Source organism: Leclercia sp. 29361, assembly GCF_011290365.1.
GTDB lineage: Bacteria > Pseudomonadota > Gammaproteobacteria > Enterobacterales > Enterobacteriaceae > Enterobacter > Enterobacter tamurae.
This window is the reverse complement of the sequence record NZ_CP049786.1, coordinates 2,009,970-2,122,281: the sequence shown is the minus strand read 5'-3', so window position 1 is coordinate 2,122,281 and position 112,312 is coordinate 2,009,970. Positions and strand designations below refer to the sequence as shown.

The 112,312-nt window shown below is 57.1% G+C and carries 113 protein-coding genes, 2 tRNA genes, 1 other RNA gene and 1 other annotated feature (1 of these 117 running past the window's edge); of the genes, 57 read left to right on the top strand and 59 right to left on the bottom strand.

Annotated features, from left to right (window positions below; all coding sequences use genetic code 11):
* The 10 genes from G7090_RS10140 to gstA form a co-directional block, all read left to right on the top strand.
* On the top strand, window positions 1–51 hold the 3' end of the coding sequence (locus G7090_RS10140) for a DUF2569 domain-containing protein (RefSeq protein ID WP_106993721.1). Its footprint begins 390 nt before the window's first position; only the last 51 of its 441 coding nucleotides appear in the window; the start codon falls outside the window, past its left edge; its stop codon occupies window positions 49–51.
* 76 nt (window positions 52–127) lie between these two features.
* On the top strand, window positions 128–709 hold the full coding sequence (gene rsxA, locus G7090_RS10135; RefSeq protein ID WP_166182301.1) for an electron transport complex subunit RsxA: 582 nt from the start codon (window positions 128–130) through the stop codon (window positions 707–709).
* Entirely contained in the window at window positions 709–1,287 is a 579-nt protein-coding gene (gene rsxB, locus G7090_RS10130) for an electron transport complex subunit RsxB (RefSeq protein ID WP_106993719.1), read from the top strand. The genes rsxA and rsxB overlap by 1 nt, the downstream gene beginning before the upstream one ends.
* Entirely contained in the window at window positions 1,280–3,301 is a 2,022-nt protein-coding gene (gene rsxC, locus G7090_RS10125) for an electron transport complex subunit RsxC (RefSeq protein ID WP_166182300.1), read from the top strand. Before rsxB ends, rsxC begins: the two co-directional genes overlap by 8 nt.
* The gene (rsxD, locus tag G7090_RS10120) at window positions 3,302–4,354 is read left to right on the top strand and encodes an electron transport complex subunit RsxD (protein WP_166182299.1); all 1,053 of its coding nucleotides are present in this window, start codon (window positions 3,302–3,304) and stop codon (window positions 4,352–4,354) included.
* Between the two features lie 10 nt (window positions 4,355–4,364).
* A complete protein-coding gene (gene rsxG / locus G7090_RS10115) occupies window positions 4,365–4,985 on the top strand; it encodes an electron transport complex subunit RsxG (RefSeq protein WP_166182298.1) in 621 nt (206 codons plus the stop codon).
* 2 nt (window positions 4,986–4,987) lie between these two features.
* Window positions 4,988–5,674: an electron transport complex subunit E gene (locus tag G7090_RS10110; RefSeq protein WP_032617845.1), complete on the top strand. Its 687-nt coding sequence runs from the start codon at window positions 4,988–4,990 to the stop codon at window positions 5,672–5,674.
* Window positions 5,671–6,306, top strand: a complete 636-nt coding sequence (gene nth / locus G7090_RS10105; RefSeq protein ID WP_166182297.1) for an endonuclease III — start codon at window positions 5,671–5,673, stop codon at window positions 6,304–6,306. Before G7090_RS10110 ends, nth begins: the two co-directional genes overlap by 4 nt.
* Window positions 6,307–6,921: 615 nt before the next feature.
* Entirely contained in the window at window positions 6,922–8,427 is a 1,506-nt protein-coding gene (gene dtpA, locus G7090_RS10100) for a dipeptide/tripeptide permease DtpA (RefSeq protein ID WP_106993713.1), read from the top strand.
* A 108-nt stretch (window positions 8,428–8,535) separates the two neighbouring features.
* Window positions 8,536–9,141 (top strand): glutathione transferase GstA, encoded by a 606-nt coding sequence (gene gstA / locus G7090_RS10095; protein ID WP_106993712.1) that lies wholly within the window; start codon window positions 8,536–8,538, stop codon window positions 9,139–9,141.
* A gap of 83 nt (window positions 9,142–9,224) precedes the next feature.
* On the opposite strand, the gene pdxY is transcribed toward gstA, so the two are convergent.
* From pdxY to anmK, 5 genes are all read right to left on the bottom strand, one after another.
* The gene (gene pdxY, locus G7090_RS10090) at window positions 9,225–10,085 is read right to left on the bottom strand and encodes a pyridoxal kinase PdxY (RefSeq protein ID WP_166182296.1); all 861 of its coding nucleotides are present in this window, start codon (window positions 10,083–10,085) and stop codon (window positions 9,225–9,227) included.
* 63 nt (window positions 10,086–10,148) lie between these two features.
* On the bottom strand, window positions 10,149–11,423 hold the full coding sequence (tyrS, locus tag G7090_RS10085; protein ID WP_166182295.1) for a tyrosine--tRNA ligase: 1,275 nt from the start codon (window positions 11,421–11,423) through the stop codon (window positions 10,149–10,151).
* 126 nt (window positions 11,424–11,549) lie between these two features.
* Complete coding sequence (gene pdxH / locus G7090_RS10080; protein WP_106993889.1) at window positions 11,550–12,206, bottom strand: pyridoxamine 5'-phosphate oxidase; 657 nt, start codon at window positions 12,204–12,206, stop codon at window positions 11,550–11,552.
* 57 nt (window positions 12,207–12,263) lie between these two features.
* A complete protein-coding gene (gene mliC / locus G7090_RS10075; protein ID WP_106993709.1) occupies window positions 12,264–12,587 on the bottom strand; it encodes a C-type lysozyme inhibitor in 324 nt (107 codons plus the stop codon).
* Window positions 12,588–12,683: 96 nt separating this feature from the next.
* Window positions 12,684–13,808, bottom strand: coding sequence for an anhydro-N-acetylmuramic acid kinase (anmK, locus tag G7090_RS10070; RefSeq protein ID WP_106993708.1), 1,125 nt, complete (start codon window positions 13,806–13,808; stop codon window positions 12,684–12,686).
* A gap of 285 nt (window positions 13,809–14,093) precedes the next feature.
* Between anmK and slyB the strand changes: the two genes are divergently transcribed.
* Together slyB and G7090_RS10060 are read left to right on the top strand one after the other, a co-directional pair.
* Entirely contained in the window at window positions 14,094–14,561 is a 468-nt protein-coding gene (gene slyB, locus G7090_RS10065) for an outer membrane lipoprotein SlyB (protein ID WP_106993707.1), read from the top strand.
* Between the two features lie 203 nt (window positions 14,562–14,764).
* Window positions 14,765–16,117 carry a GGDEF domain-containing protein gene (locus tag G7090_RS10060; protein ID WP_166182294.1) on the top strand — a complete coding sequence of 451 codons (1,353 nt, stop codon included), beginning with the start codon at window positions 14,765–14,767 and terminating at the stop codon, window positions 16,115–16,117.
* 36 nt (window positions 16,118–16,153) lie between these two features.
* Here G7090_RS10060 and slyA read toward each other — a convergent pair whose 3' ends face one another.
* Window positions 16,154–16,594, bottom strand: coding sequence for a transcriptional regulator SlyA (gene slyA / locus G7090_RS10055; RefSeq protein ID WP_106993705.1), 441 nt, complete (start codon window positions 16,592–16,594; stop codon window positions 16,154–16,156).
* Window positions 16,595–16,779: 185 nt separating this feature from the next.
* Here slyA and G7090_RS10050 point away from each other — a divergent pair, with 185 nt between their 5' ends.
* Genes G7090_RS10050 through G7090_RS10040 form a run of 3 tightly spaced genes read left to right on the top strand, consistent with a single transcriptional unit; the run spans window position 16,780 to window position 19,912 of the window.
* Window positions 16,780–17,016: a DUF1656 domain-containing protein gene (locus G7090_RS10050; protein WP_106993704.1), complete on the top strand. Its 237-nt coding sequence runs from the start codon at window positions 16,780–16,782 to the stop codon at window positions 17,014–17,016.
* A gap of 2 nt (window positions 17,017–17,018) precedes the next feature.
* A complete protein-coding gene (locus G7090_RS10045; protein WP_166185192.1) occupies window positions 17,019–17,882 on the top strand; it encodes an HlyD family secretion protein in 864 nt (287 codons plus the stop codon).
* Window positions 17,879–19,912 (top strand): FUSC family protein, encoded by a 2,034-nt coding sequence (locus tag G7090_RS10040; protein ID WP_166182293.1) that lies wholly within the window; start codon window positions 17,879–17,881, stop codon window positions 19,910–19,912. The genes G7090_RS10045 and G7090_RS10040 overlap by 4 nt, the downstream gene beginning before the upstream one ends.
* Here G7090_RS10040 and sodC read toward each other — a convergent pair.
* From sodC to G7090_RS10025, 3 genes are all read right to left on the bottom strand, one after another.
* Window positions 19,891–20,409 (bottom strand): superoxide dismutase [Cu-Zn] SodC, encoded by a 519-nt coding sequence (gene sodC / locus G7090_RS10035; protein ID WP_106993702.1) that lies wholly within the window; start codon window positions 20,407–20,409, stop codon window positions 19,891–19,893. The two genes, G7090_RS10040 and sodC, sit on opposite strands and share 22 nt — an antisense overlap.
* Before the next feature lie 81 nt (window positions 20,410–20,490).
* Window positions 20,491–21,387: an aldo/keto reductase family oxidoreductase gene (locus G7090_RS10030; protein WP_166182292.1), complete on the bottom strand. Its 897-nt coding sequence runs from the start codon at window positions 21,385–21,387 to the stop codon at window positions 20,491–20,493.
* A 48-nt stretch (window positions 21,388–21,435) separates the two neighbouring features.
* Window positions 21,436–21,675, bottom strand: coding sequence for a DUF1289 domain-containing protein (locus G7090_RS10025; RefSeq protein WP_106993700.1), 240 nt, complete (start codon window positions 21,673–21,675; stop codon window positions 21,436–21,438).
* 144 nt (window positions 21,676–21,819) lie between these two features.
* Between G7090_RS10025 and eptA the strand changes: the two genes are divergently transcribed.
* The 5 genes from eptA (at window position 21,820) to rnt (ending at window position 26,478) form a co-directional block, all read left to right on the top strand.
* Complete coding sequence (gene eptA, locus G7090_RS10020; protein ID WP_371811835.1) at window positions 21,820–23,451, top strand: phosphoethanolamine transferase EptA; 1,632 nt, start codon at window positions 21,820–21,822, stop codon at window positions 23,449–23,451.
* A 38-nt stretch (window positions 23,452–23,489) separates the two neighbouring features.
* Window positions 23,490–24,089 carry a TetR/AcrR family transcriptional regulator gene (locus G7090_RS10015; protein ID WP_166182291.1) on the top strand — a complete coding sequence of 200 codons (600 nt, stop codon included), beginning with the start codon at window positions 23,490–23,492 and terminating at the stop codon, window positions 24,087–24,089.
* A gap of 53 nt (window positions 24,090–24,142) precedes the next feature.
* Window positions 24,143–25,240 (top strand): alkene reductase, encoded by a 1,098-nt coding sequence (locus tag G7090_RS10010; protein WP_166182290.1) that lies wholly within the window; start codon window positions 24,143–24,145, stop codon window positions 25,238–25,240.
* A gap of 83 nt (window positions 25,241–25,323) precedes the next feature.
* Entirely contained in the window at window positions 25,324–25,731 is a 408-nt protein-coding gene (gloA, locus tag G7090_RS10005; protein WP_106993697.1) for a lactoylglutathione lyase, read from the top strand.
* Window positions 25,732–25,827: 96 nt separating this feature from the next.
* Window positions 25,828–26,478, top strand: a complete 651-nt coding sequence (gene rnt / locus G7090_RS10000) for a ribonuclease T (RefSeq protein ID WP_166182289.1) — start codon at window positions 25,828–25,830, stop codon at window positions 26,476–26,478.
* A 46-nt stretch (window positions 26,479–26,524) separates the two neighbouring features.
* On the opposite strand, the gene grxD is transcribed toward rnt, so the two are convergent.
* Complete coding sequence (gene grxD, locus G7090_RS09995; RefSeq protein ID WP_032617810.1) at window positions 26,525–26,872, bottom strand: monothiol glutaredoxin 4; 348 nt, start codon at window positions 26,870–26,872, stop codon at window positions 26,525–26,527.
* 336 nt (window positions 26,873–27,208) lie between these two features.
* Here grxD and G7090_RS09990 point away from each other — a divergent pair, with 336 nt between their 5' ends.
* Complete coding sequence (locus G7090_RS09990; protein ID WP_166182288.1) at window positions 27,209–28,012, top strand: C40 family peptidase; 804 nt, start codon at window positions 27,209–27,211, stop codon at window positions 28,010–28,012.
* A 122-nt stretch (window positions 28,013–28,134) separates the two neighbouring features.
* Complete coding sequence (gene sodB / locus G7090_RS09985; protein WP_166182287.1) at window positions 28,135–28,716, top strand: superoxide dismutase [Fe]; 582 nt, start codon at window positions 28,135–28,137, stop codon at window positions 28,714–28,716.
* A 35-nt stretch (window positions 28,717–28,751) separates the two neighbouring features.
* Here sodB and G7090_RS09980 read toward each other — a convergent pair whose 3' ends face one another.
* Together G7090_RS09980 and G7090_RS09975 are read right to left on the bottom strand one after the other, a co-directional pair.
* Window positions 28,752–29,918 carry an MFS transporter gene (locus tag G7090_RS09980; protein WP_166182286.1) on the bottom strand — a complete coding sequence of 389 codons (1,167 nt, stop codon included), beginning with the start codon at window positions 29,916–29,918 and terminating at the stop codon, window positions 28,752–28,754.
* 163 nt (window positions 29,919–30,081) lie between these two features.
* The gene (locus G7090_RS09975; RefSeq protein WP_106993692.1) at window positions 30,082–30,171 is read right to left on the bottom strand and encodes a YnhF family membrane protein; all 90 of its coding nucleotides are present in this window, start codon (window positions 30,169–30,171) and stop codon (window positions 30,082–30,084) included.
* A 295-nt stretch (window positions 30,172–30,466) separates the two neighbouring features.
* Between G7090_RS09975 and purR the strand changes: the two genes are divergently transcribed.
* Window positions 30,467–31,492 carry an HTH-type transcriptional repressor PurR gene (gene purR, locus G7090_RS09970; protein ID WP_106993691.1) on the top strand — a complete coding sequence of 342 codons (1,026 nt, stop codon included), beginning with the start codon at window positions 30,467–30,469 and terminating at the stop codon, window positions 31,490–31,492.
* On the opposite strand, the gene punR is transcribed toward purR, so the two are convergent.
* Window positions 31,489–32,421: a DNA-binding transcriptional activator PunR gene (gene punR / locus G7090_RS09965; RefSeq protein WP_106993690.1), complete on the bottom strand. Its 933-nt coding sequence runs from the start codon at window positions 32,419–32,421 to the stop codon at window positions 31,489–31,491. The genes purR and punR overlap by 4 nt on opposite strands.
* A 116-nt stretch (window positions 32,422–32,537) precedes the next feature.
* Here punR and punC point away from each other — a divergent pair, with 116 nt between their 5' ends.
* Together punC and cfa are read left to right on the top strand one after the other, a co-directional pair.
* Window positions 32,538–33,734 (top strand): purine nucleoside transporter PunC, encoded by a 1,197-nt coding sequence (gene punC / locus G7090_RS09960; RefSeq protein WP_166182285.1) that lies wholly within the window; start codon window positions 32,538–32,540, stop codon window positions 33,732–33,734.
* 281 nt (window positions 33,735–34,015) lie between these two features.
* A complete protein-coding gene (cfa, locus tag G7090_RS09955; RefSeq protein ID WP_166182284.1) occupies window positions 34,016–35,164 on the top strand; it encodes a cyclopropane fatty acyl phospholipid synthase in 1,149 nt (382 codons plus the stop codon).
* A 34-nt stretch (window positions 35,165–35,198) separates the two neighbouring features.
* On the opposite strand, the gene G7090_RS09950 is transcribed toward cfa, so the two are convergent.
* Window positions 35,199–35,843: a riboflavin synthase subunit alpha gene (locus G7090_RS09950; protein ID WP_106993687.1), complete on the bottom strand. Its 645-nt coding sequence runs from the start codon at window positions 35,841–35,843 to the stop codon at window positions 35,199–35,201.
* A 222-nt stretch (window positions 35,844–36,065) separates the two neighbouring features.
* Here G7090_RS09950 and mdtK point away from each other — a divergent pair, with 222 nt between their 5' ends.
* From mdtK to G7090_RS09935, 3 genes are all read left to right on the top strand, one after another.
* Complete coding sequence (gene mdtK, locus G7090_RS09945) at window positions 36,066–37,439, top strand: MdtK family multidrug efflux MATE transporter (protein WP_166182283.1); 1,374 nt, start codon at window positions 36,066–36,068, stop codon at window positions 37,437–37,439.
* A 151-nt stretch (window positions 37,440–37,590) separates the two neighbouring features.
* Window positions 37,591–37,667 (top strand) — tRNA-Val (locus G7090_RS09940).
* Window positions 37,668–37,678: 11 nt separating this feature from the next.
* A tRNA-Val gene (locus tag G7090_RS09935) sits at window positions 37,679–37,755 on the top strand.
* Between the two features lie 68 nt (window positions 37,756–37,823).
* Here G7090_RS09935 and G7090_RS09930 read toward each other — a convergent pair.
* The 4 genes from G7090_RS09930 to G7090_RS09915 are packed head-to-tail and all read right to left on the bottom strand — an operon-like array spanning window position 37,824 to window position 42,540.
* Window positions 37,824–38,642 (bottom strand): 4Fe-4S binding protein, encoded by an 819-nt coding sequence (locus G7090_RS09930; protein ID WP_166182282.1) that lies wholly within the window; start codon window positions 38,640–38,642, stop codon window positions 37,824–37,826.
* Between the two features lie 56 nt (window positions 38,643–38,698).
* The gene (locus tag G7090_RS09925; RefSeq protein WP_166182281.1) at window positions 38,699–39,532 is read right to left on the bottom strand and encodes a DmsC/YnfH family molybdoenzyme membrane anchor subunit; all 834 of its coding nucleotides are present in this window, start codon (window positions 39,530–39,532) and stop codon (window positions 38,699–38,701) included.
* Window positions 39,525–40,157, bottom strand: coding sequence for a DMSO/selenate family reductase complex B subunit (locus G7090_RS09920; protein WP_166182280.1), 633 nt, complete (start codon window positions 40,155–40,157; stop codon window positions 39,525–39,527). Before G7090_RS09920 ends, G7090_RS09925 begins: the two co-directional genes overlap by 8 nt.
* Window positions 40,141–42,540 carry a DMSO/selenate family reductase complex A subunit gene (locus G7090_RS09915; RefSeq protein ID WP_166182279.1) on the bottom strand — a complete coding sequence of 800 codons (2,400 nt, stop codon included), beginning with the start codon at window positions 42,538–42,540 and terminating at the stop codon, window positions 40,141–40,143. Before G7090_RS09915 ends, G7090_RS09920 begins: the two co-directional genes overlap by 17 nt.
* 296 nt (window positions 42,541–42,836) lie before the next feature.
* Here G7090_RS09915 and G7090_RS09910 point away from each other — a divergent pair, with 296 nt between their 5' ends.
* Entirely contained in the window at window positions 42,837–44,447 is a 1,611-nt protein-coding gene (locus G7090_RS09910; RefSeq protein ID WP_166182278.1) for an FAD-NAD(P)-binding protein, read from the top strand.
* Here G7090_RS09910 and G7090_RS09905 read toward each other — a convergent pair.
* From G7090_RS09905 to G7090_RS09885, 5 genes are all read right to left on the bottom strand, one after another.
* Window positions 44,434–45,744 (bottom strand): amidase family protein, encoded by a 1,311-nt coding sequence (locus G7090_RS09905; protein ID WP_166182277.1) that lies wholly within the window; start codon window positions 45,742–45,744, stop codon window positions 44,434–44,436. The two genes, G7090_RS09910 and G7090_RS09905, sit on opposite strands and share 14 nt — an antisense overlap.
* A gap of 52 nt (window positions 45,745–45,796) precedes the next feature.
* Window positions 45,797–47,107: a histidinol dehydrogenase gene (gene hisD / locus G7090_RS09900; protein WP_166182276.1), complete on the bottom strand. Its 1,311-nt coding sequence runs from the start codon at window positions 47,105–47,107 to the stop codon at window positions 45,797–45,799.
* Window positions 47,107–48,246, bottom strand: coding sequence for an ester cyclase (locus G7090_RS09895; RefSeq protein ID WP_166182275.1), 1,140 nt, complete (start codon window positions 48,244–48,246; stop codon window positions 47,107–47,109). The genes hisD (G7090_RS09900) and G7090_RS09895 overlap by 1 nt, the downstream gene beginning before the upstream one ends.
* A 118-nt stretch (window positions 48,247–48,364) precedes the next feature.
* On the bottom strand, window positions 48,365–49,336 hold the full coding sequence (locus G7090_RS09890) for a nuclear transport factor 2 family protein (protein ID WP_166182274.1): 972 nt from the start codon (window positions 49,334–49,336) through the stop codon (window positions 48,365–48,367).
* A complete protein-coding gene (locus G7090_RS09885; protein WP_166182273.1) occupies window positions 49,333–50,403 on the bottom strand; it encodes a LacI family DNA-binding transcriptional regulator in 1,071 nt (356 codons plus the stop codon). The genes G7090_RS09890 and G7090_RS09885 overlap by 4 nt, the downstream gene beginning before the upstream one ends.
* Before the next feature lie 351 nt (window positions 50,404–50,754).
* Here G7090_RS09885 and G7090_RS09880 point away from each other — a divergent pair, with 351 nt between their 5' ends.
* The 6 genes from G7090_RS09880 to G7090_RS09855 all read left to right on the top strand — a co-directional run bounded on the left by G7090_RS09880 (window position 50,755) and on the right by G7090_RS09855 (window position 56,845).
* The gene (locus tag G7090_RS09880; RefSeq protein ID WP_166182272.1) at window positions 50,755–51,993 is read left to right on the top strand and encodes an MFS transporter; all 1,239 of its coding nucleotides are present in this window, start codon (window positions 50,755–50,757) and stop codon (window positions 51,991–51,993) included.
* A 73-nt stretch (window positions 51,994–52,066) separates the two neighbouring features.
* The gene (gene hisD, locus G7090_RS09875) at window positions 52,067–53,389 is read left to right on the top strand and encodes a histidinol dehydrogenase (protein ID WP_166182271.1); all 1,323 of its coding nucleotides are present in this window, start codon (window positions 52,067–52,069) and stop codon (window positions 53,387–53,389) included.
* Between the two features lie 3 nt (window positions 53,390–53,392).
* Window positions 53,393–54,157, top strand: coding sequence for an SDR family NAD(P)-dependent oxidoreductase (locus G7090_RS09870; RefSeq protein ID WP_166182270.1), 765 nt, complete (start codon window positions 53,393–53,395; stop codon window positions 54,155–54,157).
* Window positions 54,154–54,885: an alpha/beta fold hydrolase gene (locus tag G7090_RS09865; protein ID WP_166182269.1), complete on the top strand. Its 732-nt coding sequence runs from the start codon at window positions 54,154–54,156 to the stop codon at window positions 54,883–54,885. Before G7090_RS09870 ends, G7090_RS09865 begins: the two co-directional genes overlap by 4 nt.
* Window positions 54,878–55,666: an HpcH/HpaI aldolase/citrate lyase family protein gene (locus G7090_RS09860; protein WP_166182268.1), complete on the top strand. Its 789-nt coding sequence runs from the start codon at window positions 54,878–54,880 to the stop codon at window positions 55,664–55,666. The genes G7090_RS09865 and G7090_RS09860 overlap by 8 nt, the downstream gene beginning before the upstream one ends.
* A gap of 12 nt (window positions 55,667–55,678) precedes the next feature.
* Complete coding sequence (locus G7090_RS09855; protein WP_166182267.1) at window positions 55,679–56,845, top strand: cupin; 1,167 nt, start codon at window positions 55,679–55,681, stop codon at window positions 56,843–56,845.
* Between the two features lie 40 nt (window positions 56,846–56,885).
* Here the strand turns inward: G7090_RS09855 and G7090_RS09850 are convergent, their stop codons facing one another.
* Together G7090_RS09850 and G7090_RS09845 are read right to left on the bottom strand one after the other, a co-directional pair.
* The gene (locus G7090_RS09850; RefSeq protein ID WP_166182266.1) at window positions 56,886–57,521 is read right to left on the bottom strand and encodes a carbonic anhydrase; all 636 of its coding nucleotides are present in this window, start codon (window positions 57,519–57,521) and stop codon (window positions 56,886–56,888) included.
* Window positions 57,522–57,564: 43 nt separating this feature from the next.
* A complete protein-coding gene (locus G7090_RS09845; protein ID WP_166182265.1) occupies window positions 57,565–58,377 on the bottom strand; it encodes an MBL fold metallo-hydrolase in 813 nt (270 codons plus the stop codon).
* A 127-nt stretch (window positions 58,378–58,504) separates the two neighbouring features.
* Between G7090_RS09845 and G7090_RS09840 the strand changes: the two genes are divergently transcribed.
* Window positions 58,505–58,645, top strand: a complete 141-nt coding sequence (locus G7090_RS09840) for a hypothetical protein (protein ID WP_032617828.1) — start codon at window positions 58,505–58,507, stop codon at window positions 58,643–58,645.
* A 62-nt stretch (window positions 58,646–58,707) separates the two neighbouring features.
* On the opposite strand, the gene G7090_RS09835 is transcribed toward G7090_RS09840, so the two are convergent.
* The 3 genes from G7090_RS09835 to G7090_RS09825 form a co-directional block, all read right to left on the bottom strand.
* The gene (locus G7090_RS09835; RefSeq protein WP_166182264.1) at window positions 58,708–59,190 is read right to left on the bottom strand and encodes a heme-binding protein; all 483 of its coding nucleotides are present in this window, start codon (window positions 59,188–59,190) and stop codon (window positions 58,708–58,710) included.
* A 77-nt stretch (window positions 59,191–59,267) separates the two neighbouring features.
* Window positions 59,268–59,891 carry a response regulator transcription factor gene (locus G7090_RS09830; protein ID WP_166182263.1) on the bottom strand — a complete coding sequence of 208 codons (624 nt, stop codon included), beginning with the start codon at window positions 59,889–59,891 and terminating at the stop codon, window positions 59,268–59,270.
* Window positions 59,884–61,212 (bottom strand): sensor histidine kinase, encoded by a 1,329-nt coding sequence (locus G7090_RS09825; protein ID WP_166182262.1) that lies wholly within the window; start codon window positions 61,210–61,212, stop codon window positions 59,884–59,886. Before G7090_RS09825 ends, G7090_RS09830 begins: the two co-directional genes overlap by 8 nt.
* A gap of 539 nt (window positions 61,213–61,751) precedes the next feature.
* Between G7090_RS09825 and G7090_RS09820 the strand changes: the two genes are divergently transcribed.
* From G7090_RS09820 to G7090_RS09810, 3 genes are all read left to right on the top strand, one after another.
* Complete coding sequence (locus G7090_RS09820; protein WP_166182261.1) at window positions 61,752–62,063, top strand: type II toxin-antitoxin system HigB family toxin; 312 nt, start codon at window positions 61,752–61,754, stop codon at window positions 62,061–62,063.
* Window positions 62,060–62,479: a type II toxin-antitoxin system HigA family antitoxin gene (locus G7090_RS09815; protein ID WP_079899847.1), complete on the top strand. Its 420-nt coding sequence runs from the start codon at window positions 62,060–62,062 to the stop codon at window positions 62,477–62,479. Before G7090_RS09820 ends, G7090_RS09815 begins: the two co-directional genes overlap by 4 nt.
* Before the next feature lie 70 nt (window positions 62,480–62,549).
* Window positions 62,550–63,167 (top strand): hypothetical protein, encoded by a 618-nt coding sequence (locus tag G7090_RS09810; RefSeq protein WP_166182260.1) that lies wholly within the window; start codon window positions 62,550–62,552, stop codon window positions 63,165–63,167.
* 400 nt (window positions 63,168–63,567) lie between these two features.
* Here G7090_RS09810 and G7090_RS23745 read toward each other — a convergent pair whose 3' ends face one another.
* Window positions 63,568–63,849, bottom strand: coding sequence for a hypothetical protein (locus tag G7090_RS23745; protein WP_242685366.1), 282 nt, complete (start codon window positions 63,847–63,849; stop codon window positions 63,568–63,570).
* A complete protein-coding gene (locus G7090_RS09800; RefSeq protein WP_166182259.1) occupies window positions 63,830–63,991 on the bottom strand; it encodes a hypothetical protein in 162 nt (53 codons plus the stop codon). The genes G7090_RS23745 and G7090_RS09800 overlap by 20 nt, the downstream gene beginning before the upstream one ends.
* A 162-nt stretch (window positions 63,992–64,153) precedes the next feature.
* Here G7090_RS09800 and G7090_RS09795 point away from each other — a divergent pair, with 162 nt between their 5' ends.
* From G7090_RS09795 to G7090_RS09780, 4 genes are read left to right on the top strand one after another with little or no spacing between them, the layout of a single operon-like run.
* Complete coding sequence (locus G7090_RS09795; RefSeq protein WP_166182258.1) at window positions 64,154–64,972, top strand: ABC transporter substrate-binding protein; 819 nt, start codon at window positions 64,154–64,156, stop codon at window positions 64,970–64,972.
* A gap of 1 nt (window position 64,973) precedes the next feature.
* Complete coding sequence (locus tag G7090_RS09790) at window positions 64,974–65,786, top strand: amino acid ABC transporter ATP-binding protein (protein WP_166182257.1); 813 nt, start codon at window positions 64,974–64,976, stop codon at window positions 65,784–65,786.
* Complete coding sequence (locus G7090_RS09785; protein WP_166182256.1) at window positions 65,786–66,562, top strand: amino acid ABC transporter permease; 777 nt, start codon at window positions 65,786–65,788, stop codon at window positions 66,560–66,562. The genes G7090_RS09790 and G7090_RS09785 overlap by 1 nt, the downstream gene beginning before the upstream one ends.
* Window positions 66,547–67,233, top strand: coding sequence for an amino acid ABC transporter permease (locus tag G7090_RS09780; protein WP_166182255.1), 687 nt, complete (start codon window positions 66,547–66,549; stop codon window positions 67,231–67,233). Before G7090_RS09785 ends, G7090_RS09780 begins: the two co-directional genes overlap by 16 nt.
* Here G7090_RS09780 and fumD read toward each other — a convergent pair.
* From fumD to G7090_RS09760, 4 genes are all read right to left on the bottom strand, one after another.
* The gene (fumD, locus tag G7090_RS09775; RefSeq protein ID WP_032617775.1) at window positions 67,214–67,423 is read right to left on the bottom strand and encodes a fumarate hydratase FumD; all 210 of its coding nucleotides are present in this window, start codon (window positions 67,421–67,423) and stop codon (window positions 67,214–67,216) included. The two genes, G7090_RS09780 and fumD, sit on opposite strands and share 20 nt — an antisense overlap.
* 110 nt (window positions 67,424–67,533) lie before the next feature.
* Window positions 67,534–68,346, bottom strand: a complete 813-nt coding sequence (locus G7090_RS09770; RefSeq protein ID WP_039029111.1) for a MetQ/NlpA family ABC transporter substrate-binding protein — start codon at window positions 68,344–68,346, stop codon at window positions 67,534–67,536.
* A 25-nt stretch (window positions 68,347–68,371) separates the two neighbouring features.
* Window positions 68,372–69,040 (bottom strand): methionine ABC transporter permease, encoded by a 669-nt coding sequence (locus G7090_RS09765; RefSeq protein WP_032617773.1) that lies wholly within the window; start codon window positions 69,038–69,040, stop codon window positions 68,372–68,374.
* The gene (locus G7090_RS09760; RefSeq protein WP_166182254.1) at window positions 69,033–70,055 is read right to left on the bottom strand and encodes a methionine ABC transporter ATP-binding protein; all 1,023 of its coding nucleotides are present in this window, start codon (window positions 70,053–70,055) and stop codon (window positions 69,033–69,035) included. Before G7090_RS09760 ends, G7090_RS09765 begins: the two co-directional genes overlap by 8 nt.
* A gap of 585 nt (window positions 70,056–70,640) precedes the next feature.
* Here G7090_RS09760 and pykF point away from each other — a divergent pair.
* Entirely contained in the window at window positions 70,641–72,062 is a 1,422-nt protein-coding gene (gene pykF, locus G7090_RS09755; protein WP_106993661.1) for a pyruvate kinase PykF, read from the top strand.
* Between the two features lie 310 nt (window positions 72,063–72,372).
* A complete protein-coding gene (locus G7090_RS09750) occupies window positions 72,373–72,609 on the top strand; it encodes a major outer membrane lipoprotein (RefSeq protein WP_012017161.1) in 237 nt (78 codons plus the stop codon).
* Window positions 72,610–72,671: 62 nt separating this feature from the next.
* Here the strand turns inward: G7090_RS09750 and G7090_RS09745 are convergent, their stop codons facing one another.
* From G7090_RS09745 to G7090_RS09690, 12 genes are all read right to left on the bottom strand, one after another.
* Window positions 72,672–73,673 carry a L,D-transpeptidase family protein gene (locus G7090_RS09745; RefSeq protein WP_166182253.1) on the bottom strand — a complete coding sequence of 334 codons (1,002 nt, stop codon included), beginning with the start codon at window positions 73,671–73,673 and terminating at the stop codon, window positions 72,672–72,674.
* Window positions 73,674–73,770: 97 nt separating this feature from the next.
* A complete protein-coding gene (gene sufE / locus G7090_RS09740; RefSeq protein ID WP_166182252.1) occupies window positions 73,771–74,187 on the bottom strand; it encodes a cysteine desulfuration protein SufE in 417 nt (138 codons plus the stop codon).
* A 13-nt stretch (window positions 74,188–74,200) separates the two neighbouring features.
* On the bottom strand, window positions 74,201–75,421 hold the full coding sequence (sufS, locus tag G7090_RS09735) for a cysteine desulfurase SufS (RefSeq protein ID WP_166182251.1): 1,221 nt from the start codon (window positions 75,419–75,421) through the stop codon (window positions 74,201–74,203).
* A complete protein-coding gene (gene sufD / locus G7090_RS09730; protein WP_166182250.1) occupies window positions 75,418–76,689 on the bottom strand; it encodes a Fe-S cluster assembly protein SufD in 1,272 nt (423 codons plus the stop codon). The genes sufS and sufD overlap by 4 nt, the downstream gene beginning before the upstream one ends.
* Entirely contained in the window at window positions 76,664–77,410 is a 747-nt protein-coding gene (gene sufC, locus G7090_RS09725) for a Fe-S cluster assembly ATPase SufC (RefSeq protein ID WP_106993656.1), read from the bottom strand. The genes sufD and sufC overlap by 26 nt, the downstream gene beginning before the upstream one ends.
* Before the next feature lie 16 nt (window positions 77,411–77,426).
* Window positions 77,427–78,914 (bottom strand): Fe-S cluster assembly protein SufB, encoded by a 1,488-nt coding sequence (sufB, locus tag G7090_RS09720; RefSeq protein WP_106993655.1) that lies wholly within the window; start codon window positions 78,912–78,914, stop codon window positions 77,427–77,429.
* Window positions 78,915–78,922: 8 nt separating this feature from the next.
* On the bottom strand, window positions 78,923–79,291 hold the full coding sequence (sufA, locus tag G7090_RS09715; RefSeq protein WP_106993654.1) for a Fe-S cluster assembly scaffold SufA: 369 nt from the start codon (window positions 79,289–79,291) through the stop codon (window positions 78,923–78,925).
* Window positions 79,292–79,855: 564 nt separating this feature from the next.
* Entirely contained in the window at window positions 79,856–80,497 is a 642-nt protein-coding gene (locus G7090_RS09710; RefSeq protein WP_166182249.1) for a LuxR C-terminal-related transcriptional regulator, read from the bottom strand.
* A gap of 18 nt (window positions 80,498–80,515) precedes the next feature.
* Window positions 80,516–81,004, bottom strand: coding sequence for a fimbrial protein (locus G7090_RS09705; protein WP_166182248.1), 489 nt, complete (start codon window positions 81,002–81,004; stop codon window positions 80,516–80,518).
* Window positions 81,005–81,027: 23 nt separating this feature from the next.
* Window positions 81,028–83,544, bottom strand: coding sequence for a fimbria/pilus outer membrane usher protein (locus G7090_RS09700; protein ID WP_166182247.1), 2,517 nt, complete (start codon window positions 83,542–83,544; stop codon window positions 81,028–81,030).
* 42 nt (window positions 83,545–83,586) lie between these two features.
* Window positions 83,587–84,261 carry a molecular chaperone gene (locus tag G7090_RS09695; protein WP_166182246.1) on the bottom strand — a complete coding sequence of 225 codons (675 nt, stop codon included), beginning with the start codon at window positions 84,259–84,261 and terminating at the stop codon, window positions 83,587–83,589.
* A gap of 59 nt (window positions 84,262–84,320) precedes the next feature.
* Complete coding sequence (locus G7090_RS09690; protein ID WP_166182245.1) at window positions 84,321–84,851, bottom strand: fimbrial protein; 531 nt, start codon at window positions 84,849–84,851, stop codon at window positions 84,321–84,323.
* A gap of 505 nt (window positions 84,852–85,356) precedes the next feature.
* Here G7090_RS09690 and G7090_RS09685 point away from each other — a divergent pair.
* Together G7090_RS09685 and G7090_RS09680 are read left to right on the top strand one after the other, a co-directional pair.
* The gene (locus G7090_RS09685) at window positions 85,357–86,016 is read left to right on the top strand and encodes a helix-turn-helix domain-containing protein (RefSeq protein WP_166182244.1); all 660 of its coding nucleotides are present in this window, start codon (window positions 85,357–85,359) and stop codon (window positions 86,014–86,016) included.
* Between the two features lie 86 nt (window positions 86,017–86,102).
* Window positions 86,103–86,744 (top strand): winged helix-turn-helix transcriptional regulator, encoded by a 642-nt coding sequence (locus G7090_RS09680; protein ID WP_166182243.1) that lies wholly within the window; start codon window positions 86,103–86,105, stop codon window positions 86,742–86,744.
* A gap of 221 nt (window positions 86,745–86,965) precedes the next feature.
* On the opposite strand, the gene menI is transcribed toward G7090_RS09680, so the two are convergent.
* Window positions 86,966–87,376, bottom strand: a complete 411-nt coding sequence (menI, locus tag G7090_RS09675; RefSeq protein WP_106993653.1) for a 1,4-dihydroxy-2-naphthoyl-CoA hydrolase — start codon at window positions 87,374–87,376, stop codon at window positions 86,966–86,968.
* Complete coding sequence (locus tag G7090_RS09670; protein WP_166182242.1) at window positions 87,373–90,429, bottom strand: FAD-binding and (Fe-S)-binding domain-containing protein; 3,057 nt, start codon at window positions 90,427–90,429, stop codon at window positions 87,373–87,375. Before G7090_RS09670 ends, menI begins: the two co-directional genes overlap by 4 nt.
* Before the next feature lie 207 nt (window positions 90,430–90,636).
* Here G7090_RS09670 and ydiK point away from each other — a divergent pair, with 207 nt between their 5' ends.
* Window positions 90,637–91,749 (top strand): AI-2E family transporter YdiK, encoded by a 1,113-nt coding sequence (gene ydiK, locus G7090_RS09665; protein WP_106993651.1) that lies wholly within the window; start codon window positions 90,637–90,639, stop codon window positions 91,747–91,749.
* 188 nt (window positions 91,750–91,937) lie between these two features.
* Window positions 91,938–92,048, top strand: an RNA gene (gene rprA, locus G7090_RS09660) — antisense sRNA RprA.
* Window positions 92,049–92,160: 112 nt separating this feature from the next.
* Here the strand turns inward: rprA and ppsA are convergent.
* A complete protein-coding gene (ppsA, locus tag G7090_RS09655; protein ID WP_106993649.1) occupies window positions 92,161–94,539 on the bottom strand; it encodes a phosphoenolpyruvate synthase in 2,379 nt (792 codons plus the stop codon).
* A gap of 338 nt (window positions 94,540–94,877) precedes the next feature.
* On the opposite strand from ppsA, the gene G7090_RS09650 reads away from it, so the two are divergent.
* The 8 genes from G7090_RS09650 to G7090_RS09615 all read left to right on the top strand — a co-directional run bounded on the left by G7090_RS09650 (window position 94,878) and on the right by G7090_RS09615 (window position 102,973).
* Window positions 94,878–95,711 (top strand): pyruvate, water dikinase regulatory protein, encoded by an 834-nt coding sequence (locus G7090_RS09650; RefSeq protein ID WP_142489193.1) that lies wholly within the window; start codon window positions 94,878–94,880, stop codon window positions 95,709–95,711.
* 153 nt (window positions 95,712–95,864) lie between these two features.
* A complete protein-coding gene (aroH, locus tag G7090_RS09645; RefSeq protein ID WP_106993882.1) occupies window positions 95,865–96,911 on the top strand; it encodes a 3-deoxy-7-phosphoheptulonate synthase AroH in 1,047 nt (348 codons plus the stop codon).
* 109 nt (window positions 96,912–97,020) lie between these two features.
* Window positions 97,021–97,257, top strand: coding sequence for a hemin uptake protein HemP (hemP, locus tag G7090_RS09640; RefSeq protein ID WP_181247255.1), 237 nt, complete (start codon window positions 97,021–97,023; stop codon window positions 97,255–97,257).
* A 71-nt stretch (window positions 97,258–97,328) separates the two neighbouring features.
* On the top strand, window positions 97,329–99,314 hold the full coding sequence (locus G7090_RS09635; protein WP_106993647.1) for a TonB-dependent hemoglobin/transferrin/lactoferrin family receptor: 1,986 nt from the start codon (window positions 97,329–97,331) through the stop codon (window positions 99,312–99,314).
* A gap of 48 nt (window positions 99,315–99,362) precedes the next feature.
* Complete coding sequence (chuS, locus tag G7090_RS09630; RefSeq protein ID WP_166182241.1) at window positions 99,363–100,391, top strand: hematinate-forming heme oxygenase ChuS; 1,029 nt, start codon at window positions 99,363–99,365, stop codon at window positions 100,389–100,391.
* On the top strand, window positions 100,388–101,209 hold the full coding sequence (locus G7090_RS09625) for a hemin ABC transporter substrate-binding protein (protein ID WP_166182240.1): 822 nt from the start codon (window positions 100,388–100,390) through the stop codon (window positions 101,207–101,209). The genes chuS and G7090_RS09625 overlap by 4 nt, the downstream gene beginning before the upstream one ends.
* Window positions 101,209–102,201: an iron ABC transporter permease gene (locus tag G7090_RS09620; protein ID WP_166182239.1), complete on the top strand. Its 993-nt coding sequence runs from the start codon at window positions 101,209–101,211 to the stop codon at window positions 102,199–102,201. Before G7090_RS09625 ends, G7090_RS09620 begins: the two co-directional genes overlap by 1 nt.
* The gene (locus G7090_RS09615; RefSeq protein ID WP_166182238.1) at window positions 102,194–102,973 is read left to right on the top strand and encodes a heme ABC transporter ATP-binding protein; all 780 of its coding nucleotides are present in this window, start codon (window positions 102,194–102,196) and stop codon (window positions 102,971–102,973) included. Before G7090_RS09620 ends, G7090_RS09615 begins: the two co-directional genes overlap by 8 nt.
* Here the strand turns inward: G7090_RS09615 and selO are convergent.
* The 10 genes from selO to pheM all read right to left on the bottom strand — a co-directional run bounded on the left by selO (window position 102,970) and on the right by pheM (window position 112,287).
* The gene (gene selO, locus G7090_RS09610; RefSeq protein WP_166182237.1) at window positions 102,970–104,412 is read right to left on the bottom strand and encodes a protein adenylyltransferase SelO; all 1,443 of its coding nucleotides are present in this window, start codon (window positions 104,410–104,412) and stop codon (window positions 102,970–102,972) included. The genes G7090_RS09615 and selO overlap by 4 nt on opposite strands.
* Before the next feature lie 61 nt (window positions 104,413–104,473).
* The gene (locus G7090_RS09605; protein ID WP_166182236.1) at window positions 104,474–105,187 is read right to left on the bottom strand and encodes an EAL domain-containing protein; all 714 of its coding nucleotides are present in this window, start codon (window positions 105,185–105,187) and stop codon (window positions 104,474–104,476) included.
* Window positions 105,188–105,475: 288 nt separating this feature from the next.
* Window positions 105,476–105,940, bottom strand: coding sequence for an NlpC/P60 family protein (locus tag G7090_RS09600; protein ID WP_106993640.1), 465 nt, complete (start codon window positions 105,938–105,940; stop codon window positions 105,476–105,478).
* A 72-nt stretch (window positions 105,941–106,012) separates the two neighbouring features.
* On the bottom strand, window positions 106,013–106,768 hold the full coding sequence (gene btuD / locus G7090_RS09595) for a vitamin B12 ABC transporter ATP-binding protein BtuD (protein WP_166182235.1): 756 nt from the start codon (window positions 106,766–106,768) through the stop codon (window positions 106,013–106,015).
* Window positions 106,768–107,319, bottom strand: coding sequence for a glutathione peroxidase (locus G7090_RS09590; RefSeq protein WP_166182234.1), 552 nt, complete (start codon window positions 107,317–107,319; stop codon window positions 106,768–106,770). Before G7090_RS09590 ends, btuD begins: the two co-directional genes overlap by 1 nt.
* A 36-nt stretch (window positions 107,320–107,355) precedes the next feature.
* Entirely contained in the window at window positions 107,356–108,336 is a 981-nt protein-coding gene (gene btuC, locus G7090_RS09585; RefSeq protein WP_166182233.1) for a vitamin B12 ABC transporter permease BtuC, read from the bottom strand.
* Between the two features lie 101 nt (window positions 108,337–108,437).
* On the bottom strand, window positions 108,438–108,737 hold the full coding sequence (gene ihfA / locus G7090_RS09580; protein WP_006820203.1) for an integration host factor subunit alpha: 300 nt from the start codon (window positions 108,735–108,737) through the stop codon (window positions 108,438–108,440).
* Window positions 108,738–108,741: 4 nt separating this feature from the next.
* Entirely contained in the window at window positions 108,742–111,129 is a 2,388-nt protein-coding gene (gene pheT / locus G7090_RS09575; protein ID WP_166182232.1) for a phenylalanine--tRNA ligase subunit beta, read from the bottom strand.
* A 15-nt stretch (window positions 111,130–111,144) separates the two neighbouring features.
* Window positions 111,145–112,128 (bottom strand): phenylalanine--tRNA ligase subunit alpha, encoded by a 984-nt coding sequence (gene pheS, locus G7090_RS09570; RefSeq protein ID WP_106993635.1) that lies wholly within the window; start codon window positions 112,126–112,128, stop codon window positions 111,145–111,147.
* 40 nt (window positions 112,129–112,168) lie between these two features.
* Window positions 112,169–112,292: a sequence feature (Phe leader region), on the bottom strand.
* Entirely contained in the window at window positions 112,243–112,287 is a 45-nt protein-coding gene (gene pheM, locus G7090_RS09565) for a pheST operon leader peptide PheM (protein WP_001386830.1), read from the bottom strand. It overlaps the preceding feature by 45 nt.
* Window positions 112,293–112,312: the final 20 nt, after the last annotated feature.

Genomic DNA, 112,312 nt, shown 5'->3' with positions numbered 1-112,312 from the left:
CCCTACTTTAAGCGTTCGGCACGCGTGAAGAACACCTTTGTGAACCCGTAATAACCTTACAGTTAACCTGTTGTCGCCTGCGGTGGTTTGTCCGATAATAGGCGGCTTTTTTATTTCAGGCTGAATAATGACCGATTACTTACTGCTCTTTGTCGGCACGGTGCTGGTAAACAACTTCGTCCTCGTGAAGTTCCTCGGCCTGTGCCCGTTTATGGGCGTGTCCAAAAAGCTGGAAACAGCGATGGGGATGGGGCTGGCGACCACCTTCGTGATGACCCTTGCCTCGATCAGCGCCTGGTTGATTGACACCTGGATCCTGATCCCCCTCGGCCTGTTCTATCTGCGCACGCTGGCCTTTATTCTGGTTATCGCGGTGGTGGTGCAGTTCACCGAAATGGTGGTGCGTAAAACCAGCCCGGCGTTATACCGCCTGCTCGGCATCTTCCTGCCGCTGATCACCACCAACTGTGCGGTGCTTGGCGTGGCGCTGCTCAACATTAACCTTGGGCACAATTTCCTGCAGTCGGCGCTGTACGGCTTTTCGGCTGCGGTCGGCTTCTCGCTGGTAATGGTGCTGTTTGCGGCTATCCGCGAACGCCTGGTTGCCGCCGATATCCCGGCACCGTTCCGCGGTAATGCTATCGCGCTGGTTACCGCCGGTCTTATGTCTCTGGCCTTTATGGGCTTTAGTGGTCTGGTGAAGTTGTAATGAATGCAATCTGGATCGCCATCGCAGCCATCAGCGTACTGGGGCTGCTTTTTGGCATCATACTCGGTTACGCCTCACGCCGCTTCGCGGTTGAGGACGATCCGATCGTTGAAAAAATTGATGAGCTGCTGCCGCAAAGCCAGTGCGGGCAGTGCGGCTTTCCTGGCTGTCGCCCGTACGCCGAGGCGGTGGGCAACGGCGGGGAGAAAATTAACCGCTGTGCCCCCGGTGGCGAAGCGGTAATGCTGAAAATTGCCGCGCTGCTGAACGTTGACCCACAACCGGTCGATGGCGATGAGAGCGCGCAGGAGCCGGTTCGCATGCTGGCGGTGATCGATGAACCCAACTGCATCGGCTGTACCAAATGTATTCAGGCCTGTCCGGTGGATGCCATTGTCGGCGCGACGCGCGCCATGCACACCGTGATTGAGGATCTCTGTACCGGCTGCAACCTCTGCGTTGCCCCCTGCCCGACGCAGTGCATTGAGTTACGCCCGGTAGCGACGACGACCGACAGCTGGAAGTGGGATCTTCAGACCATTCCAGTGCGCAATATTCCTGTGGAACAACATGCTTAAGTTATTTTCTGCCTTCAGAAAAGAGAAGATCTGGGATTTCGACGGTGGTATTCATCCGCCGGAGATGAAAACCCAGTCCAGCGGCACGCCGCTGCGCCAGATCCCACTGGCTAACCGTTTTGTTATCCCGCTCAAGCAGCACATCGGTGCTGAGGGCGAGCTGTGCGTTAAGGTCGGTGATCGGGTATTACGCGGTCAGCCGCTGACCTTTGGCCGCGGGCGTATGCTGCCGGTGCATGCCCCAACCTCCGGCACCGTCGCGGCGATTGCTCCGCACACGGTGGCCCACCCTTCTGCCCTCTCCGAGCTGTGCGTGGTGATTGACGCCGATGGTGAAGACCGCTGGATCGAACGCGACGGCTGGAGCGATTTCCGCAGCCGCAGCCGGGAAGCGCTGATTACCCGTATCCACCAGTCTGGTGTCGCCGGTCTGGGCGGCGCGGGCTTCCCGACCGGCAACAAGCTGCAGGGCGGTGGCGACAAGATCCAGACCCTGATTATTAACGCCGCTGAGTGTGAGCCGTACATCACCGCCGACGATCGTCTGATGCAGGACTGCGCCGCGCAGATCGTCGAGGGTATTCGTATCCTCGCCCATGTTCTGCAGCCGAAGGAAGTGCTGATCGGCATTGAAGACAACAAGCCGCAGGCGATCTCCATGCTACGTGCGGTGCTGGCGGGCAGCCACGATATCAGCCTGCGGGTGGTCCCGACCAAATACCCCTCCGGCGGCGCCAAGCAGTTGACCCAGATTTTAACCGGCAAGCAGGTTCCGCACGGTGGACGCTCCTCGGATATCGGCGTGCTGATGCAGAACGTCGGCACCGCCTATGCGGTGAAACGCGCCGTTATTGACGGCGAGCCGCTGACCGAGCGCGTCGTCACCCTGACCGGGGAAGCCGTCAGCCGTCCTGGCAACGTCTGGGCGCGCCTGGGCACGCCGGTTCGTCATCTGCTGGACCAGGCCGGGTTCTGCCCGAGCGCCGAGCAGATGGTGATCATGGGCGGGCCGCTGATGGGCTTTACCCTGCCGTGGCTGGACGTTCCGGTGGTAAAAATCACTAACTGCCTGCTGGCCCCGTCCGCCAGCGAGATGGGCGAAGAGCAGGAAGAGAAAGGCTGCATTCGCTGCAGCGCCTGCGCCGATGCCTGTCCGGCGGATCTGCTGCCCCAGCAGCTGTACTGGTTCAGCAAAGGACAGATCCACGACAAAGCGAAAGCCCATAACCTGGCCGACTGCATTGAGTGCGGCGCCTGCGCCTGGGTCTGCCCGAGCAATATCCCGCTGGTGCAATACTTCCGCGTCGAGAAGGCCGAAATTTACGCCATCGCCCAGGAAGAGAAACGCGCTGCCGAGGCCAAAGCGCGCTTTGAAGCTCGCCAGCAGCGTCTGGAGCGTGAAAAAGCCGCCCGCGAAGAGCGCCATAAGAAAGCCGCGGTTCAGCCTGCGGCCAAAGATCAGGATGCGATTGCTGCCGCCCTGGCCCGCGTGCGCGAGAAGAACGCCACCGCCGCCCAGGATGTGGTGATCCCGGCCGGGGTTCGGCCGGACAACAGCGAGGTCATAGCCGCCCGCGAAGCACGTAAAGCCGAGGCCCGCGCACGTCAGGCCGAGAAAGCCCAGACCACCGCCGCGCAGCCAGAAGCCGATCCGCGTAAAGCCGCCGTCGAGGCCGCTATCGCCCGGGCGAAGGCCCGTAAAGCAGCCCAGCCGGACGAGATTCAGTTAGCGCCGACCCCGGTGGACCCACGTAAAGCGGCCGTCGAAGCGGCGATTGCCCGGGCGAAGGCCCGCAAAGCGGCGCAGACGGACGAGACAAAGGCAGAACCGACTCCCGTCGATCCGCGTAAAGCCGCGGTCGAAGCCGCCATTGCCCGTGCGAAAGCACGCAAAGCGGCACAACAAGAAGAAGAACCTGCGGCCAATGACGATCCGCGCAAGGCGGCAGTCGCTGCTGCTATCGCGCGCGTTCAGGCGAAGAAAGCCGCACAGAAGGCAGTCAACGAGGATTAAATGGTTTTCAGAATCGCAAGCTCCCCTTATACCCACAACCAGCGCCAGACATCGCGCATTATGATGCTGGTCTGTCTGGCCGCGTTGCCGGGCATCGCCGTGCAGGTCTGGTTCTTTGGATGGGGTACGCTGCTGCAGATCCTCCTCGGCTGTGTGAGCGCGCTGGCGGCTGAAGCCCTGGTCCTCAAACTGCGTAAGATGGCGGTAAGCAAGATCCTGGCGGATAACTCTGCCCTGCTCACCGGCCTACTGCTGGCGATCAGTATTCCGCCGTTCGCCCCCTGGTGGATGGTGGTGCTGGGGACCGTCTTCGCGGTGATCATCGCTAAACAGCTATATGGCGGCCTCGGGCATAACCCCTTTAACCCGGCGATGATTGGCTACGTGGTGCTGCTGATCTCCTTCCCGGTGCAGATGACCAGCTGGCTGCCGCCGCACGACATCGCCGCAACGGTGCCGGGCTTTATGGATGCCCTGCAGGTAATCTTCTCCGGCCATACCGCCAGCGGTGCGGATATGAACACCTTACGCATGGGCGTGGACGGTATCAGCCAGGCCACCCCGCTCGATACCTTTAAAACCTCCCTGCACGCCGGTCACAGCGTGGAGCAGATCCTTAATTACCCGATTTACAGCGGCGTGCTGGCCGGTGCGGGCTGGCAGTGGGTTAACCTGGCGTATCTGGCCGGGGGGCTGTTCCTGCTGTGGCAGAAAACGATCCGCTGGCATATTCCGGTGAGCTTCCTGGTTACTCTCGCAATCTGTTCCGGGCTGGGCTGGGCATTCTCGCCGGAATCGCTGGCATCGCCGCAAATTCATCTGCTTTCCGGCGCGACGATGCTGGGGGCGTTCTTTATTCTGACCGATCCGGTGACGGCCTCGACTACCAACCGGGGTCGTCTGATTTTCGGTGCGCTGGCCGGACTGCTGGTATGGCTTATCCGCAGCTTTGGCGGCTATCCGGATGGCGTGGCCTTCGCCGTGCTGCTGGCGAACATCACCGTACCGTTAATCGACTACTACACGCGTCCGCGCGTGTACGGCCATCGCTAAGGGACTCGCCATGTTAAAAACGATGCAAAAACACGGCGTGACGCTGGCGCTGTTTGCCGCGGTACTGACCGGTCTGACCGCCCTGGTCAACGGCTTAACCAAATCCACCATCGACGAGCAGGCGGCCCTTCAGCAAAAGGCGCTGTTCGATCAGGTGATCCCGGCGGAGCTCTACGATAACGACCTGCAAAAAAGCTGTTATCTTGTCGAGGCTGCGCCGTTAGGCAAAGGGACCCACCGTATCTTTATCGCCCGCAAAGGGGATGCCCCGGTGGGCGCGGTGATGGAAACGACCGCCCCGGACGGCTATTCCGGCGCCATCCAGCTGCTGGTGGGCACCGACTTCTCTGGCACCGTGCTGGGGACCCGCGTCACTGAGCATCACGAGACGCCAGGGCTTGGGGACAAAATCGAAACCCGTCTTAGCGACTGGATTTTGCATTTTGCTGGTAAAACCATTCACGGCAGTAACGACCCGGCGTTTGCGGTGAAGAAAGACGGCGGTGAAATCGATCAGTTTACCGGGGCGACCATCACCCCGCGCGCGGTGGTGAATGCCGTTAAACGTGCGGGCGTCTATGCCCAAACGCTGCCGTCGCAACTTAACAATCTGCCCGCCTGTGAGGAGTGATCATGAGCCAGGTTAAAGAGGTTATCGTTCAGGGGCTGTGGAAGAACAACTCCGCCCTGGTGCAGCTGCTGGGGATGTGTCCCCTGCTGGCCGTCACGTCGACCGCCACCAACGCGCTGGGTCTGGGTCTGGCCACTACCCTGGTACTGACCCTGACCAACCTGTCGATCTCTGCCCTGCGTCGCTGGACGCCGTCAGAAATTCGTATTCCGATCTACGTGATGATCATCGCCTCGGTGGTGAGCGTCGTGCAGATGCTGATTAACGCCTACGCCTTTGGCCTCTATCAGTCGCTGGGGATCTTTATCCCGCTGATCGTGACCAACTGCATCGTGGTGGGCCGCGCCGAAGCCTTTGCGGTGAAGAACGATCCGCTGATTTCGGCCCTCGATGGTTTTGCCATCGGCATGGGGGCCACCGGGGCAATGTTCGTGCTGGGCTCGATGCGTGAAATCCTCGGCAACGGCACCCTGTTCGACGGCGCAGACGCGCTGCTGGGCGGCTGGGCGAAATCGCTGCGCATTGAGGTGTTCCACACCGATACCCCGTTCCTGCTGGCGATGCTGCCGCCGGGCGCGTTTATCGGCCTCGGCATGATGCTGGCGGTAAAATACCTGATTGATGAGAAACGTAAGCGCCGCGCTGCTGCACGCAGCGTAGAGGAAGGGATCCCTGAGAAGGCCTCATGAATAAAGAGAAGCGTTTAACCATTTTGCAGCGCCTGCGGGATAACAACCCGCACCCGACCACCGAGCTGAACTTTACCTCGCCGTTTGAACTGTTGATTTCGGTCCTGCTCTCTGCGCAGGCCACCGACGTGAGCGTGAATAAAGCCACTGCGAAGCTCTATCCCGTCGCCAACACCCCGCAGGCGATGCTGGAGCTGGGCGTAGAGGGTGTGAAGTCCTATATCAAGACCATCGGCCTGTTTAACAGCAAAGCCGAGAACGTGATCAAGACCTGCCGCATGCTGCTGGAGCTGCACGGTGGCGAGGTGCCGGAAGATCGTGCCGCGCTGGAAGCCCTGCCCGGCGTCGGGCGTAAAACCGCCAACGTGGTGTTGAATACCGCCTTCGGCTGGCCAACCATCGCCGTGGATACCCATATCTTCCGCGTCTGTAACCGCACCAACTTCGCCCCTGGCAAGAATGTCGAACTGGTGGAAGAGAAGCTGCTGAAGGTGGTTCCGGCGGAGTTTAAGGTCGACTGCCATCACTGGCTGATCCTGCACGGGCGCTACACCTGTATCGCGCGTAAACCGCGCTGCGGCTCCTGTATCATTGAAGATCTCTGTGAATATAAAGAGAAAACTGACCTCTGAAACCGTCTCACGACGGTTTTTTTATGCGCTATATTCCTTACGCAAAGTATGACTTCCTGCTGATAACACCTTTTACAGCCATTCCCCCTGACCCACACTCCCTTCCTTGCGGATTATTCGGCTATATAACAATCAAACAGGTTAATTGTTTTTTTGTCAGCGAAATTTTCTATATAAATGTGATCGAGATCACCCTGTTCACACGGTGTTAATTTTATGTATCGCAAATGCCGATAAAGCCTTATTGCATTGAGAAATCAACCCTGATAACCCGAAGATATGACCGGATATATTTCAGAACTTAGCCCATATCACTGCATAACACCTTTTACAGCAGAACATATCGCCACCTGCGCACTTTTTCGGCTAACGGATAGTGAAAAAAACCAGTTTCAACGCAACGGTGAAATTTAACGCTAAATAACATTTAGGTTTCTGGCGCATTATAGCGCTGGAGTTATATGTAACAGAGTATTACAAATGCCTTGCCAGACGGGTCAGGATAGTGAACATTACCCGCCGTTTCCCCTCCCACTATAACTATAAAGCGGATGGACTACGGTCATCACGCTATGAACACCCCCGTTAATATGGGATGTAAAAAAAGAGGTATATGTGTCTACTGCAAACAATAAACCAGCTGAGGAAAGCGTAAGTCTTAACGCTTTCAAACAACCGAAATCGTTCTATCTCATTTTCTCCATTGAGCTGTGGGAACGTTTTGGTTACTACGGTCTGCAAGGGATCATGGCGGTTTACCTGGTTAAACAACTGGGTATGTCCGAAGCTGATTCCATCACGCTGTTCTCTTCTTTCAGTGCTCTGGTGTACGGTCTGGTCGCAATCGGCGGCTGGCTGGGCGATAAAGTGCTGGGGACCAAACGTGTTATTCTGCTGGGCGCCATCGTTCTGGCGATCGGTTACGGTCTGGTTGCCTGGTCTGGTCATGATGCCGGCGTGGTGTATATGGGTATGGCGACCATCGCGGTCGGTAACGGCCTGTTCAAGGCGAACCCATCGTCCCTGCTCTCGACCTGCTACAACAAAGATGACCCACGTCTCGATGGCGCATTCACCATGTACTACATGGCCATCAACATCGGTTCCTTCTTCTCTATGCTGGCGACCCCGTGGCTGGCAGCAAAATTCGGCTGGAGCGTGGCGTTTGCCCTGAGCTTCGTCGGGATGCTGATCACCGTGGTGAACTTCCTGTTCTGCCGCGGCTGGGTGAAAGACTACGGTTCCAAGCCTGACTTTGCCCCGGTACAGATGGGCAAACTGCTGGCGACCATCGTCGGTGTTGTCATTCTGGTTGCCGTTGCCACCTGGCTGCTGCACAACCAGGGTATCGCCCGTGCGGTGCTGGGCGTGGTTGCGCTGGGTATCGTCTGCATCTTCGCGAAAGAAGCTTTCGCTATGCATGGCGCAGCGCGTCGTAAAATGATTGTTGCCTTCATCCTGATGGTTCAGGCAATTGTCTTCTTCGTTCTGTACAGCCAGATGCCAACCTCGCTGAACTTCTTCGCCATCCGTAACGTTGAGCACTCTATCCTCGGTATCGCGTTTGAACCGGAGCAGTTCCAGGCCCTTAACCCGTTCTGGATCATGATTGGTAGCCCGATTCTGGCCGCTATCTACAACAAGATGGGCGACCGCCTGCCAATGCCGCACAAGTTCGCGGTGGGTATGGTGCTGTGCTCTGGCGCCTTCCTGGTGCTGCCGCTGGGTGCGGAATTCGCCAGCGACGCCGGTATCGTCTCCGTCAACTGGCTGATCCTGAGCTACGCTCTGCAGTCCATCGGTGAACTGATGATCTCCGGTCTGGGTCTGGCAATGGTTGCGCAGCTGGTTCCACAGCGTCTGATGGGCTTCATCATGGGTAGCTGGTTCCTGACCACTGCCGGTGCCGCCATCATCGCCGGTAAGATCGCGAACCTGATGGCCGTGCCGTCCGACGTGACCGATCCGCTGCAGTCTCTGCATGTTTACGGCGACGTATTCCTGCAGATTGGTATCGCCACTGCGGTTATCGCCGTGCTGATGATGCTGATCGCACCGAAACTGAATCGCATGACTCAGGACGACGACATCGACGCCAAAGCGAAAACCGCGACCGCGTAATGTCATCGGGAAACGACTGAATTGAAGCCGCTAACTGTGCGTTAGCGGCTTTTTTTTTATTCTGTGCCGCACTACCATAGAGTAAACCTACGTAAACAGGAGTGACCGATGAAACTGTTCTATAAACCAGGCGCCTGCTCTCTTGCCTCCCATATTACGCTGCGCGAGAGCGGTAAAGACTTCACCCTCAACGGGGTTGATCTGATGAAGAAGCGTCTGGAAAACGGCGATGATTTTTTCGCGGTGAATCCTAAAGGCCAGGTCCCGGCCCTGCTGCTGGAAGACGGCACCCTGCTGACCGAAGGGGTGGCGATCATGCAATACCTGGCGGATGGCGTGGCCGATCGCCAGCTACTGGCCCCGACCGGCAGCATCGCGCGTTACAAGACGCTTGAGTGGATGAACTACATCGCCACCGAGCTGCACAAAGGCTTTACCCCGCTGTTCCGCCCGGATACGCCGGAAGAGTACAAGCCGACCGTTCGCGCCCTGCTGGAGAAAAAGCTGCAGTATGTGAACGAGTCCCTGAAAGACGAGCAGTGGATTTGCGGTCAGCGCTTTACCATTGCCGATGCCTATCTGTTTACCGTTCTGCGCTGGGCTAAAGCCGTGAAGCTGAATATGGAAGGGTTGAGCCATATCGATGCGTACATGCAGCGTATGGCGGAGCGTCCTGCCGTGGCGGCAGCGCTGGAAGCGGAAGGGTTGAAGTAAGTTTTTGCCGGGTGGCGCTGGCGCCTACCCGGCCTACGGTTTTCCAGGCCCGAGCAAGCGCAGCGCCGCCGGGCATTATGATGCTAAAGCTGGGTCGCGCTAAAGAGGTGCTCCGGCTGCGCAATCTGGTCCTGAGCGGCCACCACCTGCAGCTCATACTCCTGCATATTTTTCGTGGCGATCATAATCTCATACACCGCTGCCGTGACGTGCTCCAGCGCATCACGCACCGTTGCCCCCTGCAGCAGTTTCACCAGCAGCAGGCCGCTGGTCACATCCCCGACACCCACCGGCTGACGGCTGCCGAAATCCACCAGCGGACGGCTGATGTGCCAGGCTTCGTCTTTCGTCACCAGCAGCATCTCAAAGCGGTCCGGGCTGATCCCGGCGCGGGCCAGGTGCTTCACCAGTACAATTTCCGGGCCCTGGGCAATCAGTTCCCGTGACGCCGCAATAGCCTCTTCCACGCTGTTGACCGGATGCTCGCAGAGGATCTCCAGCTCAATAAGATTCGGGGCGATGATGTCGCTGGCCGGTAAGGCATGACGAACATGAAACTCCGCAACGCCGGGCGCCACGATGCAGCCCTTTTCCGGGTGACCCATCACCGGATCGCAGAAGTATTTCGCCGCCGGATTGGCCGCTTTCACCTGTCGAACAATACCCAGAATATGCTCGCCCTGCTCGGCTGAACCCAGATAGCCACTCAGCACGGCGTCACAGGTTTTGAGTTTGTCGATCTCCGCGATGCCCTGGACAATCTCTGTCAGATGAGCAGGCGGCATCACGCAACCGGTCCACTTACCGTATTGCGTATGGTTGGAGAACTGAACGGTATTTAATGGCCAGACGTTGGCCCCGAGACGACGCATCGGAAATTCCGCGGCGCTGTTGCCAGCATGCCCAAACACGACGTGGGACTGGATGGCGAGGATATTCTTCATTTTCTTACCACAACCCTGAAAAAATAAAGGGGCATGGTTTCCCATGCCCCTGTGCTTTTATGATTACTTCCAGCAGATCAGACAGTAATTCTTTTTGCCGCGACGCAGTAAGGTGTAGCGGCCAAACAGGCGATCGCTGTCCACGAAGGTATACTCCTCGTTGGACTGTTTTTCGCCGTTGATGGTGATTGCGTTCGAGGCGATAGTTTTACGCGCCTGACCACGGGACGGCTGCAGCCCGGAGTCCACCAGTGCCTGCATCAGGTCTGCCCCTTTCTCCATCTCAACCATCGGCACGCCATCCTGCGCCAGCTGTTCGAAGTCAGCTTCGCTCAGATCGCTCAGGGTACCGTTGAACAGGCTGGCGGTAATGCGCTTCGCGGCCGCCAGGCCCTCTTCACCGTGCACCAGCTTCGTGACCTGCTCCGCCAGCACGTACTGGGCGCGCGGGGCTTTGCCGCTGTTCTTGTCTTCTTCTTCCAGGGCGTTGATCTCTTCCAGATCCATAAAGGTGAAGAACTTCAGGAAGCGATAGACGTCAGCATCTGCGGTGTTGATCCAGAACTGGTAGAACTTGTACGGGCTGGTTTTCTTCGGATCGAGCCATACCGCGCCGCCTTCGGTTTTACCGAATTTGGTGCCGTCGGCTTTGGTGATCAGCGGTACGGTCAGACCGAAGACCTGGTTCTGGTGCAGACGACGGGTCAGGTCGATACCGGAGGTGATGTTACCCCACTGATCGGAGCCGCCAATCTGCAGCGACACGCCGTGCAGGTTGTTCAGGCAGGCGAAGTCATAACCCTGCAGCAGGTTGTAAGAGAACTCGGTGAACGAGATCCCCTGGTCGTCACGGTTCAGACGCTGTTTCACCGCTTCTTTGTTGATCATCTGATTAACGGAGAAGTGCTTGCCGATATCACGCAGGAAGGTCAGCACGTTCATGCCGCCAAACCAGTCGTAGTTGTTGGCAGCGATCGCGGAGTTTTCACCACAGTCGAAATCGAGGAACGGGGCAACCTGTTTGCGGATCTTATCCACCCACTCCTGCACGGTGTCTGCCGTATTCAGTTTACGCTCAGCGGCTTTAAAGCTCGGATCGCCAATCAGACCCGTTGCGCCGCCCACCAGCGCCACAGGTTTATGACCTGCCAGCTGGAAGCGTTTCAGGCATAACAATGGAACAAGATGCCCCAAATGCAAGCTGTCGGCGGTAGGATCGAAGCCGCAATAGAGCGCGATCGGGCCTTGCGCCAGTCGCTCTGCTAACGCTTCCTCGTCCGTCACCTGGGCTACCAGCCCCCGCTCTTGCAATTGTTTAATCAAGTTACTGCTTGCCATCAAATTCTCCATGTATAAAACGACTGCACCTCTGCCGGTACACGACTTTTCGCCAGACGCGAAAGGTACATAGAATAAAGCGCTGACACCCGTTGTACCAGCGCTTAAAAGAACAAATTTAGGGGATTAAGGGGCCAGACGATCGATTTTCCACGCACTGTTCTCGCGCTGGTATAAAAAGCGGTCGTGAAGGCGGTGCTCACCGCCCTGCCAGAACTCCATCTGCTGGACAGAGACGCGGAAACCGCCCCAGAAACTCGGCAGGGGCACTTCGCCCTGCTGGAACTTCTGTTTCAGCTCGAGGAATTTGCTCTCCAGCACGCCGCGGGCCGAAATGCGGCTCGACTGCTTCGAGACCCAGGCCCCAATCTGGCTGTCGCGCGGACGGCTGTGGAAATACTTCACTACTTCCAGGGTGGAGAGGCGCTCAACGGTGCCGGTGACCATCACCTGACGCTCCAGCATATGCCAGGGGAAGAGCAGACTGATGCGCGGGTTGTTTTCGAGGTGGTGCGCTTTGCGGCTGCCGAGGTTGGTGTAGAACACCAGCCCTTTCTCGTCGTAGTGCTTGAGCAGCACAATGCGCTGGTAAGGTTGACCCTGTTCGTCGACCGTCGCCACCACCATCGCGGTGGGATCGGCCAGCCGGGCGTCACAGGCCTGTTTCAGCCAGTGCTCAAACAGCACCAGCGGCTCGGCGGGGAGATCCTGGCGACGCAGGCCGCCTTTGGTGTATTCGCGCCTGAGGTGCGCGATGTTCTGCAATTCGTCGTTATCTGACATGGCGTTAGCTGACATTGACAATGGGTGACGCTATTGTGCGCCGCCCCCTGCAAAATCTCAACGCTTCGGATTTTCGATCTGACAATTGTTCAGCACAACGCGATCGCGCTTGTAGACCGTCGCGCTGTCGCCCTTCGACCAGAACACATAGACGCCGTCGCTGTAGCGGGTGCCGGAGGCAGACATCCCCTGCTTAAGCGTCAGCAGCTTGTTGTCATAGACGAAACTGACTTCCTGACGGGGATTGTTGAGCTTCACGGTGAGCGGCTTTTCGTCGCACTGGTACGCCAGGGAGTCGGTTTGCATGCGCTCAACAAACTGGTTGTAGACGCTACAGCTCGCCAGCAGGAAGGGGGTTAAAGCAAGAAGCAGTTTTTTCATGGGTGAGTTCCGAAGACTTTCCTGGTCCCGGAGGGCGCGAACGCCCTCCCGTTTTTTCGTGTCATTCTACCCAGTGCGCCTTTAAGCGAAATTCGGTTAACTCTGATTTTGCCGCGGATTGGCTGGAAAAACAGCACCTAACACGCTGGCTTCCCGCGCGCCGGTCACGGAAGGGAGATTTCCCGGCAGGCCCGCCACCGTTCGCCACGCCAGCCAGGCGAAGGCCAGCGCTTCCATATCATCGCCGCTGATCCCGGCCTTGTCGGTGCTGCTTACCTCCGTGCCCGGCAGCAGACCGGCCAGCCGCGCCATCAGCAGCGGGTTACGGCTGCCGCCCCCGCACACCAGCAGACGATCGCAGCCGCCACTCAGCAATACCTGTTCAGATACGGAGACGGCGGTGAGCTCTGCCAGCGTGGCCTGCACGTCCTGCGGCGCCAGGCCCGGGAAGTTCGCCAGCTGGCGTTCCAGCCAGCCGTAATTGAAATACTCGCGGCCGGTGCTTTTCGGTGCCGGAGCGGCAAAATAGGGATCGCACAGCATGCTTTGCAGCAGCGGGATAATAACCTTGCCGCTGCAGGCCCACTGGGCATCTTTATCATAGGGTTTGCCCGACTGACGCCAGATCCAGGCATCCATCAGCATATTTCCCGGCCCGGTGTCGAACCCGCGTACCGGCTGCCCGGGGATCAATAAGGAGAGATTGGCGATCCCGCCAATGTTAAGCACCATGCGGCGCTCCGTCGGGTGCGCAAGCAGCGCCTGGTGGAAGGCTGGCACCAGCGGCGCGCCCTGCCCGCCAAGGGCCATATCCCGGCGGCGGAAGTCACCCACCACCGTCACCCCGGTTTTGGCCACAATCTGGTTGTTATCCCCAATCTGCAGAGTATGAGGCGCATCGCCCACCGGCTCATGCCAGACGGTTTGCCCGTGACAGCCAATCGCCACCACATCCTGAGGGCGCAGATCTTCCTGTTTCATCAGCGCCAGCACGGCATCAGCGAACAGACGGCCCAGCTGCGTATCCAGCTGACCCAGCTGCGACAGCGTAAGCTGTTGTCCCTGGCAGATATTCAGGATCGCTTGTTTGGTTTGCTGGGGAATGGGCCAGCTCAGGCTTGCCTGCTGCGCCACCATATTCTCGTCGATAGCTGCGAGAACAACATCCACGCCATCCAGACTGGTTCCTGACATTACGCCAATGTAGCGACCCGATTTCATCCGTTTTCCTTACTCCGCTGGGTTGATGGCCCACTCCACCATAAACCCGGCATCAATTCCATGACGCGATAATACTTTTTAACAATACCTGGACGTAACGGTCATTCCAGGAATTATCCTCATCGGATGTGGGGTGAACTCAGAGCCTGTTTATATCTGGTTAAGCCAGAATCAAGTACTATTCTCCTATTGTTTAGGCGAAGATAGGATCTATGGCACCTGATGCCATATAATTTAGCCATAACGGATGCTCACAGAGCGTTTTTTGGTGAACAGGAGATTCAAATGATTTTACGTGTACTGGCCGTTTCGCTGGTTGGATTCACTCTGGCTGGCTGTGTTAATGATAGCTCCCTCTCCGGGGATGTTTACAGTGCATCTGAGGCGAAGCAGGTACAGCAAGTCACCTACGGCACCATTGTGAACACTCGCCCGGTACAGATTCAGGGTGGTGATGAGAACAACGTGATCGGTGCTCTTGGCGGTGCGGTACTGGGTGGCTTCCTCGGTAACACCGTGGGCGGCGGTACGGGCCGTTCCCTGGCAACTGCGGCAGGCGCCGTCGCCGGTGGCGTTGCCGGTCAGGGCGTTCAGGGTTCGATGAACAAATCCCAGGGCGTTGAGTTAGAAATCCGCAAAGACGACGGCAACACCATTATGGTGGTGCAGAAACAGGGCAACACCAAATTTGCCGCTGGTCAACGTGTCGTGCTGGCAAGCAATGGCAGCCAGGTTACCGTCTCCCCGCGTTAATGACATTATGGGCGTGGTCCTATGACCACGCCCATTTACAATATATAACACTGCACTGAATATATTTACACAATACATTCAGCAAACATATAATTAACATCCGCTTCTCTTGCTCCTGCGCAAAGTATTCCCCCTGCGTTCATGAGACTATTCGCAAACCCTCTTTTTCTATTTATTACTAACACACAACATCCAGGGTTTCGATGAGCCGTTATATAAAGAATAACTACGTCCAGTTTTGGCTGGGATGCATTATTGTTATCGGAATTTTACATTTTCTGTTTACCGGACTGGAAGATAAGGTCACCTCATTTTCACCAATTTTATTTCCGATGCTGACCATATTTTTACTGGTCTTTCATCTCTTTATTGCCTGCTTTATGGTTATGAAATACTGGTGTGACAGACAGCGCTTATATCTGATCGCGTTTGCTTTCGCCTATGTCGGTTCCGCGATGCTGATGGTGGGAACGCTCTCCAGCTACCCGGCATGGCTGGACCAGCATCAGTTCAACGTTGTGAACTACAACGACGCGATGATCTTCTTTACGTTTCGTCATCTGTTAATGGCGGTAATGTTTATTGCTTCGGCCCTGCTCTATTTTATACGTAACAGACCGCTCACCCGGACGTTTCACCTGGCCGTTATTGTTGGGGCAGCTATTTATACTGCCGGAATAGTGGCCCTGGCCTGGCTATATTCCAGCTTTTCGCCTTTGTTATCATTAGATCTGGTTGATAATGAAACCCGGAAATATATGCTGCTGTGGAAAGAGGCGATAAACGTTGCCTTACTCCTCGTCTGGATTGTTTCATTAGCTACCCTGATGATTATTACCCGCGTGCGCAATATGTTCTGGGTCGGAGGTAATTTTATCTGCGTCTGCTATATCGTGACGCTGGCGATGCTGTTTCTGGGCGGTCACGCGGAAGATATTACCTGGTATCGCGCCCGGTTATTTGAAACCGTCGCCACTCTGCTGATTATTTTCGTCCTGCTGTATGACGTATTTAATCTCTATCGCAACTCGCATCTGAAGTACCAGCAGTCTTACCAGAATTCGATTCGCGATCCCCTGACCCGTCTCTACAATCGTAGCTATTTTTACGACGCATTGAACCAGACGCTGCGCACGGCCAGTGAAAACCACCCGGTCTCGGTTATCGTCAGCGATCTCGATCGGTTTAAGCGTATTAACGACAACTACGGGCATCTGCAGGGGGATAAGGTGCTGCAGTTTGTCTCCCAGCTGCTGATGGATTCGGTACGGCCCCAGGACATTGCGGCGCGTATTGGTGGGGAGGAGTTTGTCCTGATGTTAACCCATACCTCTTCCGACGCAGCCCGCCAGGTTGCAGAGCGGATACGGTTAAAACTGAGCAGCGTTGACAAAGCCAGTTCAGAAGGACAACTCCCCGAGCCTGTTACCATCAGTATGGGCGTGTTTACCGCCACCTCGCCGGAAACCAGCGCGGAAGCGTGCGTCGAATGCGCAGATAAGGCGATGTACGAGGCGAAAGAGACCGGGCGTAACCGGGTGGTGGTATTTCAGTAAAGAAAAAGCCTTGCGTTCGCAAGGCTTTTTTAGAGGTTAGTCACGGGATTGTAGCTCGTGGATATTGCTTTCAAGCCGGGCGACCAGCGAGATCAGCAGTTCCAGTTCAGCCGGGCTGATCCCGGCGAGGATTTCACCGCGCGTCTTACAGATCACGGCTTCCATCTCAGTGATAATCGGCGTGGCTTTCTCGGTAAGTTTAATCCGCTTGGCGCGACGATCGCTGGCGCAGGTCTGACGCGAAATCAGCCCCTTCTCTTCCAGTTGGTCGAGCGTGCGTACCAGTGATGGCTGCTCGATGCCAATCGCTTTTGCCAGTTGGATCTGTGACTGGTCGGGTGGCAGCTGATGGATATTATGCAGCGTGACCCAATGCGTCTGTGTCAACTCCAGAGGTTTCAGGCGATGGTCAATCAGAGCACGCCAGATGCGTACTAACCTTGCCAGATCAGAACCTAGTGGCGATTCCAATTTCATCTCCTTATAATTAGCTTGCTAAGTTATTATACTGATTTTAGAATAGTGTGCAGCATTTATATTGCCAAAACAAATGCAATACTGGATAAAAACAAAATGACTCTCTGCTTTACATTGAGTTAAGACGCCCCCGGGCGATATGCGGCTACTTTTAGTCACTTCCCCCAATGCAAAGGAACCGGCTCGTGAATTTCACGTTTAACGCCACGGGGTTACCGCTTCAGGATCTGATTGTCGGCGCCTCGGTTTACTTTCCTCCCTTATTCAAGGCGGTAATGCTGGGTTTTCTAATCTGGCTTGTCACCCACCGCTTGTTGCGCGACTGGATCTATTCCGGTGAAATCTGGCACCCGATGTTGATGGATCTCTCGCTGTTTGTGCTCGCGGTGTGCCTGAGTCTGGCTCTGTTGATTGTGTGGTGACGATACCTGTGAAAACCATTAAATATTTTTCATCCTTACTCGTTCTGGCCCTGGCGGTGATCGCGGGCTGGTGGCTATGGAATTATTATATGCAGTCGCCCTGGACCCGTGACGGCAAGATACGCGCCGAGCAGGTTAGCGTAACGCCGCAGGTGTCCGGCACCATTACCCGGCTGCAGGTCAAGGACAACCAGTTCGTTCATGCCGGTGACGTGTTGTTTTATATCGATGAGACCCCCTATCACATCGCGGTCCTCAATGCTGAAGCGCAGCTGGCGAAATCCCAGTCCGATCTGGCGAAAGCCAATAACGAAGCCAACCGCCGCCGCCATCTTTCCCGGAACTATATCTCTGCAGAAGATCTGGATACCGCCAATATCAACGTTAAAGCGATGCAGGCCAGCGTGGCCGTGGCCGAAGCCACCCTCAAGCAGGCCCAGTGGCAGTTGACCCAGACGGTGGTCAAAGCCCCGGTTGATGGCTGGGTCACCAATCTTTCTACCCGGCCGGGCGATTACGCGTCTACCGGTCAGCCAGTTTTCGCCCTCGTCGACAGCCATTCATTCTATGTGGTGGGCTATTTTGAGGAGACCAAACTCCGGCATATCCATGAAGGCGCCCCGGCGCAGATCGTACTCTACAGCGGCTCGAAAAGGTTACAGGGGCATGTGTCCAGTATCGGACGCGCCATCTACGATCAGAGCGTGGAGACCGATTCAGGGCTGGTCCCCGACGTTAAACCCAACATTCCCTGGGTGCGGCTGGCGCAGCGCATCCCGGTGCGCATCGCCTTTGACCAGTTGCCGACGGACCTGACGCTGGTCTCCGGCACCACCTGCACCGTCTCCATCGGACGCGCCCGGTGAGTGTGCCCGCATTATCCTGGCGCAACCTGCCGTGGCTCAAGGCAACCCCGGCGCAGTGGCGCTATGCCCTGCGTAACGGGATTGCGATGTGCCTGGCACTCACCGTCGCCTATTGTCTCAACCTGGATGAACCCTACTGGGCGATGACCTCGGCGGCAGTGGTCAGCTTCCCCACCGTCGGGGGGGTGATCAGTAAAAGCCTGGGTAGGGTGGCGGGCAGCCTGCTGGGGGCCACCGCGGCACTGATCATTGCCGGACATACGCTTAACGACCCGTGGCTCTTTCTGTTCAGTATGGCGGCCTGGCTGGCGATCTGCACCTGGGCCTGCGCCCATTTCAGCAATAACGTCGCCTACGCCTTTCAGCTGGCCGGTTACACCGCGGCGATCATCGCCTTCCCGGTGATCGATATTGTCGACATGACCCAGCTGTGGGATATTGCCCAGGCGCGCGTGTGTGAAGTCATTATCGGCATCCTGAGCGGCGGGGTGATGATGATGATCCTGCCCAGCACTTCCGACGGTACCGCCCTTATCAGCGCCCTGAAAGCGATGCACGCCCGGCTGCTGGAGCATGCCAGCCTGCTGTGGCAGCCCGACAGCAACGATGCCATTCGTCTGGCCCATGAGAAGGTCATCGCCCAGATCCTGACCATGAACCTGCTGCGAATTCAGGCCTTCTGGAGTCACTACCGTTTCCGTCGGCAAAATGCCCTGCTCAACTATCTGCTCCACCAGCAGCTGCGGATGACCAGCGCTATCTCCAGCCTGCGCCGTATGCTGCTGAACTGGCCTGACCCACCGGCACAGACCCGGGAGGTCATCGACCAGCTGCTGGCCGCCCTCGCCCGGCCCGATGCCGATTTCTATACCCTGGCCCGCATCATCGCTCCGCTCAACCCGGGTGCTGAGGGCGACTATCGCCATCGTGCCGTCTGGCAGCGGCTGCGCTATTTCTGCCGCCTCTATTTGCGCAGCAGCCGCTGGATAAAGGCAGTTGAAACGGCCACCCCGGTGACGGAGTTCGCCGTCCCACGTAGCCCGGCACTGGCCCGACATACCGATAACCTGGAGGCGCTGTGGAGCGGCTTTCGCACCTTTTGCGCCCTGAGTCTGGTAGGCGCCTGGACCATTACCGCCCAGTGGGACGCCGGGGGAGCAGCCCTGACGCTGGCGGCGATCAGCAGCGTGTTGTACTCGGTGGCGGCCTCGCCTTTCAACTCCCTGACGCTGCTGCTGCGCACCCTGATCCTGCTCTCGCTGTTCAGCTTTGTGGTCAAATTCGGCCTGATGGTGCAGATCTCCGATCTATGGCTGTTCCTGCTGTTCCTGTTCCCGTTGCTGACCACCATGCAGCTGCTGAAGCTGCAGATGCCCGCCCTCGCCGGACTGTGGGGACAGCTGATCGTCTTTATGGGATCGTTTATTTCAGTGACCAACCCGCCGGTGTATGACTTTGCCGATTTCCTGAATGACGATCTGGCAAAAATTCTTGGCGTAGGGCTGACGTGGCTGGCCTTTGCGGTATTACGTCCAGGCTCGGATGAACGGAAAAGCCGCCGTCACATCCGCGAGCTGCGGCGGGGATTTGTCGATCAGCTCAGTCGTAAACCGCAGCTGAGTGAAAATGGTTATGAATCGCTGGTGTATCACCATGTGAGCCAGCTTAACAGCAGTCAGGATGCGCTCTCGCGCCGCTGGCTGTTGCGCTGGGGCGTGGTCCTGCTCAACTGCAGCCACGTGGTATGGCAGCTGCGCGGCTGGGAGACTCGCTCCGATCCACTGGCACAGGTGCGGGATGTCGCGGTGTCGTTACTGCGCGATATCATGAGCGAACGCGGAGTACAGCAGCGGCCGCTGGCCGCCACTCTTGATGAGCTACAGCGCATCTGCGATGTCCTTGGGCGTCATTCGCAACCGGCCGGTCAGGAGCTGGCGGCCCTGATCTGGCGCCTGCACTGCTCGCTGTCCCAGCTGGAACAGGCGCCCGCTCCGGGCACCTTAAGCGATCAAATTACGCCGCAGGCGTAACGCGCCCCACCACCGCCAAGCGGTTTAGGATGATCGGACATGTTGTCGCCGCCAACATGGATCATCAGTGCTTTACCTTTGACCTCATCCAGCTTTTTCAGGCGCGGCGCAACCACCGGGTCGGTGGCTTTTCCGTCGTTATTGACCACCAGCGCGGGGAGATCGCCGAGGTGGCCCATGCCTTCCGGCCCTTCATGCTTGCCGGTGTTCTGTGGATCGAGGTGCCCGCCCGCAGCCTCAGCGGCGGAAGGTTTACCCTCTTTCATGGCGGGTTCGCAGGAGCCTTTGGCGTGGACGTGATAACCGTGTTCGCCCGGCGGGAGGGCTTTGAGATCGGGGGAAAACTCCAGGCCTTTATCTGTTTCGGTAATTTTCACCGTCCCGATGGACTGGCCAATCCCCCCAGAGGTGACGAGGTTCATCTTTACTTCTTCACTGGCAGCCTGCGCACCTGCGCAGACCACCAGCGTCAACGCTGCCAGAGTAAAACGCTTCATATGACCTCCTTCGGTTATTTTTTGCCCCTTAAGTTTATACCAGGGGCAAGAATTTCACCGGAAAGTCAGATAAATACGGAATTACGGCACGTCGTAACCCAGCGCGGCTTTCCGGATGCGGAACCACTGCTGGCGCGTCATCTGCAGCTGCTCTGCCGCCAGGGCTGAACGCACCCGTTCGATTTTACCGGAACCGATAATCGGCAGCGGCTGCGACGGCAGACGTAAAATCCAGGCGTACACCACCTGCTCGATGGTTTCGGCATTCATCTCCTGGGCGACCTGAGCGAGTTCATCGCGCAGCGGCTGGAAGGCGTCGTCATTAAACAGACGACCGCCGCCGAGGCAGGACCAGGCCATCGGCCGGATGCGCAGCTGCTGGAGCTGATCGAGGGTCCCGTCCAGCAGCAGTGGCTGGTATACCGGCGATATTTCGACCTGGTTGGTCGCCAGGGTGAACGGCAGACGCGACTGGAGCAGGGCAAACTGCGCCGGGGTAAAGTTGGACACGCCGAAATGGCGCACCTTGCCGCTCTGGTGCAGGGCGAGGAAGGCTTCAGCAACCTCGTCGGCATCCATCAGCGGATCCGGGCGATGGATCAGCAGCAGGTCAAGATAATCGGTGGCCAGATTGGTAAGGGACTGCTCTGCACTGCTGATGATGTGGTCGCGGTCGGTAATGTAGTGACCGAGGGCATGCTCTGGTTTGGCCGTGGTGGCAATGCCGCATTTAGTGACGATCTCCATCCGCTGACGCAGCGCGGGAGAGAGCTTCATGGCCTCACCGAAGGCCGCTTCACACTGGTAGCCGCCGTAGATATCGGCATGATCTACGGTGGTGATCCCCAGATCAAGATGTTGTTCAATAAAGCTGACCAGCTGTTGGGCGGACATGTTCCAGTCCATCAGACGCCAGTAACCCATCACAAAACGAGAAAACTCAGGGCCCTGCGGGGCAAGGGTAATACGCTGAACCATAGCAATTTCCTTAAAAAAAGTCTGGGGAGAGTATACGCATTCGCGGCGCTAAAAAAGTGAGGGTTGCTGCGGTTCTTCGCTTTCGGGGGCTTTGTTTGCGCGTAATTTACGCAACAGACGCTGACGACACAGGCGCAGGACCTCCTGCTTCTGGGCATCGCTAAAGGATTGCCAGTTAAAACGCTCTTCCCGACTGCGCATGCAGCCGCGACAGAATCCCCGCTCGTCAGACTGGCAGATACCCCGGCAGGGACTCTGGACGGGAAAGAACTCCAGTTGTTCAGCCACACGACCCTCCCGACACCCAAGATTTAGTAAAGTGAAGACCTTAAGCCGGGGTAACGCAAGGCGTCAATCACAGAATTGTGGCATTAAGGTTTCACTAATCTTCGCTCCCTATACTCGCCTCATCAATACGATGCAGGCTTAATGATGATGATCAGCTTAAAAAAGTTACAGTGTAACGACACAAGATTCACGCTGGGCTGTGCCCTCTTATTTACGCTGTTAAATGCCCTGTTTATTCATCGCAGCTGGCAGGTGATCTCCCCCGCCCGACTGCATGACGTGCTCTTCGCCCTCACCGTGCCGCTGGTGCTGTTCTGCGGCTGGGTGATTGTATTCAGCATCCTGAATATCCCGCTGATCCGCAAACCGTTGCTGGTGCTGCTAACCCTCGGCTGCGCGGCAGCGACCTGGTTTATGTTTACCTACGGAGCGGTAATCGACCAGAACATGATGGTCAACGTTTTTGAGACCAACTCCCAGGAAGCCACGGCGCTGGTCACCCCGCAGCTGGTGCTGTGGCTGGTTGTCGCCGGGCTGGTACCTGCCAGCGTGCTGGCAATGATCCGTATCCGCCCCGGTAAGTGGTGGCAGATCATGTTAATGCGTCTCGCGGCCATTCTCGGAAGCACAGTAGTGATTATTCTGGTAGCGGCGGTCTTTTATAAGGACTACGCCTCGCTGTTCCGCAATAACAAAGGCATCGTCAAAATGGTCACGCCGGCTAATTACGTCAGCGCCATCGCCAAATACAGCAAGGCCCGCTGGTTCGCCGGCGATCAGACCTTAATCCGCCTCGGTGAAGATGCCCGTAAAGGCCCGGTGCTGCTGGCAGAGCAAAAAAAGACCGTACTGGTGCTGGTGATCGGGGAAGCCTCCCGGGCGGAGAACTACTCACTGAACGGTTACCACCGTGAGACCAACCCTGAGCTGAAAAAAGAGAATGTGATTAACTTCCCGCAGGCCTCCTCCTGCGGCACCGAAACCGCCGTCTCGGTGCCCTGCATGTTTTCGGGAATGCCGCGGAAAAAATATGATGCCGACCTGGCGCACCATCAGGAAGGGTTAATGGATGTGCTGAATCACGCCGGGATCAACCTACTGTGGCGGGATAACGATGGGGGCTGTAAAGGCGCCTGCAACCGCATTCCCCACACCGACATGACCCAGTGGAAGCTGGATCAGTTCTGTAAGGATAAATCCTGCATCGATGACGTGGACCTTTACCGCCTGAATGAGACGCTGGATGGCCTGAAACAGGATACGGTACTGGTTATCCACCTGATGGGCAGCCACGGCCCGGCCTATTATCAACGTTATCCGGCGCAGTACCGTCGCTTTACCCCAACCTGCGACACCAATGAGATCCAGGACTGCGATCATCAGGCGCTGATGAATACCTACGACAATACCATTCTGTATACCGACAGCGTGGTGAGCAGAACCATCGATGCCCTGAAAGCTCGTCAGGGAACGATGAACACGGCGCTGGTCTATCTCTCGGATCATGGCGAATCGCTGGGGGAAAACGGCCTGTATCTGCACGGCACGCCGTACCTGCTGGCCCCGGAGCAGCAGACCCATATTCCGTTTATGTTCTGGCTGTCCAGGAACTACCAACAGAGCTTCGGCGTTGATGAGCAGTGTCTGCGCGACCAGGCGGCAAAAGAGACGGTCTCGCAGGACAATCTGTTCTCCACGATGCTGGGAATGATGAACATTCAGACGTCGGTCTATCAGCCGGATATGGATCTGCTCAGCCACTGCCGTCGAACATAAGGCTTGCATTAGACCGATTGGTCTACTACATTGACGACATGAATAAGCATACTGAACACGATACACGCGAACACCTTCTGGCAACCGGGGAGCGGCTTTGCATGCACCGCGGGTTTACCGGAATGGGGCTGAGCGAGCTGCTGAAAACCGCCGATGTGCCGAAGGGGTCGTTCTACCACTACTTCCGCTCTAAAGAGGCGTTTGGCGTGGCGCTGCTGGAGCGCCATTATGCAGGTTACCATCAGCGCCTGGCGGCGCATTTCGCCAGCGGCGTGGGAAACTGTCGGGATCGTGTTCTGGCTTATTATCAGGAGACGCTGGCCCAGTTTTGTGCCCAGGGCATTATCAGCGGCTGTCTGACGGTAAAACTCTCTGCCGAGGTCTGCGATCTCTCTGAAGATATGCGCACCGCGATGGATAAAGGGGCCACGGGTGTGATCACCCTGCTGGCGCAGGCGCTGGCGAAAGGCCGGGATGAGAAGTCACTCGCTTTCACTGGCGAACCGCTCACTCAGGCGCAGGTGCTCTACTCCCTGTGGCTGGGCGCCAATCTGCAGGCCAAAATGTCCCGCAGTGCGCTGCCGCTGGAGAGCGCGCTGGACCATGTTAAAAACATCATTGCTACGCCTGGCGTTTAACAGGCGTTTTTATTTCATGAATTACTAGACGACCGGTCTACTCAGGAGCCACTATGTCAGCCGAAAAACTCTTCACCCCGCTTAAAGTGGGCGCGATCGTTGCACCAAACCGCGTCTTTATGGCACCCCTTACGCGTCTGCGCAGCATTGAGCCGGGCGATATCCCCACCCCACTGATGGGCGAATATTATCGCCAGCGCGTCAGCTCGGGTCTGATCATCTCTGAAGCCACTCAGATTTCCGCCCAGGCCAAAGGCTATGCCGGCGCACCTGGCCTGCACAGCCCGGAGCAGATCGCGGCGTGGAAGAAGATCACCGACGGCGTGCACGCCGAAGAGGGCCGCATCGCGGTCCAGCTGTGGCACACCGGCCGCATCTCGCACAGCAGCATCCAGCCTGGCGGCGAGGCACCGGTTTCGGCCTCTGCCCTCAACGCGGGAACCCGCACCTCCCTGCGCGATGAAAATGGCCACGCCATTCGTGTCGACACCACCACGCCACGCGCGCTGGAGCTGGACGAGATCCCTGGCATCGTCAACGACTTCCGCCAGGCTGTCGCCAATGCCCGTGAAGCCGGTTTCGACCTGGTCGAGCTGCACGGTGCCCACGGCTATCTGCTGCACCAGTTCCTGTCACCGTCTTCTAACCATCGCACCGATCAGTACGGCGGCAGCGTAGAGAACCGCGCCCGTCTGGTGCTGGAAGTGATTGATGCTGTTTCAAACGAATGGAGCGCCGATCGCATCGGGATCCGCGTCTCGCCGATCGGTTCGTTCCAGAATGTCGACAACGGCCCGAACGAAGAAGCCGACGCGCTGTACCTGATTGAAGAGCTGGCTAAACGCGGCATCGCTTATCTGCACATGTCCGAGCCAGACTGGGCGGGTGGTGAGCCATACACCGACGCCTTCCGCCAGAAAGTGCGCGACCGCTTCCCGGGCGTGATCATCGGTGCAGGCGCGTATACGCCGGAAAAAGCAGAAGATCTGATCAACAAGGGGCTGATTGATGCCGTGGCCTTTGGCCGCGCCTACATCGCCAACCCGGATCTGGTGGCACGCCTGGAACGTAAAGCCGAGCTGAACCCGCAGCGTCCGGAGAGCTTCTACGGCGGCGGCGCGGAAGGTTATACCGATTACCCTTCTTTATAATCCCTTCATTGATAGCGGCGACGATTCGCCGCTATACTAAAACATCGTTTCTGTTCAAGATGATAAAAAGCTAAGAGGATACTATGCGCCTACTTCACACCATGCTGCGCGTTGGCGACCTGCAACGTTCTATTGAGTTCTACACCAACGTACTGGGTATGACCCTGCTGCGCACCAGCGAAAACCCGGAGTACAAATACTCTCTGGCGTTTGTCGGTTACGGTCCTGAGAGCGACGAAGCCGTTATCGAACTCACCTATAACTGGGGCGTTGAGAGCTACGACCTGGGCAACGCTTACGGCCATATCGCGCTGGAAGTGGATAACGCGGCCGAAGCTTGCGAGCGTATCCGCAGCAACGGCGGTAACGTCACCCGTGAAGCGGGTCCGGTTAAAGGCGGCACCACGGTGATCGCGTTTGTTGAAGATCCAGACGGTTACAAAATCGAACTGATCGAAGCCAAAGACGCGGGTCGCGGTCTGGGCAACTGATCCCTGCGGGCGCGCCATGCGCCCGTTGTTTTACTGCATCTCATAGCAAAATTTGCCATAATGCCCACTGCTTTTTTCCCCTTGTAAGAGATCCAGATGTCCGATAACGCTCAACTTACCGGTCTGTGCGACCGTTTTCGTGGTTTTTATCCTGTAGTCATTGATGTCGAAACCGCTGGATTTAATGCCAAAACCGATGCGCTGCTGGAGATTGCCGCCATCACGTTGAAAATGGATGAACAGGGCGATTTGCTGCCGGACTCCACGCTGCACTTTCACGTTGAACCCTTTGAAGGGGCCAATCTGCAGCCTGAGGCGCTGGCGTTTAACGGCATTGATCCGCATAACCCGCTGCGTGGAGCGGTCAGCGAATATGAGGCGCTACATGCCATTTTCAAGATGGTGCGCAAGGGCATGAAGGACCAGAACTGTAACCGTGCCATTATGGTGGCGCATAACGCGACCTTCGATCACAGCTTTATGATGGCCGCCGCCGAACGTGCGTCACTGAAGCGGAACCCATTCCACCCGTTTGTCACCTTCGATACCGCCGCATTAAGCGGGCTGGCGCTGGGACAAACCGTACTGTCGAAAGCCTGCATTACCGCCGGAATTGAGTTTGACGGCACCCAGGCGCACTCTGCCCTCTACGATACCGAGCGGACAACGGAACTGTTCTGTGAAATTGTGAACCGCTGGAAACGCCTTGGCGGCTGGCCGCTGCCGGAAGCCGACAACAACGCATAAAAAAAGCGACCCTAAGGTCGCTTTTTTATTTACCGGGCGCGGTGTATCACTCGGCGCCTGGCTCTTCTGATTTGTATTTTGCAGCCGTCTCTTTGATCAGCTGTTGCAGTTCGCCACGCTGATACATCTCAATCAGGATGTCGCAGCCGCCAACCAGTTCGCCGTCAACCCACAGCTGCGGGAAGGTCGGCCAGTTCGCGTATTTTGGCAGCTCAGCGCGGATATCCGGGTTCTGCAGAATATCAACGTAAGCAAAACGTTCGCCACAGGCCGACAGCGCCTGGACCGCCTGAGCGGAGAAACCACAGCTTGGCAGCTTCGGAGAACCTTTCATGTACAGCAGGATCGGGTTTTCAGCAATCTGCTGCTGAATTTTTTCAATAGTAGTGCTCATGTTTTGCTTCCTTTAACTTCTGTTACGGCAATCGTCTGACATTGTAGCGTTTCAGACCGACAACGGAAAATAACATTTTTGTCACTTATATGATTTTACCGCGCGTCCCTTAAAGTTGCATTCACAACCTAACTTATCGCGCGATTACCGGCGCTTTTGTTCAGGTAATGCACAAATCGCCCCAATGAAATTCTGATTTTTTGCACTCGCTAACGAAACACAGTTTTAGATGCAAAAAGTTTATTAACGCCGGGCCTTTTTATAGATTAGAATCGACGAGTTTTGTAAATCATAAGCCGGTTTATTTATAACCTGCAATTACCAGAGGATTGCCCAGTGGCGCGAATAAATACATTCTCGATCACGCTCTGTGCTTTGCTGTTTACTTCTCTCACATTCACGCCGATGGCTAACGCCTCAGAGCAGGCGCGGCCTTCTGCCGCGCATAAAACGCATCTGGCGAAAGCGACCGAACCCAAGAAAAAAAGCAGTACCAGCAAAACCGCAAAAAAAGAGAGCACCAGTAAAAAGAGCAGCACCAAAAAAAGCCTCGCTAAAACACAGTCAACGAATTCCAGTAAAAAAAGCCGAACCACCTCCCGCAGCGCCAGCCGAACCACGCAAACCGCCTCCCGCGTTGTGACAGAAAAATGCACTGCCCGCAAAGGGCGTAAAGCGCATTGTGTTAAAAGCAGCAAAACCACCACCCTTGCCGAAGCGCATAAAGTCCGGGTGCAAAAAGCCCAGAAGACGGCAATGAATAAGCTGATGGGTCAGATTGGTAAACCTTATCGCTGGGGTGGCAGTTCGCCGCGTACTGGCTTCGACTGCAGCGGTCTGGTCTATTACGCCTATAAAGATCTGGTTAAATTCCGCATTCCGCGCACCGCCAACGAAATGTACCACCTGCGTGACGCCTCTCCGGTCGATCGCGGTGAGCTGGAGAGCGGCGACCTGGTGTTCTTCCGCACCCAGGGTCGCGGCACCGCCGATCACGTCGGCGTCTACGTTGGTAATGGCAAATTTATTCAGTCGCCTCGCACCGGCCAGGACATTCAGATCACCTCCCTGAGCGAAGACTACTGGCAACGTCATTACGTTGGCGCACGTCGCGTGATGAAGGCTAACACCCTCCGTTAATCCCCTGCCCCGCTGGCGTCTCAGCGGGGTAAGTTCCTCTTTTGCATAGGCTTTCAATTTGCTACTCTACCCCTTCATTCAATAGGGTTATTGAATGGATCACTATAATAAGGAGAGAAGCAATGTCGTTTGAATTACCTGCATTACCGTATGCAAAAGACGCCCTGGCCCCGCATATCTCGGCGGAGACCCTGGAATACCACTACGGCAAACACCACCAAACCTACGTCACTAACCTGAACAACCTGATCGGCGGCAGCGCCTTCGAAGGGAAAACCCTGGAAGAGATCGTGCGCACGTCCGACGGCGGCGTGTTCAACAATGCTGCTCAGGTGTGGAACCACACCTTCTACTGGCACTGCCTGGCACCCAATGCAGGCGGCGAACCGACGGGCGAACTGGCTGCGGCCATCGCTGCTGTATTTGGCAGCTTCGCGGAATTTAAAGCGAAGTTTACCGATGCCGCGGTGAAAAACTTTGGCGCAGGCTGGACCTGGCTGGTGAAAGAGGCCGACGGCAAGCTGGCCATCGTCTCTACGTCTAACGCGGGAACGCCGTTAACCACCAGCGCTACCCCGCTGCTGACCGTCGACGTATGGGAACATGCGTATTACATCGATTACCGTAATGCGCGCCCGAACTACCTTGAGCACTTCTGGGCGCTTGTAAACTGGGAATTTGTGGCGAAGAACTTCGCGGCATAATGAACACGCCGAAGGGAACTCCTTCGGCGTTATTTTTATTCGGTGGCGCAAACCGGCTCGGGTTGTTTTCGCCCGGAGGCAAAGACCAGAATAAGTCCCAGGGCTGCAATAATCGCCCCCATCACCGGGACAAAGCTGTAACCCATCCCGCTGGAAATAACTGCCCCACCGGCAGCCGCCCCCAGCGCATTCCCCAGGTTAAAAGCACCGATATTTACCGACGACGATAAGCCTGGCGCATCGCTGGCCACGCGCATAACGCGCATCTGCAGCGGCGGAACCACCGCAAAGGTCGCCATACCCCAGACTACCATCGCCACGGCCGCGCCCACTTCATTACGCGCCAGCCACGGAATCGCCAGCATAATCACGATCAGCAGGAGTAAAAAGCCTTTCAGGGTGCCACTTACGGACTTGTCCGCCAGTTTGCCGCCGAGATAGTTGCCGATGGAGAAACCAACGCCAATCAGCACCAGCATGGCGGTGATAAAGGCCGGCGTCGCCTGGTTGATATCATGCAGCACCGGGGCAATGTAGGTGTAGAGCGTAAACATCGCGCCAGCCCCAAGCACGGTGGTCAGCAACGCAGATAACACCTGCGGACGCAGCAGGACCGCCAGCTCTTTGCGCACCTCCGGCTTTTCACCCGCCCCGCCCGCTGGCAGGGAGAAGAACAGCGCGATCATTGAGACCACGCCCAGCAGCGCGGTGGCCAGGAAGGACATGCGCCAGCCAATCATTTCACCCATCCAGGTTGCGGCCGGCACGCCGCCGATATTGGCGATGGTCAGGCCCATAAACATGGTGGCGACGGCGCTGGCCTGCTTGTGCTTCGGCACTACGCTGGCAGCGACCACCGACCCGAGGCCAAAGAAGGCGCCGTGGTTCAGGCTGGTCAGAATTCGGGACAGCATCAGGGTGGTGTAATCCGGGGAGAGCGCCGACAGCACGTTACCGACGGTAAAGATCGCCATCAGGAAGATCAGCGCGTTACGGCGACCGCGATGGGACAGCAGCAGGGTCATCAGCGGCGCACCCACCATCACGCCGATGGCGTAGGCGCTGATCAGCATGCCCGCAGCGGGAATTGAGACATCCACGCCCCGGGCGATAACCGGCAGCAGGCCCATCGGGGAAAATTCGGTGGTACCGATACCAAAGGCGCCAATGGCCAGGGCCAGCAGCGGAAAATTGATTCTCATACTTCAACTCCAGACACCGTGTCGTCAGGCGACACAGAACAATGAAGGCGAAAGCATGACACCAATCACAAAAAATGAGAAGTTAACAATTTGGCAAAAGATTTTTGCCGGGCGCGTAACAATCAGCGCAGGAACGAGGGAGAGCGGAACTCTCCCGCATCAATCAGTGCAGTGCCGCAGTCAGACCGCTGGCAACAATCAGACTCAGAACAATAATGGTGGTAATCAGCGAAAACTTAAGATCGGTACTCATCAATTTTTCTCCTTTTAATCACCCTATGAAGAGTGAGCCTGCTCATTTTTACACAGTTCCGGGTAAAAATCTTGCTGGATTTAGATTGATATCGGTTTTTGCTCTTCCCCTTTTGGCCAAGATAAGACAAAATTCCACGCTAAATTTATTAGCGTACCGGCCATTGACCCCCTCCTGACGTCCTGTGTCGTTTTCCCGGCGTACCGCAATTCAAATTGCGCAATTAGGGCGAGTGAAGGCAAACGTTTACCTATTGGTTTTTCAGGAGCTTAGATATGGTCTGGAGTGACATCTGATGGCAACAATTAAAGACGTGGCGAAACGCGCAAACGTTTCCACTACAACCGTATCACATGTTATTAACAAAACCCGCTTTGTCGCGGAAGAGACCCGCAACAACGTCTGGGCGGCCATTAAAGAGCTGCACTACTCTCCCAGCGCCGTAGCCCGCAGTCTGAAGGTTAATCACACCAAATCGATCGGCCTGCTGGCGACCAGCAGCGAAGCGCCCTATTTTGCGGAAATTATTGAAGCAGTTGAGAAGAACTGCTTCCAGAAGGGCTACACCCTGATCCTCGGCAACGCCTGGAACAGCCAGGAAAAACAGCGCGCCTATCTGTCGATGATGGCGCAGAAGCGCGTCGACGGCCTGATGGTGATGTGTTCCGAATACCCGGAATCCCTGCTGTCGATGCTGGAAGAGTATCGCAATATTCCGATGGTGGTGATGGACTGGGGCGAAGCGAAGGCCGACTTTACCGACTCGGTGATCGATAACGCCTTTGAAGGCGGATACATGGCCGGACGTTATCTGATCGAACGCGGTCACCGCGAAATCGGCGTGATCCCGGGAGCGCTGGAGCGCAACACCGGTGCCGGACGTCTGGCGGGCTTTATGAAAGCGATGGAAGAGGCCTTAATCACGGTCCCGGAAAACTGGATTGTGCAGGGCGACTTTGAACCGGAGTCCGGCTACCGCGCCATGCAGCAGATCCTCTCCCAGAGTCCGCGCCCGACCGCCATCTTCTGTGGCGGAGACATTATGGCAATGGGTGCGCTCTGTGCTGCCGATGAGATGGGCCTGCGCGTTCCGCAGGACGTTTCGCTGATCGGGTATGATAACGTGCGCAACGCCCGCTTCTTTACCCCGGCGCTGACCACCATCCACCAGCCAAAAGATTCGCTGGGGGAGACCGCCTTCAACATGCTGCTGGACCGTATCGTCAATAAGCGCGAAGAGTCCCAGTCAATTGAGGTGCATCCGCGCCTGATCGAACGCCGTTCCGTGGCGGATGGCCCGTTCCGCGACTACCGCCGTTAATCCTCTCCGGGAGCCAGCACCTCTGGCTCCCGCAGCCACTCCCGGTTCATCGTTTCACTGTCTCCCAGATACTCCAGCAGCCAGGCCAGGGCCGGTGACATATCGTTTTGTTGCCAGGTCAGGCAGCAGGCCGCATCCGGAAAGGGATTTTCCAGCGTCAGCTCGACCCACTTCCCGCTGTCGATCCACGGCCGGGCAAAATGCACCGGCACCATCCCCACGCACAGACCAGCCGAGAGGCAGGTGGCGGACGATTCCCAGTCCGGGGTGACGATCCGCCGCTGGTTATCCAGCAGCCAGGTGATGCGTTTCGGCAGCGAGCGGGAGGTATCCTCGCGCACCAGCGAGGGCCAGTTGCGCAGGGTATCATCGCTGAGCGGTCCTTCCATGGCGGCCAGCGGATGATGGCTGGCGACCACGCAGATCCAGCTCAGGGTGCCCATATCACGAAACGCATAGCGTCCCCCGACCGGGATCGCCTGGGTGGCGCCGATCGCCATCTCTACCCTGCCGTCCGCCAGCGCGTCCCAGACGCCGTTGAAGACTTCCTGCGAGACACGCAGCTCGACGTCGGAAAAGTGGCGGTAAAAATCGACAATCATCTGCCGGGTGCGCTCTGGGCGCACGATATTATCCACCGCAATGGAGATATGGCTCCGCCAGCCGTTGGCGATCTGCTGGCACTGTTCGCGGGTGATCTGCATTTTTTTGATAACAGACCGCCCCTCTTTGAGAAACCACGTCCCGGCAGGCGTGAGTTCCACGTCCCGGTGACGCCGCTCAAACAGCGGTACTGCCAGCCACTCCTCCAGCTGACGCACGGTGTAGCTGATGGCGGACGGGACGCGATGCAGTTCCTGCGCTGCTCCGCTGAAGCTGCCGTTACGCGCCACGGCATCCACCACTTCAAGAGAATATTCTGACCACATTTTCTGCCTGCAAAATTTTTGAATGCAACCGCCAAATATTAGCGTTTCACAAGCGGGTTTGCACTCCCTACACTCAGCGGCTACCCAAACCTGCGCCCAAACGGAGTAATAAAATAATGACACCCGGGAAAGGATTTTTAGTCTGGCTCGGCGGCTTAAGCGTGCTGGGCTTTCTCGCCACCGATATGTACCTGCCTGCCTTCGCCATCATGCAGGAGGATCTGCAGACCCCGGCGGCGGCCATCAGCGCCAGCCTGAGCCTGTTCCTGGCAGGCTTTGCCTTTGCTCAGCTGCTGTGGGGACCAATGTCCGACCGCTTCGGCCGTAAGCCGGTTTTACTGGCGGGCTTAGCCATTTTCGCCCTCGGCTGCCTCGGTATGCTGTGGGTTCGCGATGCCACCTGGCTGCTGGTGCTGCGCTTCATCCAGGCGGTGGGGGTTTGTGCCGCAGCGGTCACCTGGCAGGCGCTGGTGACCGACTACTACCCGGCCTCGCGCACTAACCGTATTTTTGCCACCATTATGCCGCTGGTCGGACTCTCTCCGGCGCTGGCCCCGCTGCTCGGCAGCTGGATCCTCGCCCATTTCAGCTGGCAGGCGATTTTTGCGGTGCTGTTTGTTATCACCCTGGTGCTGATGATCCCGGCCTTTAGCCTGAAGCCAGCGGCAGTGAAAAATGAACAACCTAAACAGCGCGTCACCTTTTTATCGCTGTTGCGCTCGCGTACCTATCGCGGCAACGTCCTGATTTATGCCGCCTGCTCTGCGAGCTTCTTCGCCTGGCTGACCGGCTCGCCGTTTATCCTCAGTGACATGGGCTACAGCCCGGCGGCGATCGGCCTGAGCTACGTGCCGCAGACCATCGCCTTCCTGATTGGTGGCTATGGCTGCCGTGCCGCGCTGCAAAAATGGCAGGGTCACCAGATGCTACCGTCGCTGCTGGGCCTGTTCGCCGTCAGCGTGATCGGCACCTGGGCGGTCGGGTTTATCCCGGGCGTGGGTCTGACTGAGCTGCTGATCCCCTTCTGTCTGATGGCGGTGGCGAACGGTGCGATCTACCCAATTGTGGTGGCCCAGGCCCTGCGTCCTTTCCCACAGGCGACCGGCAGCGCCGCCGCGCTGCAGAACACCCTGCAGTTGGGTCTCTGCTTCCTGGCGAGCCTGCTGGTGTCGTGGCTGATTGCCACCCCGCTGCTGACCACCACCAGCGTGATGGTGGCGACTGTGGTGCTGGCGGCGCTGGGCTATCGGATGCAGTACATCCCCGCCAGCCAGCGGGATGACAGCCTGCAGGCCGAATCGTCACGCGCCTGACAGGATATTTAGTTAGCTTGCTAACAATATCCTGTTGAATCACTGCGATATCAGTCCTATACTCACTGAAGCGTTCTGATAAATACTAAAAATATTAAGTGTTAACGGGAGCCGGAGCGCTCCCGTTTTACCATGGATGGCCTTTCGGCAAGGGTCCTCTCCCTTCCTCTGTTCTACGTCGGATATTAGCCTCACGGGTCACTCCCGTGAAATTTCTCACTGTCCATAAAGAGCGTCTACGCTGTTTATGGGTTCTGATCACATCAGGTGATGGAGAAGCTATGAGTTCATCGTGTATAGAAGAAGTCAGCATCCGGAATGATGACTGGTTCCGGATCGTCAACGAATTGCTGAGCCGCGCGGGTATCACCATCAACGGCCCGGCATCCTCCGATCTACAAATTAAACACCCCGATTTTTTTAAACGCGTCCTGCAGCAGGGCTCGCTGGGTCTTGGCGAGAGCTATATGGACGGCTGGTGGGAGTGCGAGCGGCTGGATATCTTTTTCAATAATGTCCTGCGGGCGGGCCTGGAAACACAGCTTCCCAGCCACCTGAAGGATACGCTACGGATCGCCACCGCCCGCCTGTTCAACCTGCAGAGTAAAAAACGTGCCTGGATCGTGGGTAAAGAGCATTACGATCTCGGGAACGACCTGTTCAGTCGCATGCTCGACCCCACCATGCAGTACTCCTGCGGTTACTGGAAAGAGGCAACCACCCTCGAACAGGCCCAGCAGGACAAATTACGGCTGATCTGTGAAAAACTGCAGCTGAAACCCGGCATGCGGGTGCTCGATATCGGCTGTGGCTGGGGTGGGCTGGCGCATTTTATGGCGCATCACTATGGCGTCAGCGTGGTGGGCGTGACCATCTCCGCTGAACAGCAAAAAATGGCTCAGGCGCGCTGTGAGGGGCTTGATGTCACCATCCTGTTGCAGGATTACCGCGACCTGCGCGACCAGTTCGATCGTATTGTCTCTGTGGGGATGTTTGAACATGTCGGGCCGAAGAACTACCGCACCTATTTTGAGGTGGTGGATCGCAACCTCAAGCCGGATGGTCTGTTTCTGCTGCACACCATCGGTTCACAAAAAACCGATCATCACGTCGACCCGTGGATCGATAAATACATCTTTCCGAATGGCTGTTTACCCTCAGTTCGCCAGATTGCCAATGCCAGCGAAGCCCATTTTGTGATGGAAGACTGGCATAATTTTAGTGCTGATTACGATACGACCCTGATGGCATGGCATGAACGTTTCCTCGCCGCCTGGCCGGAGATCGCAGACAACTATTCCGAACGATTTAAACGGATGTTCAGTTATTACCTGAATGCCTGCGCCGGGGCGTTTCGCGCCCGCGATATTCATCTGTGGCAGGTGGTGTTCAGCCGCGGCGTGGAGAACGGTTTGCGGGTGGCACGCTAAATAAAACACCCCGGCTTGCCGGGGTGTTTTTTTATCACGCGTCGTTGAGCGTCTGTTGGATGGCGGCTGCCTCTTTGGCTGCCAGTACGCGCTCCACGGTATCGACCACCGCCTGGGTTTGCGGATCGATTTCAATATTGACCCGATGGCCCAGCTTTTTATTGCCGAGGGTGGTGCGCTGCAGGGTCTCCGGGATCAGGTGCACGCAGAAACGGGTTGGGGTTACTTCCCCCACCGTCAGGCTGATGCCGTCCACGCCAATAAATCCTTTATAAAGGATGTATTTCATTAATGACGGATCCTGAACTTTAAACCAGATCTGGCGGTTATTTTCTGAGGTCAGGATTTTAGAAATTTCAGCCGTGGTCATAATATGGCCTGACATTAAATGACCGCCGATTTCATCGCTGAATTTTGCCGCGCGCTCAACGTTAACGATATCGCCTTCAGCCAGTTCACCCAGGTTGGTGATGCGCAGCGTTTCCTTCATTAAATCGAAACTGATCAGGTTCCCGTTGATCTCGGTGACCGTCAGACAACAACCGTTGTGCGCAACCGATGCCCCGGTCTCCAGCCCATCGAGCATCTCATCCGGCAGGGCCACAACATGGGTTCTGAAGTTGGGTTTTTCATCAATGGACACCAGTTTCGCGGTGCCCTGCACAATACCAGTAAACATGCTTACGACTCCTGTTTGTTCCTTCGGTGATGACACCGTTTTATCGCACCACAATAACAGTTGAAAATAGAGGTTGCCAGTACCCCACCTTTTCTGGCGATTTTTTCACTAGATAATTAGCTTATCCCCGCTACAATAGCTTGAATTCCCCTCGTCTTTTTCTTGCTGCATTTCGCAGCGGCTTTTTCTTTATCAAATAACAACAATATCAAAGGTGTTCACGTGCAGAAGTACTTGATTGAAGCGCGTCAGTTATTAGCCCTGGCGATCCCGGTAATACTTGCGCAAATTGCCCAGACCTCGATGGGATTCGTCGATACCGTAATGGCAGGCGGTTACAGCGCCACTGATATGGCCGCGGTCGCCATCGGCACCTCTATCTGGCTGCCGGCTATTTTATTCGGTCACGGCCTGCTGCTGGCGTTAACCCCTACTGTTGCCCAGCTCAACGGCTCCGGACGTCGGGAACGTATCGCCCATCAGATCCGCCAGGGCTTCTGGCTGGCGGGTTTTGTCTCGGTGCTGATCATGATTGTCCTCTGGAACGCGGGCTATATTATTCACGCCATGCGCAATATTGATCCGGCCCTGGCAGATAAAGCCGTCGGCTATTTACGCGCCCTGCTCTGGGGGACGCCTGGTTATTTATTCTTCCAGGTGGCGCGTAACCAGTGCGAAGGTCTGGCGAAGACCAAACCGGGCATGGTGATGGGATTCATAGGCCTGCTGGTCAATATTCCGGTGAACTACATTTTTATTTACGGTCATTTCGGCATGCCGGAACTGGGTGGCGTCGGCTGCGGCGTGGCGACAGCGGCGGTGTACTGGGTCATGTTCTTCGGTATGCTGTCTTACGTGAAACGCGCCCGTTCCATGCGCGATATTCGCTACGAAGCCGGTTTCAGCAAGCCGGACATGGCGGTGGTGAAACGTCTGATGCAGCTGGGCCTGCCCATCGCGCTGGCGCTGTTCTTTGAAGTGACGCTGTTCGCGGTAGTTGCCCTGCTGGTCTCCCCGCTGGGCATTGTCGACGTGGCCGGTCACCAGATCGCCCTTAACTTCAGCTCGCTGATGTTCGTTCTGCCGCTGTCGCTCGCTGCCTCCGTGACCATTCGCGTCGGGTATCGCCTCGGCCAGGGCTCAACGCTGGATGCGCAAACCGCCGCCCGCACCGGGATTGGCGTTGGGGTGTGCATGGCGGTCTGCACCGCGCTGTTCACCGTTACGCTGCGGGAGCAGATTGCCCTGCTCTATAACGACAACCCGGAAGTGGTGATCCTCGCCTCCCAACTGATGCTGCTGGCGGCGGTGTATCAGATCTCCGACTCGATTCAGGTGATCGGCAGCGGCGTGCTGCGTGGCTATAAAGATACCCGCTCGATCTTCTTTATTACCTTTATCGCCTACTGGGTGCTGGGGCTGCCGAGCGGTTATATTCTGGCCCTCACCGACCTGGTGGTGGATCGGATGGGCCCCGCCGGCTTCTGGATGGGCTTTATTATCGGCTTAACCTCTGCCGCAATCATGATGATGCTGCGCATGCGCTTCCTGCAGCGTCAGCCATCAAGCGTGATTTTGCAACGCGCTGCACGCTAATTGCGCACCAGCCGCCTGCGGGCGGCTACTTTCTCTTCGTTTTGCGCGGGAATACAGCAATCGCGTGAAATCTGGAAGAAATTTGCAGTTTTCCTCTTGCCTGATGCCCGCACTGCCGCTAATATTCGTCCCCGTTGTCACACACAACAATGCGTTCATAGCTCAGTTGGTTAGAGCACCACCTTGACATGGTGGGGGTCGTTGGTTCGAGTCCAATTGAACGCACCATTCTCTACAGTGCGTCCGTAGCTCAGTTGGTTAGAGCACCACCTTGACATGGTGGGGGTCGGTGGTTCGAGTCCACTCGGACGCACCATTTCAGTAAGTCCTCAGCAGTTCCTTTTTTACTCTCTCGCTAATCAAACACCGTTTTAAACATCTTACTCATGCTTCCCGCATACCGTACTGATGCCGCTGACACACCGCACAGCGTTCCGTTTCCGGATCAAAGGTATAAAACGCCCGATGGCAGCAATGGCAGGATTTTTGTATCCAGCTGAAGCGCTGCACCCTGTTTTCACTTAACTGTTTTTCAATGCGAACCGCCTTCACGGGACAGACCACCGCACAGCTGTTGCAGCCGGTACAGGAGGACGACGAGAACGTCAGCGCCCCCTCGCTCAGGCTCAGCGCCCTCTCTCCACAGACCCTGGCGCAGGCGCCGCAAACCGTACACTGCCCCTGATCCAGCGACAGCTGATATTCGCTGATCGCAGAAAAAGCCTGACGACGGGCCCGAAGCCCGATGCTCACGGTGGCAGACTGTACGTCCGTTTCGCTGGCCTTGATAAAGTGTCGCCGCCCGGTGTTGATCGCTTTTGGCGGCGGGGGAAGGATCTGCCAGACCGGGGCATTCAGCGCCCGGAGCCGGATATTCAGTGTCGCAACGGCACGCACCCAGCCGGGGAAGGCGTCCATTTCCATCTCCACCGCGCGGATCCCGTGCTGCTTATGCCACATCAGTAACTCCTCAACGGACGGCTCCAGCGTGGAAAAAGGCGCCACCAGCGTCGATGCGGTATAGCGGCGGGTTTCAGGTCGAAGGTTTTGCAGCGCATCCGCCGGACAGACAAACAGGCAGCGGCCGCATTGCAGGCAATCCAGCTCGTTAATGGTCGGCGTGCTGGACGTTGCGGTGATAGCCTGCACCGGACATACCGCCACGCAGGCCTGGCAGTCGTGGCGGGGAAACTGTTTGCGCAAGCAGGACTCCCCCACGCCGGGCGGCGCGGGGGGCTGCGTCAGGCGAAATAGCGCCATCAGTTAATGCAGAAGAACATAAAGCGGAACAACACTTCAGACAGCACCAGCAGCAGGCTGCCGACCATCAACCCGAACTTACCCTGACGCCAGGCGCTTACTGCAAACAGCAGCGCGCCGAGTACGGATAAGGTCCAGCTAAACAGTCGCAGACCGCTGAGCTGGGTGAAGATCGCCATCGGCTGGTGTGGCAGCGTCACCACTCCGCTCAGGCTGGCGTTGGCCAGATACGCGATATAGTCCGGCTGCGCCAGCAGACGGATGGCGACAATCGCCACCACCATCGCCGCCGCGAAGCGCATCACCGACTGCCGCTCCCGGGCTACGGACCGGGCTTTCAGCATCGGCAGCCATGCCAGCGCCACCGCGCCCAGCACACCAACGGCGCCGTAAAACATCAGCCAGGTGTTGAAATGGCTCCAGGTAATGACCGACGTATGGGCATAGATCGCGCTCATGCACCAGACATCGATCAGCCCCAGCACCACGGCAACGGGCAGTAACAGCGGGATCAGCTGCTTTCTGACCAGCATCACCAGCGTGCAAAGCCCTAACGCCGCCAGATACAGGCTGGCGAAGACGATCTCACGACTCAACCATGAGCTGGCGACGTGGCGCAGAGCGTTAAACGCGTTCAGCGGATAGCCGAGGTGCAGAGTAGAAACCACCAGTCCCAGGCCCCCGGCCACGCAGGCGATCAGCATCCCCGGCAACAGCTGGGGTTTAACCTCCGGCACGCGCGAACCCGCCCGGGCGGACAAGGCCAGGAAGAGAGTCATGCCCACCGAGCCCTGAACCAGCAGGGTAAAGATCAGAAGCGGTAACTCATGCATGCGGCTGTTCCTCTTTTTCTGCACCCTGATGCGCTTTAATCACCAGGTTAGGCCTGGTAATGGACGAATCCGGCAGGCCCTGCACGTCACAGAGGTTGCCGTACTTCGCGCGCAGCTCCTCGATCGGCCCGAACTGGATCGCCCCCAGTGGACAGGTGGCAACACAAATCGGCTGCTCGCCTTTGGCCTGTAAATCCACGCAGAAATCGCATTTTGACATCTGGCCGGCCTCCTCATTCATCTGCGGCGCGCCGTAAGGACAGGACCAGGCGCAGTACCCGCAGCCGACGCATTTATTGGTATCGACGCGCACAATGCCGTCCCCCGGGCGCTTATGCATCGCCGTGGTCGGGCAGTTTTTGGTGCAAATCGGATCCGCGCAGTGGTTGCAGGAGATCGACAGGGTGAAGGCATAGACGTTATTGGTATAGCCGCCCTGCCCGGTCGGGATAAACCCGCCGCCCTTCACCTCATAGACGCGGCGGAAACGGCGTCCCACCTCAAGGTTATGCTTGTCCTTACAGGCCACCTGACAGGTTTTACACCCGGAGCAACGTGACGAGTCAATGAAAAAGCCAAGCTGCTTATCGCTGACCGGTGGGTATTCCTTATACTGCTGACTCATACTTTGCGACCTCCACAAGCATGGTTTGATGAGAATTGCCTTTCGCAAGCGGAGTAATACGTGCGGAGCTCAGGACGTTGGCACATCCGCCGTGATCAACGCCCTCGGCATCCGGCTGCCACCAGGCCCCGGCCTGCATGGCGACTACCCCAGGCATAATGCGCATGGTGACTTCTGCCGGGACCTGGCAGACACCGCGCTGATTGTGAATACGCACGCTATCCCCCTGCCGGATCCCCCGCTTCCGGGCATCCTCCGGGTTGATCCACAGTTTCTGGACCTGCACTTCCTGCAGCCAGGGGTTGGCATACTGCGTGGAGTTGGCGCGGTTTTTCCCTTTCCAGGTGATCAGCTGGAGCGGGAACTGCTTCGCGAGCGCATCTTCCGGGCCTTCGTGCGCTGGAACGTAATGCGACAGCGCCGGGATCTCCGGGTTATTCATGTCATACAGACGCTTTGAGAAGATCTCAATTTTCCCGGACGGCGTCGGGAAGGGATGATTCTGCGGATCGCGGATGTTGTCTTCAAAGGCAATATGCGGCTTGCCCTTAAACAGATGCTGACGTTTTTCCCGCAGCTCGGCGAACGTCGGCAGATGTTCATCCGGCATGGAGAGACGGGTCTGCTCCCAGATATGCTCAATCCACGCCTGCTCGGTGCGGCCTTCGCTGAACTGCGGCTCAATCCCCAGCTTAGCGGCGACTTCACGCTGCCAGTCATAGTCAGAGCGGCGTTCAAACTCCGGCTCAATCAGCTTCTCTGACAGGATCAGATAGCTTGCCGTCCCCCAGGTTTCCCCGATGTTCCAGCGTTCCATAAAGCTGGTTTCCGGTAACAGCAGATCCGCATAGCGGGCGCTCGGGGTCATATAGAGGTCGCTGGCGACGATAAACTCGATCTTTGACTCATCCTCCAGCACCTTCACCGCCTGATGCAGATCCGGGTTCTGGTTCGCCAGGTAGTTGCCCGCCAGCGAGAAGAGGATCCGGATATTGCTCTGGAGCTTATCCCCGCCTTTCAGCCCCTGCTCTGCCGTCACCTTGCTGGCATCGTCGGCGGCCTGCACCCAGTTCATGATCGAGATGCTCTCTTTGACCGGGTTATCTGGCATCTCCGGGCCGGCGGCGAATTTACGGTTGCTGCTGCCGCCATAGCCTGCTGCCCAGCCGCCCTTAATGCCGACGTTGCCGGTAAGGGTTGCCAGCAGCGTCGACCCGCGGGCAGTACGCTCGCCGCAGTTATGGCGCTGCGGACCCCAGCCCTGAATCAGGGCCGCCGGTTTGGTGTTGGCGTAATCCCGCGCCAGCTGGCGAATCGTCTGGGCCGGAACCCGGGTGATCTTTTCCGCCCATTCGGGGGTTTTAACCTGACCGTCTTTATCCCCCATCAGGTAGGCCACCAGCGACTCGTTGGCGGGGACGCCCTCCGGCATGGAGGCCTCGTCAAAGCCCAGGGTATAGCGATCGATAAAGGCTTTATCGTGCAGATTTTCGCTGACGATGACGTACATCATCGCGTCCATCAGAGCGTTATCGGTAGCAGGCAGCAGCGGGATCCACTCATCGGCCAGCGACGCCACGGTATCGGAGTAGCGCGGATCGACGACGATAAAGCGGGTGCCGTTCTGTTTCATCTGCTGAAAATAGTGGTTGGTGTGGCCGAAGATGGTTTCGGTCGGGTTGTGCCCCCACAAAATCACCAGCTTTGTATCGGCGAGGGTATCCAGCGAGTTACCGCTGGCGGCCGTGCCGTAGGTATAAGGCGTGGCGGCGGCGGTATTGCCCATACTCACCGAGTGGTAGTACTCCAGATAGCCCCCGGTGAGATTGAGCAGACGACGCATCATCTTATCGCCGGAGAAGGTGCCCCCGCTGGTAGCGGTATTGTTATGCACAAAGCGGCACGCCGGGCCATATTTGGCGGTAATGCGCTGCAGGTTGTCGGCAATCAGCGTGGTAGCTTCCTCCCAGGAGATGCGCTCAAACTTCCCCTCGCCCCGTTTGCCGACGCGCTTCATCGGATATTTCAGGCGATCCGGGTGGTAGACAAACTTGCGATAGCTGCGACCGCGCACGCAGGCGCGCATCACCGGCATCTCTGGATCGAGCGCGCTGTCCGGGCGAGTGGTGATCTGGGTGACCACGCCGTCGGCGACGTGGGCGCGGATATCGCATTTACCACCGCAGTCAAAGGTGCTGCAGGTCTGGACGACGCGTTCCGCAGCGCCAGCGGCTTCAGGTGTCGTTCCGGTTTCGCTTTTGGCGGCAAAGGCCTTGCCGGACATCACAAAGGGCAGCGTCACCAGCGCTGAGCTGGCCTTGAGCAGTCCCCGGCGCGTGATGTCGGGAAAAAGCGCGTCCCTTTTTTCTTTGCGTTCTGACATGTTGTTCCCTCTCAAAAAAGAGGTGCATTCTTCCCTATAACCCCAATTCGGTATTTGATATGAATCAATTGAGAAAATGTGCCCTGTACTAAGCACGTTATTTTTATTTTATTTAGCTAAAACAATTGAGTATGCGAATGTTATTTTTCATATACATTCATAAAACTAATGAATTAGGGGTATGCCACCACTGCCGATTTGCTCATTTTGCGTTTTCAACCACACTTATTTTTCATGGATTAATAACGCGCGTGCCTGAGGCGATTGTCAGGCAGGCAAAAAAAGGGTGAGCATTGATGAAAAGGATCGCCATTATCGGCGCAGGGCCGACCGGCATTTATACGTTTTATTCCCTACTGAACCATCGGACGCCGCTTTGCATCACCGTTTATGAGCAGGCTGAAAAAGCCGGGGTTGGCATGCCCTACAGCGACGAAGACAACTCAAGACTGATGCTGGCTAACATCGCCAGCATTGAAATCCCGCCCATCTTTTCCACCTATATTGACTGGCTGCGTACCCAGGACGATGCCCATCTGGCGCGCTACGGTGTGGAGAAATCGACCCTGCACGTGCGCCAGTTCCTGCCGCGCATCCTGCTGGGGGAATATTTCCGCGATCAGTTTGTACAGCTGGTCGAGGAGGCGAAAAAAGCGGGCTTTGAAGTAGAGGTGCGCGAGTCCTGCCAGGTGACCGACGTGGAGGCCACGCCTGAGGGGGTTAATCTCTGGGCCGAGGGTGAGCCGACACCGAAGCCGTTCGATCTGGCGGTAATCGCCACCGGGCACGTCTGGCCGGATGAGGAGGCCGCATCGCGATCCTTCTTCCCGAGTCCGTGGTCCGGGCTGATGGAGGCCAGAATCCCCGCCTGCGACGTCGGCATTATGGGCACCTCGCTGAGCGGGCTGGATGCGGCGATGGCGGTGGCCGTTCAGCACGGCACATTTATTGAATCCGAAGATGAACAGATCCAGTTCCGGCTGGATGAGGGCAGCGAGGCGCTGAAGATTGTGCTGATGTCCCGCTCGGGGATCCTGCCCGAAGCCGACTTTTACTGCCCGATCCCCTACGAGCCGCTGACCATCGCCACGGAAGCGGCAATAGATGCCGCTATCGAACAGGGCTCAGAAGGATTACTGGATCGCATCTTTGACCTCATTGTGGCCGAGCTGCAGCACGCCGACCCGCAGTGGAGTAAGGCGGTGGCGTTAGAGACCCTGACGGCTGACACCATTCGCGAGGCCTGGTTTGCCGACCGGGAAAAACAGGGTCCGTTCCGCTGGGCGGTCTCTAACCTCGATGAAGTGGAACGCAACAAGCGCGACAAACGCACGGTACCGTGGCGCTACACCATCCTGCGGCTGCATGAGGCCGTGGAGAAGATTGTTCCCCATCTGACTGAAGAGGACAGAGAGCGCTTTAAGGTCGGTCTGGCGCGCATTTTCATCGACAACTATGCGGCGATCCCCTCCCAGTCGATCCGCCGTCTGCTGGCCCTGCGCGAAGCGGGCGTTATCAGCATTCTTACCCTCGGCGCTGATTATGAGCTGGCGTTGAAAGAGGATCGGACGGTGATCCATGTCGAGGGCGAAGCCTGGTATTTCGATGTGTTTATTGACGCGCGCGGGCAGCAACCGCTCAAAACCAAAGACCTGCCGTTTCCGGTCCTGCGCCACCAGCTGGAGTCCGCCGGAGAGGATATTCCCGATGTCGGCGATGATTACACCCTGCTGGCCCCCGACTACCTGCGCGGGAAAATTGCTTTCGGTGCCCTGCCGTACCTGATGCACGATCGCCCCTTTGTGCAGGGGCTGGTGGTGTGCGCCGAGATTGGCGAGGCGATGGCCAAAGCTGCCGTGCAACCCGCCTCGCGCGTGCGCAAATGGCTGCGCTTTACCCCGGACTGAAGGCGGTTTCGCAGGCGGCGGCCAGCGCCAGTAAGGAGGATTCCTCTCCGGCACAGGAGAGTATTTCGAGCCCTACGGGGAAGCCGGTTTGCGTGCGACCGCAGGGGAGCGTGATGGCGGCAAACCCGCTGATGGCCGCCAGTTCGGGGCCACAGCCGGGGGGCATTTTCTCAAGGCTGTCGGCAATCCGGCTCACCGTTGGGTAGAGAAAACCGTCGAGTCGCCCCTGCTCTGCTATCTGCCCCAGGGCCTGTTGCAGCCGACGCCGCAGCTGCCGTCCGGCAAACCACTCCGGCGTTTTTAACCTCTCGCTGGCGAGCATCCGGGTCAGGAGCGGCATAAACTCCGGCAAAAATTGCCCGGAGGCAATAATCCCCCGGAGCCCCGCAGGCGCGCCGGGCTGCTGCTGTAACCAGACATCAAACCCCACGCGAAACTCATACAGGCTCAGACAAGTGGCACTCGCCACCTCGGGCAGGATCGGCAGGTCAATCTCCACGATCGTCGCGCCGTGCCGCCTCAAGGTGGCGATGGCGTCATGCCAGACGGCCAGTTGCTGAGGATCACGCCCTTCCAGGGCTCGGATAACGCCTAACCGCACGCCTTTCAGCGACAGAGGTTGAACAGTGTCAGGCGTCTGGCCATGGATAATCGCGTGCAGCAGAGCCGCGTCCTGGACGCTGTGCACCATCGGCCCCACCGTGTCTTTGCTCAGGGAGAGCGGCGCGATGCCCTGCATTTGCGCCCGGCGCACCCGCGGCCTCAACCCCACCAGTCCGGTATAGCTGCACGGGATGCGGATCGAGCCGCCGGTATCGGTGCCGAGCGCGCCTTCAGCCATCCCGGCCGCCACTGCCGCCGCGCTGCCCCCGCTGGAGCCGCCTGCGGTGATACCCGGAAACTGCGGGTGACGCACATCCCCGCCCAGCGTGCTGCGGGAGCGGACGTCGAAGGCAAACTCAGACATATTCGCCCGGGCGAGAATAATCGCCCCGGCCTGGCGCAGCCGACGCACCACCAGCGCATCCGTTGTCGCCCGTAGCTGCGCCAGCGCAGCGCAACCTAATGTCAGGGGCAGCCCGGCGCAGGCGATATTATCTTTGACGATCAGCGGCACACCGTGCAGCGGGCCTAACAGACTACCGTCACGCCGCCTCTGGCGCTCAGCCGCCTCAGCAAGGGCATTCGGGTTGATCCCGAGAATGGCGTTCAGCTGCGGATTCGCATCAATAGTCGCCAGCCGTCGGGTTATCTCCGCCACACAATCCGCGGGGGGGATCAGCCGTTGTTTTTTCATAGCATCCTTTAGCCTGCCGGAGGCCAGGCTCTCGCCCGACCTCCTGTCGCCTTTAGTCGCGCAGCCCGGAGGTGATGGTATCCAGTGCCTCTGGACGCAGACGGATCTCCGCCGCGCGGCGGTGGGCCTGCATCCCCTCGGTACGGCTCTGGCGGATCGCCGGTTCGGCAATGGCGGCGATACCCTGCTCGTCGATCCACTGATGGGTACAGATCTTAACGTAAGCCCCTACCCACAGCCCGCCGGTATAGCGCGCCGCCGCCATGGTCGGCAGAGTATGGTTGGTGCCGCAGCATTTATCCGAGAACACCACGCTGGCATTCTGGCCGATAAACAGCGAGCCGTAATTGCGGATTTTCGCCGCCGTGCCGTGCGGATCCCGGGTATGGACCTGCAGATGCTCGGTGGCCATGTAGTCTGCGAAGGCGATTAGCTGCTCCTCGCTGTCACAGACCACAATTTCACCCTGACGACGCCAGGCCTCGCCCGCCGTAGCGGCGGTAGGCAGGTTTTTCAGCTGGCGTTCGATCTCTGCCAGGGTGCCTTCGGCAATCGCCCGGCTGGTGGTTGCCAGCCCGACGCGGGTATGGACATCATGCTCGGCCTGGGCCAGCAGGTCGGCGGCAATAATGCGCGCATCGGCGCTGTCGTCGGCGATGGTGAAGATCTCGCTCGGTCCGGCCAGGGCGTCAATCCCCACCTTGCCGAATACCTGGCGCTTGGCCTCGTTCACAAAGGCGTTGCCCGGCCCGACAATTTTATCCACCGCCGGGACGCTTTCGGTGCCCCAGGCCATGGCGGCGATGGCCTGCGCCCCGCCGATTTTAAAGATCCGATGCGCCCCGGCGAGATGACAGACCGCAATCATCGCCGGGTGCGCCGCGGGCGGCAGACAGGCAATGATCTGCTCACATCCGGCCACCGTCGCCGGCACGATGGACATTACCGGCGCGGAGAGGATCGGGTAGCGGCCTCCGGGGACGTAACAGCCCACCGTCTGGACGGGGATAATGCGGTGCCCCAGATGGACGCCGGGCAGGGTTTCTACCTCCAGCGGCTGCATGGTGGCGAGCTGGGCTTCGGCAAAGCGGCGCACCTGCTGGATGGCAAACTCGCTGTCGCGGCGGGTCTGGGGATCCATCTCCCTGAGTGCGGTCTCGATCTCCTCAGCGCTGACTTCAAACTGCGCCGGCACCACCTTATCAAACTGTTGAGAATAGCTTCTCAGGGCCGCGTCGCCGTCAGCTTTTACGCGCTCAATAATGGCGCTCACCGTGTCGGTTAACGACCTGTCGGCCTGCGCATCCTGCCCCTGGGGACGTTTAATCCAGCTCACCTGGTCAACAATTGACTGTACAGACATTACGCTTCCTCCATTTGACCCAGTTTGATTTGCGCCAGCAGCGCCAGGTGATCGTAAACCACCCACTCGTCGACGATTTTGCCGTTGATAATGTGGTAGTGAGACATGCCCATCACGAACAGGCGTTCACCGGTCGGTTTACCCAGCTCGCCGTAGCCCAGATGATGCCCCTCAATAATCCAGCGCACCGCCACCTTGGTGCCGCCCTCCTCGCACGGGTTGGAGCAGATATGCTGCGGCAGCCAGGCGCCGTCCGGGATCATGCCGATCAGGGCCAGGGTCTGATGGGTGACCGACGCCGTGCCGTACAGCTCTTTCATCAGCGGGCCGTGCCACTGAACGTTCGGGGCGTAGACCTCTTTGATCTTGCCCAGCATCCGGCGGTTGTAGATTTCGTGCAGCCAGCGCAGGCACTGCTCTTCGGTGTCGGTGTGGGCAATGGAGACGTCGCAGACCATTTCCGGCGGATACTGCCCCAGCATGCGGCCGTTTTCGCCGATGTCGGTGACGCGAAAGCCCTTGTCGAACTGCTCTTTCGCCATGTTAAAGGCGATCTCGTCGGTATTGAGCCCGAGCTGCTTCATCAGGGACATGTTGTCGCTCACCACCCACTCCCGGTAGATCTTGTTCTCGTGGATCATGCAGTCGGCCACGGTGCGGGTGACGAAGGTGCGGTTGGTCGGCTTGCCGAGGTGGCTGAACTGAGTGTGGCGTCCGCTGCCGGTCACCAGGTGCGAAGTATAGAAACCGTCCACGTCGTTACCATTCCAGATCACCTGGGTAGCCATGCCGCGGCGCTCCGGGAAGGCCACCAGACGCTGAAGGGTATCCTGCACCACCTGCTCGCGGGTATAGAGCGTGCCCAGCGCGTTATATAACACGCAGTTGTGGGTATAGTGGGTGTAAATTAATCCCACGTCGCGTTCATCCCATATTTTATGGGTACAGCGAACGATGTAATCGACAATATCGGTATAACACTCATCGAATCCACGTAATGATTGCGCCCGCGGACGTTTCTCCGGGACTAAATCAATAAAGTCCCGGCGTTCAATTTGTAATACCGGTTCGTCGCGGGTAAGTTTACTGTTTTTTTCGGGTACGGCTGGCGCTTTATTTGTTGCTTCGGTTGAAGACATATAAACTCCTGCATCTATTTTCAGACAATACGATCCCGCACCCGGAATGGATGGAGAAGAGAGCCGCAACAGATATTGCGGCAGAATTAAAAACGTTTTTTAGATAACGATATTTCGCTTAATTAACGAGTTGTGACCAGATAGCTAATTCATCAATGCCTAAATATTCGCGAATAATTAACCCATCGCGTAATTCCAGCTGGCTGATACCGGTAATGGAGACCGGTTTACGGGTCGGTACGCCAAATTTTCCGTAGCCGTCGTGCCAGGTCAGCAGCGACCAGCGCAGGGAAATGCGCACCGGCTCGTTGGGGTCCCGACGCACGATCAGGTGGTGCAACTGCACTTCGCTGTCGGCAAAGGAGGCCCGGTAGCCCGACAGCAGCGCGGCGATCTCCTGCTCGCCGGTACCGATGCAGTGCCCCGGCGCATAGAGCGTGGCGGCTGGATGATACAGGCCCGGCACGGTGCCGCTGTTGCCCCCCGCCCACATCGTCAGATAGCGCTCCACCACGCCGGCAATCGGCCCGTCGACATCGTCGCCTTCAGGCCCACCCGCCCAGCGCGCGTCGAGGGTTTCCGCGCTTTCACGCACCATTCCCAGCTGATCCTGCATCACGCCCAGGTTGCGCGCGAACGCCTGCACGTTGAGTCCTAACTGGGCCACAATCGCCGCCCGGTCCTGCAGGAGCCACTCCTGGCGCACGGCTCCCTCGGCGCAAATCCGGTCGGCCCAGGTACGCACCCAGACGGTTTTCCCGGTTGGCGGGCCGAAGAAGCCCTCCCCCTGATGGCGGATGCAGGCAATCGTGCGCTGGGCAGCGTAATGCTCATCCCCGGGGTTTTGCGTCACCAGAATGTCTTCCGTCAGCACGGTACGCTGGGGGAAGCTGTGCATCGCCTCCAGGGTCAGGCGCATAAACTGCGAGAGATCGTTAAGCTTCTTCTCCGGGGTGATAAACACCACCGGCGTGGCGTAAAAATCGGCCAGTTGGCCAATGTCCTTCTGCTCCCAGACCACATGCGTCAGGGTAAGAATAAACTGCTGGATAGAGTCGAACTGGGGGCTGAATCCCGGCAATCTGCTCATTTGTCCTCCTGGGTCTGGAACACGTAATTACCCTCTGCATCAATAGTGCCCGTATGCGGGCGGCGCGCAGAGTGGCGTACCACCAGCCTGCCCGGGACGATGACCTGTTCAGGTTCAATAGTGCCGCTGTCGATCTGCTTCATCAGTAGCTCCACCGTGGCGGCAACCATCGCCTCCACCGGCTGCGAGGCAGAGGTTAAGGCGTAGGATGCCCAGCCGGACGGGCCAATATCGTCGTAGCCAATGATCGAGACGTCCTCCGGGATGCGCAGGCCAAACTCGTACCGCGCCACATCCATTACGATGACGGCCATATGATCGTTGGCGACGAAAATGGCATCCGGCGCGGGCGTGGCAGAGAAGAGCGCGTATGCCGCCCGGGCAGTCTGCTGCGCATCGTAATTACCGTTAACCACCCGGACGTCGTCAGTCCCCTGCTCCTGCAGCGCCGCCAGATACCCGCGCTGGCGAGCTATGTTGACGGACGAGTCCGCCACGCCGCCCACGTAAGCAAAGCGCTGGTGACCTGCGGCCAGTAAAAATTCAGCAATCTGGCGGGCAGCCGCCTCGTTATTGCTGTTGACGCTGGAGGCCATGCCGCTCTCTTCGCTGCGGTTAAACAGCACCACCGGGATCCCGGCGGCGAGGCACTCCTCGGAGAGATCCAGCGACAGCGTCACCGAAGCCAGCACGATGCCGTCCACGCGATACTGCATGATCTGGTCGAAAATCCGATCCACGTTCCCCTCGCGATCGCCGACAAACAGCAGCAGGTGGTAGTTGAGGGTGTCCAGCTTTTGCGCCAACGCCTCCAGCACCTGGGGGTAAAACTGGTTATCAAAATAGGAGATCACCACCCCGATGATCCGCGACCGGGCGGTGTTAAGCGAACGCGCAATGGCGTTCGGCCGATAGCCCAGCTCCCGTGCCGCCTTGAGCACTTTTTCACGCGTGGCCGGTGAGATGCTGGCGCCCGGCGTGAAGGTGCGCGACACCGCCGACTGTGATACGCCCGCCAGCTGCGCCACCTGCTGAGAGGTCACCGCTGTAAAAGTCTTACGTTTCATTACCCTGAGTCCTTATCCCTTTCGCTTCCCCATTCTGGCACAGATTCAAGGCGTTAAGCCGATCACCTGCGATGTTCCCCGCAAAACTGTGCCTCAGGAAGCGGGTACTTTTTAGTCTTACACCATCTTTGCATGCGTATGCAACAGCCTAAATTATTTTTTTCACAATGGTGACAAACGACCTTTACAAAATTGAAACCTTTTCGTAACTTCAATTTTTGAATACGTATGCAGCGCAGTTTTCACACCGTCAATGGTACCGGGCATATTGGGCAGTCACCAAAAGGAGTGAGCCGGTAAAAGTCGTACTTGACTGGTTTTAACCCATTACGTTTTAAGAGGTTCACAACCATGTTTCGAGCACTGTTACGCCGACCGGAAGCCCGGCTGTTCTTTATCATCAGCGTGTTGTTTTTTATCTGTATTCATAGCATCGATGCATTTCTGGCCCCGATGATGATCAATCAGGGGATGGAGCCGCAGGTGATGGGGATCATCATGGGGGCCAGCGGTCTGGCGACCCTGCTGATCCGCTTCCCGCTGGGGATTGTCTCCGACGTGGTAAAGAGTCGGAAAATCTTTATCCAGTTCGCGCTGGTCCTGCCGATCATCGCCTGGCCGCTGGCCTGGCTGGAGCCGAATGCCATTACCCTGTATCTGGCGAAAGCGGCAGACGGGGTGACCGCCGCCACCTGGGTGCTCTACAACATCCTGTTTATTCGCTACTTTGATCGCAAAGAGGCCCCCGCTGCCGTGGCGCTGCTGGCGCTGGCCGGGCCGGTGGGGGTGTTTCTCGGCAACTGCATCGGCGGCCTGTTGATTCACTATTTTGATAACAACATCGCCTTCTTCGTCTCCTGCGTGTCGGCGCTGGTGGCGCTGTATCTCACCACCCGCATTCGCGATGTCCACGACCCGGTCAAAGCCCCGACGCTGAAAGCCTGTATCGCCGGAGCCCGCCTGCAGCTGGCCGACCGTTCGGTGTGGCTAATCGGTATTCTGGCGACCCTCGTCATCCTGGTGCCTTTTGCCACCCGCGACACCCTGACGCCGATCTACGCCGAACAGCTGGGCGGGCGGGCCGGAATTTTAACCCTGCTGAGCAACATCCATCTGATCTTCTACGCTCTCGCCATTGCCCTGTGCAGCAGCGTGTTCTACCAGCGCCTGGGCCTGATGAAGACCGCGGTGCTGGGCATTGTGCTGCAGGTGGTGTCGACCTTTGGCATCCCCTTCACCAGCAATCTCTATCTGATCTATCTCCTGCAGGCGCTGGCCGGCTTCTCCTTCGGGATGGCATTCGCGGCCTTTATGTCCCTGAGCGTGGTTAACACTACCTCCGATGAGCAGTCGACGCGGATGGGACTGTTCCAGACCATTTACTCCTGCGGCATGTTTGCCGGGCCGGTGATCATGGGGGTGATGATGCAGCACATTAATCTGTCGTCCGGGTATCTGTTTATCGCCGCCCTGTCGATTGTCGCGGCAATTGCCACCCCGCTTTCGGTGCGCTGGGTCTATTCCCGTAAAACACCGGCCACGGCTGAATTATCCCTTAATAACGCCCTCGCGCCCGCGCGCGACCAGTAATTTTTATTCCCGATAAATTTATCCCGGCCCGCCGGGAGGGTACCCCTCATCATAAATAGAGAAGGAAGATAGTGTGGCTTATATACTTAAAACCAGTAAACCGGTTCAGGAACGTCAGGATGCGCAGCGACAAATAAGAGAAACGGTAGAGCTTATCCTTGCGGATATTGAAAAGCGCGGCAATAAAGCCATTCGCGAATTATCCATTAAGTTCGATCGCTATGACCGGCAGGATTATCGCCTGAGCGAGGCAGAAATTAATGCCTGCATCAAAAAATTAAGCCGTCAGGATATTCACGATATCGAATTCGCCCAGGAGCAGGTCTTTAATTTTGCTCGCGCGCAAAAAGCATGTCTGCTTGACCTGGAAATTGAGACCCGCCCCGGGGTGATCCTCGGCCATAAAAATATTCCGATTAACGCGGTGGGCTGTTATGTCCCGGGGGGGAAATATCCGCTGCTGGCCTCGGCGCACATGTCGATTATTACTGCCAACGTGGCGGGCTGCTCCCGTATCGTCAGCTGCGCCCCGCCGTTCGGCGGCGAGCCTGCCCCGGCGATCGTGGCGGCGCAGAAAATGGCTGGCGCAACCGAGATCTACGCCCTCGGCGGCATTCAGGCGATTGGCGCGATGGCGCTCGGCACCGACTCCCTGGCCCCGGTGGATATGCTGGTCGGGCCGGGCAACGCCTTTGTGGCGGAGGCCAAGCGCCAGCTGTTTGGCCGGGTCGGGATTGACCTCTTCGCTGGCCCCACCGAAACCCTGGTGATTGCCGACGACACCGTCGACGCCGAGATCTGCGCCACCGACCTGCTGGGACAGGCTGAACACGGGGTCACCACCCCGGCTATTCTGCTGACCAACTCAATGACCCTGGCCAAAGAGACGCTACGGGAGATTGACCGCCTGCTGGAAAAACTGCCCACCGCCGACATCGCCCGCCAGGCCTGGCACGACTACGGGGAGATCATCGTCTGCGACAGCTACGACGAAATGCTCGCCGAAGCGGACCGCATCGCCTCCGAACATGTCCAGGTGATGACCGACCGCGACGACTGGTTCCTCGCGAATCTGACCAACTTCGGCGCCCTGTTCCTCGGTCCGCGTACCAACGTCGCTTACGGCGACAAGGTGATCGGCACTAACCACACCCTGCCGACGCAAAAGGCGGCGCGTTACACCGGCGGCCTGTGGGTCGGCAAGTTTATGAAAACCTGCACCTGGCAAAAGGTGCTCAGCGATGAAGCCACCGCCGAGATCGGCAGCTACTGCTCGCGGCTGTCGCTGCTGGAGGGCTTTGCTGGGCACGCCGAGCAGGCCAACGTTCGCGTGCGCCGCTACGGTCAGGTGGAAGTGCCTTACGCCACTCCGGCCCCGGTCAGAGAGAAGGTATAACCCATGACCTTTCCTGAGATGCCCTCCTTTGGCCTGCACGGTAAGCGCGCCCTGGTGACGGGCGGCTCCAGAGGGCTGGGGTTCGCCTGCGCCGTCGCCCTGGCCCACGCCGGGGCACAGGTGTGGATCGCCGCCCGGGATCGCCAGGGGCTGGACGGTGCCGCCACCCTCGCCGCGGAACATGGGCTGGGGCTGCACCCGGTGGCGCTGGATATCACCGACGTGGCGCAGGTTGAGTCGGCGCTCGCCGGGCTGCCCGCGTTCGACATTCTGGTGAACAGCGCCGGGCTGGCGCGCCACGAACCATTTCTGGCCGTCAGCGAGGAGAATTTCGATGCGGTGATGGCGATTAACCTGCGGGCCACCTTCTTTATCAGCCAGCGGGTGGCGGCGCGGATGCGCGACCAGCAGATCGCCGGGTCGATCGTTCACCTCTCCTCGCAGATGGGGCACGTCGGCGGTCCGCGGCGCAGCGTCTACTGCGCCTCCAAATTCGCCCTGGAGGGGCTCACCAAAGCCATGGCGCTGGAGCTGGGCGAGGACGGGATCCGGGTCAACACCCTGTGTCCGACCTTTATCGAGACCGCGCTCTCGGCACCGTCGCTGGCCGACCCCGAGTTTCGCCGCTACGTGCTGGACAACATCAAGCTGCCCCGGCTGGGCAAGGTGGAAGACGTCATGGGGCCGGTGGTGTTCCTGGCCTCCGATGCCGCAGGAATGATCACCGGCAGCGCGCTGATGGTCGACGGCGGCTGGACCGCAACGTGAGGAGTGAGACTGTGGATAATCACGCCCTGCCGCTGGTGCTGCTCGGCGGCACGCTCTGTAACGCCCGGCTCTGGCAGCCCGTTCTGGCCCGGCTCAATCTGTCGGCCGTGATCTGCCCCCGGCTGACGGCGGAAACCTCGGCGGAGCAGGCCTCGCGGCGGCTGCTTGAACAGCTACCACCGCGCTTTCTGCTGGCCGGGTTTTCGCTGGGGGCGATTGTGGCGCTGCAGATGGTCGCCGATGCTCCCGGACGCATTGCCGGGCTGGCGCTGCTGTCGGTCAACCCGCTTGCCGATAGGCCGGAAAATGGCGCCCTGCGGCGCGAGGCGGTGCGCGACGCGCAGGAGCAGGGGCTGACGACGTGGCTTTCTGGCGCTTTATGGCCGAAGTATGTCGCGCCGTCACGCACCGACGACCAGGCCTTACAGGATCTGATCTGCCGGATGGCAGAGGAGAGTGGCCTCGATAGCTTAGTGACGCAGACCGAGATCGCCATTACCCGCCGGGACAATCGCCGGGCGCTGGCCGCCCTTGCCTGCCCGATCATTATTATCAACGGCGTGCACGACCCGATCTGCACGCCCCACCACCACCAGCTGGCTGCACAGAGCGCCCCGCAGGCGAGATGCGTCACCCTCGCCGCGGCCGGGCACTTCACCCTTCTCGAAGTACCCGATGAGGTCGCGCCCCCGCTAGGCCAGTGGATTCAGGAGTGTTCCAGTGCGTAAAAACAGACTCAGGGTGATGCCAGAAAGCAGCGCCATTATTAACGGCTGGCTGGCGATCCCCTCCAGCTACAGCGCCGAGATCCTCGGCCATCAGGGCTATGACGCGGTGACCGTCGATCTCCAGCACGGGATGATCGACTTCGCCAGCGCGCTCACCATGTTACAGGCGCTCTCCGCCACCCCGGCGGTACCGTTGGTGCGGGTGGCCGATAACGATCCGGCGCAGATCATGCGCATGCTGGATGCCGGTGCCTACGGCATTATCTGCCCGATGATCTCCACCCCGGAAGAGGCACGACGCTTTGTCGCCGCCTGCCGCTATCCGCCGCTGGGCAATCGCTCCTTCGGTCCGGCGCGCGGCTTGCTGTACGGCGGGGCCGATTACCCTCAGCACGCCAATGATGAAATTCTGACCCTGGCGATGATCGAAACCCGCGAAGGGCTGGCGAACCTTGATGCCATTCTGGCCACCGAGGGGCTGGACGGAGTGTTTATCGGCCCTAACGATCTCTCCCTCACCCTGACCGGCAGCGCCAGCGCCGAATCCCGTCACCCGGAAATGCTGGCGGCCATTGAGCTGGTGGTCAGCCGCTGTCGTCAGCAGCAAAAAATCGCCGGGATCTTTTGTACCTCCGGCGAGGCCGCTGCCCGCCGTATCGGCGAAGGCTTCCAGTTTGTCACCCCCGCCAACGATGTCATGCAACTTGGCCGCGCCTCACGCGAAGCTGTCGCCCAGGCGCGCGGCAACGCGATCCCCACCACCGGCGCATCAGGCTATTAACAGGAGAGAATAATGAAAGCACGTCACATTACCCCGGAACAGGCCAGAAGCCGTCTGGTTGCCCCCGAAGATATGGTCTCCTGCAATCTGGCGTTTATTGATTGCAAACTTCCCGGCTCGCACCTGAAGCAGAACTACTCCTTTATTGGCCCGGGCGTGACCCAGTCCTCGGCTCAGGTGGTGAATATCCCGGAACCGCATGGATTTAACATCGGCGCCGCGGCGATGCCGAAAGGGGTGACCAATAACCTGCATCTGCACTTCACCGCCGAAGTGTTTTTGATCCATGAGGGGACCTGGCGATTCCGCTGGGGAGCCAACGGCGAAAACGAAGCCGAGTTCAGCGCCCCGGCCATTCTCTCCATTCCGACCTGGATCTTCCGCGGCTTTACCAACGTCAGCAAAGAAGAGACGTCCGGCATGGTCTACACGGTGCTGGGCGGCAACCATACCGGGGGGATCATCTGGCATCCGTCAATTCTGAATGCGGCCAGCGAGTACGGCCTCTATCTGAGCAAAGAGAACATGCTGATCGACGTCAACGCGGGGGATACCCTGCCGGAACCGGGAGGGCTGCTGGCCCCGCTGCCTCCGGAAGAGATAGCCGCCCTGCGCCACTACTCTGTCGACGAGATGCGCCAGCGGGCGGTCACCGGTGAGGATCGCCGCTGGTCTGCGGCAGGCCTGCTTGATTCGGTGCTGCCGGGCCACGGGGGGGAGATTGCCCCGGTGATTGGCTTCGGTATCAGCCAGGATAAACACGCCGGGCCCGCCATCGTCAATCCGCACGGCTTCTCGGTGGAGTGGCTGCGCCTGAAATCCGATCATGTGGTCGGCCGCCACCTGTGCCCGGACGTGCAGGTGATCATGGTCTTTAAGGGCACCCTGGAGGTGACCTGGAACCTGGAGGGGGAAGAGGTGAGCATTATCGCCCCGGAACGCTCGGTGATTTCGGTCCCGGAGAACAGCTGGCGGCGTTATCGCGCCCTGGACGGCGACATGGAGTGCATTCTCACCACCCAGGGCGATCAGCGTAAACGCGTCTACTGGGATGAGGCGATCCTGGAGCAGGCCAGAGCGGCCAATCGCTGCCTCGATCCGGATGGCTACGTGACGGCGGTGGATCTGCTGCCGGAGACGGCGAAGCGGGCGGGTCTGAGACTGGAAGTGATGCCTTAAGCGGTTGCAGGGCGGGAGATCCCGCCCTGCACGCTGACAATTACTCGAAGTAAACGCCAGGATTGTCTGACAGAGAAATGAAGGTTTTCGAATCTTTATCCAGGGCGAGAATTGCCCCGCTTTCAATATCGTAAACCCAGCCGTGCAGGCGGATAGCGTTGTTACGCAGGCCGACCGCCACCGAAGGGTGAGTTTTGATGTTGCTCAGCTGGGCGAAGACGTTTTCCTGCACCATGGCATTCACTTTGTCAGTCGGGCTATCCCAGGTTTTATTCTCCACCACCGCTTTCGCGGCATCGGAGTAACGCAGCCAGTGGGATACCGCTGGCATCGGATCGAGGTTGGCGTTGTCGGCAATGGCCTTCATCGCGCCGCAGTTAGAGTGGCCGCAGATCACGATGTCGGTAACGCCCAGTGCCACCACCGCGTATTCGATGGTTGCGGAGACGCCGCCTGGCTCAGGCCCGAACGGCGGCACGATGTTGCCAGCATTACGAATGACAAAGAGCTGTCCCGGATCCTGCTGGGTCACTAACTCCGGCACCAGACGGCTGTCGGAACAGGAGATGAAAAGCGCTTTGGGATTCTGGCTGGAGGCCAGACTGCGGAAGAGGTCTTTACGTTGCGGAAAAACTTCTTTTTGAAAGCTGAGAAAACCTTCAATGATATGTTGCATAGCAATGTCTCATTTTATTGTGATTGTACAGGCATGATCGAGATCACGGTTTTTTGAGTTTACCCACCGTCCCCGAGTTCAGACAAGCAATATATTTCTGGACCGACCGCCTGACAATCTCCCGCGCTTTGGCGGAAATGTTCTGCCCTTCAAAGGCGCCGTAGAGCCGTTCAAAGCGCACATTCTCCAGACGCGCGCCGATCGCGCTCACCTCACCTGCCGGCAGCGGAAGCATATTCGGGTAGCTCCACATAAAGGAGACCGCGTCTTTTCCGGGGGTCACCTGCAGGATATCCCCCGCCAGCAATACGCCCCCCTCGACATTCCAGTGCAGCACCGTCCCACCCGCAAAGTGACCGCCCAGCCGCAGGAGCGTAACGCCAGGGGCGATCTCAAGGGAATCCCCCTCCCAGAAGCGCAGGGCGGGACTGTCCCGCATCACCCACTGCCGATCGCTGGCATGCAGATAGACCGGGGCATTAAAGGCCGCGGCCCACTCCTGCATGGTGGTGTAGTAGTGGGGATGGGAGATGGCGATAGCGTCAATCCCGCCCAGCGCCGAGACCAGGGCATGGGTGGCGGGATCGAGGTTGGCGATGCAGTCCCAGAGCACATTGCCCTGCGGGGTACGTAGCAGGATCGCCCGCTGGCTGATGGCAAACGCCGGGACGGTTTTGATGCTCAGAAGGTTGGCCTCAAGCTGTTGCCACTTATTGGTGTGGGTGGTGGTCAGGGTGGCGAAATCGACCCATTCCTGCCCCGTCGCGGGCACGTACTGGCGTTCATCCTCGCAAATGGCGCACTGTTGCGGTTCGAGGTCATAAGACGTGCCGCAGGTTTTACAGATGGCGATCATGACTCCTCCTTTGTCGGATAAGTGATGAGTATGGCAAGGATTATCCTTATGTGCGCTGGGGTGCCTCAGGCTATGGTTTTGCTCTATAATACGACCTGGAACAAAAACCGAACAAAGCAGGTAAATGATGGAAATTGATCTCAACAATCTGGTGTTTGACGGGCTGGATGAAGCGGAAGAACGTAACGCAGAACGCCTTGAAGATGCGGATAAAAAAGCCCAGGCGATTGTAGCGGACGATGACTGCGGTGACGCCTGCAAGATCTGATGTAAAAAGCCGGGTGGCGGCTGCCGCCTTACCCGGCCTACAACACCCGTAGCAATTAATTATTACGACGTAGTCATACTGTCAATTGCTTGCTGGGCGCAGGCTTCATCCAGATGCCCACCCGGCGCGCCGCCGATCCCGATGGCACCAATCACTTCATCCCCTTCCTTAACCGGTAAACCACCCGCCAGCAGCAGCAGGCCCGGGATATCACGCAGGTTCTGTGCCCCCGCATTGCTTTGTGCGGACTCCATCACTTTGCCCGAGGCATTTTTGGTACTGAGCGCGGTAAAGGCTTTCATCTCGCTGGCTTTCAGGGTGTGCGGACCGGCGTTGTCGGTGCGCTGAACCGCTTTAACCACCCCGGCACGATCCACCACCGTGACGCTGACCTGATAATTTTTGTTCGTACAGGCCTGAATGGCCGCGCTGGCTAAAGCGTTCGCCTGAGTCAGGGAGAGACTTTTTTGCGTCACGGACTGGGCGTGCGCCGATACGCTGACCATCCCGGCTACACACACTGCTGCCATCATTAACTTTTTCATCGCACATCCTCGGGTAAGTGGAAACAGATGCAGCGTACCGAGATGCGTACTGAAATGTTATTCGGTCGATTACGCAGTTACCCTGGTAGTTCTACGGATTGCAATTTGTCGTATTCCCGAATGGCCTGTACCAGGCTGGAGACCCCCAGCTTGACGAACACCGCGGCGCGGTGCGCCTCCACCGTTCGGGGCGAGAGGTTCAGCCGGGCGGCGACCTCTTTATTACTGCTCCCTTCCATCAGGGCCAGCAGCACCTCGAGTTCCCGGGCGGTGAGCTGCTCAAACAGCGCTCTGACCCGTCTGGCCTCCTGCCAGCGCCCCACCCGCTGCTGGCTCTCCGCCAGCGCGGCGGTAATGGATTCGATCAGCTTGTCAGCATCCAGCGGCTTGGTGAAAAACTCAAACACCCCGTTATGAAACGCCCGCCGACAGGCATCGATAGTGCCGTGGCCGGTCATCAGGATCACCGGCAGCAGCGGCCAGGGCCAGGCCCTCTCCTCCAGCCAGGCCAGCCCGCCTTTGCCCGGCATACGCATGTCCAGCAGCAGGCAGCCGGTCAGGGCCTTTTCGTCGCCGTGGGCGGCGGTAAAAGCTGCAATACTCTCGTAAGGTTCAACGCGCCAGTGCATCCCGGAGAGCAGAAAAACCAGCGACTCCCTGACCGAGGCATCATCGTCAATTAACCAGATGACATTATCCATTTTCCTGACTCCCGTGATAAGCAAACTGCAACCGGACCCTGGCCCCGCCCTGCGGGGCATTATCCAGGGTCAGGGTGCCATTCATTCTGGTGACTAATGACTCGGTTAAGGTCATGCCCAGGCCGATGCCGCCCTGCCGCCCGCTGTAAAAGGGCATAAAAGCGTTGAGTAAGGCCTCCGGGGTAAAGCCCGGCCCGCCGTCAGTGATCTCTATTTGGATAAATTCGCCGCTGCGCTGGCTGTGGATATGCACCCAGCCCGCCGCCCGCTCCCGCTGCGCCTGGATGGCGTTGCTGAGGAGGTTGTGCAGTACCTGCTCCAGCCACAGCCGATCGGCGCAGAGCGTGCGGGCATCGGGGGCGAAATCATGGGTGAGACGAATATGTCGGGCGGTGCGCTCGTGCTCCAGCAAGTTGCCGACCTGCTGCCAGCAGCTGGCCAGATCCACCTCGTCCAGGTCCACTCTCTCCTCGGTGACATGTTCGCGAAAGCGGGTCAGCAGCTCGGCTATCCGCTGGGTCTGTACCAGCGCCGAGCCGAGGGCCTGAGACACCGCCTCGGGATTGCCCTGATGCAGCTGGCGCTGGGCCCCCTGGATCCAGGTCTGCACCGCCGTCAGGGGCTGGTTAATCTCATGCACGATCCCGGCGGTGATCTCCCCCAGGGTATTGAGCCGGGCATGCTGATAGTAGCGGGCGCGCTGGTCGGCGTTCTGGCGCTGCTTACGCTGCCAGAGGATCACCCCACCCGCCGCAATCACCCCGGCCCATCCCAGCCAGAGCAACACAAACGGCATCGGGGCAACGTTCAGCCACGCCGGTCGGGCCTCGGCCCGCAGGATAAAGGGTTGAGTGTGCTGGGGGAACTGCCGCTGCCAGTGCCAGAAGGCCTCTTCGGAGGGAGGCGATGCGTCGCCGCGCAGATCCAGACTGAGGCGGGTAAAGTGCGGCCAGGCACCGATCACCGACCGGGTATCGATCAGCACCCGGATCTGACGCCAGGGGTTATAGAGCCAGTATTGCGTGTCGCCCACGGGTTCAACCCGCGCGGCGTCGAGGGCGCGCCCCTGGGTCTTTTGCAGGTCGCGTATTTGCGGGAATTTTTTACGCAGCGCGGCCAGATTTTCATCGCCATTCAACAGGGGCAGCACCGACTCATTCTGGGTGAGGACCGCTCCGGTTTCAGCAAAGGCGGTGGCAAACGCCCGGTCCAGATCCCAGTACTGACGGCGGATCTGTTCGGCATACAGCAGCACGCTGCTCAGTAGACAGGCAATCAGCCAGATCAGAAGCCCACGTTTTAAAAATTTTCGGCTGTTCATTTAGTTAACTGGCGCTGGTAAAGGACGCCAGAGACCTTAGCAGGAAGCTAAGCCGGGGACAAAACTTGCGGAGATTTTTGGATGTTAGCGTCCAGCTTGAGTTGGGTATTTTGCTCACGAGCTGCCAGAGAAGCGGGAAGAGATGCTACATCAGGCTCATTATCAGCTGTTTCGCCATAACCACCAGCGAGATCACCACTATCATCAGGATCAGCCTCACGGAGGATGTTGACGCTTCCAGGTTGCTGAACGAGATGGAGTGTTCAGGCTTTGCCTCTGAGTCACCTCCTGTATTTTCTTCTGTCGGCGTTGTCGCTTCTGCCTGGGTGCTGTCATTTGCTGGTTCCTCTCGCTTATGGCCTAACTCGTCGGTTAGCCACGCATCAAAACAGCCCGTATGCCCTCAAGGTCCACTCTGTTCAGGTTAAGTAGGGATTTTGGCGAGGTTGTGAAATGCAAAATTAGCGTTCACATATTGTAAACAGCAAAGGGCAGTTGTATCATGTTCACATAATGTAAACGGATGGAACGACCGCAAGATGCACGTAATTTCAAAAGAACCTTTTGAGGAAGCGGCAAAGCAATATCCCAACGATTCGTTAGCCATTCGGGCGCTGTACCGCGTAGTGCGCGAGACGGACTTCTCTTCTCCAGCTGAGATGCGAACTCTGATACCGAGCCTGGATAATTTTAAGTACCGGAATAAGTGGTGGGTTTTGGATGTAGGGGGCAACAACTTGAGGGTTATCGCCTATATCAATTTCGTGAATAAGCGCTTCTATGTGAAGCACATCGCAACCCACGCTGATTACGACAAGTTGACCCGCTATTACAGGGAGAACAAAGAATGATTACCGACACTGCAAAAGCCATTGAAGCAACCAAACAACTCGTAGCTGCTGTCCCCTTCCTGGGGGGCAGTTCGTCCGAAAGCGATTATCGCGAAGCGATGGAGCTGGTGGACTACCTGATCGAGAACGACGACGAGAACCCACTTATTGACTTCCTGGCGAGCAAGATTGCCGACTATGAAGATAACAGCCCTCGTTTCGCTGAATTCAACAAAGCTATCGCCGAAATGCCGGTCGGCGTTGCACTGCTGCGAACCTTGATTGACCAGCACAAGCTGTCTTACTCAGACCTTAAGGATGAGATTGGATCTAAATCATTGGTTAGCCAAATCCTGTCAGGGCAGCGCTCGTTAACTATCACCCACATAAAAGCACTTTCCGCGCGTTTCGGTGTAAAACCTGAGTGGTTCCTATAACCGAAAGATATAACTAAATCACCATCAGGTGATTTAGTTATGGTTAGATTTCATATGTAAGGAAACTTCCATGTCAGACGAAGAAATAAAGCCAGGGAATGAAAAGGCTCTTAGTCCAAACCAGTCTCTGTCAGAGGCAATAAAAGATAAGATTTTCAATAAAATATATTTTTATATTTTAGTTTCTTTCCTATTGATAAACTGGCAGGAGATATTAATTCTATTCAAATCAAATGAAGATATTTTTTATACATTGTCTATTATCTTTACAAGTCAAATGTGGTTCGACTATATGCTTCCGGCTTGGTTTGCCCATTTCGGCTTGCCAATCCTATTTGGCACCCTTGCATCAGCTTTAACTCCTTTTGTAACATATTGGATTTCAAAGGTTACAGCCAAAAGGTTTGCTAAAATTAGGCGAGCAGACAGAAAAGCTGATCTTGAGGTTGAAGATGAATTTCAAGACCTGCGAATCAAGCTTGTTACAAAAACAAACAAGGCAGATAATCTTTTAAATAGAATCAATTTATTAGAAATGCAAAACGCAACCATGTCAAAGAAAAACACCCAGCCTCAGGAACATAGAAGACAGTTGTTTTTTGGCATTAAAGCATTTGTTGATTATTATGAAACAAAGGGGGAATTGAAAACACCAGAAGGTGAAATAACTACCGCTGCTAATGAGTAAGCATAAGTGGCGTATCATACGCCACCTTTTAACATATTCCATAAACATCTTTTCTGCCTGCACCGGTGGTGTTCCAGTCATCACCAGAGCGTCAATAAACGACTGCTGCTTCTGCATCTTGTTATTTTCTTTCTCTTTCTTTAACGCTGCCTCTTTGTCGGCGGCACGCTTCTTCTGGTTATCAGAGAGTTTTCTGGCTTTGGTTAACTGCGTTCTGAGCTGCTCTATTTTGCCAGAGTCCCTGGCAAGCTTTGAGCTCAAGGCGGCTTGACGTCTTTGATAGATATCCCATTCACGCTTTGCCGCTACAACGTTCGTTTTAGCGTTACGGTTACGGCTAAACTCCTTTTCTTCTGATTTGCCGAAATGCGTGTGGTACGGCACTTATCATCCCTAAAAGCTATTTGCGCCGCAGCCTCTGTAAGGCGCGGGCGATACTAAGCTGCCAGCTGGACGACTGCAACCTGGTGAGCGCGTGGATAACGTGCTTACACGCGACACCTCGAAGTTTTGGGTTTTTGATTTTGGGGTAGGCATACTCTTTCGGCGGTGCCAGCGCGAAGTTACCCGCTGTGGCGATATAGCGATACCAATACTGGTGGCGGGGCGTGCGCGGAAGAACGCACACCTCGTTCCAGTAAGTTTCCCGCACATGGCGGTGTTCAGCGTTGCGTTTGCTCATGGAACCACTCCGGATCGATATTGGCGATGTCCACGCCATACAGGCTGGCAACCGGCAAAATGGATTCAATAATACGCTGCGCGCTGTTCTCTTCCGGTTTTGCGGCAAAAAACCGCCGTAACGTACTCATCAGTTTGCCCATTGCCTGTTCCTCATCTGTTCAGCCTGGATGCAGTAAACCAGCAATCTGCCCGCGGTGGAAATGCCGATTCCGGCAATAGTAAAGACGATATTGGCATTTGGCGGTCGGGGTCGGTTATGGGAGCGTAACAGGACAAAACAAAAAACAGACTCAGAGGAACTTATGGCAATACAGACAAAACTGGCGCTGGCACTTAGTTTGTTGGCCGCAGGCGGGATTGTTTCTGGTCAGGCGCAGGCAGATCAACTGGCCGATATCAAGGCGGCGGGGGTGGTGAAAGTCGCCACCTTTGATGCCAACCCGCCGTTTGGCTCGGTGGATGCCAAAAGCCACGAGATCGTCGGCTATGACGTGGATTTCGCTAAAGCATTAGCCAAAACGCTCGGGGTCAAGCTGGAGCTGGTCGCCACTAACCCGGCTAACCGCATTCCGCTGCTGCAGTCGGGCAAGGCGGATCTGATCGTGGCGGATATCACCATCACCCCGGAGCGCGCGCAGGTGATCGATTTTTCCACCCCCTATTTCGTGACCGGGCAGCAGTTCCTGGTTCCGGCCAAAGGAGCGGATAAACTGGATGCCTATAGCAAGGCGCGGATCGGGGCGGTAAAGGGCACCACCGGGGAGCAGGCGCTGCATCAGCGTTTTCCGCAGTCCCGTGTGCTCTCCTATGACGATATCCCGCTGGCGCTGACGGCGTTGCGCAACGGCAACGTGCAGGCCATCACCCAGGACAGCACCATTCTGGCGGGGCTGCTGGCCCAGGCGCCGGACAAAGCGAACTTTAAAATTCTTCCTGACCTGCTGAGTAAGGAGGAGATCGGCGTCGGGGTGAAGAAGGGCGAAACCGCGCTGCTGAAAGTGGTGAACGACGAGCTTGTGAAGCTGGAGAGCAACGGCGAGGCGGCGAAGATCTACGATGTCTGGTTTGGACCGCAGACCCCCTCCCCGCAGCCTCGCGCCTTTAAAATAGAAGCCCAGTAAGATGTCAGGTTTATTCTCACGCTCCGCGGCACCTGCCGCGGATTTTTCACATCTGGCGCAGGCCAGCGTCACCTTTTCAGAGGTGGCAAAACGCTACGGCGATCGTCCGGTGCTGAAGGGCATCAACCTCAGCGTCACGCCCGGAGAAGTGGTGGCTATTCTCGGGCCGTCGGGCTCCGGTAAATCGACGCTGATCCGCCTTATCAATCAGCTGGAAACCCTGACCTCCGGCGACATCCTGATCGACGGCAAATCGACGCGTCAGCTCTCCCGCCAGGCGTTGCGGCAGTTGCGCAGCCGGGTCGGGTTTGTCTTTCAGCAGTTCAATCTCTACAGCCATCTGACGGCGCGGCAAAACATCGCCCTGGCGCTGAAGCACGTGCACGGCTGGCGGCCCGCCGAGGCCGACACCCGCGCCGAAGCGCTACTGGCGCAGGTGGGCCTGGCGGACAAAGCCGACCACTACCCCGAGGCGCTGTCCGGCGGGCAGCAGCAGCGGGTGGCAATCGCCCGGGCGCTGGCCTCCTCCCCGCAGATCATCCTGTTTGATGAGCCCACCTCGGCTCTCGACCCCGAGATGATTGGCGAAGTGCTGCTGGTGATGAAAGCCCTCGCCCACAGCGGGATCACCATGATTGTCGTTACCCATGAGATGCAGTTTGCCCGGGAGATTGCCGACCGGGTGGTGTTCATCGATGGCGGGCACATTCTGGAAGTGGCCCCGCCAGAGCAGTTCTTTCAGCATCCGTCCCATCCGCGCACCCAGCGTTTTCTGCAGAAGGTGCTCAACCCGCTGCATCCGGGAGCGGTGTGATGCCGGCCCTCGACTGGCAAGGGGTGCTGACCGGCCAGCCCTTGCAGTGGATCCTCTCCGGTTTTCTCACCACCCTGTGGGTGACCCTGGCGGGAATGGTAGTCGCCAGCCTCATCACCCTCGCCTGCCTGGGGTTGCGTCTCGCCGGCGGTCGCATCGGCGCAAATATCGTGGCCCTGTGGGTCTCGCTGTTTCGCAACACCCCTCTGCTGGTGCAGCTCCTGTTCTGGTATTTCGCCGCCTGGAACGGACTGCCTCAGGATTTTCGCACCTTCGTGATGGATGAGCATTCCTGGGCGCTGCTGCCGGGCCAGGTCTGGTGGTTTACACCCGAATTTCTCTGCTCCGCCTGGGGGCTGGGGGTCTTTACCTCGGCCTTTCTGACCGAAGAGATCGCCGCTGGATTGCGCGCCGTCTCTGCCGGACAGCGGGAAGCCGCTCTGGCACAGGGCTTTTCCGCCTGGCCGCTGCTGCGCTACATCCTCCTGCCGCAGGGGCTGGCCAACGCCTGGCAACCGGTGGTGGGTCAGTATCTCAACCTGATGAAGCTCTCGTCGCTGGCAAGCGGAATTGGCTTTGCGGAACTGACCTATCAGGTGCGGCAGATAGAGAGCTATAACGCCCACGCGCTGGAAGCGTTCAGCGTCGGCACGGTGCTGTATCTGCTCACCGGCGTGGCGATGGGCGTACTGCTGACGAAACTGGGTCCCACAACTGAACGGCGTAAAAAAGTCGCCCTTACCGCCCGGAGTGAAGAGAAATGTTGGCCGGACTGACCGTGATTACCGATAACCTGGATTATCTGCTGTGGGGGCGGGCCGCAGCCGGTCAGCCCGGCGGCGTGCTGCTGACGCTGCTGATGGCCTTCGGCGCGGCGGCGCTGGCATTACCCGCCGGGATTGGGCTGGCGGGTCTGGCGTGGCGATTTCCAGGCGCGATCCGCAAGGCGCTATTCCTGTGGGCCGAGATTATCCGCGGGATCCCGCTTATATTTGTCATTTTCTGGCTGTGGTATCTGCTGCCGCTCATTACCGGGGGCGACCTGCCGGGGGCGCTGACCGTCACCCTGGCGCTGGCGTGGTTTACCGCGGCGGCGGTGATGCACTCGGTGCTGGCCGGACTGCGGGCGTTGCCCGACGGGCAAACTGAAGCGGCGCAGGCGCAGGGATTTGGCGCGCTGCAAACCCTGGGATGGGTGCTGCTGCCGCAGACGTTGCGCAACATATTGCCGTCGCTGGTGGGGATTTTTATCAGCCTGCTGAAAGATACCTCGCTGGCCTTTATCGTCAACGTGCCGGAGCTGACCACCGTCGCAGGCCAGGTGAACAACCGGGTGCAAATCTACCCGGCGGCGATTTTTGTCTTTACGGGGGTGGTCTATTACCTGCTGTGCTGCGGGATTGAACAGCTGGCAAAACGCTGGCAGTTTAACCGGCCAGCGCTTTGACCACGGTTTCCATCGCCTGGGTCGTCAATTCACTGCGCTTTACCCGCTGGTTCGCCAGCGAGGTGCGCAGGACCCCGGCGATGACAATATGCTTTGGCTCCTGCCCGAGATCGCGCATCTCCAGAACGACTTTGCCTACCACGCGACACATCTCCTGATACAGCGCTTCGTCTTTGGTTACATTGCCCATGATCTTCACTCCATTGCCTGAAAACGTCAGCTTAAAGCATTCATAAGCCTTATACAAAAAAGAAGCCCGGCGAGAGACTCACCGGGCTTTTTAAAAGCAGAATCAGGGGATTAGTTGTTAACCGGGATCACGGCGCCTTTGTATTTGGTGCGGATCCAGTCCTGAATTTCTTTAGAGTGCAGCACGTCCACCAGCGCCACGATATCCTTCTTCTTCTCATCGCCACGGTGCACGGTGATGATGTTGGCGTACGGGTTGTTTTCACCGCTCTCTACCGCGATCGGGTCGTGAACCGGATCCAGACCGGCGTCGATGGCGTAGTTGGCGTTGATGACCACCGCCGCGCCTTCGTCATTGTTATACATCTGCGGCAGCAGAGAGGCTTCAACGTTCGGGGTGAACTGCAGTTTTTTCGGGTTCTCAACGATATCGCTGATGCGCGCGGTCACTTTGTCGATGCCCGGCTTCAGCTTGATCACGCCCTCTTTCTCGAAGATAGAGAGGATACGACCCTCTTCAGAGACGGCATCACGCATGATGATCTTGCCGCCTTCCGGCAGATCTTTCAGCGACTTGTATTTTTTGGAGTAGATACCGATCGGCTCGATATGGATCGCCCCGGCGCTGACGAAATCGTACTCTTTATCCCCGGCGTGATCTTTCAGCACGCTGTTCAGGTAAGGAATGTGCTGGAAGTAGTTGGCGTCGATGTCACGGCCGGCCAGAGCGGTGTTCGGCAGGATGTAATCCTGGAAGGGTTTGATCTCCAGGTCGATACCCTGCTTCGCCAGAATCGGCTTCGCCTGCTCCAGAATTTCCGCGTGTGGGGTGTTGGACGCGCCCACGGTCAGGGTGTCAGCCCAGGAGGCGAAGCTCAGGGCGCTGAGGGTTGCTGCGGCGATCAACGTCAGTGTCTTTTTCATGATGATGGTTCCTGTGTATGTATTATTAGCGTTTATCTAACAGTGAAGTAATGATGTCGCCGCAGAACTGGATAATGAAAACGATGATCAAAATGGTCACCGTTGCCACCAGCGTGACGTCACCATGGTTGCGCTGGAATCCTTCCAGATAAGCCAGATTTCCCAGACCACCGGCACCAATCACCCCCGCCATTGCGCTGTAACTGACCAGCGCAATCAGCGTCACCGTGATCCCTGAGACCAGAGCGGGTGATGATTCCGGCAGTAAAACCCGAAAAATTAAGGTGCTCAGTCGGGCACCCATTGAGCGCGTCGCCTCGATCACCCCTTTGTCCACTTCACGCAGGGCAATCTCCACCAGACGGGCGTAGAACGGCGCGGCGCCAACAATCAGCGCGGGCAGCGCGGCGTTCGCCCCGAGGATGGTTCCCACCACGGTTTTGGTGAAGGGGATCAGCAGTACAATCAGGATGATGAACGGGATCGAGCGGAACACGTTCACCACAATCGAAATCACGCTGTAGACCGTACGGTTGTGGAACATGCCACCCCGGGCGGTTAAAAACAGCGCCAGGCCGAGAACCAGCCCGAGGACAAAGGTCGCAACGCCGGAGAGGGCCGTCATGTACAGCGTTTCAAGCGTTGCCGCCCAGAGCTGGTCCCATTTCAGGTGTGGGAAGAGATTCTCAGCCATGTTTAATTACCTCGCCTTCAATATCACTGTGCTGCAAATCGGCGAGGATATTGTTCAGTTGTTCTTCTGTTGCCACCACGTGTAGCCAAAGCTGGCCGAACACGCCGTGAGCGGTTTGCGTCATTTTGCCGTGCAGGATGTTAAACGGCAGGCCGTAGCGCAGGGTCAGCTCCCCGACAATTGGCTTGTGGGTGCTGTGTCCGGTGAAGGTCAGCTTGATGACGGTGCCTTCCAGCTCGTTCGCCAACTCGGTGTTGAAGGTCTCTTCTTCGGCGTACTGGCTCACCTGACGGACAAACTGTTGCGTAATCGGCTGCTGCGGATGGGTAAAGACCTGCAGCACTTCCCCCTCTTCCACCACTTTGCCGTTTTCCATCACCGCCACGCGGTCACAGATTTTGCGCACCACATGCATTTCATGGGTGATAAGAACGATGGTCAGCTTGAAGCGACGGTTAATGTCGAGGAGCAGATCGAGGATCTGATCGGTGGTCTGGGGGTCCAGCGCCGAGGTGGCCTCGTCGCAGAGCAGCACATCCGGGTTATTCGCCAGCGCCCGGGCAATGCCGACGCGCTGCTTCTGCCCACCGCTGAGCTGGGCCGGGTAGGCCTGTTCGCGGCCCTTCAGCCCCACCAGCTCCACCAGTTCCGCCACGCGGGCTTTAATTTTGGCTTTTGGCACCCCGGCGATCTGCATCGAGAAGGCGATGTTCTCGTTTACCGTGCGGGACCACAGCAGGTTGAAGTGCTGAAACACCATACTGATTTTCAGCCGCGCCTGGCGCAGGGCCTCGCCTTTCGCCGCGGAGATATCTTGGCCGTTAATGGTCACGCTGCCGGTGGTCGGTTTTTCCAGACCATTCAGCAGACGAATTAAGGTACTTTTACCTGCGCCGCTGTAGCCAATAATTCCATAAATTTGTCCCTGCTCTATCGCCAGGTTTACGTTGTCAACGGCGGTCAACGCCACTTTTCCGTTGTCAAAAATCTTCGAAATATTCCTGAGTACTATCATTCTTAGAGTAATCCGTTCGCCTGTGGCGGTTTAGCAGTATGGATGTCCAAACGATAGTAAACAGCCGTTATTAGCTTTTAAACGACTGAAAAGGAATATCTTATAACTTACAGCGATATACCCCGTGCGCACTGGTAATAACCGTAAAGCGTATTTTCAGCAATCAATAGTTACGGAATGAATATGTGGACTCGCCCAAACACTTTGCGGCGTTTGACGTAAGGATTTCTACTGGCGCAACATCCTGAGGGGGAACCTTAACGCATTGATAACAATCTATTGTGAAACGCTATATAAAATTTTTGAAACGCTGTTTTTCTTTCCCTTTTGCGCATCTTTCAGCGTATAATGCGCGCCTAATCCCTGATGAATGGTTTCAGCGCTTGGACTACAAAAAACAACGCAATCAACTTTCCCTCTCTCCCTGGGCTGAACCACAGGCACACATTCTTCTGCACGCTCATTTGATGTCTCCTATCCTTAGTGCGTGTCACAAAAAATTTCGCAACACAGGTTTGACTCTGAGGCCCTGCGCCCCCGGAGCGAGATTTCCATATCCTTCTCAACTTAAAGACTAAGACTGTCATGAAAAAGACGAAAATTGTTTGCACCATCGGCCCGAAAACCGAATCTGAAGAGATGCTGACCAAAATGCTGGAAGCCGGCATGAACGTTATGCGTCTGAACTTCTCTCACGGTGACTATGCTGAACACGGTCAGCGCATCCAGAACCTGCGCAACGTGATGAGCAAGACCGGTAAAAAAGCAGCAATCCTGCTGGATACCAAAGGTCCAGAAATTCGTACCATTAAACTGGAAGGCGGTAATGACGTTTCGCTGAAAGCGGGACAGACCTTCACCTTCACCACTGACAAGTCCGTTGTCGGCAACAGCGACATCGTTGCTGTAACCTATGAAGGCTTCACCAGCGACCTCTCCGTTGGCAACACCGTACTGGTGGACGACGGCCTGATCGGTATGGAAGTCACCGCTATCGAAGGCAAAAATGTTGTTTGTAAAGTGCTGAACAACGGCGACCTGGGTGAAAACAAAGGCGTTAACCTGCCAGGCGTTTCCATTGCCCTGCCAGCGCTGGCAGAGAAAGACAAACAGGACCTGATCTTCGGTTGCGAGCAAGGCGTTGACTTCGTTGCTGCCTCCTTCATCCGTAAACGTTCTGACGTGGTTGAAATCCGTGAGCACCTGAAAGCGCACGGCGGCGAGCACATCCAGATCATCTCCAAAATCGAAAACCAGGAAGGCCTGAACAACTTCGACGAGATCCTCGAAGCGTCTGACGGCATCATGGTTGCACGTGGTGACCTGGGTGTTGAAATCCCGGTTGAAGAAGTGATCTTCGCGCAGAAGATGATGATCGAGAAGTGCGTTCGCGCACGTAAAGTGGTTATCACCGCTACCCAGATGCTGGACTCGATGATCAAAAACCCACGTCCAACCCGCGCTGAAGCCGGCGACGTGGCGAACGCCATCCTCGACGGTACCGATGCAGTAATGCTGTCTGGTGAGTCCGCGAAGGGTAAATACCCGCTGGAAGCTGTTTCCATCATGGCCACCATCTGCGAGCGTACCGACCGCGTGATGCCAAGCCGTCTTGATAACAACAACGACAGCCGTAAACTGCGTATCACCGAAGCGGTGTGCCGTGGCGCGGTAGAAACTGCCGAGAAACTGGAAGCACCACTGATCGTGGTTGCCACCCAGGGCGGTAAATCTGCGAAAGCCGTGCGTAAATACTTCCCGAACGCGACCATCCTGGCTCTGACCACTAACGAGATCACTGCTCGTCAGCTGGTACTGAGCAAAGGCGTTGTGCCACACCTGGTGAAAGAGATCGCCTCTACGGATGATTTCTACCGTCTGGGTAAAGAAGTGGCCCTGCAGCTGGTTGAGCGTGGTCTGGCGCAGAAAGGTGACGTTGTGGTGATGGTTTCCGGTGCGCTGGTACCAAGCGGCACCACTAATACCGCATCTGTTCACGTCCTGTAATAATACCGAACGAATTAATTTGTTTAAAAAGCGTCCTTCGGGGCGCTTTTTTTATTTCCGCTATCAACCAAACTTATTAAAAAAGCAAATCGGGTTTTTCTATTTAACGGGCACGTAATCTAAGATGAATCCGATGAAAATTGTCTGTTTTTGCACAATATTTTTCACGAAATAGTCAAAACAGGTGTTTCTTTGAGCGAACGATCAAAAATAGGCATATTCCCATCAAAAAAATATTCTCAACCTAAAAAACTTTGTGTAATACTTGTAACGCTACATGGAGATTAACTCAATCTAGAGGGTATTAATAATGAATCGTACTAAACTGGTACTGGGCGCGGTAATCCTGGCTTCTACTATGCTGGCTGGTTGTTCTAGCAATGCTAAAATCGACCAACTGTCTTCTGACGTTCAGACTCTGAACGCTAAAGTTGACCAGCTGAGCAACGACGTGAACGCAATGCGTTCTGACGTTCAGGCTGCTAAAGACGACGCAGCACGCGCTAACCAGCGTCTGGACAACCAGGCTACTAAATACCGTAAGTAATAGTACCTGTGTTAATAAAATGGCGCACATTGTGCGCCATTTTTTTTGCCCCGTATTTCGCTTTACTGAATCGCCTGTTCATGCCCGCCTTCCGGCAAGCGACTGTTCTGCGCTGACAAGCTACCGCTCTGTACCTGCGACTCACCACCTGCCGAGACCACCACCGGGATCCCCGCCCGACGCGCCAGGGCTTTATTCACCAGCTGCTTATCGCTTCCGTCCTGCGTGATAAACGAGCTTAACCCGGCAGATTGCGCGATAGTCAGGGTTTGTGGGTTTTCCCCCTCCGCCGTCGCCAGCGGACGATGCACTTCAACATAGCGCTTACCGTCCGGCTCCACCGAGAACTTCACCGGCTCATTGATGATCTGCACCCGTGTACCCACCGACGCCTGGGCGAATAGCGCCTTGATATCCGCGGCATTCATACGCATACAGCCGGAGCTGACGCGCAGCCCGACGCTATCCGGTGCGCTGGTGCCGTGAATGAGGTATTCGCCGTTACCCACGCCCAGACGCATTGCAAAGCGCCCTAACGGGTTATTGGGCCCTGCCGGCACCACCGGGGGCAGTTTAATGCCCTGCTCCAGCGAGCGTGCTCTGATGCCCGCTGTGGGGGTCCAGGTTGGATTGGGGATTTTCTGGCTGATGCGGGTGACGGTGACCGGTGTATCCAGCCCCAGTTGACCAATGCCCAGCGGATAGACCTGGACGCTGTTTTCACCCGGTGGATAGTAGTAAAGCCGCAGTTCTGCCAGATTCACTACAATCCCTTCACGTGGGGTGTCCGGGAGCAACATTTGCGAGGGGATGGTGATTACCGTGCCCGGGGCCGGATAGACCGGGGCGATGGTATTATTGGTTTCGAGTATTAAGTGCGCAGCGGTATTAAACCGGCGCGCAATGGCCTGCAGGTTATTATCCCCTTCCTGAATGATATACGTCTGGTTTTGCCCGATAAGCCGACTGCCCGCCGGCGGCAAGGGATAATCCATCGCCAGGGCGCTATTAATCGCGCTGAGCGAACCAAAGAAAATGAGAGAGACCAGGGACGCGCGCTTCATACTGAGATTCCTTATTCACTGACTGAACGTCAGAAAGCTGAAAAACCCACGAGGCGGGAACCGCCTCGTGAAACAGAATGATAGCTGTCTGGTAAGTTTAGCTAATGTTGGCGGCTTTGGTGCGGATTGCGCGGATCATTGCCTCAAGCCCCTGAGAGCGGGAAGGCGTTAAATGCTGGGCCAGCGCCATTTTTTCAAACCACGGGCGCACGTCAAAGGCGACAATATCCTGAGGGGACATCTGCTGATATAAAATAAACACGACAGCAATAAGGCCTTTCACTATTGCCGCATCACTGTCGCCGGCTAATTCAATCATTCCGGCGTCATTCTGGTGCATTATTATCCACACCTGGCTCTGACAGCCCTGAATACTGTTTTCCGGACTGTGCGCCTCCTGGCTCAACTCAGGCAGGCGCTGCCCCAGCTCAATAATGTAGAGGTATTTCTCTTCCCAGTTTGCGCAACGCGTAAAGTTACGCAGCAATTTGTCTCTGTCTGGCAACGCAGCCATCTTTTCCCCTCTTTCAGCCCAGCAGATGGTGGATACGTTTCAGCCCTGCCACCAGTCTGTCGACCTCTTCCATTGTGTTGTACATCACCAGCGATGCGCGGCACATCGCCGGTACCTGATAGAACGCCATCAGCGGCATGGCGCAGTGGTGTCCGGTGCGCACCGCCACCCCGTAGTTATCGAGAAAACTGCCGACGTCATAGGCGTGGTGTTTCCCCAGATTAAAGGCGATCACCCCCTGACGGTCTGCCGGGCCATACAGGGTCAGATCCGGCACGCTGGCCAACTCTGCCAGCGCGTAGTGCATCAGCGTCTGCTCATATTCGGCAATGGCATCCAGGCCAATGGACGAGACATACTCTATCGCCGCCCCGAGGCCGATAATCCCCCCGGTGTTGGGCGTCCCGGCTTCAAAACGCCAGGGCGCCCGGGCGTAGGTGGTGCCTTCGCTCAGGCTGACGGTAGCGATCATCGATCCGCCCCCTTCCCACGGCGGCATCTTCTGCAGGATGTCGTCTTTAACGTACAGCACGCCGATCCCGGTCGGGCCGTACAGCTTATGCCCGGAGAAGACGTAGAAATCGCAGTCCAATGCCTGCACGTCCACGGTGTGGTGCATCACCGCCTGGGCCCCGTCCACCAGCACTTTTGCGCCGACCTGGTGCGCTTTAGCAATGATCTCCGCCACCGGGTTTTCGGTACCCAGCACGTTGGAGATTTGGGTGAGGGTCACCAGCCGGGTGCGCTCGTCCAATAGCGTCTCAAGCCGTTCAAGCTGTAGGGTGCCGTCCTGATTGAGCGGGATCACCCGCAGTTCGGCTCCGACGCGTTCACACAGCATCTGCCACGGCACGATATTAGCGTGGTGCTCCATCTGGGTGATGATGATGTTATCCCCCGCATGGACCTCGGCACTGCCCCAGCTGTTGGCCACCAGGTTGATCCCTTCGGTGGTGCCGCGGACAAACACCAGCTCTTCCGGGGAGCGGGCATTCAAAAACGCCGCCGCCCGGGTACGGACGTTCTCCATCCGCTGCGTGGCTTCGGCGCTGAGGGTGTGGATCCCCCGGTGCACCGCGGCATAACCGTGCCGGTAAAACTCTGCCTCGGCCTCGATCACCTGCGCGGGCTTTTGCGCGCTGGCGGCGCTGTCGAGATAGGCAAGCGGCAGACCGTTCACTTCACGGGTCAGGACCGGAAAATCCGCCCGCACTCTCTCTACAGGAAAACTCATGCCACACCTCCGGGCAGACGCTGACCGATACGCGCCAGCACCTGCTGTCTTAAGGTTTCATCCCCGAGCGCTTCGGTCAGCTCGGCGGCAAAGGCGTAAATGATCATCTTCTCTGCCGCCTGCTTGTCGATCCCGCGGGAGCGCAGATAGAACATCTGCTCGTCATCAATCCGACCCACCGTTGCCCCGTGGCTGCACTTCACATCATCGGCATAGATCTCCAGCTGCGGTTTGGTGTCCACCTCCGCCAGCCGACCCATTAGCAGATTGTTGTTGGTCATCTGCCCGTCGGTTTTGATGGCGTGCTGCGCCACGTTAATCAACCCGTTAAAGACCGCCCGGCCCTTATCGCTGACGATGGTTTTGTGCAGCTGACGGCTGTTGCAGTAGCCCTTGTTGTGCTCCAGCCAAGTGCGGGTGTCGCACACTTCGGTTTTCACCGGCATCGCCAGGCTGTTGATGCGCAGCGTGGTGTTTTCGCCGTTCAACTGGGTGCTGGTGTTATGGCGCAGTACCGCCCCACCCAGCAGGAAGCTGTGGCTGTAGGCCGCCGCATCGGCGGCAAGCAGCAGATCGTTATGGGCGAAGTGGTGGCTTGCCGCATTCTCAAACGCCAGTTTGATATGGTGCAGCTGAGCGTTGGCCGCCACGTTCATGGTCAGACGCGAGCCGGTGAAGTGCCGCATCTCATTAAGACTAACGTAATGCTCAATGATGGTTGCTTCTGCACCCTGCGCCAGCTCAAGATGATGGCGGTAATGAGCAGTATTAATTTCTTCGCCTGCCAGACCCTGAGTTACATGTAGTAAGAGCAACGGCTTAGAAGGTCGTAGGTCACGCTTCACGCGGATATGGGTCACGCTCTGGGCCAGGCTCTCGGTGAGGTGCAGAAACAGCTCCGGCTGCACCGGTGCCGTCAGGCTCTGACGCTCATCATTAATAATGACCTCAAACCCGCTATCGTCAGGGCTGTCGCTCAGTTCGGGGCTAAAGCGCCCGTCCACAAACACCAGCCGGGTGGCGTCAAGGGTCAGCGCCAGTGCATCCCGATCGGCGGAGGTTACGCTGGCAGGCCGGGTAACGAACTCGCCGTTAAGCAGTCCGTCCAGCGGAGTATATTTCCAGTTCTCATGCTTACGCGTCGGCAAGCCGAGGCGCAGCATCTGCTGCAGGTGCTGCTGGGCCTGCTCAGAGCGCGTCCCGCCCTGGGCCTCAAACAGACGGTGCCACTGCTGCAGCGCGTTACTGCTGTTCGCTAAGCCAGCCATAGCCCTGCTCCTCCAGCTGTTTCACCAGCGTGAAATCACCGGATTTCACAATCCGCCCCTGATAGAGCACATGCACGTAGTCCGGCTTGATGTAATCGAGAATACGCTGGTAGTGGGTGACGATGATGAATGACCGCTTGCCGTCACGCAGGGCATTGACGCCGTCGGCGACAATCTTCAGGGCGTCGATATCCAGCCCAGAGTCAGTTTCATCGAGAATGCACAGCTCTGGCTCCAGCACCGCCATCTGCAGAATGTCGTTACGCTTCTTCTCCCCGCCGGAGAAACCAACGTTGACCGAGCGGGTGAGCAGGTCTTCCGGCATCTTCAGTAGCTGGATCTTCTCTTCCATCAGATCCTGAAAATCAAAGCGATCCAGCTCCTCTTCGCTGCGGTATTTGCGCACCGCATTCAGCGCGGTCTGCAGGAAGAACTGGTTGCTGACGCCCGGGATCTCCACCGGGTACTGGAAGGCCATAAAAATGCCTTCCCCCGCACGGTCTTCCGGTGACATCTCCAGCAGATCTTTACCCTTAAAGTCTACCGAGCCGCCCACCACTTCGTAATCTTCGCGCCCGGCAAGGGTCGCCGAGAGCGTACTTTTCCCTGAGCCGTTCGGCCCCATAATGGCGTGGACTTCACCCGGACGAACCTCCAGGCTCAGGCCGCGCAGGATCGCTTTATCTTCCACACTGACCTGTAAATCTTTAATGCTTAACATGTGCTTTCCTTAATCCTTAACCGACGCTGTGTTCAAGGCTAATCGCCAGTAATTTCTGCGCTTCAACGGCAAATTCCAGCGGCAGTTCAGAGAACACATCCTTACAGAAGCCGTTGACGATCATTGAGATGGCATCCTCTTCGCTGATGCCGCGCTGCAGGCAGTAGAAGAGCTGATCTTCCCCGATCCGCGAGGTGGTGGCTTCGTGCTCCAGCTGGGCGCTGTTGTTCCGGCACTCGACGTACGGGAAGGTATGCGCCCCGCAGTCCGGGCCAATCAGCATCGAATCACACTGGGTAAAGTTGCGCGCGTTAGTCGCCGTCGGCATGATCTTGACCAGTCCGCGATAGCTGTTCTGGCTTTTACCCGCCGAGATCCCTTTCGAAATGATGGTCGATCGGGTGTTCTTGCCGATGTGGATCATCTTGGTGCCGGTGTCGGCCTGCTGATGTCCGCTGGTAAGCGCCACCGAGTAGAACTCGCCGATGGAGTTATCCCCGCGCAGAATGCAGCTTGGGTATTTCCAGGTGATGGCCGAGCCGGTTTCCGACTGGGTCCAGGACATCTTGCTGTTTTCGCCTTCGCACAGGGCGCGCTTGGTGACGAAGTTCAGAATGCCGCCGGTATTGTTATCCCCCGGGAACCAGTTCTGCACCGTCGAGTATTTTACCTCGGCGTCTTTATGGATGATCACTTCCACTACCGCCGCGTGCAGCTGATAGCTGTCGCGAACCGGGGCGGAGCAGCCCTCGATATAGCTGACGTAGCTGCCCTCATCCGCCACCAGAATGGTGCGTTCAAACTGCCCGGTTTTCTCGGCGTTGATGCGGAAATAGGTCGAGAGCTCCATCGGGCAGCGCACACCCTTCGGCACATAGATAAAGGTGCCGTCAGAGGCCACCGCCGCGTTGAGCGCCGCAAAGAAGTTATCGTTGCTGGGCACCACGGTGCCGATGTACTTCTTCACCAGTTCCGGGTGGTCGTGGATGGCTTCGCCAAAGGAGCAGAAGATGATCCCCTGCTCGCCCAGCTTTTCCCGGTAGGTGGTGGCCACCGAGACGGAGTCGAAGATGGCATCTACCGCCACCTCACGCCCTTCCCGCACCGGCACGCCGAGCTGCTCGAAGGCCTCTTCCACCTCTTTGCTTAAATAGGCGTTGGCCCCGGTCTGCTGCACCGCACCCGGTTCCGAGGCGCAGGTATCGTCGCAGTTGCCGCACGACGGCGCCGAGTAGTAGCTGTAATCCTGATAGTTCAGCTTGTCGTAGTGCGCCTTCAGCCAGTGGGGCTCTTCCATCTCCAGCCAGGCTTTAAAGGCATTGAGACGGAACTCCAGCATCCAGTCAGGTTCATTACGCTTTGCAGAAATGGCGCGGATGACCTCTTCATTGATCCCTTTTGCCAGCTCATCGGTCTGCAATTGGGTGAAGAAGCCCTCTTTGTAATTAATGTGGCCGCCGGACCAGGTGTTGACGTCGTCACTTGCTTCAGTATGTCGAGACATAATACCGCCTATACCCCAAAACTTTCGCCGCAGCCGCATTCGTTCTGGGCTTTCGGGTTATTGAATTTGAATAACTGGTTTAAGCCTTCGCGCACGTAGTCCACTTCGGTACCGTCAATAAACGGCATCGCCTGCAAGGGGACATAGAGTCGGGCGCCGTCCTGCTCAAAAAGCAGATCGTCCTTAGCCGGTTCGCTGACGGTATCCAGTACATAACCAAAACCGGCGCACCCGGTCGTCTTAACGCCTAACCGCACGCCCAGCATGCCCGCCTGCTTGCTCACCAGCTCGCGAATATGCGCCGCTGCGGCAGGTGTTAGCGACAATCCACGCCACGCAAATTCCGTCGGATCAAATGTTTCTGAATGCTGTTGCATATATCCACCTCTTGTAGTGCGCCCTCAGGGCATAACACCATGTTAGTGATAATGATTATCACTTCAACCCCTCAGTTGCAGGGGCATTCGGCTGAACCGCCCTTTTTGGCTACTTTCATTAAGCATAGACCCTGCTACGGGGGTTAACAGGGTTGATCACATTTACTTAAACGACTGATAAAAAGCGTTATTTCCCCGTTATTCGCGGCTGAATGGGATAAATGCAAAATATGTATAGAAAATGCCTATTTTTGAGATAGGGAGTTGGCCGACGCGGCTGCTCATACCTGTAAGCGTATTCTGAAAGGGCTGGGGCACTGGCGATGGAGGGCCTTCGGGTGCGCTATCCTTGTCATACAGGACCAGCATCAGGAGGGGGATATGCTTACTGCACTATTGATAGTCGCCATCCTTGCCGGGGTCATTACGGGTCTGGTTATTGTGTCTGCCATGCAGGATGTAAGAGACGATTACTGATCATCGAACAGAGGACCGGCACCGTCGGTGGAAATGGATTACTGACCTCACAATAAAGGCCGCAGAAGCGGCCTTTATTGTGTCTCACTATCCTTCGTTCAGATAGTCACGTAACAGATTTGGTCGGCAATTTTTTTGTGCCATTTTAGTTAATAGCGCCAACAGTTGATAATCGCTATGCAGTGCGAATTTTTTCATGATGTTATATTTATGGGCACAGACGGTTTTGTAATTAATCCCTAATTGGTCAGCAATTTTCATCACCGGTTTTCCCAGATACAGATTGGCCATAATTCTTGTCTGCTTACGCGATAAGCCTTTATGCTGACAAGCGGAACAGGAACGGTTACGGGTACCCGCATCGTTGCTGTGTAAGGCTTCCAGTGCTCTGGCCAATACCTGCTGAAAATCGGCCAGAGAAGCATAGCGTGAAATGAAGATCATATCACTGAAACAGATCGGCAAGGTTTTCGGAGTCGTGGTGTGATCGTTGATTACACCAATAATTCCCCCCTGCTTGCGGGCCAGTAATTCAGGCGAACAAAGAAAGGGTTCGCCAGCACAGAGAGAGAGGACAATGATATCGGCGCGACTGATATTTTCACGGCTAAAATTGGTAGTAATTTGAGTTTCGTAAGAGAAATTCATCCTGAAATAATCGACGATAAAGGTTTTCAACCCATGGCAATAAAGCGCATCAAAACCCCTCAATAGCACATTAATCTTCAATTACGATCTCCTCTTGCCTTAGTTGTACTGTAATGTCACCGCAACAGCGACAGCTATTGTGCCAGGCGTAACCCCGCCAGCCTGCGAATAGGTCACGGCCTGCATGGCCATTGATAATGTGCGATCGGCTGCGACAGTTTGGGTAATACTTTGCCCGGAGCCCTTTATATTCCCGGTACGGGTTTCAATAATGCCTAGCGCAATATTTTCCGCTGAACCGCTATTTTTATAATAATCGCCTCCTGCGACCGGGTCGGTAGTGCCGGTAAAGGTTGTTGTTACGCTACGTGTTCCTTCCGGGCATTGGGAAAAAGAGAGCGTGAAGGGAACCGGAGTGGATAACGAACCCGGTGTGGCCATATTTTTTGCCTGTATATCGCCTAAATTAACGATAATATTGCCGTAATTCACGCTATAGGGAGATCCAATCGAGGTGTAATCACACCCAAAGCTGTAGAGCGGAAAAACAATCCCTGCCAGCAGTAATATGAGCCTGATAATACGCATTTGTTAATCCACACAATGAAAGATTAATAACATACAGAAGCAGCATGAATAATATCGCCGCCCGCTTGCTTTATATTGAGCGTATAGTGAGTCTGGCAGCGCTGGTTCTCCCCTTCGCCCCATTTCACCGTTAATTTCCCGTCCGGTTGTAAACCGGATAAATAGACCTGTCCGGCATCGCCCACAATAAAGCCCGAATGCCCTGCGCCAGCTACTGTTGCCATCGCACCAAAAGGAACGGGTCTGCCATTTTGTTGAGTGAGCGTCATCAGTACCCGAAGCCCGACGTTAGCTACATAATCGGCACGAACGATTGCGCCCCGGGTGGGGAGCACGGTTTTCACTGTCTGTTCCAGTTCGACATCGGTGGGCAACGTCTCGGTCAATAATGAGATATCGTTTTTCCGGTACGGAGTGATATTGCCAATCAGGGTATAGCCCCGATAATCGGTTTTAACCCCGGACTGATTCTGCACCCCGATTCCCGCCGCACCTGGGGCTTTAACCAGCACGTTGGTTTCTGCCAGCGGCTGAGAAAAGGTGATGCCATCAGCATGGGCCACCACTCCGCCCTGCAGGGCGTAATTCAGCCGTTCGCTGTGCTGGTCATAGCTGTAACCAGCCGTTGCCTCGCCGTAAGTGCCTTTATAATCCCCGTTGATATTGCCGGTATAGCCAACATTATTGGTGCCATAACCTTGCTGCACATTCCAGCTCAGCGCATTGCTTTCCAGCGCCGTGCCGTTCACGCCAATATTATGCGTCGTGCCACTGTTTTTACTGGTGGTAACGCCGTAATTCGCCCACGTCTGCGGCAGGAAACTCGCCAGCGGAACGCTGACATTAAAGGACAACATCCGATCTTTATCATAACGCCCGCCACTGCTGGTCGAACCGGTGCTGCCATTTTCACTCCAGGTATAGGTCAGTCCATAGCTGACGTTACGCCAGAAGTTGTTGTAGCCCAGGTTCCATGAAGTCTTCGTTTTTCCGGCGTTCCAGTAATCTTCCCGGACTGCGCTGAACATCATCGATCCCAGGTTATTCCCCAGCGTCTGGCTCATCGTCAACTCTGCGCGGTTGCGACGTCGTTCGCTGAGCGCACTGTCGTTGCCCCACGAGTCCAGTACCTCCTGCATGCCGTAATAGCCATTCGTGGAGTAGCGATACCCGGCAATAGCAAATTGCGTTCCGGTGCCAGCAAAATTTTTACTGTAACGCGCCCGCCACGACTGACCGTTCACTTTTTGCATCTGGTGCGGGGTGGACCAGCCCTGGGTGACATCAGCCGAAAGTGCGCCGAAATCCCCCATATTTTTACCCATACCGATAGCCAGAGACTGGTATTTACTCGCCTCCTGAATACCGCCATACAGGGTCAGGCCATAAGGAAGACCGTAGATCGCGGTCAGTTGTCCGAACGGGGTCGGGTTGACGCGGTGATCCCAGGAACGATACTGCCCGCCTGTCACGGCATATTTCAATTGCCCTTCACGCTGCAGTACCGGTAAAGAGGCGAATGGCACGGTAAAATGCTGCACGCTGCCATCGGCTTCTTTAATTGTTACATCCAGATCCCCTGCGCCGCCGGTCGGATACATATCGGTAATTTCAAAGGCACCTGGGGCGACATAGCTCTGGTAAATCTGATAACCATTCTGGCGAATCACTACCTGCGCATTGGTGCGGGCGATCCCCCGGACTACCGGTGCATAACCTTTGAGCGAATCCGGCAACATGTCATCGTCAGAGGCCAACTGCCCGCCGCGAAAGGGCATGCTGTCAAAAACATCTGCCGGTGCGGTACTGTCTCCCAGAGTAAGCAGGGATTTCAGGGGGATGATAGTCCGTTGAGCCCAGGTGTAGACCGTATCCCACTGCGACCGGCCCACGTCATCACGTGCCCAGGTGGTGTAATTTCGCAAGCGCCACGGGCCGACGTTGATGCCTGGACGCAGGTTCGCGTATTGACTGTTGGCATGGTCACTGTTTTTTCCGACGTTATTCGCCCCGCTCAGGTTGTAATTGAGTATGGCGGCGGTGATGCCTTCATCCCAAAGCGCAGGTTGCACATAGCCTCTCGCCTGCATCGACAGTGCCGCCTGCGGGATGCTGATGATCAGGCGCTGACTGGCAAACTGAAAGTCGGTGCTGGCCTGCGGTATGGCCGTCAACGTGGCGCACTCTGTATCGGGCTTACCCAGCTGAGGAAAACGCTCCGTTCTTACTCCCCACTGCCGAAGCTGTTCCACGCTCAGGCAGGGTTCAAGGTACTCATCACCGTGACTGTCTTTCACTTTTTTAAAGGCGATGTCCTGCGTATCCATCAGCCGATCGTCAATAACAATATCAACGTGGTAAGTACCCGCAGCCTGCGAACCGGTTTCAAAGCCGGATAAATCGGCCTTATCGATGCCGGGATTATCAATTTCAATCAACTCGGGGTTAAAAAACTCACGCGCCTTTGTGTCATTTGCTAAGCCAGCCAGTGGAATAAGGATCCATGCCAGACGATGTAATGCATATATCCTGGTCGTCATTTAATGTCGCTCCCTGAATATGACACTTCACGGCATCAATTCTCACGGGCTTGCCGTATGCGCATCCCCTGCACCGCCGTAGTCATTAATGATTTTAAATACCACTGCACCGTTACTGACCTGCGAGGGTAAAGGTAAGGTGGCCGTTGAATGAGGTAGTACCCACGAGACATTCTGAAGTTGTTTTCCGCCCACCGTGATTTCATTAAAATTCATGACGTAATCCGTAGGGTTTGTAACCTGAATGCGATCTCCTACCCGCCGCCAGACTAATTTACTGGCCTGTTCCTCTGGTGTTGAACGTTTTAATCCTGCAGGACGATAGATGAGTTTAATTCGGCTTTTTACGGCAATTTGTAGTGAGTTTACCGCGGTGGTGGCTGAAGGAATTGATTTAATATTCAGCCAGAATAAACTCTCCCGATCCTGAGGTAATGTTCCGGTCAATACAATGCGTTCGATATTTTTTTGGCCTTTATCAAGGCGGTAAAGCGGTGGCGTAATAATAAAAGGCACTTTCCCGCCCCCCTCACTCTGCATATCTATCCATGACTGCACCAGATAAGGCGAATCATCCGGATTATTTACGCTGAGCGAGGCTTCTTTTTTGCTGCCATCAAAAATGACGCGTGTTCCGCCTATAATGATACCTGCCTGTGCAGCAGTACTACCCGCCATCATTAGACCAACAAGCAAAATGTTGCGAAGAAAGTTCATTTTTTTACCTCAATAAAACCGGGGCCGGGATCCGGCCCCATCTGATATCCGACGGGAGATCAGTTATAAACAATAGAGAAATTAGCGACTGAGTTTGCCGGCCCCGCCGTCACGCCTGACGCTGTCGAAATATACTGCGCATAGAAATTCAGAACATTATCCTGGGCGCTGCTGAGTACGTAGCTGTAGTTATTATTACCATGCAGGGGCAGATCGCTTTTATCGGCGGTCATCAGGTTAATCGCCACACCCGTAGCGGCCCCCACCACGGAGTTGTTGATGGCCAGTAAGCTGGCATTGGTTGTATCTGGCGTACCATCAAAACGCACTTTTGCCGTTGTGACGGAAGGTGGACAATCTTTTAATACAATATCGAAGCCTTTTGCGGCTGTTTTGGCTCCAACCCCCGGGAACTCAGTTCTGTAAAAATCGCCTAACACCACGGTCTGATTTTGTGATGCCACAGCCACATCACAGGCTGAGTCCAGAATATTTCCAGCAAAGTTGACCGTTCCTGCCGCCGCAAAGGCGCCGGAAGAAGAAACGACTGCCAGAGCTGAAAATGCCATAGTCAGAATATTTTTTTTCATAGAGTTATTCCTCATTGCTTTTAATTATCACCCTTTTGTGGGCAGCCGAATCCGTAAGGCATTGGTTACCTTTTTCTATTTTCGCGCCCTTTTATTAGGTCCATTATTGCAAGCATAAATAGTAAACTGCGCTGCCACACAACCCAGATGCTGTTCAATTTATGCCCACAGCTCGTCAATCTATATAATGAGCTCACCAAACTCAAATTATTTCTCAGTCTAATTGTAGACTTTGCAATGACCGCTTTTGACAGGCTCAAAGAGAGAGGTTTCACGTTGCAACGGCGAGACGATCAAGGCTTTGTTGAATAGTGCTGGCCCTATCTCTCCCGGTCCATAAATAGACTATAAGAAGAAATTCTTTGCAGATCAGGTTATTAACCACTGATTAATACGTTCGGTCTATTTTTAGACCCGCCACTGATATTCCCTATATGAATGGTTTCTAAGATAATTACGTTGTGTAAGACGTAGACAACAATGCCAGTAAGATTGAGGTTCCCTGATGAATACCAGAATGGTGACAATAAATACCGATCCCATGAAAAGTGGTCAGGCTTTAAAACCCTTTACAGACATAAACAAGCTGATGAATTATGTCCTGCCTTTCACCGAAAGGATGACGATTAATAAAGGCGACATAGTGCAATACTATGAAGCGGACATCAGACAATGCCTGGTGTTATTAAGCGGCAGCGTGGCGTTACATCGTCGTGGCGACAGCGTTGTACTGAACTCCGAATCCGCTCCGTTTATTCTTGGCGTCAGTAGTCAGTATTGCTCAGAACATTTATACGCCCGGGCGCTGGAAACATCCGAGGTTGCACGCCTTCCGATGGAATTATTCAATCAAATCGTCACCAATGAAGGGCTGTGGGAACATTTTGCGAAATTGTTAATCTACGCGGTATCGCGAGTGTATGAGCATTGTTCGCAGATCGCGCAGTTATCCGCTTACGACATTATTCGGCTGCAGCTAGTGGAGTTATTACAAGAGCCAGAAGCCGTCAGGCTAAATACCACAGCTGCAGCCTATATTAAAAGCCGCACCTATCTTTCCCGAAGCGGTATTATGCGCATACTTTCAGAACTGCGAACCGGGGGTTATATCGCCATGCAGCGTGGCGTGCTGCTTGATATCCACCATTTGCCGCAAAAATATTGATAACAGCAGCACGGCAACGGGTTCAGTAACGCTGGCTGGCGCTATAATCACCTTCATCACGTTACCTTACGTCAGCAGGCCAGAAAATGTCATTACCCGATCTGACTCCCGGTGCGGTTCAGCATGGATCGCCCTACTCGCAGGAGCTTATTACTCATCTGCAACCCTATGCGACGCTGCACGACGTCCAGCGGGGAGAACGGTTCGATTTTATGGTCAACGGACAGGCGATGTGTTATCTGATCCTTGACGGCGGGATTGCGTTATATCGAAAAAGCAATGATATGTTGCTTTCTACCGCCAAAAGCCCTGCGGTTTTCGGTCTGGCAAACCTGACGGATATCTACTTTGACGACTACTTCAAAACGATTAAGCCCTGTAAAATTGGCATTCTTACCACGGATGCTGCCAACCATGTGTTTAAAGAACATATGCTCTGGGGACTGGTCTCCCGACATTTGATGTTTCTTTATAACCGCCTTTATAACGAAATTATGCCCCAGGGTACCCCCACGGCTTACGAGCTAATTCGTCATCAGCTTCTGGCACTCATGAAGGAAGAGGAGAGTTTCCGCGCCAGGGTGACGGCTGAGAGGTATATCCGGGATAAAACACAGCTCTCACGCAGCGGCGTGATGCGTATTCTTGCCGATCTGAAAGCGGGCGGATATGTTGAGATGGAAGAAGGCAAGCTGATTAAAATTAACAAGCTTCCGGCTAAGTATTGAACCAAAAAGAAAGCCCTTAAGACTACCAAAGGTAATCTTAAGGGCTTCTTGCTCCATCCGGCGCTTATCTCCGGCACTCGTACTGGCTTAGCTCTTGAAGGAGCATAGGAATAGTCTCATAAACTTTGAGGCGCGAATTAACATAAATTGCTGCCCGCCAGGAAGCGCTGAAATTTCAACAAGATAGAAAAGAAAAAAGGCCGCTGTCGCGGCCTTTCGTTTTATACCACAGCGGTGGTCAGCCGCGAGGAGCAGCACAGACGCTGCTGTTCATCGAAGATGTCAATCTGCCACACCTGATGCCGCCCGCCGGTATGCAGCGCGCGACATACACCGCGTACCCGCCCGCTGCGCACGGAACGGATGTGGTTAGCATTCACCTCCAGCCCTACCACCTTCTGCTCCCCTTCGGTACAGAGATAGCCCGCCACCGAGCCCAGGGTTTCGGCCAGCACTACTGACGCGCCGCCGTGCAGCAGGCCAAAGGGCTGATGGGTACGGCTGTCCACCGGCATGGTCGCCTCCAGCTCATCCTCGCCGATGCGGGTAAACTGAATGTCCAGCAGCCCCACCATGTTCCCGTCGCTCATGGCGTTTAACGCCTGAAGGGTCACCGCACGTTTCCAGATCATCCCATAATCTCCAGTAAGGCCTGCAATGGATGGCGCACGCCGCTACCCTCGACGCGCTTGACCTGGCTGCGACACGAATAGCCGGTCGCCAGACAGCGATTGCGCGGCAGGCGCTGCATCGCCTGGTGCCAGGAGAGCTCATAGATCCCCAGCGAGTTTTTATGATTCACCACCTCATGGCCGTAGGTCCCGGCCATGCCACAGCAGCCGACGCTGACGCTCTCGAGCTTCGCACCAAAGCGGGCAAAGATCGTCGCCCACTGGGCAGGTGCGCCCGGCAGCGCGGTCACTTCGGTGCAGTGGCCGAACAGATACCATGATTCGCCGCTGGTCTCCTGGGCGGTTTGCGCATCGACAATCGTCGGGAGCCATTCATGCACCAGCATCACGTGGAATTCGCCGCGCTTGTCGCCGAGGGTCTGCTTGTACTCGTCGCGATAGCAGAGCACCAGCGCCGGATCGACCCCGACCATCGGCATTCCCAGCAGCGCCACCCGGCTGAGGAAGTCAGAGGTTTTTTGCGCCGTTTTGGCGAAACGATTGAGGAATCCTTTGATGTGCTGGGCTTTACCGTTCGGCGAGAACGGCAGGAGTACCGGCTGATAGCCTAACCGCTCGACCAGGCGAATAAAGTCAGCCACCACCTGCGCATCGTAATAGCTGGTAAAGGGATCCTGCACCACCAGCACGGTTTTCGCTTTTTGCTCCGGACTCAGGGCTTCCAGCTGCTCCAGGGTCAGATTGGCGGAGCGGTGGCCCACCAGCTGACGCTGCAGGGACGGGGTGGAGAGCAGCGGCAGGTCAATCATGCCGATATGCTTTTCGGACAGCTTGCGTACCAGCGGCTGGTTGATAAAGAAGTTGAAGGTCTTCGGTGCGCGGGCCATCAGCGGGGCATAGCTCTCAACCGTCGCCACCAGGTGATCGCGCACCGGGCGCAGGTAACGGCTGTGATAGAGCTGCAGGAAACGCGAGCGGAACTCCGGCACGTCGATCTTAATCGGGCACTGGGTGGAGCAGGCTTTACAGGCGAGACAGCCCGACATCGCCTCTTTCACTTCGTGGGAGAAATCGTACTCCCCTTTGCGCGCATGCCAGCTATTGCGGATGCGTTCGACAAGGGTGCGCAGGCTGGCGCGTTTTTCCGGCAACTCTTTCTCCAGCGCCAGGGGATCCACGCCGCGGTCGGCCAGCAGACGCAGCCACTCGCGCACCAGGGTCGCACGCCCTTTCGGGGAGTGGATACGGTTGCTGGTGATCTTCATTGACGGGCACATCGGGCTTTTGGCATCGAAGTTAAAGCACAGGCCGTTGCCGTTACACTCCATCGCGCCGCGCCAGGAGGCGCGCACCGCAATCGGGATCTGGCGATCGAAGGTGCCGCGTTTAACCGCGTCCACCTGCATCATCGGGGCATCGACGCCCGCTGGCGGGCAGATTTTACCCGGGTTGAGGCGGTTATGCGGATCGAAGGCCGCCTTAATTTTGCGCAGCTCGCCAAACAGCGCCTCGCCGAAGAAGGCCGGACTGTACTCTGCGCGGAACCCTTTCCCGTGCTCGCCCCACAGCAGACCGCCGTACTTCGCGGTGAGCGCGACAACCTCATCGGAGATTCCCTTCATCAGCATCTCCTGCTCCGGATCGCACATGTCCAGCGCCGGACGAACGTGTAGCACCCCGGCGTCGACATGGCCGAACATGCCGTAGCTCAGGCCGTGGCTGTCGAGCAGGGCGCGGAATTCCACAATGTAGTCGGCAAGGTGTTCCGGCGGAACGCAGGTATCCTCGGCAAAGGGGATCGGCTTGGCTGCGCCTTTGGCGTTACCCAGCAGGCCCACCGCTTTTTTACGCATCGCATAGATACGCTCGATACCGGCCAGCTCGTTGCACAGCTGCCAGCCAATCACTCCGCCCTCGCCCCGGGCGATCAGCTCGTCCAGCCGCTGGCACAGGGCATCGACCTGGCTTTCGATGAGTTCGGCGTCATCACCGGCAAACTCAACGATATTCAGGCCCAGCATCTCTTTGTCGGGCACGTCGGTAATCAGCTCGCTGACCGAGTGCCAGACGATATCTTCCCGCGCCAGGTTGAGCACTTTCGAGTCGACGGTTTCAACCGACAGCGCGCGGGCATCCACCATAAAGGGGGCATTGCGCAGCGCGGAATCAAAGGAGTTGTACTTCACGTTCACCAGACGGCGCACTTTTGGCAGTCGGGTGATGTCGAGACGCGCTTCGGTGATAAAGGCCAGTGTGCCTTCGGAACCGGTCAGGATGCGGGTCAGATCGAACTGGCTCAGGTCGTCATTAAAGACGTGGCGCAGATCGTAGCCGGTCAGGAAGCGGTTCAGTTTCGGGAATTTATCGATAATCAGCTGACGGTTATCACGGCAGCTCTCCAGCACGGTGCGGTAGATGCGCCCGGCGGTGGTGTTGTCCTTGCCGAGCGTCTCGGCCAGTTCGACCGGCACGGGCTGGGTATCAAGGATATCGCCCCCCAGCAGCACCGCCCGCACGCCGAGGACGTGATCGGAGGTTTTGCCGTACACCAGCGAGCCCTGACCCGAGGCGTCGGTGTTGATCATCCCGCCGAGGGTGGCGCGGTTACTGGTCGAGAGCTCCGGGGCAAAGAAGTAGCCGTAGGGCTTCAGATACTGGTTGAGCTGATCCTTGATCACCCCGGCTTCTACCCGCACCCACCCCTCTTCCGGGTTGATTTCGATGATGCGGTTCATATAGCGGGACATATCGACAACGATGCCGGTGTTCAGCGCCTGGCCGTTGGTGCCGGTGCCGCCACCGCGGGGGGTAAAGATCAGCGAAGCGAAACGCTCCTGGGAGGCCAGACGGGCCAGCAGGGCCACATCAGCGGTAGAACGGGGAAAAACGACGGCATCGGGAAGTAGCTGGTAGATACTGTTGTCGGTCGCCATGGTCAGCCTGTCGGCATAACTGGTGGCGGTATCGCCGGTAAAACCCTGTTGCTCCAAAGCCTGCAAAAAATTGACCACCAGCTGAACGACGCCAGGTGCCTGAGAAATTTGTGGGATCATTACTGTCGACCCTGCCCCATCTGAATTGTTGTAGATAATCGTTTGCGTTGTATCTCACATTTTGTATCACATTTTATTCATATGCGCCCGACAGAATTACAGGCAGAATCAGCCTGTTAAAAATCGCTGAAATCACTAATGATTAGAGTGATGCGGTTTCCTGTTCTCACCGGCCTTTCCGGTGTATTTCAAAGGTAAATTTCAACTATGGTCAATCGACACCAGCCCAGGGACGTTGCACAAGTTTTGCTGTCGGTGCTGTTTCTGGCAATCATGATTATTGCGTGTCTGTGGATTGTTCAACCCTTCATACTTGGCTTCGCCTGGGCGGGGACGGTGGTGATCGCCACCTGGCCGCTGTTTCTCCGGCTGGAGCGTTTGCTGTTTGGTCGCCGTGCGCTGGCCGTGCTGGTAATGACGCTGCTGCTGGTGCTGCTGTTTGTTATTCCTATCGCCTTACTCGTTAACAGCCTGGTGGACGGCAGCGGTCCGCTGATCGCTAACTTCACCAGCGGGGAGATGACGCTCCCGACGCTGGACTGGCTGAACGACATCCCGCTGATTGGCGATAAGCTCTATGCCGGCTGGCATAACCTGCTGGACATGGGCGGCAGCGCGATCATGGCAAAAGTGCGGCCCTACATTGGCGCAACCACCACCTGGTTTGTCGGTACCGCCGCACACCTGGGCCGCTTTGTGGTCCACTGCGTGTTGATGCTGCTGTTCAGCGCCCTGCTCTACTGGCGCGGCGAGCAGGTGGCGCTCGGGGTTCGTCACTTTGCGACACGTCTGGCGTCGGCCCGTGGCGATGCGGCGATGCTGCTGGCGGCGCAGGCCGTGCGCGCGGTGGCGTTAGGCGTGGTGGTAACGGCGCTGGTGCAGTCGGTGCTCGGCGGGATTGGTCTGGCGATTGCCGGCGTGCCGTACGCCACCCTGTTTACAGTGCTAATGCTGTTAACCTGTCTGATGCAGCTGGGTCCATTACTGGTGCTGGTCCCGGCGATTGTCTGGCTCTACTGGAGCGGAGATACCACCTGGGGCACGGTGCTGCTGGTCTGGAGCTGCGTGGTGGGCACGATGGATAACGTCATCCGCCCAATCCTGATCAAGATGGGTGCCGACCTGCCGTTAATCCTGATCCTCTCCGGCGTTATTGGCGGCTTGATTGCCTTCGGGATGATCGGTCTGTTTATCGGGCCTGTGCTGCTGGCGGTCTCCTGGCGTCTGTTCTCTGCATGGGTGCAGGAAGTGCCGCTCCCGCCAACTGACCCGGATGTCCTGCTCCAGAGGCTTCAGGACGAGCGTGAGCTGAGAAAGTAATTTCCCCCGTTCTGGTGGGTTCGCCCACCAGAATGTTAAGCGTCACTTATCATTTGGATTTCCCTTAAGCGCGGCTTAACCCGCTTTTATCTGCAATTGCCTCATTCCCCTCATAAAATCTTCACTTTCTTTAAACTATTGAGACAAATCTGATCGACGCAAAAATTCACCATGCCTACTATTAGGTCACGGTTATGAATCAACAACACCTTGATTTATAAGCATGGAAATCCCCTGAGTGAAACAACGAATTGCTGTGTGTAGTCTTTGCCCGCCTCCCACGGTGGGCTTTTTTTTATCCAGAATTCGGCAACTATAAAGAAAAACTCGTCATTACAGCGGGTTAGTGCGCTCTGAATAAAAAAGGCGAGGACCGAAGTCCTCGCCTTTATGCGTTGCAGAAACGTGACGTTACTTGTTCAGTTCCGCCAGGCTCAGCCAGGTCTGCACCACGGTGTCCGGGTTCAGGGACAGACTGTCGATCCCCTCTTCCATCAGCCATGCAGCAAAGTCTTCATGGTCGGAAGGTCCCTGACCGCAGATGCCAACGTATTTACCCTGTTTCTTCGCCGCGCGGATGGCCATCGACAGCAGCGCTTTCACCGCCTCGTTACGCTCATCAAACAGCGCAGAGACTACGCCAGAGTCACGGTCCAGACCCAGCGCCAGCTGCGTCATATCGTTGGAGCCGATAGAGAAGCCGTCGAAGTGTTCCAGGAACTGATCGGCCAACAGGGCGTTGGACGGGATCTCACACATCATGATGATTTTGAGGCCGTTCTCGCCGCGCTTCAGCCCCTGACGGGCCAGCTCGTCGACAACCGCTTTCGCCTGATCGACAGTACGCACGAACGGCACCATGATCTCGACGTTGGTCAGCCCCATCTCGTTGCGCACGCGTTTCACCGCCTCGCACTCCAGCGCAAAGCAGTCGCGGAAGCTGTCAGAGACGTAACGACCGGCGCCGCGGAAGCCCAGCATCGGGTTCTCTTCTTCCGGCTCATAACGCTCGCCGCCCACCAGGTTGGCATATTCGTTAGATTTGAAGTCAGAAAGACGCACAATGACGCGTTTCGGGTAGAAGGCTGCGCCCAGAGTGGCGATCCCTTCGGTCAGACGGCCAACGTAGAACTCTTTAGGCGAGTCGTAACCCTTCATCATCTCGCGGATCTCTTTCTGCAGCTTCGGATCCTGGTCGTCAAACTCCAGCAGCGCGCGCGGGTGAACCCCGATCATGCGGTTGATGATGAACTCCAGACGCGCCAGGCCAACGCCTTCGTTTGGCAGACAGGCGAAGTCAAAGGCGCGGTCCGGGTTGCCGACGTTCATCATGATCTTCAGCGGCAGGTCCGGCATGGTGTCCACGCTGGAGCTCTTCACGCTAAAGTCGAGGATCTCGGCGTAGACGTAGCCGGTATCGCCTTCGGCACAGGAGACGGTCACGTTCTGATCGTCCTTCATGCGCTCGGTGGCGTCACCGCAGCCCACCACGGCCGGGATACCCAGCTCGCGGGCGATGATCGCTGCGTGACAGGTACGCCCGCCACGGTTGGTGACAATCGCCGCCGCCTTTTTCATGATCGGTTCCCAGTCCGGGTCGGTCATGTCGGTCACCAGCACGTCGCCCGGCTGGATACGGTTCATTTCGCTGATGTCGTGGATCACCTTCACCGGGCCAGCGCCGATGCGGTGGCCGATGGCGCGGCCTTCCGCGATGATGTTGCCCTGGGCATGCAGCGTATAACGCTCCATCACCTGACCGCGGGAACGCACGGTTTCCGGGCGCGCCTGGACGATAAACAGTTTGCCGGTGTTGCCATCTTTGGCCCATTCGATATCCATCGGACGGCCATAGTGCTTCTCGATCTGTACCGCCTGCTTCGCCAGCTCCTGCACTTCGGCATCGGTCAGCGAGAAGCGGTCACACTGCTCCTGCGGCACATCTTCAATCCGCACCTGCTTGCCATGCTCCTGAGTCGGAGCATAGATCATGCGGATTTTTTTCGAGCCCATGGTGCGACGCACGATAGCCGGGCGATCCGCTGCCAGAGTTGGCTTGTGAACGTAGAACTCGTCCGGGTTAACGGCGCCCTGCACCACCATCTCGCCCAGACCCCAGGCGGAGGTGATAAAGACCACCTGATCGAAACCCGATTCGGTATCAATAGAGAACATCACGCCTGACGAGGCCAGATCCGAACGCACCATGCGCTGCACGCCAGCCGACAGCGCAACGCCGCGGTGGTCATAACCCTGATGCACGCGGTAGGAGATCGCGCGGTCGTTAAACAGGGAGGCAAACACATGTTTTACTGCCACCAGCACGGCATCGTAGCCCTGCACGTTGAGGAAGGTCTCCTGCTGCCCGGCGAACGAGGCGTCCGGCATATCTTCTGCGGTGGCAGAGGAGCGCACGGCAAAGGAGGCCTGCGCATCATCAGCAGAGAGCTGGTTATAGGCGTCGTGAATGGCTTGTTCCAGTTCAGGCTGGAAAGGTGTATCGATGATCCACTGGCGGATTTGGGTCCCGGCCTTTGCAAGCTCAGAGACATCATCAATGTCCGTGTTATCCAGTAGTTCGTAAATGCGCTGGTTTACGCCGCTTTGGTCCAGAAAATAGTTAAAGGCATCGGCGGTAGTCGCAAATCCATTCGGTACGGAGACACCCATACTGGACAGATTCGTAATCATTTCACCCAGGGAGGCATTTTTGCCTCCAACTCTGTCTACATCATTCATGCCGAGTTGGTTATACCAAAGCACCAGCGGTGACGAGCCATTGTTGGACATCGAAACAATCCTTTTGTGATATATGAACGGGTTTTAAGAAACTCCTTACTGCGTATTTATACTGTCATATTTATTCGCGCTAAAAAAACGGTGAATCGTGTAAGCACTTTTATTTTTTAGCTTTTCAGACTGTTCCCGCTTAAATCCTAACCTGATGATTCTTATGGAATCCCACAAAAAAACTCAGACTTTAGGGTGATTTTTAAAAATGAAACACCCCTTTCATTAAAAATAAAAATAGCGTTTCATTTTTAATTTCCGTCCGGCGTTGACTGTTGTATTTTACTTTTTTAATTTATGCTTTCAGTCAATTACATCTGATATACAGAGTGTGCAAAATGGATAATGCTGTCGATCGCCACGTTTTTTATATTTCCGATGGTACGGCAATCACCGCCGAAGTGTTGGGCCATGCGGTGATGTCGCAATTCCCGGTTTCTATCAACAGCATCACGCTGCCGTTCGTGGAAAACGAGAGCCGTGCCCGAGCGGTGAAAGACCAAATTGACGCCATTTTCCAGCAGACCGGTGAGCGTCCGCTGGTGTTCTACTCAATTGTGATCCCGGAAATCCGCAATATCATTCTGCAAAGTGAAGGCTTCTGTCAGGATATCGTGCAGGCGCTGGTGGCCCCGTTGCAGCAGGAGCTGAAGCTGGACCCGACCCCGGTGGCACACCGCACCCACGGCCTGAACCCGGCGAATATCATCAAGTATGACGCCCGTATCGCCGCCATTGATTACACCCTCGCCCACGATGACGGTATCTCAATGCGTAATCTCGATCAGGCCCAGGTCATTCTGCTCGGCGTTTCGCGCTGCGGTAAAACCCCCACCAGCCTCTATCTGGCGCTTCAGTTCGGGATCCGCGCGGCGAACTACCCCTTTATTGCCGACGACATGGACAATCTCGTCCTCCCGGCAGCGCTGAAACCCCTGCAGCATAAGCTCTTCGGCCTGACCATTAACCCGGAGCGGCTGGCGGCGATTCGCGAAGAGCGCCGGGAGAACAGCCGCTACGCCTCAATGCGCCAGTGCCGTCTGGAAGTCGCCGAAGTCGAAGCCCTGTACCGCAAGAACAACATTCCGTGGCTGAACAGTACCAACTATTCGGTAGAAGAGATCGCCACCAAAATTCTCGACATTATGGGCCTCAATCGCCGCATGTACTAACAGGCTAGTACACAAGTCCATAATCCTTTATACTCCCACACCATCACAGGGCACGCAGGTGCCCTGCACTTGAATTCAGCGGGGATTGGTTTAAGGTGATGCCCATCACTTCCCGGTAAGCTACCGATGAAGCACTACATTCTGAGAAATACCATGAATAAAACCGATGAACTCCGCACAGCGCGTATCGATAGTCTGGTCACGCCAGCTGAACTGGCCCAGCGGTACCCTGTTTCTGCGGCAGTGGCAGAAAACGTGACAACGTCACGCAAACGTATTGAAAAAATCCTTAACGGGGAAGATCGCCGCCTGCTGGTGATTGTTGGCCCCTGCTCTATTCACGACCTTGATGCCGCAATGGACTACGCCCAGCGCCTGAAGGGACTGCGGGATAAACACCACTCCCGTCTGGAAATCGTGATGCGCACTTACTTCGAAAAGCCGCGCACCGTGGTGGGCTGGAAAGGGCTGATCTCCGATCCCGATCTGAACGGCAGCTACCGGGTGAATCACGGCATTCAGCTGGCGCGCAAGCTGCTGCTGCAGGTCAACGAGCTGGGCGTGCCTACCGCCACCGAATTCCTCGATATGGTGACCGGACAGTTTATCGCCGATCTGATTAGCTGGGGGGCCATTGGCGCCCGCACCACCGAAAGCCAGATCCACCGTGAAATGGCCTCGGCGCTCTCCTGCCCGGTGGGCTTTAAAAACGGTACCGACGGTAATACCCGTATCGCGGTGGACGCCATCCGCGCCGCGCGGGCCAGCCATATGTTCCTGTCTCCGGACAAAACCGGTCAGATGACTATCTATCAGACCAGCGGCAACCCGTACGGGCACATCATCATGCGCGGCGGCAAACAGCCGAATTATCACTCTCAGGATCTGGCGGAAGCCTGCGATACCCTGCGTGAGTTCGACCTGCCCGAGCAGCTGGTGGTGGATTTCAGCCACGGCAACTGCCAGAAACAGCACCGCCGTCAGCTGGACGTCTGCGATGAGATTTGCCAGCAGATCCGCAACGGCTCAACCGCTATCGCCGGGATCATGGCCGAAAGCTTCCTGCGCGAAGGCACGCAAAAAGTGGTGGTCGGTCAGCCCATCACCTACGGCCAGTCGATTACCGACCCTTGCCTGAGCTGGGAAGATACCGAGGTGTTGCTGGATAAACTTGCCTCTGCAGTTGACAGTCGTTTTTAAAAGCTATGCCGGGTGGCGGCTTCGCTTACCCGGCTTTTTCCCAGGCCGCACCATTCCCACCTCACTGTTTTTTCATAAAACGCTTGCCGTCAAAATCGATTTGTTGATAATGATTATCATTGTTACATTGATTGCTATTTTGAAAAACATTATGTCACGTATGGATAACACTGCAGCAACGCTCACTCGTCCTGAAGACAAAACACAGCCTGCCCCAGGCGCAACCGACCGTCGCATCGACAGTAAACAGCTGTTGGGCGAGGAAGGCCGCGTCATAATTGAGCATGACGGCCAGCACTACCTGCTGCGTCAGACACATGCCGGAAAATTGATCCTCACAAAATAAGTTCCCCCCCGCCAGCCACCCAGGTTCCCCCAGGCAGCCAGCGCTTTTCACTTTTAAATGGAGAGTGGCTCATGCCATACCTGAATACCGCGTCTTTACGCCCGTCGCTGCTGGCGCTGGCGATTGTCAGTGCCCTGCCGGGAGCGGCGGTTGCCGCCACCGACGACATGACCGTTACCGCCACCGGCAATGCCCGCAGCGCCTTTGAAGCCCCGATGATGGTCAGCGTCATTGATGCTACCGACCCGGAAAATCAAACCGCCAGCTCCGCCGCCGATCTGCTGCGCCACGTGCCCGGCCTGACCCTTGACGGCACCGGGCGCACCAACGGCCAGGACGTCAATCTGCGCGGATACGATCGTCGCGGCGTACTGGTGCTGGTGGACGGCGTGCGTCAGGGCACCGATACCGGTCACCTGAACAGTACCTTCCTCGACCCGGCGCTGATCAAGCGGATTGAGATCGTGCGCGGGCCGTCTGCCCTGCTGTACGGCAGCGGCGCGATGGGCGGGGTGATCGCCTATGACACCGCCGACGCGAAAGATCTGCTCCAGGCCGGACAAACCAGCGGCTACCGCGTATTTGGTACCGCCGCCACCGGCGATCACAGCCTCGGCATGGGGGCCAGCGCCTTTGGCCGTACCGACACCCTCGATGGTCTGGTGGCCTGGTCGAGCAGGGATCGCGGAGATATCCGCCAGGGCGGCGGCGGTACCGCGCCGAATGACGAATCGATCAACAATATGCTGGCGAAAGGCAGCTGGCAGATGGATCAGGCCCAGTCCCTGAGCGGCTCGCTGCGTTACTACAACAACGCCGCGCAGGAGCCGAAAAACCCGCAGACCATCGAGGCGGACGACAGCAGCAATCCGATGACCGACCGCTCCACCATTCAGCGGGATGTGCAGCTCGGGTATCACCTCGCCCCGGCAGGCAACGACTGGCTGAACGCCGATGCCCGCCTCTACTGGTCTGAAGCGCGTATCAATGCCCAGAATATCGACGGCAGCGGTGAATTCCGCCAGCAGACCACCAAAGGCGGCAAAGTGGAGAACCGCACCCGCCTGTTCGCCGACTCCTTCGCCTCGCACCTGCTGACCTACGGCGGCGAGTATTACCGTCAGGAGCAGGAGCCGTCCGGTGCCACCACCGGCTTCCCGGATGCGAGCATCGATTTCAGCTCCGGCTGGATCCAGGATGAGATCACCCTGCGCGATCTGCCAATCACCCTGCTGGGCGGTACCCGCTACGATAACTACCGCGGCAGCAGCGATGGCTATGACGATGTGGACGCCGATAAATGGTCCTCCCGCGCCGGGATCACCGTCTCCCCCGCGGACTGGCTGATGCTGTTCGGCTCTTATGCCCAGGCCTTCCGCGCCCCGACGATGGGCGAAATGTATAACGACGCCAAACATTTCTCCATTGGCCGGTTCTACACCAACTACTGGGTGCCGAACCCAAACCTGCGCCCGGAAACTAACGAAACCCAGGAGTACGGGTTTGGTCTGCGCTTTGACGATCTACTGCTGGCAAACGATGCACTGGAGTTCAAAGCCAGCTACTTTGATACCCATGCCAAAGATTACATCTCCACCACCGTCGATTTTGCCGCTGCGACCACCATGTCCTACAACGTGCCGAACGCCAAAATCTGGGGCTGGGACCTGATGGCGAAATACTCCGCCAGCCTGTTCAACCTCGACCTGGCCTATAACCGCACCCGCGGCAAAGACAGCGACACCGGCGAGTACATCTCCAGCATCAGCCCGGACACCGTCTCCAGCAAGCTGGATGTCCCGCTGGCGCAGAGCGGCTTTAGCGTCGGCTGGATCGGCACCTTCGCCGATCGTTCCACCCACGTGAGCAGCAGCTACAGCCACCAGCCGGGCTACGCGGTGAATGATTTCTACGTCAGCTATCAGGGGCAGCAGGCGCTGAAAGGTGTGACCACCACCCTGGTGCTCGGCAACGCTTTCGACAAAGAGTACTGGTCTCCGCAGGGCATCCCGCAGGATGGCCGCAACGGCAAGATTTTCGTGAGTTATCAGTGGTAATTACCCTGCCCCGGTTCTGCCGGGGCATTTATCCCGAAGGAAGAGACAATGAATCACTACACACGCTGGCTTGAACTAAAAGAACAGAATCCCGGGAAATACGCGCGTGATATCGCGGCCCTGATGAACATCAGCGAAGCCGAACTGACCTGGGCCCGGGTAAGCCACGATGCATGGCGTCTGCACGGCGAAATCCGCGAGATCCTCGGCGCGCTGGAAGCCGTGGGTGAAACCAAATGCATCTGCCGTAACCAATACGCGGTCCACGAGCAGGTAGGCACCTTTACCCATCAGCACCTGAATGGCCACGCCGGACTGGTACTCAACCCGCGCGCCCTGGATCTGCGTCTGTTCCTCCACCAGTGGGCCAGCGCGTTTCATATCACCGAGACCACCGCCCGCGGCGAACGTCAGAGCATCCAGTTTTTCGACCATCAGGGCGATGCCCTGCTGAAGGTCTACACCACCGATAACACCGACGTCTCCGCCTGGGGCGACCTACTGTCGCGCTTTATCTTTGCCGATAACCCGCCGCTGGCGCTGAAAGCTGCCGATCCGGCAGTCAACGTGGCCAGCGCTGATGCGCCAACGGTGGACAGCGAGTGGCGCGCCATGACCGACGTGCATCAGTTCTTTGGCCTGCTGAAGCGCCACAGCCTGACCCGCCAGCAGGCGTTCCGCCTGGTGGGCGACGATCTGGCCTGTCAGGTGGATAACAGCGCCCTGTCCCGGCTGCTGAACAGCGCCCGTGAGGATGGCAACGAAATCATGATTTTCGTCGGCAACCGCGGCTGCGTGCAGATCTTTACCGGCGCGGTCGAGAAAGTGGTGCCGATGAAGGGCTGGCTGAACATCTTCAACCCGGCCTTTACCCTGCATCTGCTGGAGGAGACCATCGCCGAAAGCTGGGTGACGCGCAAACCCACCGCCGATGGCCATGTCACCAGCCTCGAACTCTTTGCCGCCGACGGGACCCAGATCGCCCAGCTGTACGGTCAGCGCACGGAAGGCGAGCCTGAACAGAGCCAGTGGCGTTCGCAGATCGACGCCCTGACGGTAAAAGGGCTGGCCGCATGAGAAAACTGCTCGCCGTCCTTGTCGCGCTCCCGCTGGCCGCCTTTGGCGCCGCGCAGGAGAAGATCGTTGCCCTCGGCGGCGACGTGACGGAAATTGTCTACGCCCTGGGGGCCGAAGGTTCGCTGGTGGCGCGCGACAGCACCAGCCAGTGGCCGGAGCAGGTCACCGCCCTGCCGGACGTGGGCTACCTGCGCCAGCTCAATGCCGAGGGGATCCTGGCGATGCGCCCTACGCTGGTGTTAGCCAGCGCCCAGGCGCAGCCGTCTCTGGCCCTGAAACAGGTCGGGCAGAGTCAGGTTAATGTGGTGACGGTGCCGGGCAGTAACGCCCTCAGCGTAATCGACGAGAAAGTGCGGGTGGTGGCCCAGGCGACGCACCGCGTTGCACAAGGGGAAGCCCTGCGCCAGCGCCTGCAGCAGGAGCTGGCCGCACTGCCCACCTCACCGATCAATAAGCGGGTGCTGTTTATCCTCAACCACGGCGGGATGACCGCTATGGCCGCCGGGCAGGATACCGGTGCTGATGCGGCGATCCGCGCGGCCGGTCTGCAAAACGCCATGCAGGGGTTCTCCCGCTATCAGCCGCTCTCCCAGGAAGGGGTGATTGCCAGCCAGCCCGATCTGGTGGTGATTTCACAGGATGGCGTAAAGGCGATGGGCGGAGAAGCGAATCTGTGGAAGCTGCCAGGTCTGGCGCAAACCCCGGCCGGGCGTAATAAACAGGTGTTGCAGATTGACGATATGGCGCTGCTCGGGTTTAGCGTGCGCACCCCGCAGGCCATCGGGCAGCTGCGCAGCAAAGCCGGGCAGTTGCCCTGATGCCTCGCCGGATCGGCTATTCCCTGTGGGGTCTGGCAATGGTTCTGGCGGTGATGACGCTGCTGGCCACCGGTTTTGGCGCGTTGCGCCTGCCGGTGACCCTGCTGTGGAGCAACAGTGACGAGGCGCTGCGCCAGATCTGGCTCACCATTCGCCTGCCCCGGGTGCTGCTGGCGCTGGTGATTGGCGGCTCGCTGGCGCTGGCGGGCTGTGTGATGCAGGGGCTGTTCCGCAACCCCCTCGCCGATCCCGGATTGCTGGGGATCAGCAGCGGTGCCGCCTGCGCCGTCGCGCTGTGGGTGGTGTTGCCGATAACCCTTCCCGCCCTGCTGATGCTTTACGCCCCGATGCTGGCGGCCTTTCTCGGCGCGCTGGCGGCAACAATCGTGATCTTCCTGCTCAGCCAGCAGCGGGAGAGTTCGCTCTCGCGGCTGCTGCTGGTGGGGATCGCCATTAACGCCCTGTGCGGCGCGGCGGTGGGCGTGCTCTCCTGGGTCAGCAATGACGCCCAGCTGCGCCAGCTCTCACTGTGGGGAATGGGCAGCCTCGGCCAGGCCCAGTGGTCCACCCTGCTGGCGGTCACCTCGCTGATGATCCCCACCGTGCTGGTGATCTGGCGGCTGGCATCAGCCCTGAATCTGCTGCAACTGGGCGAGGAGGAAGCGCACTATTTGGGTATCGACGTGCGGCTTGTTCAGCGTGTGTTGCTCCTGTGCAGCGCCCTGCTGGTGGCTGCTGCGGTGGCGGTCAGCGGAGTGATTGGTTTTATTGGCCTGGTGGTACCGCACCTGATGCGGATGTGGCTGGGCTCCGATCACCGGGCGGTGATCCCCGGTTCGGTGCTGGCGGGGGCGTTTCTGCTGCTGATCGCCGATACCGCCGCGCGGACGCTGGTCGCCCCGGCGGAGATGCCGGTAGGATTGCTGACCAGCATTCTTGGTGCCCCCTGGTTCCTGTGGCTAATTTTCCGTCGTGGAGGTCAGCATGGGTGAATCCTTCATTGCTGAAGACTTGTCTTATCGCGTGGCAGACCGGGCGGTAGTGCGTGACGTCACGCTGTCGCTCGCCCGGGGCGAGCTGGTGGCGCTGATCGGCCCCAACGGCGCAGGGAAATCGACCCTGCTGCGCCTGTTAACCGGCTTTCTTAAGCCGGATGCCGGGCGCTGTTTGCTGAACGGAAAGCCGCTGGCGGGGTGGAGCACCCAGGCGCTATCGCGCCAGCGGGCAGTAATGCGCCAGCAAACTCAGTTGGGCTTTGACTGGCCGGTAGAAGCGGTGATCGGGATGGGACGTGCCCCCTGGACGGGGCAGCCTGAGCCGGAGATCGTCAGCGAGGTGATGCAGCTTACCGGCTGTGAGCCGCTGGCCGGTCGTCAGTATGGGGCCCTGTCGGGGGGAGAGCAGCAGCGCGTTCAGCTCGCCCGGGCGCTGGCACAGCTGTGGTGCGACGGCGCACCGCGGGGCTGGTTGTTTCTCGATGAGCCGACCTCGGCGTTGGATCTTTACTACCAGCAGCATCTGCTGCGGCTGCTGAAGGCGTTGACTGCGCAAAGGAATTTGCACGTCTGCGTGGTGCTGCACGATCTCAATCTGGCCGCCTTATGGGCCGACCGGATTGTGCTCCTGCATGAGGGGGAAATTGTCTCTCAGGGAACGCCGCCGGCGGTGCTGCAGGCCGATGACCTGGCGCGCTGGTACGGGGCGCAGGTGCATGTGGGGCAGCATCCGTTGAACGCTACCCCCCAGGTGTTTCTCGCGCCCTAACTCGAGCAACTCACTTCCAGCCGCTTACCCCAGTCAGGTGGGCGGCTGACATAATCATCGCTGCGATCGGCGAACGGCGTCCGGAGGGCTTCGTGTAACCGATGCAGCTCAGCGTAATCCCCTTTCTCCGCCTGCTCAATCGCCCGCTGTGCCAGCCAGTTGCGCAGCACCATTGCCGGATTAACGGCATTCATCTGCGCCTGACGCTCATCATCGGCGATGTTCTCCTGCTGGAGACGCGTGCGATAAGTCGCAAACCAGTCATCAAAGGCCTGCCGGTCGATAAACTCGTCACGCAACGGTGAGGCAGCGCTGTGCTGCTCGGTTTGCCCCAGCATACGGAAGGTGCGAGTGTAGTCGCTGCCTTCCCGTGCCATCAGCGCAAACAGGGTATTCAGAAGTTCATTGTCGCCCTTCTCCTGAGTCATCAGCCCCAGCTTGCGGCGCATCAGTTTGCCGTACTGCTGCAGCAGAACCTCCTGATAGCCATCCAGCGCGTCGTTGAGGGCATCAACATCGATAAACGGCGACAGGGACTGCGCCAGACGCTGCAGGTTCCAGATGCCCACTGCCGGCTGGTTATCAAAGCTGTAGCGGCCCTGATAGTCGGAGTGGTTACAGATGTAGCCCGGCTGGTAGTCGTCAAGGAAACCGTACGGGCCGTAATCCATCGTCAGGCCGAGGATCGACATGTTATCGGTGTTCATCACCCCGTGAGCAAAGCCGACCGTCTGCCAGCTGGCGATCAGTGAGGCGGTACGCGCCACCACATCCCGGAACCAGAGGATGTATTTATCGGCGTCGTCCTGCAACTGCGGCCAGTGATGCTTGATGACAAAATCCGCCAGCTGGCGAACTTTTTCTGGCTCGCGGCGATAGTAGAAGTGCTCGAAATGACCGAAGCGGGCGTGGCTCTGAGCGGTGCGGATCAGCATCGCCCCCTGCTCCATAGTCTCACGCGCCACCGGCGTGTCGCTGGTCACGATCGACAGCGCGCGGGTGGTGGGGATCCCGAGATAGTGCATGGCTTCTGAGGCCAGGCTTTCGCGGATAGTCGAGCGCAGCACGGCGCGCCCGTCGCCCATCCGTGAATAAGGGGTCAGTCCGGCCCCTTTAAGGTGCCAGTCCATCGTTTGCCCGTTGGCAAGCTGCTGTTCGCCGAGCAGGATCCCCCGCCCGTCCCCCAGCTGTCCGGCCCAGACGCCGAACTGATGGCCGCTGTAGACCTGGGCCAGCGGCTGCATGCCCGGCAGCAGGGTTTCGCCGCCAAAGACGCCAGCGCCCTGCTCGGGGCTAAACAGCGAGTCCGGGATCGCCAGTTCGGCGGCCAGCGCCGTGTTATGCCAGATCAGGCGGGCATTATTCAGGGGAGTGGGTTTCAGAGCCGTATAAAAACCGGGTAATTCGTCATGCCAGTGCGCGGTAAAAGACAGGGTCATAGGTCCTCCTGCTTTTAGTGTAGTGGGTTTATCAGATGTTAAACACCAGGCAAGAAAAGGGTTATCCCTGCACCAGGGTGGTAATGCGTTCAAGGGGAACGGCAGGCCATAACCCGCCCTGCATGGCGCTAAAGCCAAATGCCGACAGGCGCTGCAGGACAAGCTCATCGTCCACGCCTGCCACCATCAACGACTGACAGTAAGGCGAAACCTGAGTCATGATCGCCCGTAATAACAGTTCGAATGTATTATCATTTAAATGCTGTTGAATGAAGTTTTTATCCAGCGCCACACGTTTAAACATGCCATCAAAAATGGCTTTAGTGGAGGCATCCCCGGCGCCAAAATTGCCCAGCACCAGAGGAAAACGCAGGGCAAAGTCCATCAGAGCCGTATTCATATTGCCTTTATTCAGATCCGGATAATTCTCATTAATGCAGAACTCCAGCCACGGATGTTGCTCACCTATTGCAACCCCATTTTCTTCCGTTAACAGGTATTCAACAATGACCGGAGAGATATTTATCCATGCCGTCAGCTGTTGCTGAATAAAAAAGAGTTTGCAGCTGTCGAGCATTGCCAGCTGTTCCTGAAACAGCGTCAGCTCTTGCGCGGGAGACAGGTACGGGCGCACCAGCTCCGTCGGAATACGGACCTGATTATCCACCCCGACAAAGTTCACGACTATTTCAAGGCCGGTAAGCGCCCCAGAATCATGTCGCGCAGGGAGTAATAACAATTCAGACTGATAAGCAATATCCAGCATCACAATCATGGCGTCCGACCCGGTTTAAAAACGATACAAGACATCCTGAAACATATGCTGAAGCAATTCAACTTTATGGATTTTAATAAGATTAATTTCATTCGTTCCATTAAATATTCGGATTTTCCTTAGTCCTGAAATAATCTTATCCTGGATACCGCTTAATAGCCAGTTGTCGCTAACAATAAGAATTGCATCAAATTAATTCAGCGACTAACTATTTCTCCACAATTAAGGCGGGCTAATGAATTTCATTTTCAGATGAAAGAAAATGTCGCGCCAGGGGGCGCGACAGGACTAAATACGTCGGGCTTGCCAGAAGTTTTTGCGCCAGTAGACGTTATTAAGAGAGGAACGCATCACCCCCCGGCTGGTGGAGGCATGAATAAACTGGTTATCGGTGTCGTAAATCCCGACGTGCAGCCCGCTTTCGCCGGAGCCGGTTTTAAAGAATACCAGGTCGCCCGGGAGCAGATCGTCTTTATCAATTTCGGTGCCGATAGTTGCCTGCTGGCGGGTTTCGCGCGGCAGCTTGAGCGCAAACCGATCGCGGAAAGTCAGCAGCACAAATCCCGAACAATCAATTCCGCCACGCGACATGCCGCCGTAGCGATAAGGGGTGCCGCCCCAGTTATGCAGCTGATCGTTCAGGCCTGCAATCACGGCAATAGAATCAGACAGCCGCGCATTCGGCGGCGGTGCGCGATGGCTGCTGCATCCTGCAAGAAATAGCGCGGCCACAAGGAGAAAACAGAATCGCATTCCTGACGAATCCTCTGATTTTTTGTGCTTTCTGTAATTTAGCCTGTGAATATGTCGCTCTGCAACAAGCGGCTATTCCTGCGACGTCGAAATGATCATTCTGTGACCTTCGATATCCAGCCGACGGAAGGACATGTCGTAGGCTTTGGCCAGATTCGGCGGCGTCAACACGCTGTCGCGCGTGCCGCTGGCGATCAGCTGACCCCGCTTCAGCAGCCAGACACGATGGGCGTGGCGCAGCGTGTGGTTCAGATCGTGGCTGCTCATCACCACCGCAATGCCCTGGCGGGACAGCGCGCTTAACAGCCGGTCGAGCGCCACCTGCTGGGCGACGTCGAGACTGTTCATCGGCTCGTCCAGCAACAACAGCTGGCCGTGCGGGTTGCCGCTGGGGTGAATTTGCAGGATCACCGCAGCCAGCCGCACGCGCTGCCACTCCCCGCCGGAGAGCTGGCTGACGTGTCGCGACAGCTTATCCTCAATCCCCAGCGCCGCTGCTACCTCGCTTAACAGCGTTTTTTGCTGACTGTCGTACTGATGCAGCGTCAGATAGTGCCAGACCGGCATGGCAAAGGGCGCAGTTTGCTGCTGCGCCAGATAGGCCCTGCGGCTGGCCAGCGACGCGGAGGACCACCGGGAAAGGGATTCTCCCTGCAACAGGATTTCGCCCTGCCCGGCGCTCAGCCCGGCCATACGCGAAAGCAATGTGCTTTTGCCTGCTCCGTTCGGGCCGACCAGGTGCAGGATCTCCCCCGCATTCACCTGGGCGGAAAGCGGCTGCAGACGCCCGTGTTCCGCCACGCCATTGAGCTGCATCAGAATCGACATTACTTCGCGAGTGCCAGCTTAATCGCTTCCATCAGGATCGGGTCCTCAGGCGTCATATCCGGCGCAAAACGCTGGACCACTTCCCCATCGCGGCCAATCAGGAATTTTTCGAAATTCCATAAGATGTCATCCGGATAGAGCGGCGCGCGACCTTTGCTCGCCAGACGCTCATAAAAACCGCTGCTTTCAGGCGCGACAGCCACCGGTGCGGCGGCAATCAGTTTTTGATACAGCGGATGGCGCGCTTCGCCGTTGACCTCGACTTTGCTGAACATCGGGAAGGTGATGCCATAGGTGGTGCTGCAGAAGGTTTTGATCTCCTCTTCGCTACCTGGCTCCTGGCCGAGGAACTGGTTGCACGGGAAACCCAGCACGGTAAAGCCATCCTTTGCCCAGGCTTTGTGGATGTTTTCGAGCTGCTCATACTGCGGCGTCAGGCCGCATTTCGATGCCACGTTCACTATCAGCAGTACCTGGCCTTTGAACTCTTCCAGGGTGGTGGTTTTGCCATCAATGGTCGTTACTTCAGTGTTCAGAATATCGTTCGGCATAGCATTCTCTCAGGTTGTGGTTCAGATGGGCTGTACTTAACGTCCGGCTTTTAAGAGTAGCCAGATAAACACGGGTGCGCCCAGCGTTGCGGTCACTACCCCAATGGGCAGCTCCGCGGCGTTGAGTGCCAGGCGGGCGATAATATCAGCGCAAAGCAGCGTTGCGCCCCCTGTCACCGCCGCAGCGGGCAGCAACAGCCGGTGATCGGTAATACCACACAAACGCAGCATATGGGGGATGACAAGACCAATAAATCCAATCGCGCCAGCCAGGGCCACGCTCACCCCCACCATCCAGCCGATGGCGACCACCAGCGTGTTGCGCCAGAAGGTGAGCGGCAGGCCGAGCTGGCGGGCGGAAATCTCCCCCAGCACCAGAATGTTCAGCGGCGCGGCCTGAAAGCAGGCCCAGACGATAGCCGGTGCCAGCAGCAGCATCAGCCAGCCCTGCCCCCAGTCCACGCCGCCGAAGCCGCCCATCATCCAGTACATCAGCTGACGGAGATCGAAGGCGGTGGAGAAATAGACCGCCCAGGTCATCAGGGCGCTACAGATGATCCCCAGCGCCACCCCGGCAAGCAGCAGGCGGCTCACGGAGAGATGGCGACGGGCAAAACGCAGCAAAATAAGGGTAATAATCAGCGCCCCGACGATGGCGCAGAGGCTTAAACTCCAGCCCGATAGTGCCCCGCCACCGAGCATCACGGCGGCAATCAGCCCGACCCCGGCGCCGTTCGAGACGCCCAATAATCCTGGCTCTGCCAGCGGATTATCGAACAGGGCCTGCATGATGGTTCCGCTAAGCGCCAGCGCCGCGCCTACCAGCACCACGGCCAGGGTACGCGGGAGGCGAATTTGCCAGATAAACAGCTCCCCCCGGGGAGTAAACCATGCCTCAGGCCCGATCCACCGATCGCCGGCGCAAAGGCTCACCCCCAGCGCGATCGCCAGCGCCAGTGACAGAAAGAGCAATTTACGCAGATCGGAGCGGTACTGCTGACGGGCAAATTCGGGCATTGGAGTCATTTTGCGGGTGAATGATGTAATTGATTTTACGGCGGGTTTACAGCAGCGCAAAGAAAAAAGGCCGCATCAGCGGCCTTTTTGGTTAGATCATATCACTCTGCTTTGGGTGAAGCGTTTTCGACACGGCTTTTTAACTTCTGGCCGGGTCTGAAGGTCACCACGCGGCGGGCTGTAATGGGAATATCCTCACCCGTCTTCGGGTTACGACCCGGACGTTGATTCTTGTCGCGCAAATCAAAGTTACCAAAGCCGGAGAGTTTTACCTGCTCACCATTTTCCAGAGCGCGACGGATCTCTTCGAAAAACAGCTCAACCAGCTCTTTGGCATCCCGTTTGCTAAGCCCAAGCTTATCAAACAGATATTCGGACATTTCAGCTTTTGTAAGCGCCATAGGTTCAATCCCTCAATGATGCCTGGAATCGCTCTTTTAATGCCTCTACACATTTGGCGACGGTAGCGGCAATCTCCTCTTCTTCGAGTGTACGGCTGGTATCCTGAAGGATTAGGCTGATAGCCAGGCTCTTAAAGCCCTCTGCTACGCCCTTGCCGCGGTACACGTCAAATAAGTTTACGCCAACTACCTGATTTACGCCAACTTTCTTACATTCGGCCAAAATATCTGCGGCAGGCACATTTTCGGCCACTACAACGGCGATATCACGACGGTTCGCCGGGAAGCGAGAAATGTCCTGAGCCTGAGGAATGACGCGGTCTGCGACCTTGTTCCACTCCAGTTCGAACGCCAACGTACGGCCATTAAGATCCAGCTTGCGCTCCAGCTCCGGGTGCACAACACCAATGAAACCAACGCGTTCACCTTTCAGATAAATCGCGGCGCTCTGGCCCGGATGCAGGGCTGGAATAGCTTCAGCACGGAACTCAATTTCGGACAATTTACCGGTCAGATCGAGCACCGATTCCAGATCGCCCTTCAGGTCATAAAAATCAACGCTGTTTTTGCTCAGATCCCAGTGCTCTTCATAGCGGTTGCCGCAGATAGCGCCTGCCAGCATCAGATCCTGACGGATGCCGAGGTTAGCCTGGGTGTCCGGCACAAAGCGCAGACCGCTTTCGAAGATGCGCACGCGGCTCTGCTGGCGGTTCTGGTTGTAGACGATGGTGTTCAGCAGGCCGGTCAGCAGGGACAGACGCATGGCGGACATTTCGCTGGAGATTGGGCTTGGCAGGATCAAGGCTTCCTGGCCCGGGTGGATCAGCTGCTGCACCTTTGGATCAACGAAGCTGTAAGTGATCACTTCCTGATAGCCTTTGTCGTTCAGCATGGTTTTGACACGCTTCAGAGAGAGGTCGGCTTCACGATGGGAACCCATCACCAGGCCAGCCTGCACCGGCTCATCAGGAATGTTGTTGTAGCCGTAGACACGGGCAACCTCTTCCACCAGATCTTCTTCGATCTCCATATCGAAACGCCAGCTTGGCGCCACGGCAGTCCACTGGTCCTGTCCTTCGGTTACTTCACAGCCCAGACGGCGCAGAATGTCGCTCACCTGCGCATCGGCAATGTGATGGCCAATCAGGCGATCCAGCTTGCTGCGACGCAGAGTGATGGTCGCAGGCTTCGGCAGATGGGCTTCGCTGGTGACATCGATCACCGGACCGGCTTCGCCGCCGCAGATGTCGATCAGCAGGCGGGTGGCACGTTCCATCGCTTTGTACTGCAGGGCCGGATCCACGCCACGCTCATAGCGGTGAGACGCATCGGTGTGCAGACCATGACGGCGTGCGCGGCCGGTAATGGACAGCGGGCTGAAGAAGGCACACTCCAGCAGTACGTTCCGGGTTTCATCATTCACGCCGGAGTGGTCGCCGCCGAAGATACCGCCCATCGCCAGGGCTTTGCCGTGATCGGCAATGACCAGGGTGTCGGCATTCAGTTTGGCTTCGCTGCCGTCCAGCAGGACCAGCGTTTCACCCTCTTTCGCCATGCGCACGACGATCCCGCCTTCGATACGATCTTTATCGAACGCGTGCATCGGCTGACCCAGCTCCAGCAGGACGTAGTTGGTTACGTCAACCACCGCATCGATAGAACGGATGCCGCAGCGACGCAGCTTCTCTTTCATCCACAGCGGCGTTGGCGCCTTAACGTTGATACCTTTCACTACACGGCCCAGGTAGCGCGGACAGGCGTCAGCAGCTTCAACCTGAATTGGCAGGGTGTCGGTGATAGTGGACGCAACAGGGGCGATCTCAGGCGCGTTCAGTGCGGTCTGGTTCAGTACTGCTACGTCGCGGGCCACACCGATAATGCCTAAGCAGTCGGCACGGTTCGGGGTGACGCTGATCTCGATAGTATTGTCGTCGAGCTTCAGGTATTCGCGCAGGTCGGTGCCAATTGGCGCATCCGCTGGCAGCTCAATGATGCCGGAGTGATCGTCGGAAATACCCAGCTCGGAGAAGGAGCACAGCATGCCTTCAGACGGCTCGCCACGCAGTTTCGCCGCTTTTATTTTGAAATCGCCCGGCAACACCGCACCAACGGTGGCCACGGCCACTTTCAGGCCCTGACGGCAGTTTGCCGCGCCGCAGACGATATCGAGCAAGCGTTCGCCGCCCACGTTAACTTTGGTAACACGCAGTTTGTCTGCGTTCGGGTGCTGGCCGCACTCCACGACTTCACCGACCACCACGCCGTTAAAGGCGCCGGCAACCGGCTCAACGCCGTCCACTTCCAGGCCTGCCATGGTGATCTGGTTAGAGAGCGCCTCGCTGTCGAGCTCGGTGTTCACCCATTCGCGTAACCACAGTTCACTGAATTTCATTGTTCTGTCCTGCCCTTATTTAAACTGTTTGAGGAAACGCAGATCGTTTTCGAAGAAAGCGCGTAAGTCGGTCACGCCATAACGCAGCATAGTCAAACGCTCCATCCCCATACCGAACGCAAAGCCGGAGTACACTTCCGGGTCAATGCCGACGTTACGCAGAACGTTCGGGTGCACCATGCCGCAGCCCAGCACTTCCAGCCATTTACCGTTTTTACCCATCACGTCAACTTCTGCGGACGGTTCGGTGAACGGGAAGTAGGACGGGCGGAAACGAACCTGCAGATCTTCCTCAAAGAAGTTGTTCAGGAAATCGTGCAGCGTGCCCTTCAGGTTGGTGAAGCTGATGTTTTTATCAACGATCAGGCCTTCCATCTGATGGAACATTGGGGTGTGGGTCTGATCGTAGTCGTTACGATAGACACGGCCCGGGGCGATGATGCGGATCGGCGGTTCCTGCTCCTTCATGGTACGGATCTGCACGCCAGAGGTCTGGGTACGCAGCAGGCGGGTAGCATCAAACCAGAAAGTGTCGTGGTCAGCACGTGCCGGGTGGTGGCCTGGGATATTCAGGGCATCGAAGTTATGGTAATCGTCTTCGATTTCCGGGCCAGTCGCCACGGTAAAGCCGAGCTCACCGAAGAAACTTTCAATACGGTCGATAGTGCGGGTGACCGGGTGCAGACCACCGTTCTCAATACGACGCCCCGGCAGGGAGACATCGATGGTTTCGGCAGCGAGACGTGCGTTCAACGCGGCGCTTTCCAGCGCGTTTTTACGCTCGTTCAGTACCTGCTGAACCTGCTCTTTGGCTTCGTTAATCACCGCACCTGCAGCCGGGCGCTCTTCTGGCGGCAACTCACGCAGGGTAGTCATTTGAAGGGTCAGGTGCCCTTTCTTGCCCAGATATTCGACGCGGACGTTGTCTAACGCGGCAACATCTGAGGCCTGGTTAATGGCGGCCGTTGCACTGGCAACCAGCTCTGCGAGATGTGACATGGTTTTCCTCGTTATGTAGCGATATTTACAAGCGGCAGATACGAAAAAAGCCTCCATCAGGAGGCTTTCTGGCGCTGTTTTCCGTTTCGTCTTTCACGCGCTAGCCCCCTGATATCAGGTGCTAAAGTAAAAGAAGAAGCGGAAAATAGCAGCATTCATGCTTGCATTACCTTGTGTGGTAAGA

Excerpts from the sequence above, each read along its gene's own strand:
- rsxA (WP_166182301.1), top strand. The coding sequence starts at position 128 with ATGACCGATTACTTACTGCTCTTTGTCGGCACGGTGCTGGTAAACAAC.
- rsxB (WP_106993719.1), top strand. The coding sequence starts at position 709 with ATGAATGCAATCTGGATCGCCATCGCAGCCATCAGCGTACTGGGGCTG.
- rsxC (WP_166182300.1), top strand. The coding sequence starts at position 1,280 with ATGCTTAAGTTATTTTCTGCCTTCAGAAAAGAGAAGATCTGGGATTTC.
- rsxD (WP_166182299.1), top strand. The coding sequence starts at position 3,302 with ATGGTTTTCAGAATCGCAAGCTCCCCTTATACCCACAACCAGCGCCAG.
- rsxG (WP_166182298.1), top strand. The coding sequence starts at position 4,365 with ATGTTAAAAACGATGCAAAAACACGGCGTGACGCTGGCGCTGTTTGCC.
- G7090_RS10110 (WP_032617845.1), top strand. The coding sequence starts at position 4,988 with ATGAGCCAGGTTAAAGAGGTTATCGTTCAGGGGCTGTGGAAGAACAAC.
- nth (WP_166182297.1), top strand. The coding sequence starts at position 5,671 with ATGAATAAAGAGAAGCGTTTAACCATTTTGCAGCGCCTGCGGGATAAC.
- gstA (WP_106993712.1), top strand. The coding sequence starts at position 8,536 with ATGAAACTGTTCTATAAACCAGGCGCCTGCTCTCTTGCCTCCCATATT.
- pdxY (WP_166182296.1), bottom strand. The coding sequence starts at position 10,085 with ATGAAGAATATCCTCGCCATCCAGTCCCACGTCGTGTTTGGGCATGCT.
- tyrS (WP_166182295.1), bottom strand. The coding sequence starts at position 11,423 with ATGGCAAGCAGTAACTTGATTAAACAATTGCAAGAGCGGGGGCTGGTA.
- pdxH (WP_106993889.1), bottom strand. The coding sequence starts at position 12,206 with ATGTCAGATAACGACGAATTGCAGAACATCGCGCACCTCAGGCGCGAA.
- mliC (WP_106993709.1), bottom strand. The coding sequence starts at position 12,587 with ATGAAAAAACTGCTTCTTGCTTTAACCCCCTTCCTGCTGGCGAGCTGT.
- anmK (WP_106993708.1), bottom strand. The coding sequence starts at position 13,808 with ATGAAATCGGGTCGCTACATTGGCGTAATGTCAGGAACCAGTCTGGAT.
- slyB (WP_106993707.1), top strand. The coding sequence starts at position 14,094 with ATGATTTTACGTGTACTGGCCGTTTCGCTGGTTGGATTCACTCTGGCT.
- G7090_RS10060 (WP_166182294.1), top strand. The coding sequence starts at position 14,765 with ATGAGCCGTTATATAAAGAATAACTACGTCCAGTTTTGGCTGGGATGC.
- slyA (WP_106993705.1), bottom strand. The coding sequence starts at position 16,594 with ATGAAATTGGAATCGCCACTAGGTTCTGATCTGGCAAGGTTAGTACGC.
- sodC (WP_106993702.1), bottom strand. The coding sequence starts at position 20,409 with ATGAAGCGTTTTACTCTGGCAGCGTTGACGCTGGTGGTCTGCGCAGGT.
- G7090_RS10030 (WP_166182292.1), bottom strand. The coding sequence starts at position 21,387 with ATGGTTCAGCGTATTACCCTTGCCCCGCAGGGCCCTGAGTTTTCTCGT.
- eptA (WP_371811835.1), top strand. The coding sequence starts at position 21,820 with ATGATGATCAGCTTAAAAAAGTTACAGTGTAACGACACAAGATTCACG.
- G7090_RS10015 (WP_166182291.1), top strand. The coding sequence starts at position 23,490 with ATGAATAAGCATACTGAACACGATACACGCGAACACCTTCTGGCAACC.
- G7090_RS10010 (WP_166182290.1), top strand. The coding sequence starts at position 24,143 with ATGTCAGCCGAAAAACTCTTCACCCCGCTTAAAGTGGGCGCGATCGTT.
- gloA (WP_106993697.1), top strand. The coding sequence starts at position 25,324 with ATGCGCCTACTTCACACCATGCTGCGCGTTGGCGACCTGCAACGTTCT.
- rnt (WP_166182289.1), top strand. The coding sequence starts at position 25,828 with ATGTCCGATAACGCTCAACTTACCGGTCTGTGCGACCGTTTTCGTGGT.
- grxD (WP_032617810.1), bottom strand. The coding sequence starts at position 26,872 with ATGAGCACTACTATTGAAAAAATTCAGCAGCAGATTGCTGAAAACCCG.
- sodB (WP_166182287.1), top strand. The coding sequence starts at position 28,135 with ATGTCGTTTGAATTACCTGCATTACCGTATGCAAAAGACGCCCTGGCC.
- G7090_RS09980 (WP_166182286.1), bottom strand. The coding sequence starts at position 29,918 with ATGAGAATCAATTTTCCGCTGCTGGCCCTGGCCATTGGCGCCTTTGGT.
- G7090_RS09975 (WP_106993692.1), bottom strand. The coding sequence starts at position 30,171 with ATGAGTACCGATCTTAAGTTTTCGCTGATTACCACCATTATTGTTCTG.
- purR (WP_106993691.1), top strand. The coding sequence starts at position 30,467 with ATGGCAACAATTAAAGACGTGGCGAAACGCGCAAACGTTTCCACTACA.
- punR (WP_106993690.1), bottom strand. The coding sequence starts at position 32,421 with ATGTGGTCAGAATATTCTCTTGAAGTGGTGGATGCCGTGGCGCGTAAC.
- punC (WP_166182285.1), top strand. The coding sequence starts at position 32,538 with ATGACACCCGGGAAAGGATTTTTAGTCTGGCTCGGCGGCTTAAGCGTG.
- cfa (WP_166182284.1), top strand. The coding sequence starts at position 34,016 with ATGAGTTCATCGTGTATAGAAGAAGTCAGCATCCGGAATGATGACTGG.
- G7090_RS09950 (WP_106993687.1), bottom strand. The coding sequence starts at position 35,843 with ATGTTTACTGGTATTGTGCAGGGCACCGCGAAACTGGTGTCCATTGAT.
- G7090_RS09925 (WP_166182281.1), bottom strand. The coding sequence starts at position 39,532 with ATGCATGAGTTACCGCTTCTGATCTTTACCCTGCTGGTTCAGGGCTCG.
- G7090_RS09920 (WP_166182280.1), bottom strand. The coding sequence starts at position 40,157 with ATGAGTCAGCAGTATAAGGAATACCCACCGGTCAGCGATAAGCAGCTT.
- G7090_RS09915 (WP_166182279.1), bottom strand. The coding sequence starts at position 42,540 with ATGTCAGAACGCAAAGAAAAAAGGGACGCGCTTTTTCCCGACATCACG.
- G7090_RS09910 (WP_166182278.1), top strand. The coding sequence starts at position 42,837 with ATGAAAAGGATCGCCATTATCGGCGCAGGGCCGACCGGCATTTATACG.
- G7090_RS09905 (WP_166182277.1), bottom strand. The coding sequence starts at position 45,744 with ATGAAAAAACAACGGCTGATCCCCCCCGCGGATTGTGTGGCGGAGATA.
- hisD (WP_166182276.1), bottom strand. The coding sequence starts at position 47,107 with ATGTCTGTACAGTCAATTGTTGACCAGGTGAGCTGGATTAAACGTCCC.
- G7090_RS09895 (WP_166182275.1), bottom strand. The coding sequence starts at position 48,246 with ATGTCTTCAACCGAAGCAACAAATAAAGCGCCAGCCGTACCCGAAAAA.
- G7090_RS09890 (WP_166182274.1), bottom strand. The coding sequence starts at position 49,336 with ATGAGCAGATTGCCGGGATTCAGCCCCCAGTTCGACTCTATCCAGCAG.
- G7090_RS09885 (WP_166182273.1), bottom strand. The coding sequence starts at position 50,403 with ATGAAACGTAAGACTTTTACAGCGGTGACCTCTCAGCAGGTGGCGCAG.
- G7090_RS09880 (WP_166182272.1), top strand. The coding sequence starts at position 50,755 with ATGTTTCGAGCACTGTTACGCCGACCGGAAGCCCGGCTGTTCTTTATC.
- G7090_RS09870 (WP_166182270.1), top strand. The coding sequence starts at position 53,393 with ATGACCTTTCCTGAGATGCCCTCCTTTGGCCTGCACGGTAAGCGCGCC.
- G7090_RS09855 (WP_166182267.1), top strand. The coding sequence starts at position 55,679 with ATGAAAGCACGTCACATTACCCCGGAACAGGCCAGAAGCCGTCTGGTT.
- G7090_RS09850 (WP_166182266.1), bottom strand. The coding sequence starts at position 57,521 with ATGCAACATATCATTGAAGGTTTTCTCAGCTTTCAAAAAGAAGTTTTT.
- G7090_RS09845 (WP_166182265.1), bottom strand. The coding sequence starts at position 58,377 with ATGATCGCCATCTGTAAAACCTGCGGCACGTCTTATGACCTCGAACCG.
- G7090_RS09840 (WP_032617828.1), top strand. The coding sequence starts at position 58,505 with ATGGAAATTGATCTCAACAATCTGGTGTTTGACGGGCTGGATGAAGCG.
- G7090_RS09835 (WP_166182264.1), bottom strand. The coding sequence starts at position 59,190 with ATGAAAAAGTTAATGATGGCAGCAGTGTGTGTAGCCGGGATGGTCAGC.
- G7090_RS09830 (WP_166182263.1), bottom strand. The coding sequence starts at position 59,891 with ATGGATAATGTCATCTGGTTAATTGACGATGATGCCTCGGTCAGGGAG.
- G7090_RS09825 (WP_166182262.1), bottom strand. The coding sequence starts at position 61,212 with ATGAACAGCCGAAAATTTTTAAAACGTGGGCTTCTGATCTGGCTGATT.
- G7090_RS09820 (WP_166182261.1), top strand. The coding sequence starts at position 61,752 with ATGCACGTAATTTCAAAAGAACCTTTTGAGGAAGCGGCAAAGCAATAT.
- G7090_RS09815 (WP_079899847.1), top strand. The coding sequence starts at position 62,060 with ATGATTACCGACACTGCAAAAGCCATTGAAGCAACCAAACAACTCGTA.
- G7090_RS09810 (WP_166182260.1), top strand. The coding sequence starts at position 62,550 with ATGTCAGACGAAGAAATAAAGCCAGGGAATGAAAAGGCTCTTAGTCCA.
- G7090_RS23745 (WP_242685366.1), bottom strand. The coding sequence starts at position 63,849 with ATGAGCAAACGCAACGCTGAACACCGCCATGTGCGGGAAACTTACTGG.
- G7090_RS09800 (WP_166182259.1), bottom strand. The coding sequence starts at position 63,991 with ATGGGCAAACTGATGAGTACGTTACGGCGGTTTTTTGCCGCAAAACCG.
- G7090_RS09795 (WP_166182258.1), top strand. The coding sequence starts at position 64,154 with ATGGCAATACAGACAAAACTGGCGCTGGCACTTAGTTTGTTGGCCGCA.
- G7090_RS09790 (WP_166182257.1), top strand. The coding sequence starts at position 64,974 with ATGTCAGGTTTATTCTCACGCTCCGCGGCACCTGCCGCGGATTTTTCA.
- G7090_RS09785 (WP_166182256.1), top strand. The coding sequence starts at position 65,786 with ATGCCGGCCCTCGACTGGCAAGGGGTGCTGACCGGCCAGCCCTTGCAG.
- G7090_RS09780 (WP_166182255.1), top strand. The coding sequence starts at position 66,547 with ATGTTGGCCGGACTGACCGTGATTACCGATAACCTGGATTATCTGCTG.
- fumD (WP_032617775.1), bottom strand. The coding sequence starts at position 67,423 with ATGGGCAATGTAACCAAAGACGAAGCGCTGTATCAGGAGATGTGTCGC.
- G7090_RS09770 (WP_039029111.1), bottom strand. The coding sequence starts at position 68,346 with ATGAAAAAGACACTGACGTTGATCGCCGCAGCAACCCTCAGCGCCCTG.
- G7090_RS09765 (WP_032617773.1), bottom strand. The coding sequence starts at position 69,040 with ATGGCTGAGAATCTCTTCCCACACCTGAAATGGGACCAGCTCTGGGCG.
- G7090_RS09760 (WP_166182254.1), bottom strand. The coding sequence starts at position 70,055 with ATGATAGTACTCAGGAATATTTCGAAGATTTTTGACAACGGAAAAGTG.
- pykF (WP_106993661.1), top strand. The coding sequence starts at position 70,641 with ATGAAAAAGACGAAAATTGTTTGCACCATCGGCCCGAAAACCGAATCT.
- G7090_RS09750 (WP_012017161.1), top strand. The coding sequence starts at position 72,373 with ATGAATCGTACTAAACTGGTACTGGGCGCGGTAATCCTGGCTTCTACT.
- G7090_RS09745 (WP_166182253.1), bottom strand. The coding sequence starts at position 73,673 with ATGAAGCGCGCGTCCCTGGTCTCTCTCATTTTCTTTGGTTCGCTCAGC.
- sufE (WP_166182252.1), bottom strand. The coding sequence starts at position 74,187 with ATGGCTGCGTTGCCAGACAGAGACAAATTGCTGCGTAACTTTACGCGT.
- sufS (WP_166182251.1), bottom strand. The coding sequence starts at position 75,421 with ATGAGTTTTCCTGTAGAGAGAGTGCGGGCGGATTTTCCGGTCCTGACC.
- sufD (WP_166182250.1), bottom strand. The coding sequence starts at position 76,689 with ATGGCTGGCTTAGCGAACAGCAGTAACGCGCTGCAGCAGTGGCACCGT.
- sufC (WP_106993656.1), bottom strand. The coding sequence starts at position 77,410 with ATGTTAAGCATTAAAGATTTACAGGTCAGTGTGGAAGATAAAGCGATC.
- sufB (WP_106993655.1), bottom strand. The coding sequence starts at position 78,914 with ATGTCTCGACATACTGAAGCAAGTGACGACGTCAACACCTGGTCCGGC.
- sufA (WP_106993654.1), bottom strand. The coding sequence starts at position 79,291 with ATGCAACAGCATTCAGAAACATTTGATCCGACGGAATTTGCGTGGCGT.
- G7090_RS09705 (WP_166182248.1), bottom strand. The coding sequence starts at position 81,004 with ATGCGTATTATCAGGCTCATATTACTGCTGGCAGGGATTGTTTTTCCG.
- G7090_RS09700 (WP_166182247.1), bottom strand. The coding sequence starts at position 83,544 with ATGACGACCAGGATATATGCATTACATCGTCTGGCATGGATCCTTATT.
- G7090_RS09695 (WP_166182246.1), bottom strand. The coding sequence starts at position 84,261 with ATGAACTTTCTTCGCAACATTTTGCTTGTTGGTCTAATGATGGCGGGT.
- G7090_RS09690 (WP_166182245.1), bottom strand. The coding sequence starts at position 84,851 with ATGAAAAAAAATATTCTGACTATGGCATTTTCAGCTCTGGCAGTCGTT.
- G7090_RS09685 (WP_166182244.1), top strand. The coding sequence starts at position 85,357 with ATGAATACCAGAATGGTGACAATAAATACCGATCCCATGAAAAGTGGT.
- G7090_RS09680 (WP_166182243.1), top strand. The coding sequence starts at position 86,103 with ATGTCATTACCCGATCTGACTCCCGGTGCGGTTCAGCATGGATCGCCC.
- menI (WP_106993653.1), bottom strand. The coding sequence starts at position 87,376 with ATGATCTGGAAACGTGCGGTGACCCTTCAGGCGTTAAACGCCATGAGC.
- G7090_RS09670 (WP_166182242.1), bottom strand. The coding sequence starts at position 90,429 with ATGATCCCACAAATTTCTCAGGCACCTGGCGTCGTTCAGCTGGTGGTC.
- ydiK (WP_106993651.1), top strand. The coding sequence starts at position 90,637 with ATGGTCAATCGACACCAGCCCAGGGACGTTGCACAAGTTTTGCTGTCG.
- ppsA (WP_106993649.1), bottom strand. The coding sequence starts at position 94,539 with ATGTCCAACAATGGCTCGTCACCGCTGGTGCTTTGGTATAACCAACTC.
- G7090_RS09650 (WP_142489193.1), top strand. The coding sequence starts at position 94,878 with ATGGATAATGCTGTCGATCGCCACGTTTTTTATATTTCCGATGGTACG.
- aroH (WP_106993882.1), top strand. The coding sequence starts at position 95,865 with ATGAATAAAACCGATGAACTCCGCACAGCGCGTATCGATAGTCTGGTC.
- hemP (WP_181247255.1), top strand. The coding sequence starts at position 97,021 with ATGATTATCATTGTTACATTGATTGCTATTTTGAAAAACATTATGTCA.
- G7090_RS09635 (WP_106993647.1), top strand. The coding sequence starts at position 97,329 with ATGCCATACCTGAATACCGCGTCTTTACGCCCGTCGCTGCTGGCGCTG.
- chuS (WP_166182241.1), top strand. The coding sequence starts at position 99,363 with ATGAATCACTACACACGCTGGCTTGAACTAAAAGAACAGAATCCCGGG.
- G7090_RS09625 (WP_166182240.1), top strand. The coding sequence starts at position 100,388 with ATGAGAAAACTGCTCGCCGTCCTTGTCGCGCTCCCGCTGGCCGCCTTT.
- G7090_RS09620 (WP_166182239.1), top strand. The coding sequence starts at position 101,209 with ATGCCTCGCCGGATCGGCTATTCCCTGTGGGGTCTGGCAATGGTTCTG.
- G7090_RS09615 (WP_166182238.1), top strand. The coding sequence starts at position 102,194 with ATGGGTGAATCCTTCATTGCTGAAGACTTGTCTTATCGCGTGGCAGAC.
- selO (WP_166182237.1), bottom strand. The coding sequence starts at position 104,412 with ATGACCCTGTCTTTTACCGCGCACTGGCATGACGAATTACCCGGTTTT.
- G7090_RS09605 (WP_166182236.1), bottom strand. The coding sequence starts at position 105,187 with ATGATTGTGATGCTGGATATTGCTTATCAGTCTGAATTGTTATTACTC.
- G7090_RS09600 (WP_106993640.1), bottom strand. The coding sequence starts at position 105,940 with ATGCGATTCTGTTTTCTCCTTGTGGCCGCGCTATTTCTTGCAGGATGC.
- btuD (WP_166182235.1), bottom strand. The coding sequence starts at position 106,768 with ATGTCGATTCTGATGCAGCTCAATGGCGTGGCGGAACACGGGCGTCTG.
- G7090_RS09590 (WP_166182234.1), bottom strand. The coding sequence starts at position 107,319 with ATGCCGAACGATATTCTGAACACTGAAGTAACGACCATTGATGGCAAA.
- btuC (WP_166182233.1), bottom strand. The coding sequence starts at position 108,336 with ATGCCCGAATTTGCCCGTCAGCAGTACCGCTCCGATCTGCGTAAATTG.
- ihfA (WP_006820203.1), bottom strand. The coding sequence starts at position 108,737 with ATGGCGCTTACAAAAGCTGAAATGTCCGAATATCTGTTTGATAAGCTT.
- pheT (WP_166182232.1), bottom strand. The coding sequence starts at position 111,129 with ATGAAATTCAGTGAACTGTGGTTACGCGAATGGGTGAACACCGAGCTC.
- pheS (WP_106993635.1), bottom strand. The coding sequence starts at position 112,128 with ATGTCACATCTCGCAGAGCTGGTTGCCAGTGCAACGGCCGCCATTAAC.